This is a genomic window from Bradyrhizobium sp. BRP23 (genome assembly GCF_020194135.1).
In the GTDB taxonomy this organism is placed as follows: Bacteria; Pseudomonadota; Alphaproteobacteria; order Rhizobiales; family Xanthobacteraceae; genus Bradyrhizobium; species Bradyrhizobium yuanmingense.
In genome coordinates this window covers 53,165-161,341 of sequence record NZ_JADYVW010000003.1, presented here as the reverse complement: position 1 = coordinate 161,341, position 108,177 = coordinate 53,165, and the positions used below count along the sequence as shown (strand labels likewise).

At 64.2% G+C, this 108,177-nt stretch carries 119 protein-coding genes, 2 tRNA genes and 1 pseudogene (2 of these 122 only partly in view); 67 read left to right on the top strand and 55 right to left on the bottom strand.

Annotated features, from left to right (window positions below; genetic code table 11):
- Positions 1-934, top strand: partial view of a DMT family transporter gene (locus tag I6F24_RS08795; RefSeq protein WP_225149554.1) — the 3' portion only. It extends 50 nt beyond the left edge of the window; only the last 934 of its 984 coding nucleotides appear in the window; its start codon lies beyond the left edge, outside the window; its stop codon occupies positions 932-934.
- Here I6F24_RS08795 and I6F24_RS08790 read toward each other — a convergent pair.
- A complete protein-coding gene (locus I6F24_RS08790) occupies positions 921-2,276 on the bottom strand; it encodes a M23 family metallopeptidase (RefSeq protein ID WP_197424455.1) in 1,356 nt (451 codons plus the stop codon). The two genes, I6F24_RS08795 and I6F24_RS08790, sit on opposite strands and share 14 nt — an antisense overlap.
- Positions 2,277-2,356: 80 nt before the next feature.
- Positions 2,357-3,070 (bottom strand): peroxiredoxin, encoded by a 714-nt coding sequence (locus I6F24_RS08785; RefSeq protein ID WP_225149744.1) that lies wholly within the window; start codon positions 3,068-3,070, stop codon positions 2,357-2,359.
- A gap of 195 nt (positions 3,071-3,265) precedes the next feature.
- Here I6F24_RS08785 and I6F24_RS08780 point away from each other — a divergent pair, with 195 nt between their 5' ends.
- Positions 3,266-7,072 (top strand): DUF3971 domain-containing protein, encoded by a 3,807-nt coding sequence (locus I6F24_RS08780; RefSeq protein ID WP_225149555.1) that lies wholly within the window; start codon positions 3,266-3,268, stop codon positions 7,070-7,072.
- 156 nt (positions 7,073-7,228) lie between these two features.
- On the opposite strand, the gene I6F24_RS08775 is transcribed toward I6F24_RS08780, so the two are convergent.
- The 4 genes from I6F24_RS08775 to tyrS form a co-directional block, all read right to left on the bottom strand.
- The gene (locus I6F24_RS08775) at positions 7,229-8,923 is read right to left on the bottom strand and encodes a methyl-accepting chemotaxis protein (protein WP_036000014.1); all 1,695 of its coding nucleotides are present in this window, start codon (positions 8,921-8,923) and stop codon (positions 7,229-7,231) included.
- A 392-nt stretch (positions 8,924-9,315) separates the two neighbouring features.
- Positions 9,316-9,726, bottom strand: a complete 411-nt coding sequence (locus I6F24_RS08770; RefSeq protein WP_036000011.1) for a DoxX family protein — start codon at positions 9,724-9,726, stop codon at positions 9,316-9,318.
- A 228-nt stretch (positions 9,727-9,954) separates the two neighbouring features.
- Positions 9,955-11,238, bottom strand: coding sequence for an MFS transporter (locus tag I6F24_RS08765; RefSeq protein ID WP_225125553.1), 1,284 nt, complete (start codon positions 11,236-11,238; stop codon positions 9,955-9,957).
- A gap of 56 nt (positions 11,239-11,294) precedes the next feature.
- Positions 11,295-12,548, bottom strand: coding sequence for a tyrosine--tRNA ligase (gene tyrS / locus I6F24_RS08760; RefSeq protein ID WP_225125552.1), 1,254 nt, complete (start codon positions 12,546-12,548; stop codon positions 11,295-11,297).
- Between the two features lie 166 nt (positions 12,549-12,714).
- On the opposite strand from tyrS, the gene I6F24_RS08755 reads away from it, so the two are divergent.
- The 3 genes from I6F24_RS08755 to I6F24_RS08745 all read left to right on the top strand — a co-directional run bounded on the left by I6F24_RS08755 (position 12,715) and on the right by I6F24_RS08745 (position 15,154).
- Complete coding sequence (locus I6F24_RS08755) at positions 12,715-13,818, top strand: anhydro-N-acetylmuramic acid kinase (protein ID WP_225125551.1); 1,104 nt, start codon at positions 12,715-12,717, stop codon at positions 13,816-13,818.
- A 324-nt stretch (positions 13,819-14,142) separates the two neighbouring features.
- A complete protein-coding gene (locus tag I6F24_RS08750; RefSeq protein ID WP_225125550.1) occupies positions 14,143-14,820 on the top strand; it encodes a glutathione S-transferase family protein in 678 nt (225 codons plus the stop codon).
- Between the two features lie 10 nt (positions 14,821-14,830).
- Positions 14,831-15,154, top strand: a complete 324-nt coding sequence (locus I6F24_RS08745; protein ID WP_225125549.1) for a multidrug efflux SMR transporter — start codon at positions 14,831-14,833, stop codon at positions 15,152-15,154.
- Between the two features lie 13 nt (positions 15,155-15,167).
- Here the strand turns inward: I6F24_RS08745 and I6F24_RS08740 are convergent, their stop codons facing one another.
- From I6F24_RS08740 to I6F24_RS08730, 3 genes are all read right to left on the bottom strand, one after another.
- Positions 15,168-15,458, bottom strand: a complete 291-nt coding sequence (locus I6F24_RS08740) for a DUF1330 domain-containing protein (protein WP_225125548.1) — start codon at positions 15,456-15,458, stop codon at positions 15,168-15,170.
- A gap of 64 nt (positions 15,459-15,522) precedes the next feature.
- The gene (locus I6F24_RS08735) at positions 15,523-16,170 is read right to left on the bottom strand and encodes an alpha/beta hydrolase (protein ID WP_035999994.1); all 648 of its coding nucleotides are present in this window, start codon (positions 16,168-16,170) and stop codon (positions 15,523-15,525) included.
- A 348-nt stretch (positions 16,171-16,518) separates the two neighbouring features.
- On the bottom strand, positions 16,519-17,490 hold the full coding sequence (locus tag I6F24_RS08730) for a LytTR family DNA-binding domain-containing protein (protein ID WP_225125547.1): 972 nt from the start codon (positions 17,488-17,490) through the stop codon (positions 16,519-16,521).
- 57 nt (positions 17,491-17,547) lie between these two features.
- Here I6F24_RS08730 and I6F24_RS08725 point away from each other — a divergent pair, with 57 nt between their 5' ends.
- The 9 genes from I6F24_RS08725 to I6F24_RS08685 all read left to right on the top strand — a co-directional run bounded on the left by I6F24_RS08725 (position 17,548) and on the right by I6F24_RS08685 (position 26,401).
- Complete coding sequence (locus I6F24_RS08725; RefSeq protein ID WP_109143899.1) at positions 17,548-18,738, top strand: acyltransferase family protein; 1,191 nt, start codon at positions 17,548-17,550, stop codon at positions 18,736-18,738.
- A 52-nt stretch (positions 18,739-18,790) separates the two neighbouring features.
- Positions 18,791-19,930 (top strand): cysteine desulfurase family protein, encoded by a 1,140-nt coding sequence (locus I6F24_RS08720; RefSeq protein ID WP_225125545.1) that lies wholly within the window; start codon positions 18,791-18,793, stop codon positions 19,928-19,930.
- 113 nt (positions 19,931-20,043) lie between these two features.
- Positions 20,044-21,540: a Fe-S cluster assembly protein SufB gene (gene sufB, locus I6F24_RS08715; protein WP_036022921.1), complete on the top strand. Its 1,497-nt coding sequence runs from the start codon at positions 20,044-20,046 to the stop codon at positions 21,538-21,540.
- 132 nt (positions 21,541-21,672) lie between these two features.
- Complete coding sequence (sufC, locus tag I6F24_RS08710; protein WP_035999976.1) at positions 21,673-22,425, top strand: Fe-S cluster assembly ATPase SufC; 753 nt, start codon at positions 21,673-21,675, stop codon at positions 22,423-22,425.
- 11 nt (positions 22,426-22,436) lie between these two features.
- Positions 22,437-23,741 (top strand): Fe-S cluster assembly protein SufD, encoded by a 1,305-nt coding sequence (sufD, locus tag I6F24_RS08705; RefSeq protein ID WP_036022922.1) that lies wholly within the window; start codon positions 22,437-22,439, stop codon positions 23,739-23,741.
- The gene (locus I6F24_RS08700; RefSeq protein WP_036022923.1) at positions 23,738-24,985 is read left to right on the top strand and encodes a cysteine desulfurase; all 1,248 of its coding nucleotides are present in this window, start codon (positions 23,738-23,740) and stop codon (positions 24,983-24,985) included. Before sufD ends, I6F24_RS08700 begins: the two co-directional genes overlap by 4 nt.
- Entirely contained in the window at positions 24,982-25,353 is a 372-nt protein-coding gene (locus tag I6F24_RS08695; protein WP_018641712.1) for an SUF system Fe-S cluster assembly protein, read from the top strand. Before I6F24_RS08700 ends, I6F24_RS08695 begins: the two co-directional genes overlap by 4 nt.
- A gap of 49 nt (positions 25,354-25,402) precedes the next feature.
- Positions 25,403-25,813, top strand: a complete 411-nt coding sequence (locus I6F24_RS08690; RefSeq protein WP_074447904.1) for an iron-sulfur cluster assembly accessory protein — start codon at positions 25,403-25,405, stop codon at positions 25,811-25,813.
- Between the two features lie 165 nt (positions 25,814-25,978).
- The gene (locus I6F24_RS08685) at positions 25,979-26,401 is read left to right on the top strand and encodes a TfoX/Sxy family protein (RefSeq protein WP_057029081.1); all 423 of its coding nucleotides are present in this window, start codon (positions 25,979-25,981) and stop codon (positions 26,399-26,401) included.
- 88 nt (positions 26,402-26,489) lie between these two features.
- On the opposite strand, the gene I6F24_RS08680 is transcribed toward I6F24_RS08685, so the two are convergent.
- From I6F24_RS08680 to I6F24_RS08670, 3 genes are all read right to left on the bottom strand, one after another.
- Entirely contained in the window at positions 26,490-27,557 is a 1,068-nt protein-coding gene (locus tag I6F24_RS08680) for a GGDEF domain-containing protein (RefSeq protein ID WP_036033560.1), read from the bottom strand.
- Between the two features lie 164 nt (positions 27,558-27,721).
- The gene (locus tag I6F24_RS08675) at positions 27,722-29,230 is read right to left on the bottom strand and encodes a DEAD/DEAH box helicase (protein ID WP_225149556.1); all 1,509 of its coding nucleotides are present in this window, start codon (positions 29,228-29,230) and stop codon (positions 27,722-27,724) included.
- A gap of 300 nt (positions 29,231-29,530) precedes the next feature.
- The gene (locus I6F24_RS08670) at positions 29,531-30,496 is read right to left on the bottom strand and encodes a helix-turn-helix domain-containing protein (RefSeq protein ID WP_225140355.1); all 966 of its coding nucleotides are present in this window, start codon (positions 30,494-30,496) and stop codon (positions 29,531-29,533) included.
- Positions 30,497-30,701: 205 nt separating this feature from the next.
- Here I6F24_RS08670 and I6F24_RS08665 point away from each other — a divergent pair, with 205 nt between their 5' ends.
- The 4 genes from I6F24_RS08665 to I6F24_RS08650 all read left to right on the top strand — a co-directional run bounded on the left by I6F24_RS08665 (position 30,702) and on the right by I6F24_RS08650 (position 35,401).
- Entirely contained in the window at positions 30,702-32,216 is a 1,515-nt protein-coding gene (locus tag I6F24_RS08665; RefSeq protein WP_225149557.1) for a caspase family protein, read from the top strand.
- A 378-nt stretch (positions 32,217-32,594) separates the two neighbouring features.
- Complete coding sequence (locus I6F24_RS08660; RefSeq protein WP_225149558.1) at positions 32,595-33,026, top strand: hypothetical protein; 432 nt, start codon at positions 32,595-32,597, stop codon at positions 33,024-33,026.
- Positions 33,027-33,237: 211 nt separating this feature from the next.
- Positions 33,238-34,455, top strand: coding sequence for an FAD-dependent oxidoreductase (locus I6F24_RS08655; RefSeq protein WP_225149559.1), 1,218 nt, complete (start codon positions 33,238-33,240; stop codon positions 34,453-34,455).
- A 178-nt stretch (positions 34,456-34,633) separates the two neighbouring features.
- Positions 34,634-35,401, top strand: a complete 768-nt coding sequence (locus tag I6F24_RS08650) for an outer membrane beta-barrel protein (RefSeq protein ID WP_225149560.1) — start codon at positions 34,634-34,636, stop codon at positions 35,399-35,401.
- Positions 35,402-35,512: 111 nt separating this feature from the next.
- Here the strand turns inward: I6F24_RS08650 and I6F24_RS08645 are convergent, their stop codons facing one another.
- The 4 genes from I6F24_RS08645 to parE all read right to left on the bottom strand — a co-directional run bounded on the left by I6F24_RS08645 (position 35,513) and on the right by parE (position 39,946).
- Complete coding sequence (locus I6F24_RS08645; RefSeq protein ID WP_035999947.1) at positions 35,513-36,283, bottom strand: glucose 1-dehydrogenase; 771 nt, start codon at positions 36,281-36,283, stop codon at positions 35,513-35,515.
- A gap of 21 nt (positions 36,284-36,304) precedes the next feature.
- Complete coding sequence (locus tag I6F24_RS08640) at positions 36,305-36,490, bottom strand: hypothetical protein (protein ID WP_036000069.1); 186 nt, start codon at positions 36,488-36,490, stop codon at positions 36,305-36,307.
- A 189-nt stretch (positions 36,491-36,679) separates the two neighbouring features.
- Complete coding sequence (locus I6F24_RS08635; RefSeq protein WP_225149561.1) at positions 36,680-37,462, bottom strand: porin family protein; 783 nt, start codon at positions 37,460-37,462, stop codon at positions 36,680-36,682.
- A gap of 441 nt (positions 37,463-37,903) precedes the next feature.
- Positions 37,904-39,946, bottom strand: coding sequence for a DNA topoisomerase IV subunit B (gene parE, locus I6F24_RS08630; protein WP_035999934.1), 2,043 nt, complete (start codon positions 39,944-39,946; stop codon positions 37,904-37,906).
- A 274-nt stretch (positions 39,947-40,220) separates the two neighbouring features.
- On the opposite strand from parE, the gene I6F24_RS08625 reads away from it, so the two are divergent.
- Positions 40,221-40,751: a DedA family protein gene (locus tag I6F24_RS08625; protein ID WP_035999932.1), complete on the top strand. Its 531-nt coding sequence runs from the start codon at positions 40,221-40,223 to the stop codon at positions 40,749-40,751.
- Between the two features lie 53 nt (positions 40,752-40,804).
- Here I6F24_RS08625 and I6F24_RS08620 read toward each other — a convergent pair whose 3' ends face one another.
- Positions 40,805-41,800 carry an MBL fold metallo-hydrolase gene (locus I6F24_RS08620; RefSeq protein ID WP_035999929.1) on the bottom strand — a complete coding sequence of 332 codons (996 nt, stop codon included), beginning with the start codon at positions 41,798-41,800 and terminating at the stop codon, positions 40,805-40,807.
- A 391-nt stretch (positions 41,801-42,191) separates the two neighbouring features.
- On the opposite strand from I6F24_RS08620, the gene I6F24_RS08615 reads away from it, so the two are divergent.
- Positions 42,192-42,857 (top strand): FMN-binding negative transcriptional regulator, encoded by a 666-nt coding sequence (locus tag I6F24_RS08615; protein WP_036022937.1) that lies wholly within the window; start codon positions 42,192-42,194, stop codon positions 42,855-42,857.
- Complete coding sequence (gene argC, locus I6F24_RS08610; protein ID WP_036022938.1) at positions 42,854-43,837, top strand: N-acetyl-gamma-glutamyl-phosphate reductase; 984 nt, start codon at positions 42,854-42,856, stop codon at positions 43,835-43,837. Before I6F24_RS08615 ends, argC begins: the two co-directional genes overlap by 4 nt.
- Before the next feature lie 116 nt (positions 43,838-43,953).
- Here the strand turns inward: argC and I6F24_RS08605 are convergent, their stop codons facing one another.
- A complete protein-coding gene (locus tag I6F24_RS08605) occupies positions 43,954-44,352 on the bottom strand; it encodes an MAPEG family protein (RefSeq protein ID WP_035999918.1) in 399 nt (132 codons plus the stop codon).
- A gap of 121 nt (positions 44,353-44,473) precedes the next feature.
- The gene (phaC, locus tag I6F24_RS08600; protein ID WP_036022939.1) at positions 44,474-46,282 is read right to left on the bottom strand and encodes a class I poly(R)-hydroxyalkanoic acid synthase; all 1,809 of its coding nucleotides are present in this window, start codon (positions 46,280-46,282) and stop codon (positions 44,474-44,476) included.
- Here phaC and I6F24_RS08595 point away from each other — a divergent pair.
- The 5 genes from I6F24_RS08595 to glpX all read left to right on the top strand — a co-directional run bounded on the left by I6F24_RS08595 (position 46,269) and on the right by glpX (position 50,751).
- Positions 46,269-46,523 (top strand): hypothetical protein, encoded by a 255-nt coding sequence (locus I6F24_RS08595; protein ID WP_085972048.1) that lies wholly within the window; start codon positions 46,269-46,271, stop codon positions 46,521-46,523. The genes phaC and I6F24_RS08595 overlap by 14 nt on opposite strands.
- Before the next feature lie 12 nt (positions 46,524-46,535).
- The gene (locus tag I6F24_RS08590) at positions 46,536-46,811 is read left to right on the top strand and encodes a hypothetical protein (protein ID WP_036022940.1); all 276 of its coding nucleotides are present in this window, start codon (positions 46,536-46,538) and stop codon (positions 46,809-46,811) included.
- A 228-nt stretch (positions 46,812-47,039) separates the two neighbouring features.
- Complete coding sequence (locus I6F24_RS08585; protein ID WP_035999902.1) at positions 47,040-48,260, top strand: LL-diaminopimelate aminotransferase; 1,221 nt, start codon at positions 47,040-47,042, stop codon at positions 48,258-48,260.
- A 28-nt stretch (positions 48,261-48,288) separates the two neighbouring features.
- Complete coding sequence (locus tag I6F24_RS08580; RefSeq protein ID WP_036022941.1) at positions 48,289-49,605, top strand: homoserine dehydrogenase; 1,317 nt, start codon at positions 48,289-48,291, stop codon at positions 49,603-49,605.
- Positions 49,606-49,749: 144 nt separating this feature from the next.
- Positions 49,750-50,751 carry a class II fructose-bisphosphatase gene (glpX, locus tag I6F24_RS08575; protein ID WP_036022942.1) on the top strand — a complete coding sequence of 334 codons (1,002 nt, stop codon included), beginning with the start codon at positions 49,750-49,752 and terminating at the stop codon, positions 50,749-50,751.
- Between the two features lie 64 nt (positions 50,752-50,815).
- On the opposite strand, the gene I6F24_RS08570 is transcribed toward glpX, so the two are convergent.
- Positions 50,816-51,838, bottom strand: a complete 1,023-nt coding sequence (locus I6F24_RS08570) for a hypothetical protein (protein WP_225149562.1) — start codon at positions 51,836-51,838, stop codon at positions 50,816-50,818.
- A gap of 337 nt (positions 51,839-52,175) precedes the next feature.
- Here I6F24_RS08570 and I6F24_RS08565 point away from each other — a divergent pair, with 337 nt between their 5' ends.
- Positions 52,176-52,904: a haloacid dehalogenase type II gene (locus I6F24_RS08565; RefSeq protein ID WP_036022944.1), complete on the top strand. Its 729-nt coding sequence runs from the start codon at positions 52,176-52,178 to the stop codon at positions 52,902-52,904.
- Between the two features lie 23 nt (positions 52,905-52,927).
- Complete coding sequence (locus I6F24_RS08560) at positions 52,928-53,437, top strand: DUF4269 domain-containing protein (protein ID WP_036022945.1); 510 nt, start codon at positions 52,928-52,930, stop codon at positions 53,435-53,437.
- A gap of 62 nt (positions 53,438-53,499) precedes the next feature.
- Here the strand turns inward: I6F24_RS08560 and I6F24_RS08555 are convergent, their stop codons facing one another.
- Together I6F24_RS08555 and I6F24_RS08550 are read right to left on the bottom strand one after the other, a co-directional pair.
- Entirely contained in the window at positions 53,500-54,483 is a 984-nt protein-coding gene (locus I6F24_RS08555; RefSeq protein ID WP_225149563.1) for an MBL fold metallo-hydrolase, read from the bottom strand.
- A 217-nt stretch (positions 54,484-54,700) separates the two neighbouring features.
- Complete coding sequence (locus I6F24_RS08550; RefSeq protein ID WP_225149564.1) at positions 54,701-55,366, bottom strand: GntR family transcriptional regulator; 666 nt, start codon at positions 55,364-55,366, stop codon at positions 54,701-54,703.
- A 115-nt stretch (positions 55,367-55,481) separates the two neighbouring features.
- Between I6F24_RS08550 and I6F24_RS08545 the strand changes: the two genes are divergently transcribed.
- Genes I6F24_RS08545 through I6F24_RS08520 form a run of 6 tightly spaced genes read left to right on the top strand, consistent with a single transcriptional unit; the run spans position 55,482 to position 61,630 of the window.
- The gene (locus tag I6F24_RS08545) at positions 55,482-56,276 is read left to right on the top strand and encodes an enoyl-CoA hydratase/isomerase family protein (protein ID WP_225149565.1); all 795 of its coding nucleotides are present in this window, start codon (positions 55,482-55,484) and stop codon (positions 56,274-56,276) included.
- Positions 56,277-56,285: 9 nt separating this feature from the next.
- The gene (locus tag I6F24_RS08540) at positions 56,286-57,539 is read left to right on the top strand and encodes a CoA transferase (protein ID WP_225149566.1); all 1,254 of its coding nucleotides are present in this window, start codon (positions 56,286-56,288) and stop codon (positions 57,537-57,539) included.
- Positions 57,540-57,591: 52 nt separating this feature from the next.
- Positions 57,592-58,584, top strand: coding sequence for a tripartite tricarboxylate transporter substrate-binding protein (locus I6F24_RS08535; RefSeq protein ID WP_225149567.1), 993 nt, complete (start codon positions 57,592-57,594; stop codon positions 58,582-58,584).
- A gap of 11 nt (positions 58,585-58,595) precedes the next feature.
- Positions 58,596-59,078 (top strand): tripartite tricarboxylate transporter TctB family protein, encoded by a 483-nt coding sequence (locus tag I6F24_RS08530; RefSeq protein WP_225149568.1) that lies wholly within the window; start codon positions 58,596-58,598, stop codon positions 59,076-59,078.
- Between the two features lie 12 nt (positions 59,079-59,090).
- Positions 59,091-60,629: a tripartite tricarboxylate transporter permease gene (locus I6F24_RS08525; RefSeq protein ID WP_225149569.1), complete on the top strand. Its 1,539-nt coding sequence runs from the start codon at positions 59,091-59,093 to the stop codon at positions 60,627-60,629.
- The gene (locus I6F24_RS08520; RefSeq protein WP_225149570.1) at positions 60,626-61,630 is read left to right on the top strand and encodes a 4-hydroxythreonine-4-phosphate dehydrogenase PdxA; all 1,005 of its coding nucleotides are present in this window, start codon (positions 60,626-60,628) and stop codon (positions 61,628-61,630) included. Before I6F24_RS08525 ends, I6F24_RS08520 begins: the two co-directional genes overlap by 4 nt.
- A 117-nt stretch (positions 61,631-61,747) precedes the next feature.
- Here the strand turns inward: I6F24_RS08520 and I6F24_RS08515 are convergent, their stop codons facing one another.
- Entirely contained in the window at positions 61,748-62,491 is a 744-nt protein-coding gene (locus I6F24_RS08515) for an SDR family oxidoreductase (protein ID WP_225149571.1), read from the bottom strand.
- Between the two features lie 314 nt (positions 62,492-62,805).
- Entirely contained in the window at positions 62,806-63,882 is a 1,077-nt protein-coding gene (locus I6F24_RS08510; RefSeq protein ID WP_225149572.1) for a methyl-accepting chemotaxis protein, read from the bottom strand.
- A 283-nt stretch (positions 63,883-64,165) separates the two neighbouring features.
- Here I6F24_RS08510 and recJ point away from each other — a divergent pair, with 283 nt between their 5' ends.
- From recJ to I6F24_RS08495, 3 genes are all read left to right on the top strand, one after another.
- The gene (recJ, locus tag I6F24_RS08505; protein ID WP_225149573.1) at positions 64,166-66,007 is read left to right on the top strand and encodes a single-stranded-DNA-specific exonuclease RecJ; all 1,842 of its coding nucleotides are present in this window, start codon (positions 64,166-64,168) and stop codon (positions 66,005-66,007) included.
- 63 nt (positions 66,008-66,070) lie between these two features.
- Complete coding sequence (locus I6F24_RS08500) at positions 66,071-66,880, top strand: glucose 1-dehydrogenase (protein WP_225149574.1); 810 nt, start codon at positions 66,071-66,073, stop codon at positions 66,878-66,880.
- 96 nt (positions 66,881-66,976) lie between these two features.
- Positions 66,977-67,774, top strand: a complete 798-nt coding sequence (locus tag I6F24_RS08495; protein WP_225149575.1) for an aldolase — start codon at positions 66,977-66,979, stop codon at positions 67,772-67,774.
- Positions 67,775-67,818: 44 nt separating this feature from the next.
- On the opposite strand, the gene I6F24_RS08490 is transcribed toward I6F24_RS08495, so the two are convergent.
- Positions 67,819-68,703: a LysR substrate-binding domain-containing protein gene (locus I6F24_RS08490; RefSeq protein WP_276573661.1), complete on the bottom strand. Its 885-nt coding sequence runs from the start codon at positions 68,701-68,703 to the stop codon at positions 67,819-67,821.
- Positions 68,704-68,811: 108 nt separating this feature from the next.
- On the opposite strand from I6F24_RS08490, the gene I6F24_RS08480 reads away from it, so the two are divergent.
- Positions 68,812-69,501 carry an NAD(P)H-dependent oxidoreductase gene (locus tag I6F24_RS08480; protein ID WP_225149576.1) on the top strand — a complete coding sequence of 230 codons (690 nt, stop codon included), beginning with the start codon at positions 68,812-68,814 and terminating at the stop codon, positions 69,499-69,501.
- Between the two features lie 50 nt (positions 69,502-69,551).
- On the opposite strand, the gene I6F24_RS08475 is transcribed toward I6F24_RS08480, so the two are convergent.
- Complete coding sequence (locus I6F24_RS08475) at positions 69,552-70,781, bottom strand: lytic murein transglycosylase (RefSeq protein ID WP_035999838.1); 1,230 nt, start codon at positions 70,779-70,781, stop codon at positions 69,552-69,554.
- 192 nt (positions 70,782-70,973) lie between these two features.
- Here I6F24_RS08475 and I6F24_RS08470 point away from each other — a divergent pair, with 192 nt between their 5' ends.
- Positions 70,974-71,225, top strand: coding sequence for a hypothetical protein (locus I6F24_RS08470; protein ID WP_035999836.1), 252 nt, complete (start codon positions 70,974-70,976; stop codon positions 71,223-71,225).
- 35 nt (positions 71,226-71,260) lie between these two features.
- On the opposite strand, the gene I6F24_RS08465 is transcribed toward I6F24_RS08470, so the two are convergent.
- On the bottom strand, positions 71,261-71,779 hold the full coding sequence (locus I6F24_RS08465; protein ID WP_036022956.1) for a MarR family transcriptional regulator: 519 nt from the start codon (positions 71,777-71,779) through the stop codon (positions 71,261-71,263).
- 54 nt (positions 71,780-71,833) lie between these two features.
- Here I6F24_RS08465 and I6F24_RS08460 point away from each other — a divergent pair, with 54 nt between their 5' ends.
- Both I6F24_RS08460 and I6F24_RS08455 read left to right on the top strand, forming a co-directional pair.
- Positions 71,834-72,319 carry a carboxymuconolactone decarboxylase family protein gene (locus I6F24_RS08460; protein ID WP_036022957.1) on the top strand — a complete coding sequence of 162 codons (486 nt, stop codon included), beginning with the start codon at positions 71,834-71,836 and terminating at the stop codon, positions 72,317-72,319.
- 21 nt (positions 72,320-72,340) lie between these two features.
- Positions 72,341-72,844: a cupin domain-containing protein gene (locus I6F24_RS08455; protein ID WP_036022958.1), complete on the top strand. Its 504-nt coding sequence runs from the start codon at positions 72,341-72,343 to the stop codon at positions 72,842-72,844.
- Between the two features lie 29 nt (positions 72,845-72,873).
- Here the strand turns inward: I6F24_RS08455 and I6F24_RS08450 are convergent, their stop codons facing one another.
- From I6F24_RS08450 to efp, 3 genes are all read right to left on the bottom strand, one after another.
- Complete coding sequence (locus I6F24_RS08450; RefSeq protein WP_035999800.1) at positions 72,874-73,860, bottom strand: DUF808 domain-containing protein; 987 nt, start codon at positions 73,858-73,860, stop codon at positions 72,874-72,876.
- An 80-nt stretch (positions 73,861-73,940) separates the two neighbouring features.
- Positions 73,941-75,542 (bottom strand): peptidase M23, encoded by a 1,602-nt coding sequence (locus I6F24_RS08445; protein ID WP_035999796.1) that lies wholly within the window; start codon positions 75,540-75,542, stop codon positions 73,941-73,943.
- A 45-nt stretch (positions 75,543-75,587) separates the two neighbouring features.
- Positions 75,588-76,154, bottom strand: coding sequence for an elongation factor P (gene efp, locus I6F24_RS08440; protein WP_028136595.1), 567 nt, complete (start codon positions 76,152-76,154; stop codon positions 75,588-75,590).
- Positions 76,155-76,316: 162 nt separating this feature from the next.
- On the opposite strand from efp, the gene epmA reads away from it, so the two are divergent.
- From epmA to I6F24_RS08425, 3 genes are all read left to right on the top strand, one after another.
- On the top strand, positions 76,317-77,369 hold the full coding sequence (gene epmA / locus I6F24_RS08435; protein WP_225149577.1) for an EF-P lysine aminoacylase EpmA: 1,053 nt from the start codon (positions 76,317-76,319) through the stop codon (positions 77,367-77,369).
- Entirely contained in the window at positions 77,366-78,460 is a 1,095-nt protein-coding gene (locus I6F24_RS08430) for a lysine-2,3-aminomutase-like protein (RefSeq protein WP_036022960.1), read from the top strand. Before epmA ends, I6F24_RS08430 begins: the two co-directional genes overlap by 4 nt.
- 68 nt (positions 78,461-78,528) lie before the next feature.
- Positions 78,529-78,783 carry a hypothetical protein gene (locus tag I6F24_RS08425; RefSeq protein WP_035999808.1) on the top strand — a complete coding sequence of 85 codons (255 nt, stop codon included), beginning with the start codon at positions 78,529-78,531 and terminating at the stop codon, positions 78,781-78,783.
- Between the two features lie 62 nt (positions 78,784-78,845).
- On the opposite strand, the gene I6F24_RS08420 is transcribed toward I6F24_RS08425, so the two are convergent.
- The 6 genes from I6F24_RS08420 to I6F24_RS08395 all read right to left on the bottom strand — a co-directional run bounded on the left by I6F24_RS08420 (position 78,846) and on the right by I6F24_RS08395 (position 83,885).
- Positions 78,846-79,931: a 3-deoxy-7-phosphoheptulonate synthase gene (locus I6F24_RS08420; RefSeq protein WP_036022961.1), complete on the bottom strand. Its 1,086-nt coding sequence runs from the start codon at positions 79,929-79,931 to the stop codon at positions 78,846-78,848.
- Positions 79,932-80,166: 235 nt separating this feature from the next.
- A complete protein-coding gene (locus tag I6F24_RS08415) occupies positions 80,167-80,745 on the bottom strand; it encodes an HdeD family acid-resistance protein (RefSeq protein ID WP_109143872.1) in 579 nt (192 codons plus the stop codon).
- Between the two features lie 70 nt (positions 80,746-80,815).
- Positions 80,816-81,856 (bottom strand): PrsW family glutamic-type intramembrane protease, encoded by a 1,041-nt coding sequence (locus tag I6F24_RS08410; protein ID WP_035999770.1) that lies wholly within the window; start codon positions 81,854-81,856, stop codon positions 80,816-80,818.
- Positions 81,857-82,151: 295 nt separating this feature from the next.
- Positions 82,152-82,394 (bottom strand): hypothetical protein, encoded by a 243-nt coding sequence (locus tag I6F24_RS08405; RefSeq protein ID WP_036022964.1) that lies wholly within the window; start codon positions 82,392-82,394, stop codon positions 82,152-82,154.
- 97 nt (positions 82,395-82,491) lie between these two features.
- Positions 82,492-83,118 (bottom strand): pilus assembly protein PilZ, encoded by a 627-nt coding sequence (locus I6F24_RS08400; RefSeq protein ID WP_057029114.1) that lies wholly within the window; start codon positions 83,116-83,118, stop codon positions 82,492-82,494.
- A 149-nt stretch (positions 83,119-83,267) separates the two neighbouring features.
- The gene (locus tag I6F24_RS08395; protein WP_225156221.1) at positions 83,268-83,885 is read right to left on the bottom strand and encodes a hypothetical protein; all 618 of its coding nucleotides are present in this window, start codon (positions 83,883-83,885) and stop codon (positions 83,268-83,270) included.
- Positions 83,886-84,132: 247 nt separating this feature from the next.
- Between I6F24_RS08395 and I6F24_RS08390 the strand changes: the two genes are divergently transcribed.
- Positions 84,133-84,501 (top strand): hypothetical protein, encoded by a 369-nt coding sequence (locus tag I6F24_RS08390; protein ID WP_225149578.1) that lies wholly within the window; start codon positions 84,133-84,135, stop codon positions 84,499-84,501.
- 652 nt (positions 84,502-85,153) lie between these two features.
- Here the strand turns inward: I6F24_RS08390 and I6F24_RS08385 are convergent.
- Positions 85,154-85,228 (bottom strand) — tRNA-Glu (locus I6F24_RS08385).
- Positions 85,229-85,453: 225 nt separating this feature from the next.
- Between I6F24_RS08385 and I6F24_RS08380 the strand changes: the two genes are divergently transcribed.
- Genes I6F24_RS08380 through I6F24_RS08370 form a run of 3 tightly spaced genes read left to right on the top strand, consistent with a single transcriptional unit; the run spans position 85,454 to position 86,178 of the window.
- The gene (locus tag I6F24_RS08380) at positions 85,454-85,708 is read left to right on the top strand and encodes a PilZ domain-containing protein (protein WP_212473128.1); all 255 of its coding nucleotides are present in this window, start codon (positions 85,454-85,456) and stop codon (positions 85,706-85,708) included.
- A gap of 48 nt (positions 85,709-85,756) precedes the next feature.
- Positions 85,757-86,005 (top strand): hypothetical protein, encoded by a 249-nt coding sequence (locus I6F24_RS08375; protein WP_225149746.1) that lies wholly within the window; start codon positions 85,757-85,759, stop codon positions 86,003-86,005.
- 5 nt (positions 86,006-86,010) lie between these two features.
- A complete protein-coding gene (locus I6F24_RS08370) occupies positions 86,011-86,178 on the top strand; it encodes a hypothetical protein (protein ID WP_225149579.1) in 168 nt (55 codons plus the stop codon).
- Positions 86,179-86,305: 127 nt separating this feature from the next.
- On the opposite strand, the gene I6F24_RS08365 is transcribed toward I6F24_RS08370, so the two are convergent.
- Both I6F24_RS08365 and I6F24_RS08360 read right to left on the bottom strand, forming a co-directional pair.
- The gene (locus I6F24_RS08365) at positions 86,306-86,944 is read right to left on the bottom strand and encodes a glutathione S-transferase (RefSeq protein ID WP_225149580.1); all 639 of its coding nucleotides are present in this window, start codon (positions 86,942-86,944) and stop codon (positions 86,306-86,308) included.
- 376 nt (positions 86,945-87,320) lie between these two features.
- Positions 87,321-87,773, bottom strand: a complete 453-nt coding sequence (locus I6F24_RS08360) for a VOC family protein (protein WP_025036157.1) — start codon at positions 87,771-87,773, stop codon at positions 87,321-87,323.
- A 173-nt stretch (positions 87,774-87,946) separates the two neighbouring features.
- Here I6F24_RS08360 and I6F24_RS08355 point away from each other — a divergent pair, with 173 nt between their 5' ends.
- Positions 87,947-88,219 (top strand): hypothetical protein, encoded by a 273-nt coding sequence (locus I6F24_RS08355; RefSeq protein WP_225149581.1) that lies wholly within the window; start codon positions 87,947-87,949, stop codon positions 88,217-88,219.
- Between the two features lie 1,867 nt (positions 88,220-90,086).
- Here the strand turns inward: I6F24_RS08355 and I6F24_RS08350 are convergent.
- From I6F24_RS08350 to I6F24_RS08330, 6 genes and pseudogenes are all read right to left on the bottom strand, one after another.
- Positions 90,087-90,998 carry a DUF4238 domain-containing protein gene (locus I6F24_RS08350; protein ID WP_225149582.1) on the bottom strand — a complete coding sequence of 304 codons (912 nt, stop codon included), beginning with the start codon at positions 90,996-90,998 and terminating at the stop codon, positions 90,087-90,089.
- Positions 90,999-91,250: 252 nt separating this feature from the next.
- A complete protein-coding gene (locus tag I6F24_RS37580) occupies positions 91,251-92,018 on the bottom strand; it encodes a tannase/feruloyl esterase family alpha/beta hydrolase (protein ID WP_346656906.1) in 768 nt (255 codons plus the stop codon).
- The gene (locus I6F24_RS37750) at positions 91,906-92,847 is read right to left on the bottom strand and encodes a tannase/feruloyl esterase family alpha/beta hydrolase (protein ID WP_346656903.1); all 942 of its coding nucleotides are present in this window, start codon (positions 92,845-92,847) and stop codon (positions 91,906-91,908) included. The genes I6F24_RS37580 and I6F24_RS37750 overlap by 113 nt, the downstream gene beginning before the upstream one ends.
- 279 nt (positions 92,848-93,126) lie before the next feature.
- Positions 93,127-93,786 (bottom strand): oxidoreductase, encoded by a 660-nt coding sequence (locus I6F24_RS08340; RefSeq protein WP_225149583.1) that lies wholly within the window; start codon positions 93,784-93,786, stop codon positions 93,127-93,129.
- A 202-nt stretch (positions 93,787-93,988) separates the two neighbouring features.
- Positions 93,989-94,275: pseudogene (locus I6F24_RS08335) on the bottom strand (type II toxin-antitoxin system RelE/ParE family toxin).
- The gene (locus I6F24_RS08330) at positions 94,272-94,580 is read right to left on the bottom strand and encodes a type II toxin-antitoxin system RelB/DinJ family antitoxin (protein ID WP_225113584.1); all 309 of its coding nucleotides are present in this window, start codon (positions 94,578-94,580) and stop codon (positions 94,272-94,274) included. The pseudogene I6F24_RS08335 and the gene I6F24_RS08330 overlap by 4 nt, the downstream one beginning before the upstream one ends.
- A 187-nt stretch (positions 94,581-94,767) precedes the next feature.
- Between I6F24_RS08330 and I6F24_RS08325 the strand changes: the two genes are divergently transcribed.
- Both I6F24_RS08325 and I6F24_RS08320 read left to right on the top strand, forming a co-directional pair.
- Complete coding sequence (locus tag I6F24_RS08325; RefSeq protein WP_036033381.1) at positions 94,768-94,968, top strand: hypothetical protein; 201 nt, start codon at positions 94,768-94,770, stop codon at positions 94,966-94,968.
- Positions 94,968-95,231 carry a hypothetical protein gene (locus I6F24_RS08320; RefSeq protein WP_225125492.1) on the top strand — a complete coding sequence of 88 codons (264 nt, stop codon included), beginning with the start codon at positions 94,968-94,970 and terminating at the stop codon, positions 95,229-95,231. The genes I6F24_RS08325 and I6F24_RS08320 overlap by 1 nt, the downstream gene beginning before the upstream one ends.
- A 4-nt stretch (positions 95,232-95,235) precedes the next feature.
- Here the strand turns inward: I6F24_RS08320 and I6F24_RS08315 are convergent, their stop codons facing one another.
- A complete protein-coding gene (locus tag I6F24_RS08315) occupies positions 95,236-95,388 on the bottom strand; it encodes a hypothetical protein (RefSeq protein ID WP_225125491.1) in 153 nt (50 codons plus the stop codon).
- 58 nt (positions 95,389-95,446) lie between these two features.
- Positions 95,447-95,638 (bottom strand): DUF3072 domain-containing protein, encoded by a 192-nt coding sequence (locus I6F24_RS08310; protein WP_225125490.1) that lies wholly within the window; start codon positions 95,636-95,638, stop codon positions 95,447-95,449.
- A gap of 98 nt (positions 95,639-95,736) precedes the next feature.
- Here I6F24_RS08310 and I6F24_RS08305 point away from each other — a divergent pair, with 98 nt between their 5' ends.
- Positions 95,737-95,970 (top strand): hypothetical protein, encoded by a 234-nt coding sequence (locus I6F24_RS08305; protein WP_225125489.1) that lies wholly within the window; start codon positions 95,737-95,739, stop codon positions 95,968-95,970.
- Complete coding sequence (locus tag I6F24_RS08300) at positions 95,967-96,191, top strand: hypothetical protein (protein WP_085974320.1); 225 nt, start codon at positions 95,967-95,969, stop codon at positions 96,189-96,191. The genes I6F24_RS08305 and I6F24_RS08300 overlap by 4 nt, the downstream gene beginning before the upstream one ends.
- Positions 96,192-96,302: 111 nt before the next feature.
- Here the strand turns inward: I6F24_RS08300 and I6F24_RS08295 are convergent, their stop codons facing one another.
- Positions 96,303-96,563 (bottom strand): hypothetical protein, encoded by a 261-nt coding sequence (locus tag I6F24_RS08295; RefSeq protein WP_036022977.1) that lies wholly within the window; start codon positions 96,561-96,563, stop codon positions 96,303-96,305.
- Between the two features lie 138 nt (positions 96,564-96,701).
- Between I6F24_RS08295 and I6F24_RS08290 the strand changes: the two genes are divergently transcribed.
- From I6F24_RS08290 to I6F24_RS08280, 3 genes are all read left to right on the top strand, one after another.
- Entirely contained in the window at positions 96,702-97,271 is a 570-nt protein-coding gene (locus I6F24_RS08290) for a DUF1236 domain-containing protein (RefSeq protein WP_225149584.1), read from the top strand.
- A gap of 129 nt (positions 97,272-97,400) precedes the next feature.
- The gene (locus tag I6F24_RS08285) at positions 97,401-97,613 is read left to right on the top strand and encodes a DUF2934 domain-containing protein (protein ID WP_225125486.1); all 213 of its coding nucleotides are present in this window, start codon (positions 97,401-97,403) and stop codon (positions 97,611-97,613) included.
- Between the two features lie 737 nt (positions 97,614-98,350).
- Positions 98,351-98,578, top strand: a complete 228-nt coding sequence (locus I6F24_RS08280) for a hypothetical protein (protein ID WP_035999684.1) — start codon at positions 98,351-98,353, stop codon at positions 98,576-98,578.
- Between the two features lie 57 nt (positions 98,579-98,635).
- Here I6F24_RS08280 and I6F24_RS08275 read toward each other — a convergent pair whose 3' ends face one another.
- Both I6F24_RS08275 and I6F24_RS08270 read right to left on the bottom strand, forming a co-directional pair.
- Positions 98,636-98,938 carry a hypothetical protein gene (locus I6F24_RS08275; RefSeq protein WP_225125485.1) on the bottom strand — a complete coding sequence of 101 codons (303 nt, stop codon included), beginning with the start codon at positions 98,936-98,938 and terminating at the stop codon, positions 98,636-98,638.
- Positions 98,939-99,053: 115 nt separating this feature from the next.
- The gene (locus I6F24_RS08270; RefSeq protein ID WP_225125483.1) at positions 99,054-99,545 is read right to left on the bottom strand and encodes a hypothetical protein; all 492 of its coding nucleotides are present in this window, start codon (positions 99,543-99,545) and stop codon (positions 99,054-99,056) included.
- A 272-nt stretch (positions 99,546-99,817) separates the two neighbouring features.
- Here I6F24_RS08270 and I6F24_RS08265 point away from each other — a divergent pair, with 272 nt between their 5' ends.
- From I6F24_RS08265 to I6F24_RS08260, 3 genes are all read left to right on the top strand, one after another.
- Complete coding sequence (locus tag I6F24_RS08265; RefSeq protein WP_008558895.1) at positions 99,818-100,114, top strand: HU family DNA-binding protein; 297 nt, start codon at positions 99,818-99,820, stop codon at positions 100,112-100,114.
- Between the two features lie 400 nt (positions 100,115-100,514).
- Complete coding sequence (locus tag I6F24_RS37570) at positions 100,515-100,649, top strand: hypothetical protein (protein WP_260347228.1); 135 nt, start codon at positions 100,515-100,517, stop codon at positions 100,647-100,649.
- Between the two features lie 486 nt (positions 100,650-101,135).
- Positions 101,136-101,333 (top strand): hypothetical protein, encoded by a 198-nt coding sequence (locus tag I6F24_RS08260; RefSeq protein WP_036045621.1) that lies wholly within the window; start codon positions 101,136-101,138, stop codon positions 101,331-101,333.
- Positions 101,334-101,346: 13 nt separating this feature from the next.
- Here I6F24_RS08260 and I6F24_RS37565 read toward each other — a convergent pair whose 3' ends face one another.
- Together I6F24_RS37565 and I6F24_RS08255 are read right to left on the bottom strand one after the other, a co-directional pair.
- The gene (locus I6F24_RS37565; RefSeq protein ID WP_276573660.1) at positions 101,347-101,472 is read right to left on the bottom strand and encodes a hypothetical protein; all 126 of its coding nucleotides are present in this window, start codon (positions 101,470-101,472) and stop codon (positions 101,347-101,349) included.
- A 77-nt stretch (positions 101,473-101,549) separates the two neighbouring features.
- Positions 101,550-101,792 carry a hypothetical protein gene (locus I6F24_RS08255; RefSeq protein ID WP_225149585.1) on the bottom strand — a complete coding sequence of 81 codons (243 nt, stop codon included), beginning with the start codon at positions 101,790-101,792 and terminating at the stop codon, positions 101,550-101,552.
- Between the two features lie 270 nt (positions 101,793-102,062).
- Between I6F24_RS08255 and I6F24_RS08250 the strand changes: the two genes are divergently transcribed.
- Positions 102,063-102,347 carry a hypothetical protein gene (locus I6F24_RS08250; protein ID WP_036045604.1) on the top strand — a complete coding sequence of 95 codons (285 nt, stop codon included), beginning with the start codon at positions 102,063-102,065 and terminating at the stop codon, positions 102,345-102,347.
- 98 nt (positions 102,348-102,445) lie between these two features.
- Here the strand turns inward: I6F24_RS08250 and I6F24_RS08245 are convergent, their stop codons facing one another.
- Positions 102,446-102,610, bottom strand: coding sequence for a hypothetical protein (locus tag I6F24_RS08245; protein WP_225140731.1), 165 nt, complete (start codon positions 102,608-102,610; stop codon positions 102,446-102,448).
- Between the two features lie 253 nt (positions 102,611-102,863).
- On the opposite strand from I6F24_RS08245, the gene I6F24_RS08240 reads away from it, so the two are divergent.
- The 6 genes from I6F24_RS08240 to I6F24_RS08220 all read left to right on the top strand — a co-directional run bounded on the left by I6F24_RS08240 (position 102,864) and on the right by I6F24_RS08220 (position 106,163).
- Positions 102,864-103,625: an NAD-dependent protein deacetylase gene (locus I6F24_RS08240; protein ID WP_225125481.1), complete on the top strand. Its 762-nt coding sequence runs from the start codon at positions 102,864-102,866 to the stop codon at positions 103,623-103,625.
- A 198-nt stretch (positions 103,626-103,823) separates the two neighbouring features.
- Positions 103,824-104,486 carry a cold-shock protein gene (locus I6F24_RS08235; protein WP_057029133.1) on the top strand — a complete coding sequence of 221 codons (663 nt, stop codon included), beginning with the start codon at positions 103,824-103,826 and terminating at the stop codon, positions 104,484-104,486.
- 115 nt (positions 104,487-104,601) lie between these two features.
- A complete protein-coding gene (locus I6F24_RS08230; protein WP_035999663.1) occupies positions 104,602-105,087 on the top strand; it encodes a DUF192 domain-containing protein in 486 nt (161 codons plus the stop codon).
- Positions 105,088-105,179: 92 nt separating this feature from the next.
- Positions 105,180-105,256, top strand: a tRNA-Pro gene (locus tag I6F24_RS08225).
- Between the two features lie 153 nt (positions 105,257-105,409).
- On the top strand, positions 105,410-105,532 hold the full coding sequence (locus I6F24_RS37560) for a hypothetical protein (protein WP_276573659.1): 123 nt from the start codon (positions 105,410-105,412) through the stop codon (positions 105,530-105,532).
- Between the two features lie 436 nt (positions 105,533-105,968).
- Positions 105,969-106,163 carry a hypothetical protein gene (locus tag I6F24_RS08220; RefSeq protein ID WP_036027955.1) on the top strand — a complete coding sequence of 65 codons (195 nt, stop codon included), beginning with the start codon at positions 105,969-105,971 and terminating at the stop codon, positions 106,161-106,163.
- A gap of 12 nt (positions 106,164-106,175) precedes the next feature.
- Here I6F24_RS08220 and I6F24_RS08215 read toward each other — a convergent pair whose 3' ends face one another.
- On the bottom strand, positions 106,176-107,348 hold the full coding sequence (locus I6F24_RS08215) for an OpgC domain-containing protein (RefSeq protein WP_036027956.1): 1,173 nt from the start codon (positions 107,346-107,348) through the stop codon (positions 106,176-106,178).
- Between the two features lie 253 nt (positions 107,349-107,601).
- On the opposite strand from I6F24_RS08215, the gene I6F24_RS08210 reads away from it, so the two are divergent.
- Positions 107,602-107,907 carry an ETC complex I subunit gene (locus I6F24_RS08210; RefSeq protein ID WP_024337795.1) on the top strand — a complete coding sequence of 102 codons (306 nt, stop codon included), beginning with the start codon at positions 107,602-107,604 and terminating at the stop codon, positions 107,905-107,907.
- A 37-nt stretch (positions 107,908-107,944) separates the two neighbouring features.
- Here the strand turns inward: I6F24_RS08210 and I6F24_RS08205 are convergent, their stop codons facing one another.
- Positions 107,945-108,177 carry the 3' portion of a hypothetical protein gene (locus I6F24_RS08205; RefSeq protein ID WP_035999655.1) on the bottom strand. It continues 166 nt past the right edge of the window, so only the last 233 of its 399 coding nucleotides appear in the window; the start codon falls outside the window, past its right edge — the gene reads right to left on this strand; the stop codon is at positions 107,945-107,947.

Below are 108,177 nucleotides of genomic sequence, written 5' to 3'. Positions count from 1 at the left end.
TCTGCTCTCGATCCTCTGGGGCGGTTCGTTCTTCTTCAACGGCGCGGCCTTGCGGGAATTGCCGCCGCTGACACTGGTGTTTTTGCGCGTGGCGCTCGGCGCTGCGATGCTGCTGCCGCTGCTGCGCGCACATGGCATCGGCTTTCCCAAAAGCTGGGCGGGCTGGGCGCCGTTCATCGCGATCGGGCTGCTCAACAACGTCGTCCCGTTTTCGCTGATCGCGATCGGCCAAACTTTCATTCCGAGTGGGCTGGCCTCGATCCTGAACGCGACCACGCCGATGTTCACGGTGGCCGTGATGATTGCAGCGGGCCAGGAGGCCTTGCAGATGCGCCGCCTGGCCGGGGTGGCGTTGGGCTTTGCCGGCGTGATCCTGCTGCGCGGATGGGGCTTCGAGACCAGGCCGGGACAGGGGCTCGGCATTCTGCTCTGCCTCGGCGGCGCACTGAGCTACGGCTTTGCGGCGCTGGCGGCGCGGCGATTGCTGAAGGACGCAGCGCCGCTGGGGACGGCGACGTTTCAATTGATGTCATCCACGGTGATGATAGCGGTTGTCGCCGGCGTCGTGGAGCAGCCTTGGCAGTTACCGATGCCGAGCCTCACGACCTGGCTCGCCGTGCTCGGCCTCGCCGGGCTTTCGACGGCGCTCGCCTACATCGTCTTCTTTCAGATCGTGCGGCGCTCGGGTGCGAGCAACGTCATGCTGGTGACGCTGCTCATTCCGGTCACCGCCATCCTGCTGGGCTGGCTGGTGCTGGGTGAGCCGATCTCCGGCCGCGAGATCGCGGGAGCAATCGTCATCGGCAGCGCGCTGCTGGTGATCGACGGGCGTGCATTCAGCTTGCTGCGCAAGCTCTCGGCCGCCAGTCGTTGCTCTGGCTCTCGGGAAGTTCTGCGCGGCAAAACTGAAAAGCGCGGGCCTAACCCGCGCTGAGCCGCACGCCGGCGCGCAGGAATTTCTGTGGATCGACCGCTTCACCTTCGATGCGGGTCTCATAGTGCAAATGCGGGCCGGTGGAGCGGCCGGTCGAGCCGACGAGGCCGATGACCTGGCCGATCTTCACGATCTCGCCGACCCTGACGTTGATCTCGGAGAGATGGCCGTAGCGGGTCGAAAGCCCGTTGCCGTGATCCACCTCGACCATGCGGCCATAGCCGCCGGACCAGCCGGCGGAAACCACCTTGCCGTAGGCGGTGACGCGGACGGGATCACCGCTGGCGGCGCGGAAATCAAGGCCGGTGTGCATCGCGGGCCGACCCAGGAAAGGATCGCTGCGTACACCGAAGCCGGACGTGAACTCGACCTCGCCGATGACGGGCTTGCGATACGGCACCAACGCCAGCGTGCGGTTGAGACGGTCCATCTCGGCGCGCGTGGTGTGGATGCGGTGGAGCTGCTTCTCGAACGGTCCGGCATTCGCCGTCAACTTGACGGGGACGAACGGTCCGCCCATCGCACTGCGCGGCACGGCGGCTTCGAGATGGGCAAGGTTCAGGCCGAGGTCGCTGACCACGCTGCGCATCCGGCGCATGCGCGAATCCATGCTTTCCTCGACCGCGTTGAGCGTCGCCATCTGGCGCCGCTCGACCTGATCAAGCGAGGTCGTGAGCCGGACCAGCACGTTGTCGAAACCGCGGTTCTTGGCGAACTGGCTGGTCGGCGTTGCCGCAACGCTCGGCGCGCGCGATTCGAGGCGCGCTTCGCGATCCGGTGGCGCCACGAAGATCACGGTGTCGCTGATGGGCGACGGTTTTGGCGTGGTCGGGCTTGCATCGCTGCGCTGCGGAGCGGCGCGGGGAATCGAGCCGGTCACGTCGGGCATGGCGCCGAGCGCCGTGGCCCGGGACTCGAGCGCCGTCTGGCGCTTCATGATCTGGTCGAGCTTTTGGTCGAACTGCTCCTGGTCGAGCAATTGACGGCTGGTGGTGCGATCGATCTTGGCGCGCAGCTCGGCGATGCGGTCCTCATAGGCGTATTGCATCTCGGCCTGGCGGGCGATCAGCCGGGTCAGGACGTCGTCACGGAACGCGAAATAGGTGGCGGTGGCGGCCGACCACAGCCCGAGCAGCACCACGGTGCCGACCACGATCCAGAACACCACGGGTCCGAAGCGGACCTGCTTGCCGGCATGCACGATGGTGTAGGCATCGTCGGTGGCGGGCAGGGGAATCGCGGTCACCGCCGCCGGGGCACCCAGAGGGCGCCGGAAGGCGCGTCCGTGATCGTGAGGATGATGTTGGGGGTACTGCGAGTATTGGGCAGAACTTTTCGACATCGGCACTCCCGCGCCGGTCGGATGGGTTCCTTGCGGCTCAATTGCCGCCGCAATCTGGGCCGCTCATGGTAAAGGATTGGTTAAAGGCTCCTTGCCGCCTCCAGCACTTCGTCGGCATGGCCATGGACCCGGACATTGCGCCAGATCCGCGCGACTTTACCGTCAGTCCCGACCAGCACCGTGGTGCGAAGGATCCCAAGGAAGCTCTTGCCATACATGGACTTTTCGCCCCAGGCCCCATAAGCCTCCAGCATCTCATGCGTCTCGTCCGAGATGAGGGGGACGCCGAGCTTGTGCTTGTCGCGAAACTTCTCCTGGGCCCTTAACGGATCGGCGGAGATGCCGAGCACCGCGGTGCCGGCGGCCGCGAAGGCGCCCGCCAGGCGCGTGAAGTCGATCGCCTCCCGCGTGCAGCCGGGGGTGTCGGCGCGGGGGTAGAAGAACAGGACGAGCTTTCGGCCGGCATAGTCGGCCAGCGTGACCACGTCGCCGCCATCGCGCGGCAGGCGGAAGGCCGGGGCCTTTTGGCCCTCGGCCAAGCCGGACTTCAAGCCCGACTTCAAGCCCGACTTGGCCGCAGCCGGAGAGGAGGCGGATTTGGAGGATTTTAACTGTTTCGATGCGGCCTTATGCGATCCTGCTTTTGCTATGGTCGCAGCTGATTTGCGTGCCGGTGTCCGCTGCGTTTTCGCGGATCTTGTTTGAGTCGATGCCCGCGTTTTTGCGGACTTCTTTGCAGCGGTCGGACTGCCGGAGGGCGTTTTGGACGATTTCTTTCGGGATTTCTTGGACATACGCCTTCCTTTCGACGCTTTCGGCAGGTCAACCGAAGCGGTATTGCAGCTCTTGTCCGGCGAGCCGGAATCGTGCCCTCGGCTGGGCAAGTCTGGCGACGCCGGAGTATGGTTACAAGGAATTCCACGCACCACCCCACTGCTCGTTGAACGCGCTCCCGGGGCGAAATGACGAACAGCAGGAATATTCGAGGTATGGCGGCAGTGCCGGCGCAGGGAGCATCACTTCCCGCGAACGGCTGCGGTCCCGGCGGCGCTCAGTCCTATGACGGGCGCCTGTATCGAGAGACAATGGCAAGGAATACGTCGCCCCAGGACTACAACCGGGATTTTGATCGGCGCGGCGGCCAACTCGAGCCGCAGGAATGGGACGACGCCGACTGGGATCCGGATCAGGAAGCGGCTGCGCGCAATCGCGCACGCCGGTTGCTGGCGCGTTCCGGTTCGGGCTTTCTTCGCTTCGGTGGTGGATTTAGCGCGCTGCGCCGCTGGACGGGTGGGGGACGCTGGCTGAAGCGCCTGGCGGTGGCCGTCGCCACCGTTATCGTCATTTTCATCGGCTGTTTCGGTGCGCTGTGGTGGCGGCTCGGTGCCGGTCCCATCAGTCTGGACATCGCAACGCCGTGGCTCGCAGCCGCGATCGAGGACAATATCGGCCACGGCAACACCGTTGAGGTCGGCGGCACCCAGATCGAGCGGGCCGGCCGGGTCCGCGTCGCCGTCCGCATCCGAGACATCATCGTTCGCGACCGCGATCACGCCGTCGTCGCCAGCGCGCCGAAGGCCGAGGTGAGGCTGTCGGGTGCGGCCCTCCTGATGGGGCACCTGCGAGCCGAGAGTCTCAACCTGGTCGATGCCGAGCTCGCCATCCGCATTGCGCCCGACGGCACCGTCACCGTGTCCGCCGGCGACACCGCAAAGCCGCTGGCGACCGGTGTCGCGTCCAAGAAGGACGCGGGCCTGCCGCCGACATTCCCGCGCAGCGGTGTCCCCCCGCCGCCATTCGCGACCGCGCCTGCGAGCCCGGACGCATCGCAGGCCGCACCGCAGGCGACCGCGCAGAGCGGCATCCTTCAGGGCCTCGACTGGCTCGACAGCCTGAGCATGACGGGCCTCGACGGTCAGAACCTCAACGAGATCGGTCTGAAAAACGGCGTCCTGATCGTCGACGATCAGCAGCGCGGCAGCAAATGGTCGTTCGAGAACATCACGCTCAGCCTGAGGCGGCCGAGCCGCGGCGGCGTCGCGCTCAGCCTCGGCGAGCAGGGCGCGCGTCCGTGGCTGCTGCGCGCCACGATCGGACCGGCCGAGAACGGCGTGCGCTCGGTCGACATCAAGGCCGACAAGGTCTCGACCTCCAACATCCTGCTGGCGCTGCGGGTGAAGGACCTCACCTACACCGCCGACCTGCCGCTGACGGGCGAGCTCAAGGGCGAGCTCGGCCGCGACGGCGTGCCGACCTTCTTCCGCGGCAAGATCGCGGCCGGCGCCGGCAATATCATCGATACCGACACGCCCGACTACCCGATGGCAATCGACTCGGCCGAGATCAACGTCGAGTGGGATGCGAACCGGCGGGTGCTGGTCGCGCCGTTCAAGGTTCTCTCCGGCGCGAACCGCCTGACGCTGCTGGCCCATCTCGAGCCACCCAACGGCAACATCAACGACTGGCAGCTCGGCTTCAGCGGCGGGTCGATCCTGCTCGGCGGCATCGACAACGAGCCGCCGCTCGTCTTCAACCGCATTGCGATCGGCTTCCGCTTCGACGCCGACCACAAGCGCATCCTGCTGACACAGGCCGACGTCTCCAACGGCGAGATCGGCGTCGCCGGCACCGGCGCCCTCGACTATTCGGGCGAGCCGCGGCTCACCCTCGGTTTTGCGGGCACGCCGATGTCGGCCTCCGCCTTGAAGCGGATGTGGCCGACGCTGATCGTCCCCGAATTGCGTGAATGGGTGATCGAACGGATCGAGCGCGGCACGCTCCAGCGCATCGAGATCGGCGTCAACTCGCCGACCAGGAACCTGCCGCGCAAGGGTCCGCCCATTCCGGACGACGGCCTGTCGGTCAACATCGTGGCGAGCGGCGTTGCGGTCCGGCCCGTGGACGGCATGCCGGTGGTGCGCGATGCCGATCTGAAGGCGCGCGTGACCGGACGCACCGCGACCGTCAACATCGGGCAGGGCATTGCCGATACCCCCGCGGGCCGCAAGGTCACGATCTCCGATTTCGTGTTCGAGGTGCCCGACATGGCGCCGAAGCCGTCGCCGTCGCGGAGCAGATTCCGTGTGGAAGGGCCGGTGCCCGCGGCCGCTGAAATGCTCGCCAATGATCGGCTGAGCGACCTGTCGGCGACCGTCGTCGATCCCAACACCAGCAAGGGAACGTTCTCGGCGAACATCCAGCTCGGCATGCCGGTCAAGGGCGAGCTGACCAAGGCCGACACCACCTACGCCGTCACCGCCGATCTCAACGGTTTTGCCGCCGACAAGCTGGTGATGAACCAGAAGCTGGAAGCCAACAACCTCAAGATATCAGCCAACAACCAGGGCTATCAGGTCAGGGGCGACGTCAAGATCAACGGCCAGGCGGCCTCGCTCGATTATCGCAAGCCGGCCGAGGGCGACGCGGATGTCAGGCTGCAGGCGACGCTGGACGATGCCAGCCGCGCGCGGCTCGGCTTCGATCTCAGCCCCGCAGTCATCGGATCGTTGCCGATCAAGCTGTCGGGCAAGATCGCGAGCGGCGCGGATCAGACGACGAAGCTCGGCGTCGAGGCCGATCTGACCTCGGTCAGGCTCGACAACATCCTGCCCGGCTGGGTCAAGCTGCCGGGCAAGTCCGGCAAGGCCAGCTTCAAGGTGGTGCCGACGGCGCAATCGACGCGTTTCGAGGACATCGTCATCGAAGGCGGCGGCGCCTCGATCAAGGGCTCGCTCGAGCTCGACGCGAACAGCGATCTCGTGAACGCGAACTTCCCGACCTACGCGCCGTCCGACGGCGACAAGGCCTCGCTCAGGGTGGAGCGCAGCCAGGACGGTGTGCTGCGCGGCACCATGCGTGGCGACGTGTTCGACGGCCGCGGCTTCCTGAAGTCGGCGATCTCAGGCAATTCCAAGGACGACAAGAACAAGCTGAAGAACGTCGATTTCGACATCGACGTGAAGCTCGGTGCCGTCGCCGGCTTCAACGGCGAGGCCATGCGCAGCCTCGATGCCAAGATGTCGAAGCGCAATGGGGCTATCAAGGCGTTCACGCTGAGCGGCAAGATCGGCCGCGACACGCCTGTCGCTGCCGACCTGCGCGGCGGCCGTGCCCAGGGCAACCGCGAGGTGATCTACCTGCAGACCAACGACGCCGGCGCGCTGCTGCGTTTCACCGACACCTACACCAAGGCGGTCGGCGGCCAGATGGTGGTCGCGATGGAGCCGCCGTCTTCCGAGCCGAACGCCGCGCGCGAGGGCCTGATCAATGTCCGCGACTTCACCGTGAAGGGCGAGGCGCAGCTCGAACGCGTTGCCGCCGGCGCGCCGAATGGGACCGGGAATGGCGTCTCCTTCAGCGCACTTCGCGCCGAGTTCACGCGGCAGAACGGTGCGCTCACGGTCCGTGACGGCGTGGTCAAGGGGCCGATGATCGGTGCCACCATCGAGGGCTCGATCGACTATCCCGGCAACCAGGTCTGCATGAGCGGCACCTTCGTGCCGATGTACGGCGTCAACAACATCTTCGGCCAGATCCCGCTGTTCGGCATCTTCCTCGGTGGCGGCAACAATGAGGGGCTGATCGGCGTGACCTACGAGGTCGTCGGCACGCCAGCCGCGCCCGTGATGCGCGTCAATCCGATCTCGGCGATGGCGCCGGGCCTGTTCCGCAAGATCTTCGAGTTCAACACCGGCAAGCAGAACTCGCCATTCGAGGAATTCCCATCGCATTCGAACGACGGCTCGACCGGATCGACGCGCCAGCTGTCGAGCGGTTGCACCCTCGCGCGGCGGTAATCCCCACATTCCCAGGTGCTCGTCATGCCCGGGCTTGTCCCGAGCATCCACGTTCTTCGTGCGGCGCGGCCAAAAACGTGGATGGCCGGGACAAGCCCGGCCATGACGAATGTGGCGATGCTTTCGCGCCAAACGTTTTGCGGCTGGAGCGGGGCGTCAGGCCGCGCGCACGCCCTTCAGGAACGTTCCGACTTCGCCGGAGAGCTGCTCGGCCTGCTTGGAGAGGTTGCTGGCTGCTGCGAGCACCATGCCGGCAGCGTTGCCGGTCTCGTTGGCTGCGGTGGAGACGCCGCCGATATTGGTGGTGACCTCTTTGGTCGCCTCCGCGGTCTGCGAGACGCTGCGGGCGATCTCGGCGGTGGCGGCGCCTTGCTCCTCGATGGCCGCGCCGATCGAGGTGGCGATGCGGCTGACCTCCTCGATGGTGGCGGTGATGCCGCCGATCGCATCGACAGCTTCCTTGGTGGCGCCCTGGATCTGGGCGATCTTGTCGCCGATCTCGCGGGTGGCTTCCGCGGTCTGGCTCGCCAGCGACTTCACCTCGGAAGCGACCACGGCAAAGCCGCGGCCGGCTTCGCCGGCGCGGGCGGCCTCGATGGTGGCGTTGAGCGCGAGCAGGTTGGTCTGCGCCGCGATGTTGGAGATCAGCTCGGCGACATGCTCGATCTGCTGGGCGCCGTCCGAGAGTGCGCGCACGATGGTGTCGGTGCGGCGGGCGCTGTCCACCGCACGTCCCGTGACCTCGGCCGATTGCGCGACCTGGCGGCTGATCTCGGTGATGGAGGAGGAGAGCTCCTCGGCGGCGGAGGCGACGGTCTGGACGCGCTGGCTGGCCTCATTGGCGGCCGAGCCGACCACGGCGGCGCGGCGATTGGTGCCTTCGGCGGTCGACGACATCGACTTGGCCGTGGTCTCCAATTCACCGGAGCCGGAGGCCATCAGGCCGACGAGCTGGCCGACGGAGGCATCGAAGCGGTCGGCAAGGGCGATCAGGGCCTCGCGCTTCTCCTGCTCGCTGCGGGCCTTGGCCGCGACCTGCTCGGCCTCCAGCGTGCGGGCCGTGAGCGCGGTCTGCCTGAGGATTTCGAGCGTCTCGGCCATGCGGCCGATCTCGTCGCCGCGGTCGGTCTCCTCGACCGGCTTGTCGATGGCGCCTTCGGAAATCGCCTGCATGCGGTTCTTCTGACGGTCGAGCGCGCCGAGCACGTCGCGGGCGATCAGCCAGGACAGCGCCGCCATCAGCAGCATCAGGCCGATGCCGATGGCGCCAAGCTCCAGCGTCAAGGCGCGCACATCGGCGTCGATGTCGTCGACATAGAGGCCGTAGCTGATGATGACGTTCCAGGGCGCGAATTTGCGCGCGAACACGGTCTTGCGGACCGGCTCGGTCTGGCCGGGACGGGGGTAGAGATAGGAGGTGACGCCGCCCTGCGCAGTCTCGCTGCCGGCCTTGATGATGGCGTCGGCAATCAGCACGCCGTTTGAATCCTTGGCGCCGGTGATCTTGCCTTCGAGCTGCTGGTTGGCGCCGTTCACGACCAGGGAGCCGTCCGGATTGTAAACCACCGGATAGCCCTGGTTGCCGTTGAAGTTCATGCGGCGGCCGCGCTGGTGGAACAGGCTCTTGGCCTCGGCCGGCGTCAGCTTGCCGGCGGTCACTTCGTCCTGGAGCGCTTGGGCATAGTTGTAGAGGAGCTCGACGGCGGTCCGCATCTGCTGGACGCGGTCCTCCATCATCCGGCTCTTGCTGAGCACGGCCGATACGCCGATGATGGCTGTGACCGTGAGAGCCGCGAGGCAGACCATGCTGGCAAGCTTGGTACGGATCTTCAGATGACTCAGCAGTTTCATCACAGCCCCTACGGAATGGTTGTTATTGCTCGCACCGGTAGCATGAAGTTCTTACCAATCATGAATGGAGGCATGCGGCGGCCTGCCGCGCGGACAACGTGCGCAGGCGCGTGCGCAATGGTGCAGGCAAATCGCCGTGCAGACGGACTCCAGGCCGTCTGGGGAAGGGAATCGATCTTGGGTTTTGGCAGCTAGACCGTCTGGACGGACCTGCAATGAATCGATTCGTTCATCGCATCATCATGTCTCTGCTGCTCGTCGCCGCCCTCGTTCTGATCTGGAACGTGCTGGGCGCGCGCTGAGACGGCACCGGAGATCTGCCGGCGCCATCCTCGTGCTTAGCGGATGAGATGTGCTTCAGCGGGGCGCGGATGCGCCCGCCGGTCCGGCGGCTATTTCTTGCCCATCGCTGCGTCGACGCTGACCGGGCCTCCGCCCGCCGCCGAGAGATACAGGCAGGCGAAGCAGAACAGGATCGCCAGGGTGCCGTTGTTCAGCAGCGGCAGGAAGATCGGCGTCTCGCCCCTGAACATGTGGCCCATGAAGTAGGCGAAAGCCATTTCACCGGACAAGATGAAGGCTGCGAGGCGCGAGAACAGGCCGATCATGAGCAGCCCGCCAAGCACCAGTTCGAGCGCACCGGCGGCGCCGTAAAGCGACATCAGCTCGACCTTGGCGAACATTGGGACAGCCGGAAACTTGAACAGCTTGGCGACGCCGTACTGGAACAGCAGCAGGCCGGTGATGAAGCGAAACAGGCTCAGGAGAACCGGTTGAAAGCGAGTGAGATAAGGAAAGTCCATTGGTTTGCCCTCCATCCAATGCTGGACCCAATGCTGCGACTTGGACCGTATTCGCTTCCGCCTCGCAAGCCACCAGGATCAATTCAGCGCTGACATTTTCGTCATGTCGGACAAAACACCGCAAGGCGCCGCCAAGAGCTGCACGCGACCCTCTTTTTTGCACGTTCGCCTCGCGCTCGTCCGTAGGATTCCGGTGAAACCAGGGTGTGCAGGTTACGTCGGGGAGACCTACTCCCGCAAAGCAGGGACGACCAGGAACGGAATCATTCCGAGGATCACGCTCGCAAGTGCGAAGACGAGCAGGAGATCGTAGCCGTGCGTGGCATCGTGGATCAGGCCGCCGCTCCATGAACCGAAGGCCGAGCCGAGGCCGCTGCCGATCGAGATCGTGCCGAAGATGGTGCCGACGCGTTTGCCGCGAAAGATCTTCATGGCGGTGGCGCTGATCAGCGGCCCGCGGGAGCCCATCATGCTGCCGAAGCAGACGACGAAACCGGTGAGCAGAATGACGTTCGGATAGTACTGCAGCAGCCAGAGCAGAACGATGCCGAGAATCGAGATCGCGTAGCTGAGCAGCACCGACGGCCGCCGTCCGATCAGGCCGTCGAGCGCGGAGACGCCGAGCATGCCGAACACCAGCACGATTCCGGAGAAGCCCCAGGCGGTCGCAGCCTGGAGCGGCGGAAAGCCGGCGTCGATCAGATAGGCCACGATCTGCGCCGCGATCGCATACATGCCGACCGCGGTGAAGAAGAAGGTCGAGAACAGCGCCCAGAATGCGTGGTGGCGCATCGCGCTCGCAAGCGTCCAGCCGCTGTCGACGAAGTCAGGATCGCTCTTCTTGGCGACGTGCGGCGAGCCGGCCGCGAACATGCGCCAGGGAAGCAGCAGCAGCGGCGCCAGCAGCCCGAGCGCTGCAAAGCCGAACAGCTGGTAGGTCTCGCGCCAGCCGAGATGATCGATCAGAAGCTGCGAGGCCGGCAGCAAGGCCAGCACGCCGCCGCCCATTGCCGAATAGACCACCGCCATGGCGGTCGGCAGCTTTGGTCCGAACCAGCGGCCGAGCAGGATGGAGTTCGGCACATTGCCGATGAAGGCAACGCCGATGCCGACGCAGATTCCGATCGAGAGCTGGAATTGCCAGAGCGCGTGCGCATGGCTCGCGATCAGAAAGGCCGAACCGAGCAGGAGTAAGCCGAGCGCATAGACGAGGCGTGGTCCGGAATGATCGAACAGGCGCCCGACCAGGGGTGCAGTCATGCCGCTGACGAGCCAGGTGAGGGAGTAGATCGAGACGGCCTGGGCGCGATCCCAGCCGAGGCTTTCGGAGATCGGCTTGAGGAAGACCGTGAAGCTCTCGCTCAAGCCCCGGCCAAGAACAGCCAGCGTGAAGCAGAGGCCGAGCACGACGAGTGCGGTGCGCACCCCGTCCCGCCGGGCGCCTCCGACCCTTTCCTTGCCCGTTTCCGCTGTCGTTTCCGCTTTCGTTTCCTTGGGCCTGTCCTGTTTCATTGCCGTCAGGGAGCGCGCATCCGTGCGCCCTGACAAGCAGTGAAAAGCTCATACGCCTATGCAGGCCTGATGAGCACGTGCTTCTTCTTGCCAAAGGACAGCTTGATCACGCCTTCCGGCGTCAGGTGGCCTGCCGACAGCGCCATCTTGTCGTCGGTGACGGGCGCGTCGTTGACGCGCAGGCCGCCGCCTTTGATCTGGCGCCTCGCTTCGCCGTTGGAGCCGACGAGGCCAGCCTTGACGAAGGCGTTGAGCACGCCGAGGCCGGCGTCGAGTTCGCCGCGCGGAATTTCCACGGTCGGCAGGCTCTCGGCAAGCGCGCCTTCCTCGAAGGTGCGGCGCGCGGTCTCGGCGGCTTCGTTCGCGGCGTCGCGGCCGTGCAGCAGCGCGGTCGCTTCGGTTGCGAGCACCTTCTTGGCCTCGTTGATCTCCGAGCCGCCGAGCGCCTCGAGCTTCCTGATCTCGGCCATCGGCAGTGTCGTGAACAGTTTCAGGAACTTGCCGACGTCGGCGTCCTCGGTGTTGCGCCAGTATTGCCAGAAGTCGTAAGGGCTGAACTGGTCGGCGTTGAGCCACACCGCGCCTTGCGCGGTCTTGCCCATCTTGGCGCCCGAGGCGGTCGTCAGCAGCGGCGTCGTCAGCGCGAACAGCTGGTGGGTGCCCATGCGGCGGCCGAGATCGACGCCCATAATGATGTTGCCCCATTGGTCCGAGCCGCCCATCTGGAGGCGGCAGCCGGTGCGCTTGGCCAGCTCGACGAAGTCGTAGGCCTGGCAGACCATGTAATTGAACTCGATGAAGCTCATCTCCTGCTCGCGCTCGAGGCGCAGCCGCACGGAATCCATGGTCAGCATGCGGTTGACCGAGAAGTGCCGGCCGACGTCGCGCAGCATCTCGATCCAGTTCAGCTTGGTCAGCCATTCCGCATTGTCGAGCATGACCGCGTCGCTCTTGCCCTCGCCGTAGCGCAGCACCTTGGCGAACACGCCGCGGATCGATTCCTTGTTGGCCTCGATCTCGGCGATGGTGCGCATCGCGCGCGTCTCGTCTTTGCCGGAGGGATCGCCCACCATGGTGGTGCCGCCGCCCATCAGCGTAATCGGCTTGTTGCCGGACTGCTGCAGCCAGTGCAGCATCATCATGGTCAGGTAATTGCCGATGTGCAGCGAGCGGGCGGTGCAATCGTAGCCGACATAGGTGGTGGCCTCGCCCTTGGCGGCGAGCGCGTCCAGCCCCTCGAAATCGGAGCATTGGTGGATGAATCCACGTTCCTGCAGGGTGTTGAGGAAATCCGATTTAAATGCAGTCATCTGTCGGCGTGCCTGACAATTCTTGGTTTACCGTTTTGGGGGCAATTTAAGGGTCTTCCGCGGGAACCCGGTTGGCCGCCCGCCACTTGGCGCGTTGGCATTATAAGATGTGCCCCTCTGGCACAAGATCGGCATGCCAGCGCGGGTCTCTTGAGGATGCTGGTCCATGATGTTGACGGCACTCGGTTTGATGAGCGGCACCTCGCTGGACGGGGTTGATGTCGCGCTGATCGAAACCGACGGAAAGCAGGTGAAGGCGTTCGGGCCGTCCGGTTACCGGCCCTATGGCCCGGCCGAGCGCAACCTGCTGCGCCAGGCCTTGAGCGAGGCCGTGCAGCTGCAGCAACGCGACGCCCGCCCGGGCATTCTGGGTGATGCCGAGCGGGCGGTGACGCAGGCCCATGCCGAGGCGGTTGCAGCCTTCCTCGCCCAGAATCGGATGAGGCCGGAGGACATCGACATTGTCGGCTTCCACGGCCAGACCGCGCTGCACCGGCCCGAAAGACGGCTGACGGTGCAGATTGGCGACGCGCCGGCGCTGGCAAGGGCCCTCCATATTCCTGTCATGCACGACTTCCGCGCCGCCGACGTCGAGGCGGGCGGGCAGGGCGCGCCGCTCGTGCCGGTCTACCACCGCGCGCTCGCCCATTCGCTGGAGCGCGAAGGGCCGATCGTCGTGGTCAATATCGGCGGCGTCTCCAACATCACCTATATCGACGGCAACGAAACGCTGATCGCCTGTGACACCGGCCCCGGCAACGCGCTGCTGGACGATTTCATGTACCGCAGCATGAACCAGGCGTTCGATGCCGAAGGCAAATTCGCCGCTCTCGGCAAGGTGGACGAAGCCTGGATCGCGCAGGCGCTGGAGGTGCCGTTCTTCGCAAGCCCGCCGCCGAAATCGCTCGACCGCAACGATTTTGCGGCCCTGCGGCTCGGCGACGTCGCGCCTGCCGACGGCGCAGCGACGCTGACCGCCTTCACCGCGGCCGCGATCGCCCGCGTCATTCCTCTTCTGCCGCGACGGCCGCGCAGCTGGATTGTCTGCGGCGGCGGCGCGCGCAATCTCACCATGCTGCGGATGCTGCGGGAGCGGGTGGGCTCGGCCACGGTCGAGGCGGCCGAAACGCTCGGCTGGGCCTCGGACGCCATCGAGGCGCAGGCCTTCGGCTTTCTCGCCGTCCGCGGCATGAAGGGCCTGCCACTGTCCTATCCGGCGACCACGGGCGTGCCGATGCCGATGACCGGCGGGGTGATCGCCAGGCCGTAAAGCGGGGTGCCCGCCGGCCAGCTTTGCGAGGAGACCGAACTTGAACGATTCTACGAATGGTTTTCCTCCGGGTCCCTCTGATGGTTTGCGGGGCACCTGTCTCCATTGTCAGCATCCCATCGGCTATCATCATCTGGAGGGCGATAGGTGCAGCTGCAAAGATTGCCACTGCCCGGGATTTGAAGACTATCCCCGTCCGGCAAACTCAAACTCGAAGCTCCCGGGCTAATATTTGGTGGTTAATGCAGGTGCATGGATCTTGACGATTGGATGCAGTTGCATCTATATTGGATGCAGTCGCATCTAACTGCCGGGATCCTTGCCATGACCTCTTCCCTGAAACTGATCAGCCACAAGCTTTGTCCCTATGTGCAGCGCGCGGTGATCGCGCTGAAGGAGAAGGGCGTGCCGGTTGAGCGGATCGACATCGATCTCGCCAACAAGCCCGACTGGTTTCTCAAACTCTCGCCGCTCGGCAAGGTGCCGGTGCTGGTGGTGACGACGGAGAAGGGCGAGGTCGCGCTGTTCGAGAGCAACGTGATCTGCGAGTACATCGAGGAGACGCAGGCAGGCAGCAGGCTGCATCCGGCGGATCCGTTGCAGCGGGCCGAGCACCGTGCCTGGATGGAGTTCGGCTCGGCGATCCTCGGCGACCTCTGGGGCTTGGAGACCACAACCGATCCGGCGACGTTCGAAAGCAAGCGCCAGGCGCTGGTCGCAAAGTTCGCGCGTGTCGAGGCCGCGCTCGGCGCAGGTCCGTTCTTCGCCGGCAATGCGTTCAGTCTGGTCGATGCCGTGTTCGCGCCGATCTTCCGCTACTTCGATCTGTTCGACGAGCTGACAGAGCACGGCATTTTCAACGACGTGCCGAAGGTTCGTGCCTGGCGTGCCGAGCTCGCAAAGCGCCCGAGCGTGCGCAGCGCGGTCGGGGCGGACTATCCGCAATTGTTGCGCGCCTTCCTCATTCGCCACGACGCGCATCTGCTCAAGCTCGCGGCGTGAGCCCCGTCCGATGTCACAATCCCTTGCTTGGCTCATGCTGGTGATCGCGGGCCTGCTCGACGTCGGCTGGGCGATCACCATGAAATATGCCGAAGGCTACACGCGCGCCGGCTGGAGCATCGCCTCGCTCGTGCTGCTCGCCGCCTTCGTATTCCTGCTCGGGCGCGCCTTGAAGGTGCTCGAGGTCGGCGTCGCCTATTCGGTGTGGACCGGCATTGGCGCGGCCGGCACGTTCCTGATGGGCGTGGTGCTGTTCGGCGAGACCTTGAGCGCGATGAAGCTTGCCGGCATCGCGCTCGTCTTGATGGGGATCGTCGCGCTCAAGCTGGCGTAGTCAGTTGCTGCGATCAGATGCACCCATCCGCGAGCAGCAGCCTGCTGGTCGTCGTCGCCTGACGCAGTTTGAACAGGGGTTGAATCTCAGGATCATCCAAGAAGGCCTGAGCCTTCTCGCGGTCCGCAAATTCGATGATGACGAGACGCTCGGGCGCCCAGTCGCCCTCAATCGTTGTCGGCTCGACGCCGCGGACGATGTATCGCCCTGCGTGCTTGGCGATGAACGCCGGAACTTCAGCGATGTAAGTCTTGAATCCGGCGTAGTCGTTCACCGAGAGATCAAGAACCAGATACGCCTTCATCGCTCGCAATCTCCAGGGTGATGGGTTCGCAGCCATGCCGCGAACCCATCCACGTCGGAAGATATTACCGCACGTTGGCGAGGCGCATGTCGAGATAGGCCGTGATGGTTTCCATCAGCGGCTCGAGCTTGGAGTCGAAGAAGTGGTTGGCGCCGGGGATGATCTGCTGATCGATTACGATGCCTTTCTGGGTCTTCAGCTTCTCGACCAGCGTGTTGACGTCCTTGGGCGGCACCACCGCATCCTTCTCGCCATGCACGATCAGACCTGAGGACGGGCAGGGCGCGAGGAACGAGAAGTCGTAGAGGTTGGCCGGTGGCGCGATCGAGATGAAGCCCTCGACCTCGGGGCGGCGCATCAAGAGCTGCATGCCGATCCAGGCGCCGAAGGAGAAGCCGGCAACCCAGCAGGCGCGCGCCTCGGGATTGATGGTCTGCGCCCAATCGAGCGCGGCGGCCGCGTCGGACAATTCGCCGGTGCCGTGGTCGAACGCGCCCTGGCTGCGGCCGACGCCGCGGAAATTGAAGCGCAGCACCGAGAAGCCGCGATGGGCGAAGGCGTAGTAGCACTGGTACACGATCTGATGGTTCATCGTGCCGTGGAACTGCGGATGCGGATGCAGGATCATCGCGATCGGCGCATTCTTCTGCTTGGCCGGGTGATAGCGGCCCTCGAGGCGGCCGGCGGGGCCGGTGAAAATGACTTCAGGCATCGATGATCTCTGATCTAAGTCCCTTGGAGGTGATCCCTGCGCAATCGTCCGATTGTGGCTCTCGCAGCGTTGCCGCCGACGAGAGCACGGATGAAGGGTGGAGAGGCGCGCCCTCGGATGATGCGCGAGTGGCGCGCAGGTGAACTGACGCGCGCTTCTAACACAAGGCCAGGGTCAAAAAGCAAGCTTCTTCGACATCTCTCAATCAGCTCAAGAGCTTAGCCAGTCATTGCATTGTCATCTCTGGCTTGCCTGCCGCGACCTGGACCTGCCTGAATCAACCGAAGCACGGCAAGAGCCGGCCGTCCTGCCGAAGGGTGCTATCCAACTTATTGAAATCACGATTGTTTAGGGGGCGCCTGGGGCGATTCCCGCTGGCGCGGTTCGGCTTCCCAGCGATGCGACCGCCGGCCGGTAGCGCCGGCTGCCGCCGAGCGTCTGGCCGTTGTCGAAGGCGAGCTCGAAATCCCCTGATGGCTTGAGGTCCACGCCGCGCACCCGGTCGAGATTGGCGAGCTTGGTCCGGTGGACGCGAACGATGGAAAAGCGCGCCAGCTCGCTTTCCGCCGCTGCCAGCGTGCCCCGTATGAGGTGCTGGGTGCCGTCGGCGAGGCTATATTCGATGTAATTGCCGGCTGACGCGACCCAGAGGATATCGCGCGGCACCACGCGAATGCGGCTGGTGCCGTCGCGCAGCCAGATCAGATCGGCGGACGATGGCTGCTTCGGGGTGGGCGGCGCCGACGATGCGACTGCCGCGCTCTTCAGCTCACGCCGGCTTTCGAGCAGCCAGATCGTGGCGGCGATCAGAACAAAGGCCACGGCGTCTTTGCGGAATTCATACAGGACCGTCGCGAGCGAGAAACGGAAATCGTAGGCGCCGCCGGCGAGCCAGAGCGCGAGCTTCCGCACCCAGACCATGCCGGTGATGTGGAGGGTGGAGAAGCCGAGCAGGGCGATCGCCCCGATGGCCGCCTGGGCGGCGAGGCCGGCTGTCCGGCGCATGCGGCGGACCGCCAAAACCAGGATCGGCAGCAACAGCAGGATGACGGCGATGCTCGACATCTCCCAGAACAACCGCCGGCCGATGTCGTAGCTGTCGCCGCGCCAGGCCGCGTCCTGAGCGAACGAAAACGCATTGACGATTCCGATCACGAGCGCGACGGCCGCGATCGCTGCGAACATCATCCGGTCGCCGCCGCCGATCCCGAAAGTCCCGCGACTCGTCCCAGCCGCCGGCAGCTCATCCCCTCGTGTCCGATTCTGATCCCAAACCGGCTCGACGCGCGCCGCAGGCGGAGCATTTTCGGTGTCAGCCATTTTCGTCAGTCCTGGCCCCAAAACCGCGTTTGTCGTCCCGTCAAGGAGCAGAAAACCATGACAACACCACAGCAATCCCAAAGCTCTGAAAGGCGTATCGACCTGGACTGGGTGCGGATTTTAGCCTTCGCGCTGCTCATCTTCTACCACGTCGGCATGCTCTACGTGTCCTGGGGATTTCACATCAAGAGCACGCACCGGCTGACGTGGCTGGAACCGGTGATGCTCTTCCTCAACCCATGGCGGCTGTCGCTTCTGTTCCTGGTGTCTGGGGTTGCCACCCGCTTCATGCTCGGCAAGTCCAGCCTCGCCTCGCTTGCCGGTGCGCGATCGGCGCGGCTCCTGATCCCGCTGATCTTCGGCATGCTCGTGATCGTGCCGCCGCAGGCCTATCTCCAGATCGTCGAAAGCCTCGGCTATCCCGCCGGCTTCTTCGATTTCTACGCCAGGCACTACTTCGCCTTCGGCGCGCAATTCTGTCCGAAGCCGTGCATCGTGTTGCCGACCTGGAACCACCTCTGGTTCGTGGTCTATCTGTGGGTCTACACCATGGCGTTGATCGGCGTGCTCGCGTTATGGCCGGCCGGCGCTGACTGGCTTGGCCGAAAGCTGGCTCGTGCGCTTACCGGCCCATGGCTCCTGATCGCGCCCTGCCTGCTGTATGCGGCCTGGCGCCTGGTGCTGTTCCCGGCTTTCCCGTCGACACACGCGCTGTTTGGCGACTGGTACAACCACGCGGACCACGCCACGGCCTTCCTGATCGGTTTCCTGCTGGCCAAGCAGGAGGGGATCTGGCGCGAACTCGAACGCCTGCGCTGGGCGGCCCTGCTGGCCGCCGCCGCGTGCTTCGCTGGCTTCATCCTGGTACGCGCCGGCCTGTTTGCGCCGTCGCCCATGCTGAAGTGGTTCGCCGCCTCGGCCTATGGCTGTTATCAATGGCTCGCGATCGCCGTCGTGCTGGGCTTTGCCCGGCGCTATCTTACAGCCGACAGCCCGGCGCGGCGCTATCTGACCGACGCGATCTTCCCGTACTACATAGTGCATCAGACCGCGATCATCGTGATCGCGCATCAATTGCATGGCAGCGGTCTGTCGGCTGGGATCGAAGCGTCCATTGTCATCGCCGGGACCGCGCTCACATGTGTGGCGAGCTATGAGATCGTCCGGCGCGTTGCCTGGCTTCGGCCGCTGTTCGGGTTGCGGGCGGTGCCCCGAAGTGTTGCGAGGACGGAGCAACAGCTGGCCTGACGAGCGCACGCCCTCCGATTGGCCGAACGACAAAAGGTGCTAAGAGGGCCAGATGCCGAACCGTGTCTATCTCGACTGGAATGCGACCACGCCGCTGCGCCCCGAGGCGCGAGCGGCGATGGTCGCAGCCTTCGACCTGGTCGGCAATCCATCCTCGGTCCATGCCGAGGGGCGGGAGTCGCGGCGGCTGGTCGAAGAAGCCCGCGCGACACTCGCCGCCGCGGTGGGGGCGCAGCCGCGCAACGTCGTCTTCACCTCCGCTGGAACCGAGGCCAATGCGCTGGCGCTCTCGCCGGGTTTGCGGGGCCCCTCCGGCGCACCCGTCGAGCGGCTGCTGGTCTCGGCGGTTGAGCACGCCTCGGTGCTGGCCGGCGGCCGGTTCCCGGCGGACAAGATCGGGCTGATCCAGGTCACGCGCTCCGGCGTGGTCGACCTCGGTCATTTGAAGGCGCTGCTGAAGGGCGGCCCGCCAGCCCTGGTCTCGATCATGGCCGCCAACAACGAGACCGGCGCCCTTCAGCCCGTCACGGAGGCTGCAACCATCGTCCACGAGGCCGGCGGCCTGCTGCATGTCGACGCGATCCAGGCGCTTGGCAAAATACCGTTCGATATCAATTCAGTAGGCGCCGACCTTGCGACCTTTTCTGCGCACAAGATCGGCGGCCCCAAGGGGGTCGGCGCCCTGGCGATGGCGAATGGGATAAGCGGCCTTGAGCCGGTGCTGCGGGGCGGCGGACAGGAGTTCAGCCGCCGGGCCGGAACCGAGAACACTGCCGGGATCGCCGCCTTTGGCGCGGCGGTGAAGGCTGCGCTTCAGGCTCTGCCGGAAGATGTGAAGCGTATGGCAAGTCTCAGAGATCGCTTGGAAAATGGCGTCCGCGACGTTCCCGGCACGACAGTCTTTGCGAAAGACGTGGCACGGTTGCCAAATACCGTCCTTTTCACCGCACCAGGCCTCAAGGCCGAAACCGCCGTGATCGGCTTCGATCTGGAGGGCGTCGCGGTGTCTTCCGGCTCCGCCTGTTCCTCCGGTAAGGTCCAGCCGTCTCACGTCCTGTCGGCGATGGGCTATGATCCCGTGGTGGCCCAGGGAGCGGTGCGTCTCAGTCTGGGCTGGTCCACGGAACCGGCGGACATCAATAGGGCGTTAGAGGCTTGGCGAAAGCTTGGTAATACCCTACTTAAGGGTTGAGCGATGAAACACGGCTTGAACGGTTCTAAGCCCGTGCTTTCCGCAGAGAAATATCGTAATACTCGTCCGAGTTTGATCCACCGCGGTCCTTGAAACCGCGAGCGGAGGATGGAATGCCAGCCGTACAAGAGACGGTCGAGCGCGTGAAGCGCATCGACGTCGACCAGTATCGTTATGGGTTTGAGACCCTGATCGAATCCGAGAAGGCCCCCAAGGGGCTGTCGGAAGAGATCGTCAAATACATCTCGCAGAAGAAGAACGAACCCGACTGGATGCTCCAGTGGCGGCTCGAAGCCTATCGGCGCTGGCTGACCATGCAGGAGCCGACCTGGGCCCGCGTCGACTATCCCAAGATCGACTTCCAGGACCTCTATTACTACGCGGCGCCGAAGCCGAAGAAGACGGTCTCCTCGCTGGATGAGATCGATCCCGAGATCCTGAAGACCTACGAGAAGCTCGGCATCCCCTTGCGGGAAGTCGCCATGCTCGAAGGCGTCGAGCCCAAGCCCGGCGAGGAAGATCCGGCCCGCCGCAAGATCGCGGTCGATGCTGTCTTCGATTCGGTCTCGGTTGCGACCACGTTCAAGGCTGAGCTGAAGAAGGCCGGCGTGATCTTCATGCCGATCTCGGAAGCCATCCGCGAGCACCCCGAGCTGGTGCAGAAATATCTGGGCTCGGTGGTTCCGACCTCGGACAATTTCTATGCGACGCTGAACTCGGCGGTGTTCTCCGACGGCTCGTTTGTCTACGTGCCGCCGGGCGTGCGCTGCCCGATGGAGCTGTCGACCTATTTCCGCATCAATGAGCGCAACACCGGCCAGTTCGAGCGTACGCTGATCATCGCCGACAAGGGCTCCTACGTTTCCTATCTCGAAGGCTGCACCGCGCCGCAGCGCGACGAGAACCAGCTGCATGCCGCCGTGGTCGAGCTCGTCGCCCTCGACGACGCCGAGATCAAATATTCGACGGTGCAGAACTGGTATCCCGGCAATTCGGAAGGCAAGGGCGGCATCTACAATTTCGTCACCAAGCGTGGCGACTGCCGTGGCGCCAACTCGAAGATCTCCTGGACCCAGGTCGAGACCGGCTCCGCCATCACCTGGAAATACCCGAGCTGCATTCTGCGCGGCGACAATTCCCGTGGTGAATTCTACTCGATCGCGATCTCGAACGGCTATCAGCAGGTCGATAGCGGCACCAAGATGATCCATCTCGGCAAGAACACGTCGAGCCGGATCATCTCCAAGGGCATCGCCGCCGGCAAGTCGCAGAACACCTATCGCGGTCTCGTCACCGCGCATCGCAAGGCGACTGGCGCGCGCAACTTCACCGCCTGCGACTCGCTGCTGATCGGCGACAAATGCGGTGCGCACACCGTGCCGTACATCGAGGCGAAGAACTCGTCCGCGACGTTCGAGCACGAGGCGACCACCTCGAAGATCTCCGAGGACGTGCTGTTCTACTGCATCCAGCGCGGGCTCAGCCAGGAAGAAGCGGTCGGCCTCGTCGTCAACGGCTTCGTCAAGGACGTGCTGCAGCAGCTTCCGATGGAATTCGCGGTGGAAGCGCAGAAGCTGATCTCGATCTCGCTCGAAGGGTCGGTCGGCTAGCTCGGACCTCGTCCTGAAGAGGCCGCGCAAGCGGCCGCCTTGAAGGATGGATACCGGAAAGATTGGTGGCCTCAATCCTTCGAGACGCGCCTGCGGCGCTCCCTGGGATGAGGGGATAGATGGAAAAACATTATGGCTTTGCTTGAAGTGAAAGACCTCAAGGTTCGTGTCGAGGAGCGTGAGATCCTCCACGGGCTGACGCTGACCGTGAACGAGGGCGAGGTGCACGCGATCATGGGGCCGAACGGCTCCGGCAAGTCGACACTCTCCCATGTCATCGCCGGCAAGCCCGGCTACGAGGTCACCGACGGCCAGATCCTGTTCAGGGGCGAGGACCTGCTGGAGATGGATCCCGACGAGCGTGCCGCCAAGGGCGTGTTCCTGGCGTTCCAATATCCGGTCGAGATCCCCGGCGTCACCACCATGAATTTCCTGCGCACGGCGCTGAACGCGCAGCGCAAGGCGCGCGGCGAGAGCGAGCTGATGGTGCCGGACTTCCTCAAGAAGGTCCGCGAAGTCTCGAAGTCGCTGAACATCCCGCAGGACATGCTCAAGCGCGGTGTCAATGTCGGCTTCTCCGGCGGCGAGAAGAAGCGCAACGAGGTGCTGCAGATGGCGCTGTTCGAGCCCAGCCTGTGCATCCTCGACGAGATGGATTCGGGCCTCGACATCGACGCGCTGCGCATCGCGGCCGACGGCGTCAACGCACTGCGCTCGCCGGGGCGCGCGATGGTCGTCATCACCCATTATCAGCGGCTGCTGAACTACATCGTGCCCGACGTCGTGCACGTGATGTCCAGGGGCCGCGTCGTGAAGAGCGGCGGCAAGGAATTGGCGCTGGAGCTGGAAGCCTCCGGCTACGCCCAGTTCGAGGATGCCGCGTAAGGAATTTTAAGATGAACGTTGCTGTGGCAAAGACCGGGAGCGGCCGCGCGGTGAGCGATCTCTTCGCCAGCGCCGAAGGCCGCCTGCCGGGTTCGCCTGACGTGATGGCGGCGCGCTGCGAGGCGTTCGAGACCTATGAGCGTCTCGGTCTGCCGCACCGCCGGATCGAGGAATGGAAATACACCGACCTGCGCGCGCTGGTCGGCGAGGTGCTGCCGCTGGCCGCCGTGCCCGATGCGACCGCGCTGAAGCGCGCTGCGGACGCGGTCAAGGCGCATGCCATCGCGGGCGCCCGCAAGTTGGTGCTGGTCGACGGCGTGTTCGCGGCTGAGCTTTCAGACGTGAAGGCGCTTGCGTCCGAGGTCGGCTTCAAGACTCTGCGCGAGACGCTGGATAAGGATGCCGGTCTCCTCAAGACCGCGTCCACCGATGCCGTGATCGCGGTCAACGCGGCGCTGGCGACCGACGGCGTGGTGCTGTCGATCGCGGATGGAACGCAGCTCTCTGCGCCGGTCCAGATCATCCATGTTGCGATCGCCGCATCGGCCTCGGCTTTCACCCGCTCGCAGGTGGCGATCGGGAAGGGCGCCCGCGCCACCATCATCGAGAGCTTCGCCGCCGCCGGCGCTGCGGCCTACCAGGTCAACGACGCCGTCATCGTCTCGATCGGTGACGACGCCGACGTCGCGCATATCCGCCTGATGGACGATGCGGCCGATGCGGTGAACATCACCTCGCAGTTCGTCACCGTCGGCGCCAACACCAAGCTGAACGTCTTCAACATGACCAGCGGCGCTGCGGTCAGCCGCTTGCAGGGCTTCATTACGCTGGCGGGCGAGGGCAGCCAGCTCTCGGTCAACGGCGTCAACCTGTTGAAGAAGACCGAGCACGGCGACACCACACTGGTGGTCGACCATGCCGTGCCGAACTGCGTCAGCCGCGAGATCTTCCGTGCGGTGATCGACGACCGCGCCCATTCGGTGTTCCAGGGCCGCATCATCGTCCGTCCCGACGCGCAGAAGACCGACGGCAAGATGATGACGCGCGCGCTGCTGCTCTCGGACGAGGCCGAGGCCGACAACAAGCCCGAACTCGAGATTTTTGCCGACGACGTCTCCTGCGGCCACGGCGCCACCGCCGGCGCGCTCGACGACAGTCTGCTGTTCTACCTGAAGGCCCGTGGCCTGCCGGAGAAGCAGGCCCAGGCGCTGCTGATCCAGGCCTTTGTCGGCGAGGCGATCGAGCAGATCGCCGATGATACTTTGCGCGAGCACGTGATCGGCATCGCCGAGCGCTGGCTGGAGCGGCGGTCATGAGCACGCATCCGGCGGTCAAGAACGGCGCCTATGACGTTACGCGCGTGCGCCAGGATTTTCCGGCGCTCGCCATGCAGGTCTACGGCAAGCCGCTCGTCTATCTCGACAACGCCGCCTCGGCGCAGAAGCCGAGTGCTGTGCTCGACCGCATGACGCAGGCCTATACATCCGAATACGCCAACGTGCATCGCGGCCTGCACTACCTCGCCAATGCCGCGACCGAAGCCTATGAGGGCGGCCGCACCAAGGTGGCGCAGTTCATCAACGCTGCGCGCACCGAGGAAGTCATCTTCACCCGCAACGCGACCGAGGCGATCAACCTGGTCGCGTCTTCGTGGGGCGCCCCGAATATCGGGGAAGGCGACGAGATCGTCATCTCCATCATGGAGCACCATTCCAACATCGTGCCCTGGCATTTCCTGAGGGAACGCCAGGGTGCCGTGATCAAATGGGCACCGGTCGACGATGAGGGTAATTTCCTCATCGACGAATTCGAGAAGCTGCTGACGTCGAAGACCAAGCTGGTCGCGATCACGCAGATGTCGAACGCGCTCGGCACCATCGTGCCGGTCAAGGACGTCGTCAGGATCGCCCATGCCCGCGGCATTCCGGTGCTGGTCGACGGCAGCCAGGGCGCGGTGCATCTGCCGGTCGACGTCCAGGATATCGGCTGCGACTTCTACGTCTTCACCGGTCACAAGGTCTATGGTCCGACCGGCATCGGCGTGCTCTGGGCCAAGTACGACCACCTCGTCGCGATGCGCCCCTTCAACGGCGGCGGCGAGATGATCCGCGAGGTCTCGCGCGACGTCGTCACCTACGGCGATCCCCCGCACAAGTTCGAGGCGGGCACGCCGGCGATCGTCGAGGCCGTCGGCCTTGGCGCCGCCATCGACTACGTCAACTCGATCGGCAAGGAACGCATCGCCGCCTACGAGGCGGACCTCACCGCCTACGCCCAGGAGCGCCTGCGCGAGATCAACTCGCTGCGGCTGATCGGCACGGCGCGGGGCAAGGGCCCCGTGATCTCCTTCGAGCTCAAGGGCGCGCACGCCCACGATGTCGCCACCGTGATCGACCGCCAGGGCATCGCGGTGCGCGCCGGCACCCATTGCGTCATGCCGCTTTTAGAGCGGTTCAACGTGACGGCGACATGCCGGGCCTCGTTCGGCATGTATAATACGCGGGAAGAAGTCGATCATCTGGCACAGGCGCTGCTGAAGGCGCGGGATTTGTTTGCATGAGTGACACGGCCGAAATCAAAGCCAATCCGATGGAGACCCATTCGGCATTGCCGCCGGAGGAGACCGAGCGGCTGACCCGCGAGATCATCGCCGGGCTCAAGACCGTGTTCGACCCGGAAATCCCCGCCGACATCTACGAGCTCGGCCTGATCTACAAGGTCGAGATCAAGGACGACCGTTCCGTGGACGTGCAGATGACGCTGACGACGCCGAACTGTCCGGCCGCCGGCGAGCTGCCGACCATGGTCGAGAACGCGGTGGCGAGCGTGCCCGGCGTCGGCGTGGTCGACGTCAAGGTCGTCTGGGAGCCGCCGTGGTCGCCGGAACGCATGAGCGACGAGGCCCGCCTCGTGCTGAACATGTGGTGACGCCCTCGGGCCGCATTGAATTCGCTCCGCAACGGACCACATAGACAACATGACCCAGATTTCGTCAGGCTCGACACCAGCATCCACTCCGAAGCCGCGGCGGCCGCGCCCGCAGGTGATGCGGCTGACGGATGCCGCCGCCCAGCGCATCACCGAGCTGACCCAGCGTGCCGACTCGGAGATCGTGGGCTTGCGCGTCGGCGTGAAGAACGGCGGCTGCGCCGGCCAGTCCTACACGGTCGAATACGCCCACGACATCCGCCCGACCGACGAGGTCGTCGAGGACAAGGGCGTCAAGATCCTGGTCGATCCCAAGGCCGTGCTGTTCCTGCTCGGCACCGAGATGGACTACAAGGCGGATAAGATGCAGGCCCAGTTCGTCTTCAACAATCCCAACCAGGTCTCCGCCTGCGGTTGCGGCGAGTCGGTCGAGTTGCGGCCGGCAAAGATCGACGGGTAGACCCTCCAGCGTCACTGCGAGGAGCCCGCGACAAAATTGCGAGCAATTTTGCGCTGGCGACAACACAATCCAACCTGCCTCCGCGGCGGAAGTCTGGATTGCTTCGGTTCGCTCGCAATGACGGAAATGCTATGAAGGCCCACTTGCTTGCGCAGGGAAGCCTCCATGGACCGCGAATTCCTGATCGACCTGTTCGCCGATTTCGGCCCGGTCACTATCCGGAAAATGTTCTCCGGCTACGGCATCTCGGCCGACGGCGTCAATTTCGCGCTGTCACTGCGCGCCGGCCTGTTCTTTCGCGCCGACGAGACGACCATTCCCGACTTCGAGGCCGAAGGCTCGAAGCCGTTCCAGTATTCGACCCGCGCCAAGACCGTGGTTGTGAATTCCTACTGGGAGCTGCCGGCGCGCCTGTTCGACGATTCCCAGGAGCTTGCGCAATGGGCGAGGGCGGCGCTCACTGCCGCCCAGCGCGCCAAGGTGAAGAAGCGACCGAAGGCGAAGAAGGCGGCGGCGAAGAAGAAGGTTGCGCCGAAGAAGGGTGTGGCGAAGAAGGTTGCCGGGAAGGCGATGCGTAGGGTGGGTTAGCGCAGCGTAGCCCACCACTTCATACACCTTGATAGACAAGAGGTGGGTTACGCTGCGCTAACCCACCCTGCAGAGGCGAGGATGAACGTCACGCCACCCGGCTGTGGCTCTCGATCGCGAATTCCGGATCGGCTTCGCAGATCACGCGGTTGCGGCCGTTGCGCTTGGCGGCGTAGAGGCAGGCGTCGGCACGCTCGATCAGCGCGTCGGTGTCGTCGCCCTCCCTGAGCATGGAAACGCCGACGGAGATGGTGACGCGGCCGAGGATCTCGCCGGTCGATTTCTTCTTCAATTCCTTCGCCATCACGGCGCGGCGAATGTGGTCGGCCACCGTCAGTGCCTGGCGCATCGCGGTGTTGGGGAGAACGACCGCGAATTCCTCGCCGCCGTAGCGCGCCGTGATGTCCTGGCCCTTGATGGTCTGCTTCAGCGAAAGGCCGACGAGCCGCAGCACCTGGTCGCCGGTGAGATGGCCGTAGGAATCGTTGAACGACTTGAAGTGATCGATGTCGAACAGCAGCAGCGACAGCGGCTCGCCCGAGACGAGCGCGCTCTGCACTGCCATGCCGATCATGCGGTCGAAATATTTGCGATTTCCCAGGCCCGTGAGCGGATCGGTCAGGCTTTCGGCGCGGATCGCCTCCAGGCTCTGCTGGAGATTGCTGATCTCGTTCTTCGACAGCGTCAGCCGGTCTTCGAGCGCCTTGTTGGTCTCGCGCATCTCGCTGGTGGAGCGCAGCAGCGCCTCGACGATCGCCTTGACCTGGTCGCGGTTCTCGGCCGACGACAGTTTCTCGGTCGCATCCGACAGACTGGTATCGTAGGCCCCGGTCATGCCGAGCGCCTCGCCCAACACCTTCACGACGTCGTCGATCTCGCCGACGACGCGCGCGCCGACCTTGTCGATGCGGTCGGTGGTCTTGATGTGGGAGAGATAGGTCTCGTAGATCTGCTCGAGATCGGCCTCGGTCAGCTTGCCGCTGCGCGCCAGCGTCTCATTGATGATCTTGTTGAGCGGTGCGTTGTAGCCGGTGGCGTAGACGTACCAGATCTCGTAATTGCGGGGAATGGCCGTCTGTCGAAGCGATCGGATCTGACCGAGCGCCACCTCGGCGAACGCCAGGGTGCGTTCGTGTTCGTCGAGTACCTTGATCACTGAACATCCCCACAGCGGCCGACGCGCCATCGACCGCAGCAATCCTTAAATTATGTTCGTAGGCTAACGGACGATCGTGAACGCCCCGTAAATATACGTTCACGGGGCATCCAAAAAATTGTAGATCGAGGATCTTCAACCGAAATCTGGCGCGCCAGCGCGCTTCAGGCGCCGGCGGGGGAGCGCACCGGCCGCAGAAGAAACGCCGGCAGATGCGAGTGATCGCCCGGCTCGCTGTCGATCTCGCGCTGGCGGCGCGGCTCGGGACGGCCGATCGAGGGCACATGCGACGAATTCGCTTGCGGGCGCACACCATTGCGCGGCTCGGATGATTGCCTGGCTTCGCGCGGAGGCCGTGCCTCGCGTGCCGGCCTCGCCTCGGGAGCCGCCCGTGCCTCGCCACGCGCCTCGCGCGGCTCGTGGCTGCGCTCGCGGTCATGACCGCGCCGCTCGCCGCGCTGCGGCTTGCCGCGTCCGCCGCGTGAACGCTCGCGGCCGCGCTGCTCGCGCGGACGCTCGCCTTGTTCGCCCGCTTCGGCTTGGACGTCATAGTCGCCTTCGGCGCGCGGAATGCTCTGGCCGATCAGCTTCTCGATCGCCGCCATCGACTTCTGGTCGAGCGGTGTCACGATCGAGATCGCGGTGCCGGTTCGGCCGGCGCGGCCGGTGCGGCCGATGCGGTGGACGTAATCGTCGGCGTGGTGGGGAACGTCGAAATTGAAGACGTGGCTGACCTCGGGAATGTCGAGGCCGCGGGCGGCGACGTCGGAGGCGACGAGGAGGGGCAGCTCACCCTTGCGGAACTGGTCGAGCGCGGCCATGCGGGCCGGCTGGTCCATGTCGCCGTGCAGGGCACCGACGCTGAAGCCGTGCTTCTGCAGCGATTTGTGAACGATCGCGACCTCGCGCTTGCGATTGCAGAAGATGATCGCGTTCTTGAGGTCCTTGGCCTCGCGTAGCAAACGGCGGAGCAATTCGCGCTTCTCGTGCGCCTCGCGGCCGGCGGGCACCTGGGCTTGCGTAACGGTGACGGCGGTCGTGGCGGGCTTGGAGACCTCGACCTTCTGCGGATTGTGCAGGAAGGCTTCGGTGATGCGCCGGATTTCCGGCGGCATGGTCGCGGTGAAGAACAGGGTCTGCCGCGTGAAGGGAACGAGCTTGCAGATGCGCTCGATGTCGGGGATGAAGCCCATGTCCAGCATGCGGTCGGCTTCGTCGATGACGAGCAGTTCGACGCCGGTGAGCAACAGGCCGCCGCGCTCGGTATGGTCGAGCAGCCGGCCGGGGGTGGCGATCAGCACGTCGACGCCGCGCATCAGCTTGGCATCCTGGTCGCCGAAGGAGACGCCGCCGATCAGGAGGGCGACGTTGAGCTTCTGGCCGGCGCCGTAGCGATCGAAGTTTTCCTTCACCTGGGCCGCGAGCTCGCGGGTTGGCTCGAGGATCAGCGTGCGCGGCATGCGCGCCCGGGCGCGGCCCTTTTCGAGGATGGTGAGCATCGGCAGCACGAAGGCCGCGGTCTTGCCGGTGCCGGTCTGGGCGATGCCGAGCACGTCCTTGCGTGCGAGGACGTGGGGGATCGCCTGTTCCTGAATCGGGGTGGGGGTGGTGTAACCGGTGGCCGCCACTGCGGCGAGGACTTTTTCGGACAGTCCGAGATCTGAAAAGGACATTGAGCCTCTGGTCGAAACCGCCGTTCGGAATCGAGGGTAATAAGGCTGTCGCGTTCCACCCCGAAACGGCGCGCTCTCGAAGAAGCTGGGGGTGCTGACTCACGCGGACAAAGCGCAAGGCTCAGGAATCGCTCTTCGATCTGAGCCGCGTCGACCCGGAACATAGGCGGGAATTGGCCAAAGTCAATGGAGCGGGCGCGGGAAGAGCCTAAAAAGCCTGAGGTTTTTGCCCAAATCACGGGCGCGGCTGGGGTTTTCCCCCGAGCCCCCTCCGCCTGGCCGCAACCGCCTAGACAGCAGCTAAGGCCCGTCCGTGCCTTTGGCCCGGAAATCACCTGGGGCCATGCCGTAGGCGGCGTTGAACACCCGGTAATAGGTCGCCAGGCTCTCGAAGCCGCACGAGGCGGCGATGTCGGCGATCAGCCGTTCCGGCGCCTCGCGCAGCAGGCGGCGGCTCTGTTTCAGGCGCTCGTCGGTCACCGTCTGGGAAAAGCTCTTCTCTGCCATCTCGAACAGCATGTGCAGGTGACGAACGGAGACGCCGAGCAGGTCGGCCACCATGGCTGGCGCAAGATTGGGGTCCTGAAGGTGGCGCGCGATCAGCCGTCGGGCTTGCGAGAGGCGGGCGGTCCGCAGTGCCTCCTGTCCCCGCCGGCTTCCGGGCCGCACGATGCCGCGCTCGATCAGCGCCAGGTGGGCCAACGCCTGGACTAACGAGGTCTGGACGGCAGAGGCCGTATCGTCCGCGGCGATTTCGCCGAGATCGGCGAAGCAGGCCGCGAGCAGGGGCGCCAGGGCCAGATCGTTGAAGGTCCGGGGCGCCAGCTCGCGCATGCGCTTGTCCTGCACCGGGATGTGGCTCACGGGGATCTTGAGGATCCGCAGGTGGAAGCCCCCGGTGCCCAGCGGGGCGGTGCGGTACGGCAGGTCGGTATGGCTGGTGGCGAAGCTGCCATTGGCAATGGCAAAGTCGCTTGCGCGCATGCCGCCGAACCAGCCGCCGCTGCCGAGCTGTTGGTAGACGCAGATCGCCTCACCCGGGGCATAGGCGATGTCCGACGCGCTGCGCTCGACCGCGTAGGGCGAGGCCTTCAGCTCGACGAGGCCGGCGCCGCCCAGCTTACGCAGCGAGAATTCGCCGAAGAAGTCCGCGCGCCGCTCGCGCGCGAGCTCGGCGGTGACACCGAACAACCCCTTGGCGCGCACCTCGCGCCAATAGTCGAAGCGATCCTTCGGGTCGACCTCGTCCGTACACCAGTGCAACACGGCAGCCCCTCGCTTCCGGCGAAATTGTCCAAAAGGAAACAGATTCTAGCGGAATCGGCCATAGTCGGATCGTACAATCGGAGCCCCCCGGGGTTCTTGAACCGTCGTAAGGTCTGGGCCGACTATCACACAGCGGCAGGGGGGTCCCATGAACTGCCGTTCGAAGATCGGTGGCAGGGCCGGTTCTGCAACGGGAAATTTTGCGATGACGCGTCGGCTTTTCAGAATTCTGGCGGCCCTTGGCCTCGCGGTGGGCCTGAGCGGTTTCGCGGGGCCCGCCTGGGCCGCTAAGCGCGTCGCGCTCGTCGTCGGCAACAACGACTACAAGAACGTGCCGAAGCTGCTCAAGGCGGTCAACGACGCTCGCACCATGGGCGACACCTTGAGGCAGCTCGGCTTCTCGGTGATGGTCGCCGAAAACCAGAGCCGGCAGCAATTCTCCGAGACGCTGCTCGCCTTCGACAAGGCCATCGAGCCCGGCGACACCGCCTTCTTCTTCTATGCCGGCCACGGCTTCGAGATCGCGGGCCAGAACTATCTGCTGCCGACCGACGTGCCGGCTGCGACGGAAGGGCAGGAGGAGCTGGTGCGCGACGCCTCGATCCTGGCCGACCGCATCGTCGAGCGGCTGCAGAACAAGAAGGCGCGGACCTCGATCCTGGTGTTCGACGCCTGCCGCAACAATCCGTTCGAGCGCAAGGGCACCCGCGCGGTTGCCGGCGCCGGCGGGCTCGCGCCGATGACCCAGTTGCCGGAGGGCGTGTTCTCGGTGTTCTCCGCGGGTCCCCGCCAGACCGCGCTCGATCGGCTCTCCAATGACGACGCCAATCCAAACTCAGTGTTTACGCGCACCTTCGCCAAGGAGCTGCTCAAGCCCGGCGAGAATCTGGTGCAGGTGGCGCAGCGTACCCGCCGAGCCGTCAGCGAGCTCGCCGACACCGTGAAGCACAGGCAGGTGCCCGTCTATTTCGACCAGATGGTCGACGATGTCTTCCTCAGCGGCCTCGCCAAGGACACCGCCGCGCGTTCGGACGATCCGCCGCCCACGAAGCTTGCGGCGCTACCGCCGGTGTCGGTGCCGCAGATGCCCAAGGAGGAGACCCTCAACGCGCCGATCGCGAGCTTCTCGCGTCACAATGGCGGCTGGAGCGTGACCTTCTCTTTCGCTGATCCGACGCTCGGCATTTCCTGGCGCATTGCCGGCACGGGCGATTTCCGCGAGACCGGGTTCATCGACACGCTCGATCCGCGCACCCGCAAGCGGATGCCGAACCCGTCGATCGAGCTGCCGCCGGATGCGCAGGCTGGCACGATCGAGGTCCGTTATGTCGATCAGTCCGGCGACATGCAGGGCCCGTTCCCGATCAGGTTCGATCCCGAGGCCGCGCTGATCCGCGACCAGCGCAAGATCCTCGACATGACCTCGACGAGCTGGCTGTCGTTCCGCGAGTTCAACGGGCTGCTCGTCTACTACACCCATCTCGTCTCCTACCGCTGCGCCATCCGCGAGGTGCGCATCGGCGTCGACAGCGCCGTGCCCAACCAGGTGCTGAAGATGCCGCCCTGCGACATGCGCGACCCCAGCGCGGTCAGCGCCGGCATGCCGCTCTACATGAAGCTCGCGCCAAGCACGAAATCCGTCTCGGTGGAGCTGACCTATCGCGACGGCAGCGTGTCGGAGATCAAGAGCTTCAGGAGCGCGAACCGGAGTAATAATTGACGTCCTGTTCGATTGTGACGGGATGATCTTGCGCAGCGGCCGAACTTAAATCGGACAAGCCAAGGTGAAAGTGCTAGAGCCGGGAATGACAAAATTCCTTATTGTCGCGCTCCTGACGACGCTTCCGGTTCTGGCTCAAACGAATCCAGTTCCCACAGCCCCACCTCTCACCGATCGCGAACGCGTCCAGGCGGACCGCGCGAAGGCTGCCGAGGATGAGAAGGGGGCTCCGGCCACGCGACCATGGGATCGCGACGCCGATGGCAAACGGCCGTGGGACCGCAAGTCGCCAAAGTCCTGAGACGCGAAGCTCGCTTCCCCCGCGGAAGGAACAACTCCTGCCGGGCTGGATTGTCTGCCAAACCAGGGAGACGATCCATGATCCGTAAATCCATCCTCGTCACGATCGCTTGTGCTGCGCTTTCGACGGCCGCCCTTGCTCAAGGAGGCGGTGGTGGCGGAGGCGGTGGTGGTGGCGCAGGTGCGGGTGCCGGTGCCGCGGCAGGCACGGGGGCCGGCGGAGCCAGCGGCGGATCTGCGGCCTCATCGGGTGCCGGAATGGGGACGTCACCTAGCAGTGCCAATTCCGGGCCGTCGGCTCCCTCCGGCATGGGAACGCAGGGCACCACCACAGGCGCCAACATCAACACCAATAACAGCCCGACCAATCCCAACGTTCAAGCGCCGACTGCCGCCGGCAAGTCGCCCACGGCAGCTCAGGCCGAGCGAAACATGGGTGCGGGGCGTGCTCCGAATGGGGTGCCGATCGGCAGTCCGGGGTCCGGGACCAGCAACGAGGATCAGAAATAAACGAACGCGATTGTCACGGAAGGCCCGCACGAAGCGGGCCTTCCATTTGGCGCCGGTCTGCTGCTCCCAACCGGCATTGATCCACCTGCGCGCTGCATGATTAGGACTGTCTTTGACCTGAATCGCGCTAGTATCGGCGGACATCGCTTCATCGATACTCACCTCGCGGTTCGCGTCTGCAGTGACACCCAACCCACAATCTGACAGGACCATGAAAGTCCGCTGCTGCATCGTCGGCGGGGGACCTGCCGGCATGATGCTCGGTTACCTTCTGGGACGCGCCGGCATCGACGTCGTGGTGCTGGAGAAGCATGCGGATTTCTTCCGCGACTTCCGCGGCGATACCGTGCATCCGTCGACGCTTGAAGTGATGGATGAGCTCGGCCTGATCGACGGCTTCCTGAAGCTGCCGCACCAGCGCCTGCAAAAGATGGACGGCCTGTTCGGCGGCACGCCTGTGCGCATTGCCGATCTCAGCCGGCTCCATACCAAATACCCCTTCATCGCCTTCATGCCGCAATGGGACTTCTTGAATTTTCTGCGCGAGGCGGGCAGGCGCTTTGCCTCGCTCGAGGTGATGATGAGCACGGAGGCGATCGATCTGATCCGCCGCGGCGAGACGATCGCCGGCGTGCGGGCGAAGACGCCTGAGGGCATCATCGACATCGAGGCCGATCTCACCATCGCCTGCGACGGCCGGCATTCGACGGTGCGCGAGCGCGCCGGCCTTAGCGTCGAGGAGATCGGCGCGCCGATGGACGTGCTGTGGTTTCGCGCCGGCCGCACACCCGAAGAGACCGAGAACGTGTTCGCGCGGGTCGAGCCCGGCAAGATGATGATCACCTTCGACCGCGGCGATTATTGGCAGTGCGCTTATGTCATCGCCAAGGGACAGTACGATGCGGTGAAGGCGAGGGGACTTTCGGCGCTGCTCGACGACGTCGTGCGCATGGCGCCGATCCTCCGCTCCGGCACCGCCGAGGTGAAGAGCTTCGACGACGTCAAGCTGCTCACCGTCGCGATCAACCGTCTGACGCGCTGGACGCAGCCAGGCCTGTTGTGCATCGGCGACGCCGCGCATGCGATGTCGCCAATCGGCGGCGTCGGCGTCAATCTCGCCGTCCAGGATGCGGTTGCGACCGCGAACCTCCTGGCGGACAAGCTGCAGCATGGCTGCCCGTCCGAGCACGAGCTCGATGCCATCAGGCGCCGTCGCGCGTTCCCGGTGAAGATGACGCAAGCTATGCAGGTGGCCGTGCAGAACAACATTATCAGCGGCGCCCTGCAGGGCGGCGATCGGCCGCTGAAGGTGCCGCTGGTCGTGCGCCTCATCACCGCGCTGCCATGGCTGCAGGGCATTCCGGCACGCCTGCTTGCGCTCGGTGTGCGGCCCGAGCACGTGCATTTGCGCGCCGCGCCGCAATCCTAGCGGAGGACTTCGGTAGGGATAACGCGGCGTGAATTCGCGCGCGATGCGTTGCACGCTTGCAACATCGCCATCGGATTCACGGCGCGATGCGGGCCCAACCGCCACGTTAACCGTGTTGATTTCAATTTTAGTAAGAGCCGTCTGTGACCGTGCGTCCATCAAGGACACGGGGTGTACCATGCGTAATAAGTTGATTGCCGCCTTTGCCTGCACGACGGCTCTGGTTTCGACCGGTGCGGCCTCCGCCGCCGATCTCGGTGCGCGTTACACGAAGGCGCCCGCCTATGTCGAGCCGCTTTTCAACTGGACCGGCTTCTATGTCGGCGGCCACATCGGTGGCGCATGGACCAACCAGCACTTCATCAACAACGGCACCGGCGCGGCGTTCGGCGATCTGCTGCCGGGAGAGGGCTATCGCCAGCGCAACGCGGGCGTCATGGGCGGCGCGCAGATCGGCTACAATTGGCAGGCCAACAATTACGTGTTCGGCGTGGAAGGCACGATTTCGGGTCTCGACAACAAGGGCTCGTTCACGAACACCGTGTTTGGCGCCGCGGATGACGTGTTCTCCTGGCGTACCAACGTGCTCGCGACCGTGGTCGGGCGCGCCGGCTTCGCCGTGCAGAACAACCTCTTCTACATCAAGGGCGGCTATGCCGGCGCGAACAACCGCCTCTCGGTCACCGACACCGTCGGTGTGGCGACGGGCTCGGGCGGACAAACCCATTGGGCCAACGGCTGGACCGTCGGCGCCGGCTGGGAATACGGCGTCACCCGCAACTGGATCGTCGGCCTCGAATACAATTACGCGGCCTTCACCAGCCAGACCTATCAGCTCGGCGGCACCTCCGGAAACTACACCTTCGATGCCAAGCCGCGCGACATCCAATGGGCCGTGGTGCGCGCGAGCTACAAGTTCGACGCACCCACCATCGCCCGCTACTGAGCACGTCGACGCAACGCGACCAACGATCAAGAAAAGCACTGTCTCAATTCAAAAGCCCCGGCGTCGTCCGGGGCTTCTTTTTTGCGTTGTTGGATGGCGGGCAGGCCGGCTTCAGGCCATCACCGAGAATCCGCCGTCGACCGGGATCGCCGTACCCGTGACGAAATTCGACGCGGGCGATGCCAGGAACACGGCGATGCCGGCGAAGTCGTCGATGTCGCCCCAGCGCCCCGCAGGCGTGCGCGCCAGCACGCGCTCGTGCAGCCCCGAGACCTGCTGTCGCGCGCCGCGGGTGAGATCGGTGTCGATCCAGCCCGGCAGGATGGCGTTGACCTGGATGTTGTCGGGCGCCCAGGCATTGGCGCAGGCGCGGGTGTACTGCACGATGCCGCCCTTGCTGGCCGCATAGGCGGTCGCGAAGCTTGCGCCGAAGATCGACATCATCGAGCCGATGTTGATCACCTTGCCGTTGCCGGATGCCTTCAGCGCCGGATAGGCCAGCTTCGAGCACACGAAGGCGCTGGTGAGGTTGGTGTCGATCACCTTGTTCCACTCGTCGAGCTCGAGCTCGTGCGGCGGCTTGCGGATGCTCATGCCGGCATTGTTGACGAGGATGTCGATGCGGCCGAGCTCCTTGACGACACGGTCGATCATGGCTGCGACCGCCGCCTTGTCGGTCACGTCGGTGGCGACGGCGATCGCCTTCACGCCGCGCTGTCTGAGATCGGCCACGGCGGCGGCGGACTTGCTCTCGTTGCGTCCGACCACGGCGATGTCGGCGCCGGCATCGGCGAGGCCGCGCGCCATGCCGAGCCCGATGCCGCCATTGCCTCCCGTGACGATCGCGACCTTGCCGCGGAGATCGAACCGGCTGGATGTCATGCTTGGATTCCCTGGTTTCTTCTATTGGTTGCTCTGCCAGATCAGCACCAGCCCGAACCCGGCCATGGCTGCGCCATAGCCGGCCCAGTGCAGCTGGTTGACCATGAAGCTCGATCGCGGCCACGGAACCGTGCCCGTGCCCTGTCCGATCCAGAGCAGCCCGAGAGCGGTTGCAAACAGGCCTGCCACCAGCAGAAATCTGCGCATGCCTTCCTCCCATCGGTCCGCTTCTGTCGCGCTCCACGGCATCAACGACTGCCGCAGCCACGAAAACTTGCCGACAGACTAGCCGTAGCTCTGGTACGGATACAATGGGCCGTGGCCGCAAGGACGCTAGGCCCAAAACGAAAAAGCCCCGGCGATGCCGGGGCTTTGACGCTTGATCGTGCGATCAGATCAGTACTTCGCGACGACCGGACCGGTCCAGTTGAAGCGGTAGACCAGCGAGGTCGAGATCGTCTGGTTCCAGCTGTTGGCGCGCACGCTGTTGATGGTCGGGAGGTCGCCGATATCGGTGCGGATAGCCTCAGTCTTGGCATTGTAGAAGGCCGAACGGTACTCGGTCTTCATGAACCAGCCGGGCGAAGTGATGCCGAAGATGTTCAGGCTGTTCTCGACGCCGCCGCCGATGAACCAGCCGTGACGATCGTAGCCATTGAGGTGAACACCGGCCGGGGTACCGCCGAGCGTCGTGAAGTTGGTGCGGCCGAAGTGAGCGCCGGAGTAACCGCCGTTGACGTAGGAGAGAACGTTCGGAGCGACCAGCCAGCCGAGGCGCACGCCCGCCGCCCAAGAGGTTTCCAGCTTCTGGTTACCAGTGATGTCGAAGGTCGGATCCTGGATGGTGGAGCGGATGCTGCCGAACTGAGCGTCGCCAAACACACCGGCGACCCAGGTGCCGCTGAACTGCCAGTCGTAACCAGCGCCGACCGTACCAAACCAACCGGAACCGCCCTGACGCTGGGTGATGGTCAGCGGGGTACCCGTGGCGGTGTCGACAATCTGCTGGTCAGCATTGGAGAGGCCGCCGCCGCCGCCGCCGAAGACGTAGAAGCCGGTCCAGTTGGCGACGGGCGCCGGCATCGGGGCCTTCGCGTAGGGACGGGCGCCCAAGTCGGCAGCCGAGGCCGTGCCGGTCATCGCCGCAACCGCGGTCAGAGCGAGCAATGTCTTCTTCATTTTAAATCCCCAAACCTTGTCGGCGCGAGCGCACTGAAGTCCGTGTCATCTGATGACCGGACTATAGACGGTTCTTGCCGAAATGCTGTTGCCGGACAGGCACAGTCGCCGGAAAACGCCGGTGTGGGGGTATTTTGCGGCGGCCTCGCCCAGATCTAGAAAAATTGTTATGTTTCAAGGCCTTGACCGAATTCTGGCGACTCGATTTTGAGTAAGGTTTCGTTAGCAAATTCGGTTTTGTCCGAGACGGAGGCAATCCTGCTCCCGGCCGCAGCATCCGCTGAGGCGCTCGCCGAGTCGCCGCGAGACGAATCCGGAAAGCAACGAAGATCCCGGCAGCACACAAGGCAAACTGGTCCGAAACGGCGGCCGCTGCCCCAAAGACACAGCCCCGGCTTTGGGCCGGGGCTGTGTTGGCGTGCAGCCGGTCTGGTTGCCGCCTCAAACGTCCAGCAGCTCGTCGCTGGCAAACTCGGCCTTGTCCGAGATGAAGGCAAAGCGCGCCTCGGCCTTGGTGCCCATCAGCCGCTCGACCGAGTCCGCCGTGGTGTCGCGGTCGTCGGCCAGCAGCACCACCTTGAGCAGCGTCCGCCTGGCCGGGTCCATGGTGGTCTCCTTGAGCTGCGCCGGCATCATCTCGCCGAGCCCTTTGAAGCGGTTCACCTCGACCTTGGCGTTGGCGTTGAACGCGCTCTTGAGCAGCGCCTCCTTGTGCGCGTCGTCGCGGGCGTAGACCGACTTGGAGCCGTGGGTCAGCTTGTAGAGCGGCGGCACCGCGAGGAAGAGATGGCCTTCGTCGATCAGCCGCGGCATCTGGCGATAGAAGAAGGTGATCAGGAGCGAGGCGATGTGGGCGCCGTCGACGTCGGCGTCGGTCATGATGATGATGCGCTGATAGCGCAGATCCTCCTCGCGATATTGCGCGAGCGTGCCGCAGCCGATCGCCTGCACGAGGTCGGAGAGCTGCGCGTTCGCCGTCAGCTTGTCCTTGCCGGCGGAGGCGACGTTGAGGATCTTGCCGCGCAGCGGCAGCACGGCCTGGGTCTTGCGGTCGCGCGCCTGCTTGGCGCTGCCGCCGGCCGAGTCGCCCTCGACGATGAACAGCTCCGAGCCCTCGGTGCCGGCATCGGTGCAGTCGGCGAGCTTGCCGGGCAGGCGCAGCTTCTTGCCGGCCGTCTTGCGTGCGGTCTCCTTCTCCTGCCGCCGCCGCAGCCGCTCCTCGGCGCGGTCGATGACGAAGTCGAGCAGCCGGTTGGCCATGTTCGGATTGCCCGACAGCCAATGGTCGAACGGGTCCTTCATCGCCTGCTCGACGATGCGCTGCGCTTCGGCGGTGGCGAGGCGATCCTTGGTCTGGCCCTGGAATTCGGGCTCGCGCACGAACACCGAAAGCATCACGGCGGCGCCCACCATCACGTCTTCCGAGGTGACGGAGGCGGCGCGCTTGCCCTGGCCGACGCGCTCGGCGTGATCCTTCAAGCCGCGCAGCAGCGCGCTGCGCAGGCCGGATTCGTGGGTGCCGCCGTCGGGCGTCGGCACGGTGTTGGTATAGGAGGAAAGGAAGCCGTCGGCATCCGCGGTCCAGGCCACCGCCCATTCGCAGGCGCCGTGCGCGCCGTTGCGTCCCGACTTGCCGGAGAAGATGTCCGGATGCACCAGCGTGTCGGCGTGGATCGCGGCAGCGAGATAGTCCTTGAGGCCGCCCGGGAAGTGGAACGTCGCTTCCGCCGGCACGTCCTCTACGCCCTTGAGCAGCTCGGGCGCGCAGTTCCAGCGGATTTCGACGCCGCCGAACAGGTAGGCCTTCGAGCGCGTCATCTTGAACAGGCGCTGCGGCTTGAACGCGGCCTTCTGCCCGAAGATGTCGGTGTCGGGCTTGAAGCGCACGCGCGTGCCGCGGCGGTTGTTGACCTTGCCGAGGTCCTCGAGCTTGCCCTTGGGATGGCCGCGCTCGAAGGTCATGCGGTAGAGCTTCTGGCTGCGCGCGACCTCGACCTCGAGACGCGAGGAGAGGGCGTTCACCACGGAGATGCCGACGCCGTGCAGACCGCCCGAGGTCTCGTAGACCTTGCTGTCGAACTTGCCGCCCGAATGCAGCGTGCACATGATGACTTCGAGCGCCGACTTCTTCGGGAATTTCGGATGCGGATCGATGGGGATGCCGCGGCCGTTGTCGGTGACGGTCAGGAAACCGTCCGCACTCAGCTCGACTCCGATGAAGGTCGCATGCCCGGCCAACGCCTCGTCCATCGAGTTGTCGATGACTTCGGCGAACAGATGATGCAGCGCCTTCTCGTCGGTGCCGCCGATATACATGCCGGGCCGGCGCCGCACCGGTTCCAGCCCCTCGAGCACCTCGATGTCGGCTGCCGTGTAATCGGCTTCCCCCCCACTGCGCGGCGCCGCCTTGACGGCTGTGCGGGGCTTCGGCTCGTCACCGCCGAAGAAATCGTCTTTTGCTTTTGGCTTCAACTGCTTGGACATATATCTTGATGGGTTTTGAGGGCCGCAGAAGCGGCGAATCGGTTAAGCCGACTATGCCACTTCTGACTTGGAAAGGTTACCGTAGGGCGGACTGGGCGCTGTGGGTTGGGAGCGAATCCGGGCGATTTTACGCCGCAGCCTCGCCATTTCCCGGCAATTTGACGTGCCGGCTTGGTGATGTCTGGGTTTTGTGACTTGATGTCACACAAGTCCTTGGCTTACCAGTCCTTTTCATCGAGCAGCACCTTGAGACGGGGCGGGAAGGCTATTTTGGATGGAGCAGTTTGCGCACGCCCTCACTGACTTCGTGCGCGTTCACCAGGCTTGGGCAGCGCCAATCGTGTTCGTGCTGGCCTTCGGAGAGTCGCTCGCCTTCATCTCGCTGCTGGTCCCGGCCTGGGGCGCGCTGGTGGCAATCGGTGCGCTGATCGGGGTCAGCGGCATCAACTTTTTTCCGGTCTGGATTGCCGGCGCCCTCGGCGCGGCGCTGGGTGACTGGGTCTCCTACTGGTTCGGCTACCGCTACAAGGAGAAGGTCGCCGAGATGTGGCCGCTCTCGCGCTATCCGGGACTGCTCCCCAGAGGCGAGGCTTTCGTGCGCAGCTGGGGCGTCCCCAGCATTTTCATCGGGCGCTTCTTCGGACCCCTGCGCGCCTCGGTGCCGCTCGCGGCCGGCATCTTCGAGATGCCCTATTGGACCTTCCAGGCGGCCAATTTCGTCTCGGCCCTGATCTGGTCGGCCGTGCTCCTGCTGTTCGGCGACGTGCTCGCCAAGATCATGGAATGGATCTGGCGGGTGATCTGACCGGGCAACGGGGCCGCCCGGTCAGGGCGTCAGGCCAAGCCTTCTAAGCAAGCCTACAGCGATGCGTTCCAGATCGCGGGGATCCAGCGATATCCGGAGCCGTCCTTCTCGACCCGGACGAGACCGGGGAAGGCGGCGTGGAAGGCCTGGATCGGCATCTTCTCGGCAATCGCCATGTCGTAGAGCTTGCGGCGCGTCTGCTGGGCCAGCGGTTTGTCGACGTCGGATGCGATGTTCCATTCGGGATGCTTCACGAACAGGAACGCTGCGCCCGCGGTGATATCCACCTGCACCAGCACCTTCTCGGCGCCGGAGGCGACGATGAAGGAATTGTGGCCCGGCGTGTGGCCGGGGCTCGCCACCGAGGTGATCCCGGGCGCGACTTCCTTGCCGGCCTCATATTGCGTGACCTTGCGGCCCAGGGCATCGAACACGCGGCGGATGTTCTTGAAATTGTTCTCGAGGATCGGATTGCCCATCCCCTTGCTCATCTCGCCGTCATCCATCCAAAACTTCCATTCCACCGCCGGAACCATGATCTCGGCATTGGGGAAGGCGGGCTTGTTCTCGGCCGCCAGCAGGCCGTTGATGTGGTCGCCATGGAAATGGGAGATGATGACAGTATCGACCGCCGCGCGATCGATACCGGCGGCGGCGAGATTGTTCTGGAATTGGCCGACCTTGCCCTTCGACTGCGTGAACTGGTCGGGACCGAGCCCGGTATCGATGACGACGAGCTTCGGTCCGGTGTTGACCACGACCGGGTTGAAGGTGTGGGTGACCTTGTCGGCTGGCAGGTGGTGCTCGGCGAACACTTTGTTGATGTCATCCTTGCTGGCGCCGGCGGCGTAATTGTCGGTCAGATTGACGGTCGCAACGCCATCGCAGACCACCGTGACCTGGTGGGTGCCGACATTGTAGCGATAGAAGCTCGCATTCTGCTTCTCGGCCAGCGGCGCGGCGGCGCCCGCGGGCGAAATCTTCACGAAAGGCAGGAGCGCCGATGCGGCGGCGCCGGCTAGCGTTGCGCGACGAGTAATCTCGGTCATGGTGATGTCCTGAGGCTGGGTGCGAACGGCTCGGGGCCGGCGAAGAGGTTGTGTCCCGCCGGTCGTTCTCGAAAACCCCTACTTCTAGTGGAAATTCCACGGCGGGCCGATGACATCTGTGCGCGTCCTGCCGTCGCGCGTGCGGCATCCTGCCGTCCCACTGAACCGATTTGCTCTTGACCATGGAACCAGCGGGCATTATAGCCGCGCGCCATGATCAACGCCGCGACCATTCTGTTCGCCCGTCGCCGCCGCCGCAGCTTAGCGGTTTGGGCGGTCGATCGCGTTTGAGATCATCGTCTTTGCCGCTGGACCCGATCCGCGGCATCCTCTCTCCTGTCAGCGCGATCTGATCCGGCGGTCCCCCGAGGAGGCCCAGCAGGAGACCACGATGTACACGCCACCCTTTTTCAAGCAGGACCGCGCCGCGAGCCTGAAATTCGCCGAGGAGCGCGGCTTCGGCACGATGTGCGCCTTCGATGGCAAGCGGCCGATCGCCTCGCCGTTGCCGTTCTATTTGACCTATGCCGCAGATGGCACGCCGCAGGCTGCCTTTCATCTCGCCCGTCACAATCCGCTGCTAAAGCTGGCGGGCGGCGAGGCGTCGTGGCTGCTCGCGGTCAACGGCCCGGATGCCTATGTATCGCCGGACTGGTACGTCTCGCCGGATCAGGTTCCGACCTGGCTCTACCAGTCGGTGCATCTGAGCGGGCCGGTTCGGCTGTTGTCGGATGACGAGCTGGCGCTGCAGCTCGAGGTGCTCAGCGCCAAGTTCGAGAGCTGGCTGCTGCCGAAAAAGCCGTGGACGTCGGCCAAGATGACGGCGGGTCGGCTGGAGACGATGAAAAAAGGGATCGTTGGGCTGGTCATGACCGTTGAGGAGGTCGAAGGCAGCTTCAAGCTGAACCAGCACAAGTCGGAGGCCGATTATGCAGCGATCGCGAATGCGCTTGACGGCGGCGATGCCGATGCCAAGCGGATCTCACAATTGATGCGGCAGGCAAGGCCGCAGGTTTTCGCAGACGACACGAACATGCTCGAAGGGAGCGCATCATGAGCCTCGCTGACACCACCAAAGCTCCGGCCACCAGCGCGGCAAAGAAGCCGGCCACCGTCTTCGTCGATGGCGGTTCCGGTACCACCGGCCTCGGCATCAATGAGCGGCTGAAGCTCCAAAGCGACGTCGCGGTGAAGACCATTGCCGACGACAAGCGCAAGGATCCCGCGGCCAAGAAGGCGCTGATGGAGGAGGTGGATCTCGTCATCCTCTGCCTTCCCGACGATGCCGCCAAGGAAACCGTTGCCCTGGTCGACGGCATGGGGGCTCACGCGCCGAAGGTGCTGGATGCCTCGACCGCCTACCGGGTCGCGCCGGACTGGGCTTACGGCTTTGCGGAGCTGACGCCGGACCAGGCCGGCAAGATCAAGGCCGCGAAGAAGGTCTCCAATCCCGGCTGCTATCCGACCGGCGCGATCGCGCTGCTGCGGCCGATCGTCGATGCCGGCCTGCTGCCGCCTGATTATCCCGTCACCGTCAACGCGGTGAGCGGCTATTCCGGCGGTGGCAAGTCGATGATCGCAAGCTTCGAGGATGGCAGCGCCCCGTCCTTCGAGCTCTACGGCCTCGGCTTCGAGCACAAGCATCTGCCGGAGATGCAGCTCTATTCGAACCTGACGCGGCGGCCGATCTTCATTCCCTCGGTCGGCAACTACCGGCAGGGCATGCTGGTCTCGGTGCCGCTCCAGCTCGACACGCTGCCGGGCAAGCCCGGCGGCGCCGACCTGCAGGCGGCGATGGCAAAACGTTACGCCGGCTCGAAATACGTGAAGGTGATGCCGCTGCAAAACGAGGCGAGCAAGGGCGGCCGGCTCGAGCCGGAGGCGCTCAACGAGACCAACATGCTCGAGCTCTACGTCTTCGCCAGCGACAAATATCACCAGGCGCTATTGGTCGCCCGGCTCGACAATCTCGGCAAGGGGGCATCCGGCGCAGCCGTGCAGAACATGCGGCTGATGCTCGGCCTGCCGGAGGAGTGAGGCAGGCCTCTATCCTCCGTCATTGCGAGCGAAGCGAAGCAATCCAGAGCTTCCACCGCGGAAATAGTCTGGATTGCTTCGTCGCAAGGGCTCCTCGCAATGACGTGGAAAGTGCTTCAAACCACCCTGAAGATCGCCAGCACCAGCACGGCCTGGGCGAAGAAGCCGACGGTGAAGGCGAGGGTGCGGAACACCGGAATTCCGAGCGCATAGACGATGATGTGCGCGATGCGCGACCAGAAATAGACGGCGCAGGCGAGCACCGTCCATTTCGTGGAATAGTCGATCGCGTTCAGGATCAGCACCAGCGGGGCGAAGATGACGAGGTTCTCGACCGCGTTGTCATGGGCGAACATCAGCCGGTTGGCCCACTCCGCCTGGGGCTTGTCGCCGCGCGAGGGGTTGGCCATGGCGCCGCTCAGCCCGCGAACCTGGCAGCGGTTGATGATGTAGGGAACCCACAGAACTCCCGTCAGGATCACCGTCAGTGTCAGCCAGAACAATTCGCGTGTCATAGTGCCGGTCCCTGTGTCGTCGCTGGATTGAGGATAGAGCATGATCCGGAAAAGTGAGTAGCGGTTTTCCGAAAAGATCATGCTCAAACAATTAGTCTATACGAAAGCGCGCCGCATTCCGCTACGCGCGAACTCTGACATAGCTGCCGGGCGCGTCCTCGATCGGCGGGAATGCGTCGCTGCCGACCGCGCGCGCCGGGACTTCCTCGGGGTCGAGCTCGCCCAGCCACTCCCGCCAGTCCGGCCACCACGAGCCCTTGTGCTCGGTGGCGCCCTTCATCCACTGCGCGACGCTGACGTTCTTGATGTTGTCGTTGGTCCAATACTGGTACTTGTTCGCGGCAGGCGGATTGACCACGCCCGCGATGTGGCCCGAGCCGGACAGCACGTATTTCACGGGGCCGCCGAAGAACTGCGAGCCGTAGAGCACCGATTCTGCGGGCGCGATGTGGTCCTCGCGGGTGGCGAGATTGTAGACCGGCACCTTCACCTTGGAGAGATCGAGCAGGGTGTTGTCGAGCGCCATCGTGCCGGTGGAGAGCCGGTTCTCCAGGTAGCAATTGCGCAGGTAATAGGAATGGTTGGCCTGGGTCATCCGTGTCGCATCGGAGTTCCAATGCAACAGGTCGAACGCGCTCGGCTGCTGGCCTTTCAGATAGTTGCTGACCACGTAGGACCAGATCAGGTCGTTGGAGCGCAGCATGTTGAAGGCCATGGCCATCTTCGAGCCTTCGAGCACGCCGGCAGTCTTCATGTCCTGCTCGATCGCGGCGATCTGCTCCTCGTCGACGAACACGAGCAGATCGCCGGCATGAGTGAAGTCGACCTGGGCCGCGAAGAACGTCGCGGACGACACGCGCTGGCGGCGCTTCTCGGCGAGCCAGGCCAGCGTGGTCGCGAGCATCGTGCCGCCGACGCAATAGCCGGCGGTGTGCACCTTCATCTCGCCGGTGATCTTCTCGATCACGTCCATCGCCGTGAGCGGGCCTTCCTTCATGTAGTCTTCCCAGCCCTTGTTGCCGAGCCGCTTGTCGGGATTGACCCATGAGATCACGAAGACGGTGATGCCCTGGTCGACGCACCACTTGATGTAGGATTTCTCCGGCTTCAGATCGAGGATGTAGAACTTGTTGATCCAGGGCGGCACGATCAGGAGCGGGGTGCGCAGCACCTTCTCCGTCGTCGGCGAATACTGGATCAGCTGCATCATCTCGTTCTGGTAGATCACCTTGCCCGGCGTCGTCGCCATGTTGACGCCGACGACGAGATTGTCCGGATTGGACTGGCGGATCTTCAGCATGCCCTTGCCGGCGGCGATGTCCTCGGCCAGCATCTTCAGGCCGCGCGCGAGGTTCTCGCCGCTGGACGCCACCGTCTCGCGCAGCACTTCGGGGTTGGTCAGCACGAAGTTCGACGGCGAGAGCGCGTTGGTGACCTGCTGGACGTAGAACTCGGCCTTGCGGCGCGTGTGCGGATCGAGCCCTTCGGCGTCGCGCACCAGCTCCTGCGCCCATTTGGTCGTGAGCAGATAGAGCTGCATGACGAAGTCGAAGAACTGGTTCGACTTCCATTCCGGATCGGCAAAGCGCTTGTCGCGGGGCGAGGGGGCGATCGCGGGCTCGGCGTCCTGACCGGCCATGCGACGCACCGCCGAGCCCCACAGGTCGAGATAGTCCTTGGCAAGCTTGGTCTGGAGATCGGACGAGCGGGACGTGTCCGACAGCCAATATTCGGCGACCGACGTGAACGTCTTGACGACCTCGGCAAGCTCGGCCGGCGGGCGGTCCTGCACCTCGCCGCTCTCGCGCGGCTTGAGATAGGCGGCGAGCGCCTTGCCGCCGCTCTCCATCGCCCGCGCGACGTTCATCGCAAAGGCTTCGGCGTCGAACTTCGTCTCGGGTTTCGGCGTATCGGTCGTGGCCATACTCATGGGCAGAACAGTAACGATTCATTCCGTATTCGTCACCGCGAAGCTCGCAGGTTTGACGTTAAACGCTCTCGAAGATGTGTTGCACTGCGACAAATCTTCTTGGTTCCGTCACAATCGGGCCGCACGGCTCGGTTTGTTGGGCATCGGCTGTTTTCTTGCTCTAACCATTTTGGGCAGCAATGGTTTGAGCTTGGGCACGGTCTTGGGTAAGCTTGCCCGGGCCGTGCTTTGGGACGAGTAGGGGATTTCCCAAGTGTTGGCGTTATGGGACCTGCAAAAGACGCTGCCGATCTGCGGCGCGGTGCTGATGGCGGCGCTCGCCCTGGGCGGGTGTTCGAGTCAACTCGCGGATCTGGCGCCCGCGGATGCGCCGCCGCGTACCAGGGAGCCCGGGAGCTATCTGCCCGTGCACGATCTGCCCCCGGATCGCGATCAGGCGATCATCCCGCTGGAGCAGCGCGCCAAGATCGAGGCCGAGCTCGCCGCCGCGCGCGATCGCCAGGCCGCTGCCGCCAAGGACGCCAAATAGGCCCGTGGCCGCGAGACCGGCAAGGTAATCGCTGGCGCCTCCGCTTTGCCGTGCTAAAAGACCTCGGTTCAGCCTGGAGTCAGGGCGAACGACTTCAATCTTCGTTGCCGACGATTGCTCTAAGTATTTGATTTTGAGTAATTTTCGCGATGGAGCCTGAGTGCTTTCGTGCCGGCCCTCGCGGCCTGTCGATTCTGTCCTGACCGGTTGCCCGGAGCCCAGAGAGCCATGGAAGAATTTTACCGCATTCGCCGCCTTCCGCCTTACGTGTTCGAGCAGGTCAACCGGGCCAAGGCGGCTGCGCGCAATGCCGGCGCCGACATCATCGACCTCGGCATGGGCAATCCGGACCTGCCGGCGCCGGCGCATGTGCTGGACAAGCTGAAGGAGACGCTCGGCAAGCCGCGCACCGACCGCTACTCGGCCTCGCGCGGCATCCCCGGGCTGCGCCGGGCCCAGGCGGCCTATTACGCCCGCCGCTTCGGCGTGAAGCTGAACCCCGACACCCAGGTCGTGGCGACGCTGGGTTCGAAGGAAGGTTTCGCCAATGTGGCGCAGGCGATCACCGCGCCGGGCGACGTCATCCTCTGTCCGAACCCGAGCTACCCGATTCACGCCTTCGGTTTCTTGATGGCGGGCGGCGTCATCCGCTCGGTGCCTTCGGAGCCGACGCCGCAATTCTTCGAGGCGGCGGAGCGGGCGATCGTGCATTCGATCCCCAAGCCGCTCGCGCTCGTCGTCTGCTATCCCTCGAACCCGACCGCCTATGTCGCGAGCCTCGACTTCTACAAGGACCTCGTCGCCTTCGCGAAGAAGCACGAGATCCTGATCCTGTCCGATCTCGCTTATGCCGAGGTCTATTTCGACGAGAGCAACCCGCCGCCCTCGGTGCTGGAGGTGCCGGGCGCGATGGACTGCACCGTCGAGTTCACCTCGATGTCGAAGACCTATTCGATGGCCGGCTGGCGCATGGGCTTTGCAGTCGGCAATGAGCGCGTGATCGCCGCGCTCGCCCGCGTCAAATCCTATCTCGATTACGGCGCGTTCACGCCGGTGCAGGTCGCGGCGACCGCCGCGCTGAACGGCCCCGACGATTGCATCAAGGAGATGCGCGACACCTACCGCAAGCGCCGCGACGCGCTGGTGGAATCGTTCGGCCGGGCGGGGTGGGAAATCCCGGCGCCGGAGGCCTCGATGTTCGCCTGGGTGCCGCTGCCGGAAGCCTTCCGCAGCGTCGGCAGCATGCAGTTCGCGACCCTGTTGGTGGAGAAATCCGGCGTCGCGGTCTCGCCCGGCGTCGGCTTCGGCGAGCATGGTGAAGGATATGTCCGCATCGCCATGGTGGAAAACGAGCAACGGATCAGGCAGGCCGCGCGCGGCGTCCGCCGCTTCCTTGAAAGCGGCATCGAAACGTTGCACAACGTGGTTCCTCTCGCCAATCGGCGGTAATTCTCTTCTGCAGGTTTTCTGAAGTATCATGGTCGCACCGCTGAAAGTGGGCATAGCGGGGCTCGGCACCGTGGGTGCCGAGGTTATCCGCTTGATCGAAACACAGGCGCGCGTGCTCGCAGGGCGCAGCGGCCGGGGCATCCGCGTGGTTGCGGTCACAGCGCGTTCGAAGGCGAAGAAACGCGGCATCGACCTGCGCGGCTTCGATTGGGCGAAGGACCCGATCGCGCTCGCCACGCATCCGGAGGTCGATTGCTTCGTCGAGCTGATGGGCGGCGCCGGCGATCCCGCGCTGTCGGCGGTGGACGCTGCGCTCGGTGCCGGCAAGTCGGTCGTCACAGCCAACAAAGCGCTGCTCGCCAAGCACGGCCTCAAGCTGGCCAAGGCGGCTGAAAAGCACGGCGGTGCGCTGAATTTCGAGGCAGCGGTCGGCGCCGCGATCCCCGTCATCAAGACGTTGCGCGAAGGGCTTGCCGGAACCGGCGTCAACCGCGTCTACGGCATCCTCAACGGCACCTGCAATTACATCCTGACCCGGATGGAGCAGGAGGGCCTGTCCTTCGCCGAATGCCTCAAGGATGCCCAGCGGCTCGGCTATGCCGAGGCCAATCCGTCCTTCGACGTCGACGGCCACGACACCGCGCAGAAGCTCGCCATTCTCGCCAGCCTCGCTTTCGGCACGAAAGTTGCTCAAAGTGCGGTGTATGTCGAAGGCATCTCATCCATCGCGCCGGAAGATCTTCGCGCCGCCGACGATCTCGGTTATCGGCTCAAACTGCTCGGTGTTGCCGTTCGCACCGCCAAGGGCATCGAGCAGCGCGTGCACCCGACCATGGTGCCGAAATCCTCCTCGATCGCGCAGGTGATGGGCGTCACCAATGCGGTCACGATCGATGGCGAAGGCATTCCGCCGATCACGCTGGTCGGCCCCGGCGCGGGCGGTGCCGCGACCGCATCCGCCGTCGTCGCCGACATCGCCGACGTCGCGCGCGGCATCCGCGCCAATCCGTTCGGCCGGCCCATCGGGCAGCTGCGCGACACCAAGAAGGCGCCGATGGAGCGTCACGAGGGCGGCTATTACATCCGCCTGCTCGCACGCGATTTCCCCGGCACTGCGGCCGCGATCGCGACGCGGCTTGCCGAGCAGAAGATCTCGATCGAGTCGATCGTGCAGCGTCATCCCAATGGCGGCGCTGCGCCCACTGACGGCAAGGCTGTTCCGGTGCCCGTCATCCTGATCACCTATGCCACGCACGAGGATGCCGTGCGCCGTGCGCTCGCCGCCGTGCAGAAGGACAAGGTGATCAGCGGACGGCCGCAGGTGATCCGGATCGAGAAGAACTAGAGCATGACCTCGGAAAAGTCTGAGCGGTTTTCCGGAAAGGTCATGCTCAAGCCATAAGGCGGTCGTTCGTTCGAACGAACACCGGGCGTTGTGAGTTGATGTGGACGGAGATTTCCGTCCCAAACGTTTCGAAGGAGTAAGCCGATGTCGACCCATATTGAAGTCCCCCCGCACGCCTTGCTCGAGCGCATTCTCACGCTGGAGATCGTGCGGGTGACGGAGCGGGCGGCGGTGTCGTCGGCGCGGTTGCGCGGCCACGGCAACGAGAAGGCGGCCGACCAGGCCGCCGTCGACGCCATGAGGCGCGAGCTCAACAAGCTGCCGATCCAGGGCACCATCGTGATCGGCGAGGGCGAACGCGACGAGGCGCCGATGCTTTATATCGGCGAGCAGGTCGGCCTCAAGGCAGGTCCCGAGGTCGATATCGCGGTCGACCCGCTCGAAGGCACCACGCTGTGCGCCAAGAACATGCCGGGCTCGATCGCCACCATGGCGATGGCTGACGGCGGCACGCTGCTGCACGCCCCCGACGTCTACATGCAGAAGCTCGCGATCGGCCCCGGCTACGACAAGGGCGTCGTCGATCTCGATGCCTCGCCGGCCGACAATGTCCGCCGCCTCGCCAAGGCCAAGGGCGTGAAGCCCGAGGGCATCACCGTTCTCGTGCTCGACCGTCCGCGCCATGCCGACATCATTTCGAGCGTGCGCTCGACCGGTGCGGCCGTACGCCTGATCACCGACGGCGACGTTGCCGGCGTCATCCATTGCGCCGACCCCGACAACACCGGCGTCGACATGTATCTCGGCACCGGCGGTGCACCGGAAGGCGTGCTCGCCGCCGTGGCGCTGCGCTGCATCGGCGGCCAGATGCAGTGCCGCCTCATCCTCGATTCCGAGGAGAAGCGCGAGCGCGCCGCCAAGATGGGCGTCAACGATCCCAAGATGATCTACGGCATCGAGGACATGGCACGCGGCGACTGCCTGTTCGCCGCCACCGGCGTCACCACGGGCTCGCTGCTCTCAGGCGTCAAGTTCCGCAAGGACGGTGTGATCGAGACCGAGACGGTGGTGATGCGCTCCGTCACCGGCACCGTGCGCTACATCAAGGCCGAGCATCGCGAGCTGGCAAAGTTCCATCTGGATTGAGGCCGCGGTCATCCGCGCGCGATTGCTCGGCGCTTTGGTCGCAGACGGATCCGTCGTCTGTCTGCTATGGGCTGCGATGCGGTGCCGGGGCGAACATGTGCAGGTCGCGCAACATCAGAGCCAGCATGACGGCCCCCTGGAGCTGCCCAACCTCATCGGCCCAGGGCTGAAGAATGGACTTCGCGGTCGCCATGTCTCCGCGCGCGAGCGCGCTGCGCGCGTTTATGTCGGCCTCGGCATAGGTGTCAGTTGCAATCATACGGGACAGCGCCTGCGCGAGGCCTTCATCGAAGCTCTCCAGGCGTACTTCGGAGACGTAGTGATCAGGCTTGAGACCGATTTTGTTTCTTGGATGCGCCGGATCGAAATGCCCAACCTTTGCCAGCATGATCAGCAGAGGATGATTTCCGGCGATGGAAGGAGGAATGATCGGATAGGTCCTGATTCTCCCCGATCGATCATCAAGAGATGAGAAGGAGATGACCGGCCCAAGGTTGAAGCGCGACTTGCGATGGAGCACAGCAACGCGATGGTCGATCTCGGAGTCCGGTTTGAACACCTCACCGTTCTTGAAGCTCGCGTCGGGGTCGGCATCGATGAGAAATGCCGAGAGCTGGGCAACCCGGCCGGTGACGGTGCGTTCGTCAAGCCCGTCCACCTCAAACTCGATCTCTCGTCCAGCGAACGCGGACAATCCGAGCGTATAAGCTCCCAGGGTCTTGCCGGAACGGAAGGGGACGATGTCCATCCACAATCCGAACGGCTGATCTGGATACGCCTCGAACGCGCGGCTTGACTGCTCCAGCCACATCTCGGGGGAACGGCCGATTTTTCCGTCCCAGATGACGGCGACAACATTAGGCAGTGCCGCAACCACGGCACCCACAAAGGCGGTCGTGAGGTACGTATTCTCGGCAAAATCCAGCGCTTTCGTTTCCGTATTGCCTTCGGCAGAGCCCATCGGCGCGACCACGAGGTGCGCACGATGGCGTCGAGCGGCGTGGAAAGCTTCCGGCCACAGCCAGGAAGCCCGCTCCCACAATTGCTGATCGAAAGGTATCGGCGCAGGCATCAGGAGGATCGTCATGAGATGATCTCCTGCGCGGATGAACAGGGGACCGTCAGCACCGTCGCTCGGTGCGAAGGTGCTACGGTTCCAGCGTATGTCGGCATGACGAACGCGTAAGAACTGGATCAAAGCCTCCTCGTCCGGGAGGCGGGCATCCTCGAGCAATATGTATGCGACAGAGACGGTTGTCATGGCCGGTGCGTTTCACCCCGACGAGTTGAGGTAGGCGACCAAACTCGTCCCTCACGTGCTTGATGCGCCGAACTAGCGCTATTGTTGCATGGAACGGATCATGCTTTAAAGCCCTCGATCTCGGCCGGCTAGCCGGGCCAAAACAAAATCAGCGGAGCGAAGCATGACCACACCATCCAATCTCTCCGCCGTCAAAGCCCTCGTCTTCGACGTGTTCGGCACAGTCGTGGACTGGCGCACCAGCCTGATTACCGACTTCATGTGGTGGAGCAAGCAGCGCGGCATCACCGCCGATTGGACCGCGCTGGTCGACGGCTGGCGCGGCATGTACATGGCCTCGATGGACGACGTGCGCCAACATCCCGAGCGCGGCTACGTCATGCTCGACGATCTGCATCGCCGCTCGCTGGAGCAGCTGGTCGATCAATTCGCGATCAGGGGCCTCACCGAGGCCGATCTCGACTACCTCACCAAAGGCTGGCACCGCCTGCATCCCTGGCCCGACAGCGTCGCCGGCTTGATGCGGCTGAAATCAAAGTTCGTGATCTCGCCGCTCTCGAACGGCAACGTCGCGCTGCTCACCAACATGGCGAAGTTCGCCGGCCTGCCGTGGGACCTCATCATGTCGGCCGAGCTGTTCGAGCACTACAAGCCCGATCCGGAAACCTATCTCGGCGCAGCAAAGCTGCTCTGCCTCAAGCCGGAAGAGGTGATGATGGTCGCGGCCCACAATGGCGATCTCGCTGCCGCCCAGAAGAACGGATTGAAGACCGCCTTCGTGGCGCGACCGACCGAATACGGCCCGCTTCAGAAGGTCGATTTCGAAGCAACCGGCAAGTGGGACATCGTCGCGAAGGATTTTGGCGGCATCGCCGATCAGCTCGGCTGCTGACATTCGCGGCGCAGCGGCGATCAATGGACTACGAAAGTGCGATCGGCAGTTCGGGATTGCTCGACGAGCTGCGGGAGTTCGATCCACGCGTGGTCGGGACGCTGCCTTTGGGGCTTGCGACGCCATTGAGCGACATCGATGTCGTCTGCCATGTTCTGGACGCGGTGGCTTTCGCCGAAGTGATCTGGCGCCGGTACCGCGCCTGTGGCGGGTTTGCGCTCTACCAATGGTGCTCCAGCCGGCGGCCGGTGGTCGCCCGCTTCGAGTGGGACGGCTGGCCGTTCGAGCTGTTCGGCGATCCCAAGCCGGTCGATCAGCAGGAAGGCTGGCTGCACTTCGAAATCGAGCGGAGATTGCTCGCGCTCGACGACGGGCGTCTGCGCAAAGCCGTGGCCGACCATAGGGCGCGCGGGATGAAGACCGAGCCCGCGTTTGCCGCCGCGCTCGGCATTGCCGGGGACCCGTATTCCGCATTGCTTGCATTGGGCCGTGAGAGCGACGCCCAGCTGCGGGCCCGCCTGGAGTGCCTGTAAGGTTCGCCGCGTGGGACCGCACAGATCCGGGCGGCTCGCGCCGCCCGGATCTGAACTGACGGCTACAACGTCATCTTCATCGGCTCCGGATAGTAGCGGAAACCATCTCCGGCTTTGGCGACATGGCCATAGCCTGGCCAGGCGAAGTGATAGGACATCACCGGGATCTTGTTCGCCGCCAGCATCGTCAGCAGCTTGACGCGCGACTCGGCCGCCTGCTTCGGGTCGGAATCGTAGGAGAACTCCATCCGTGGCTTCTCCAGCAGCAGCACCGAATGATGCGAGAGATCGCCGAGGAAGGCGAACGATTTGCCGGCCGAGGAGACCATGAAAATGGTGTGGCCAACGGTGTGCCCGGGCGCCGCGATCGCCTGCACGCCGGGCAGGAATTCCTCGCCGTCCTTGAAGAACTTGATCCGATCCCGGACCGGCAGCAGGTTCTTGCGGGCGTGGACCACGAAATCCTTGGCCGCGCCGCCGAGCTTGCCTTCGTCGGTCCAGAAATCGAAATCGCTCTGGGCAATGTAGACTTGCGCGTTGGGGAACAGCGGCTTGCCGCCCTCGTCGACGATGCCGCCGATGTGATCGATATGGGCATGCGAGCACACCACGGCATCGATGTCCCCCGGCTTGATGCCGGCCTCCGTCATGCTTTTCTGCTGCCGTCCGGTGCTGGTGCCGAACATCTTCGATGAGCCCATCCCGGTGTCGAACAGGATGAGCTTGTCGCCGGTGTTGACGATCGGGGAATTCTGTTCGAGCACGACATTGTCCGGCGACAGGAAATTGTCGGCCAGCATCTTCTTGACCTCTTCCTTGGGAACGCCGGTGAAGGTCCCGGAGGGATCGCCGAGGGGAAGCGGTCCATCGGATACGACGGTCACCTCGGCATCGCCGAGAATGAAGCGGTGCCAGTAGGGCGTCTGGGTGCCGAGCTTGGGCGCCCGTGCCATCGCGCTGCTGCCGAGCATGGCGCTGGCGCCAAGGCTAGCACCAAGACCGGCGCCGAGTGCGAGTAGGGACCGACGCGAGACATCGAATGTCATTCTTTCTCTCCGCTTTCGTTTTTTGTTTTGCGCAATCGTTCGCGCGGTAGGCGGCCGCCCGATCGGCCACGCGGCCGGGGACGGCGCAAAGCATGCTGCGCCGGCTACGACAAGCTAGCAAGTGGAATTGCCCGTTGCTGCACGCGGAGCGAGAACCGTGGTCGGATCGCGAAAACGACGCGCAAAGGCACGGTGCGACAAGGCGCGGAATTGCGCGTTACGCAATTCTCAATGTGGGCTCACTTCCTTCCGTCTCGGCAAAACCGGCCTGCAAGACCTCTTCGCGCTTATGACGCAGATGCGCCCGCAGGATGTGGGAGAGGCCGACGCCGTCACGGCGCTGAAGCGCGTTGAGGATTGCCTCGTGCTCCTTCACGGCGAGGGCCCAGCGCTGCGGCGTCATCGGCGTGACATAGCGCGCGCGCCGGATGCGGGCGGTCACCGAGGCGTAAAGCCCGGCGAGCACGGGATTTCCTGCTGCGGTCACGATAGCTTCGTGAATGGCGCGGTTGCCACGGTAGTACTGGATCAGGTCGCGCTCGCGATAATGCTGCACCATGTCCGCATGCGCGGCGGCGATTGCGTCGATTTCGGCGTCGCTGATGCGCTCGCAGGCGAGCTCGCCGGCGAGGGCCTCCAATCCCTGGCAGACCTCGAACAGGTCGCGCATGTCCTTGTCGGTCAGCTTTGCCGCGCGCGAGCCGCGATGCGGCAGTAGCTGCACGAGCCCTTCCGCGGCCAGCACCTTCAGCGCCTCGCGCAGCGGCGTGCGCGAGATTTCGAGCCGCTCGCACAGCTCGCGCTCGGGAATCCGCGCGCCCGGCGGGATTTCGCCGTCGAGCAGGATGGCGCGGATGCGGTTGACGACCTCGTCGTGAAGCATGGTCCTGGGCTCAATTTGAATGCAAAATCGAACTTATACGCACGAATAGTCAAGTTCCAGCTTGAAAAACCCAAGTTTTGCATTCAAAAATGTAAAAAACAGAAGGTATGAGGAAATGGACCTGCAAGTGGAGGCAGAAGACCTCGTGTTCGAGCGCGACGGCGGCATCGGGCGGATCACCTTCAACCGCCCGCAGGCCCGTAACGCCTTCACCTTCGCCATGTACGAGCGGCTCGCCGCGATCTGCGAGGAGGCCAACCGCGACCATGCGATCAAGGTGCTGGTGCTGCGCGGGGCCGGCGACAAGGCGTTCGCGTCAGGCACCGACATCAATCAGTTCCGCGAATTCAAGTCGCCGCAGGACGCCATCGACTACGAGAACCGCATCGATCGCGTGCTCACCACGCTCGAGCAGTGCCGCGTGCCGACGATCGCGGCGATCAACGGGTTCTGTACCGGCGGCGGGGCGGGCGTTGCTGCGGCCTGCGACCTCCGCATCGGCACGACAAGCGCAAAAATCGGATTTCCCATCGCCAGGACGCTCGGCAATTGCCTGTCGATGTCCAATGTCAGCCGTCTCACCGCACTGATCGGCGCCGCGCGCGTCAAGGATCTCATCTTCACCGCGCGCCTTGTCGACGCGACGGAGGCTGCAAGCGTCGGACTGCTCGGCGAGGTCGTCGACGATCTTGCCGCCCTTGAACGACGCGCAGACGAGGTAGCCCGGCTCGTCGCGAGCCATGCGCCGCTGACGCTGAACGCGACCAAGCAGGCTGTGGCGCGTCTGCAGCGCCGGCTGACGCAGGACGAGGGCGAAGACCTCATCCTGATGTGCTACACGAGCCAGGACTTTCGCGAAGGGCTCGATGCTTTCCTCAACAAGCGCGCGCCGCAATGGCGCGGCCAATAGGACGAGCCGATGCAAAGTTCGCAATCCACCTCCCGCCATTCGGGACCGCTGGCCGGCCTCAAGGTCATCGATCTCACTCACGTCATGGCGGGACCGACCTGCACCTTGATGCTCGCCGACATGGGCGCCGACGTCATCAAGATCGAGAAATGGCCGAACGGCGACGACACCCGCCATTCGGTGCCGCCGAAGATCGGCGATGAGGCGGCGTCCTTCCTGATGATGAACCGCAACAAGCGCGGCATCGTGCTGGATCTGAAGACCGACGGCGGCAAAGAGGTGCTGCGCCGGCTGATCGCCGATGCCGACGTGCTGGTCGAGAACTTTGCGCCGGGCGCGATGGAGCGCCTCGGCTTCGGCTATGAGGCGCTGCACGCGGAATTCCCGGCGCTGATCTATTGCTCGCTGTCGGGTTTCGGCCGCACCGGCCCCTACAAGCACCGCAGGGGTTTCGACCTCGTCGCCCAAGCCATGAGCGGCATCATGAGCTTTACCGGCGAGCGGCCCGACGGCCCGCCCGTCAAGTGCGGGCCGCCGCTGTCCGACATCACCGCCGGCCTGCTCGCGAGCATGGGTATCCTGGCGGCCTACACGCATCGCCTCAAGACCGGTGAAGGGCAGTGGGTCGAGACCTCGCTGTATGAAGCCGCCCTGGTGCAGACCTATTGGCAGTCGACCATCGCGCTCGCCTCGGGCACTGCGCCGCGCGCGATGGGCTCGGCGCATCCGCTCAACGCGCCGTATCAGGCGTTCGAAGCTTCGGACGGCTGGCTCGTGGTCGGCGGCGCCAACAAGAAGCATTGGCTGTTGATGCTGGAAGCGCTCGGCGCGAGCGAGCTTGCCGACGATCCGCGCTTCCTCACCGGCGCCGACCGCATGGCCAACCTGAAAGAGCTCGAAGCCGTCCTCAGCGAACGCTTCCGTACCCAATCGCGGGCGCATTGGCTGGCGGCGCTGGACGAGAAGGGCGTGCCGTGCGGTCCCGTGCACGACATGCTGGAGGCGCTCAGTGATCCGCAGACGCTGGCGCGCGAGATGGTCGTCGAGGTCGAGCACTCCACGCTCGGGCCCGTCAAGACGATCGGACTTCCGATCAAGTTTTCGGAGACCCCAGGCAAAGTGCGATCAGGCGCACCGGTCTATGGTGAACATACGCGAGAGGTTCTGGCCGAGCACGGGTTCGATCAGTCACGAATCGAAGCGCTCGAAAAAGAAGGCGCAATCGTCTCGGCCCTGGAACGACGCGAGGAACACGTCGCCTGACCGGACGTCGATACGACAACAACAAAAGACAAAAAATCAGCTGGAGGAAATCATGGGTCGGACGTCAACATTTCTGCTCTCCGCAGGCGCAGCCGTGCTCGCTGGCACCATGCCGGCGCTCAGCGCCTGGCAGCCGCAAAAGCCGATCGAGTTCGTGGCCACCGCCGGCCCCGGCGGCGGCACCGACAACCTCGCGCGCGCGGTGCAGAACATCATCACCAAGCACAAGCTGACCGAGCAGCCGATCGTCGTCGTCAACAAGGGCGGCGGCAGCGGCGCCGAAGGCTACGTCTACGGCAAGGCTTCCGCGGGCGATCCCTACAAGGTGATCTTCGGCACGTCGAACGCGTGGCAGCAGCCGCTCGTCTCCAAGGTTGCCTTCAACTACACCGATCTCACGCCGATCGCGGCGATGGCGCAGGACGAGTTCCTGCTCTGGGTCAAGCAGGACGCGCCGTACAAGACCGCAGGCGATTATCTGAAGGCGGCCGCAGCGGGCGAATTCAAGATGGGCGGCGCGCAGTCGAAGGATACCGACGAGGTGCTGACGCGCATGATCGAGAAAACCGGCAAGGTCAAGCTGACCTACATCCCCTTCAAGAGCGGCGCCGAGACCGCCGTGCAGCTCGCCGGCGGACATCTCGACTCCCACGTCAACAACCCCAGCGAAAGCCTTGGGCAATGGCGCGGGGGCACGCAGCGACCGCTCTGCGTGTTCAGCCCGAAGCGGCTGCCGCAGGGGCCGAAGGTGACCGCGACGGAAGGCTGGGGCGACGTTCCGACCTGCGTCGAGCAGGGCCTCGACATCAAGCAATACGAGCAGCCGCGCACGGTGTGGCTGCCCGGCAAGGTCGCGCCGGAGCAGGCCGCGTTCTATGTCGACCTCATGAAGAAGGTGCAGGCGACGCCGGAGTGGAAGGACTACATCGAGAAGACTTCCCAGGTCGACACGTTCCTCACCGGTGCCGAGTTCGAAAAATTCATCAAGGAGGACCTCGAGCGCATCAAGCAGGTCGCGGGCGAGCAGGGCTGGCTGGTGAAGTAAGGCATTGCGCCATGATCTCCCGCCGCGCGCTTGAACTTGCGACCGCCGTGCTCACCGGCAGCTTCGGCGTGGCCGTCGTCGTCTCCAGCCTCGACAACGGCATTGGCTGGTCGAGCGCAGGCGTGGACGCCGGCACCTTCCCGTTCCTGACCGGGACCATCGTCGTGCTCGGCAGTCTCTACAATCTGGTGCGCGGCGTGGTGCCGGCCGCGACGCTCGCAAACGTTCCCATCGCGATCACGTCGATCGAGCTGCGCCGGCTCGCCGGCCTGTTCGTGCCGGCTGCGATCTTCGTCGCCGCGATCCCACTCGCCGGGATGTATGTCGCCTCGGCTCTCTACGTCTTCACCGTGCTGGCAATCCCCCGGCACCAATCGGTGCCGCGTGCGCTCGCCATGGCAGGAGCCACGGCGCTGGCGCTCTACCTCGTGTTCGAGCGCATGTTCCAGGTCAGCTTGCCGCACGGCGCGCTCGCTTCCGCGCTCGGGTTCTGAGGGAGCGGCGGGATGGACAATCTCCAGGAGCTCCTGCACGGCTTCACCATCGCGGTCACGGTGCCGCATCTGGTCCTGATGGTGGTCGGCGTCCTGCTCGGCATTCTCGTCGGCGTATTGCCGGGGCTGGGCGCGCCGAACGGCGTGTCGCTGCTCCTGCCGCTCACCTTCGGCATGCAGCCGGTCTCGGCCATCATCCTGCTCTCCAGCATGTATTGGGGCGCGCTGTTCGGGGGATCGGTGACCTCCATCCTGTTCAACATTCCGGGCGAGCCGTCATCGGTGGCGACCACCTTCGACGGCTATCCGATGGCGCGCGACGGCCGGCCGACCACGGCGCTCGCGACCGCCTTCGGTTCGGCGGCGTTCGGCGCGCTGGTCGGCGTCATCCTGATCACCTTCCTCGCCTCCTGGGTGGCGCAGGCTGCGCTCGCGTTCGGGCCGGCCGAGTATTTTGCGGTCTATTTTCTCGCCTTTGCCAGCTTCGTCGGGATGGGCGGTGCGGCGCCGATCAAGACCGTCGTGGCGCTGGCGCTCGGCTTTGCCATCGCCGCCATCGGCATCGACACGGTCTCCGGCAGCGTGCGCCTCACCATGGGCGTGGATGAGCTGGTCAAGGGCGTCAGCTTCGTAGTCGCGGTGATGGGCCTGTTCGGCATCGGCGAGCTGCTGGTGGCCGTCGAGGAGGAATTTCACGCCCGCGCCGTCTCATCCAAGATCGATTGGCGCGAGGTCTTTCGCGCCGTCGGCCGCCTGCCGCGCTACGGCATCGCCCTGTTGCGCAGTGCCGCGATCGGCTGCTGGATGGGCATCACGCCGGGCGGCCCGACCGCGGCCTCCTTCATGAGCTACGGCATCGCCCGCCGCTTTTCACGCCGCGGCCGGCATTTCGGCACCGGCGAGGTCGAAGGCATCGTCTCGCCGGAGACGGCCGATCATGCCGCCGGGACCAGTGCGCTGCTGCCGATGCTCTCGCTGGGCATTCCCGGCTCGGCGACCGCGGCCGTGATGATGGGCGGGCTGATGATCTGGGGCCTCAATCCCGGGCCCATGCTGTTCGTGGACCAAAAGGATTTCGTCTGGGGCCTGATCGCCTCGATGTATGTCGGCAACATCGTCGCCGTGGTGCTGGTGCTGCTGACGGTCCCGGTGTTCGCCGCCCTGATGCGGATTCCCTTCGTGGTGATCGCGCCGCTGATCGTGATCATTTGCGTCGTCGGCGCCTATTCGGTGTCGAACTCCTATCTCGACGTCCTCATGATGCTCGGCTTCGGGGTCGTCGGCTATCTCTTCAAGAAGCTGTTCTATCCCTTAGCGCCGCTCGTGCTCGCGATCGTCATTGGCGACAAGGCCGAGGACGCGTTCCGGCAGTCGATGCTGATCTCAAAGGGGTCCTTGGGCATCTTCTTTGCGAACAAGCTGGTGACGTGCCTGATCGTGGGCGGCATCGCGCTGCTGCTGCTTCCGCTTCTGTTGCAGCTGCCGCGGCTCTGGCGCAAACCCGCATCCCCTGCAACCGATGCGCCAGTCCAGGAAAGGGCGATCATATGACCGCAAAGCCGCTGATTGCGCTGGCCATGGGAGATCCCGCCGGCATCAGCCCGGAGCTGACGGCGAAGCTCGTGGCGCAGGACGACATCCGCGCGCGCTGCCGGCTCGTCGTCATCGGCGACCGCCGCATTTTCGACGAGGGCGCGCGCATTGCGGGCGTCAAGCCGGAGCTGAAGGTGATAGAGCAGGGCGCCGACCTTCGCGCAGCGCAGGAAGATGCGCTGTTCGTCGATCTCCGCCACCTTGCTCCCAGAGAGGTCGAGCCGAAGGCCGCGACCCTTGCCGGCGGAAAATTCGCGCTGGCCAATTACAGGCACGCGCTCGAGCTCGGCCGCGACGGCCATGTCGATGCGGTCTGCTTCACGCCCTTCAACAAGCAGGCGATGCGCCTTGCCCGTGCCGAGTACGACGACGAGATCGCGTTCTCAGCCGAGGTCGTCGGTCTCAAGACGCCGGCAAGCGAATTTAACGTGCTGGACCGGCTCTGGAATGCGCGGGTCACCTCGCACATCCCGCTTAGGGACGTCGCTGCGAAGCTATCCGGCGAACGCATCCATCGCGCGCTCGAGCTGACCAATTCCTGCATGCGCAACGCCGGCTTTGCGCGGCCGCGCATCGCGGTGGCAGGCCTCAACCCCCATGCCGGCGACGGCGGCAATTTCGGCCGCGAGGAGATCGACGTGATCGCGCCGGTGGTCGCAGCAAGCCAGCGCGAGGGCATTGCCGCGGAGGGACCGTTTCCCGCCGACACCGTGTTCTTGCGCGCCAAGGCCGGCGCCTTCGATGCCGTGCTGACGATGTATCACGACCAGGGCCAGATCGCGATGAAGCTGATGGGTTTCGATCGCGGCGTGACCTTGCTCGGCGGCTTCCCATTCCCGATCTGCACGCCCGCGCACGGCACCGCCTACGACATCGCGGGACAAGGCATCGCCTCGATCGGCGCCAGCCGCGCGGCGTTGCTGCTCGCAGCGGAGATGGCAGCGCGCCGTTGCCGGTAGGGCTGACGCGGCCCTACTCGTGCCGACCTCGCGCCCGTGACGCGGCCCAAGCCGGCCGCGTCCCCCGGCGGGGACCTTCATTGCCGCAGCTGGAGCGATGATCCGACCGCCGGCGTCTCAGAGGCTCGCGAGCCATTTTGCGAGCGGCGTCGGCCCGAGCCGTGCCTCGCCGAGCGGGTTCAGCGACGTGTCGTCGATGGGAGCGCCATAATAGAGCGCCTTCGGGTCTCCGATCACATGGCGGGGGTCGCCGGACGCCTTCAGGCGGCGTGCGATGAAGTCATTGAAGGGGCCCTTCTCAGGGCCAGCGATATCGATCGTGCCGTTGAGCGGCCGGCCGGTTGCGACCTCCGCGAGGCGATCGACGACATCGACGGCCGCGATCGGCTGAAACTGAGCCGTTGGAACGACGATCTTGCCGTCGATCGTGCTTGTGTCGGCAATGGCCGCGAGGAATTCGAAGAACTGGGTGGCGCGCACGATCGAGTAGGGCACAGAGGCGGACTTGATGACGGTTTCCTGCGCCAGCTTGGCACGGAAATAGGCGTTGTCGGGCGAACGGTCGGTGCCGACGATCGAGAGCGCCACGTGATGCTTCACGCCTGCTGCGGCCTCTGCCGCGACGAGATTCTCGCTCGATCGTTGGAAGAACGCGAGCACCGCTGCCGGCTCCCAGGACGGCGCGTTGGCGACGTCGACGACCACATCCGCGCCCGAAAGCGCTGCGGCAAGGCCTTCCCCGGTTACGGCGTTCACGCCGGATTTCGGCGAGGCCGCCACCGCTTCGTGGCCTTGCTGCTTGAGCTTCGCCACCAGTCTTGATCCGATCAATCCGGTTCCGCCGATCACGACGATCTTCATGGCTTGCCTCCTTACGATTGCGGAGCGCGAGATGATCGAAGCAGATCGAGACTCGCGCCTCTCGCATCGTTCAATGCGAAGTGACTCTAGCCGATCCGTGGCGCAGGCTCTTGCCTATAGCGGGCTTAGCTGGCGGGAAAATCCTGCCAGCGTTTTGCCCGACGTGTCAAAATGTTTGATCGCCGCAAGGCGGCGGGCAGGCCCTTGAAAACGCCAATGAAAACAATCCCCAAGCTACTGTGCATGGGGTTGTTTTCGCGAGTTTTGGATTGGACGGGTGGCCGCGTCCGATTTCGGGGGGCGGACCGCTCGCCTCAGGCCCCGCAGACGATCACGCCGTACCAGCCGAGCCCGCGATAGGTCTCGTAGCCCGGCGTGGCATGGAACGCGACCAGCGTGCCGGTGCGTTCCTGATAGAAGCCGGAGCGCTGGCCGTTCAGCGACAGCGAGATGCGCTCGCTGAGGATGCCCTGGCCGTCGGACGCCGCGATCACGCGGAAATTGGAATCGACCAGCAGCACGCGCGCCTTGTCGCTGTCGCCGACGCGCACGCCCTGCACGATGGCGCGGGCCTGCGGCTCCCAGTCGAAATGGATGGCGAGCACCCCGATCGGCGCGCCGTTGGCCTGGCCGCCGGCGCGGACGCTGGCGCAATAGGTCGCGACCTGCGCATTGCCGAGCAGCGGCTGGTTCTCGACGTCCCCGGCGACATAGTCGTCGCCGGAGCGAAGGGCTTTCGCGTCGCGAAACCATTTGGTGTGGGCGACGTTCTGGCCGACGACGCGGAAGCGGTCGGCGCGGCCATTGGCGATGACGTTGCCGTCGAGGTCGCAGAGCCAGAGATCGAGATAGACCGTGTAGGCCCCGAGGATCACGCCGAGGCGCTGCGAAGCATGGGAGACGGCCGCGGCGCTCGGCGAGGCCGCACAATCGACCACGGCGGAATCGGTCGCCCACCAGCGCACGTCGCAGGTGCGTTCGTAGAGATTGCGGTCGATCAGCTCGATCGCGTTGAGCGACAGGTCGACCATCCGCTCGCCGCGGGAGCGCTGGCTCATGCGGTCGATCGAGGCGACGAGGTCGCCGGTGCGTTTCGTCAATTGGGTCTCGAGCTCGCGGGCGATGGTCTCGACCTGCTGGCCGACGCCGCGCACCTCCTGTGCCACCACCGCAAAGCCCGCGCCCTGCGCGCCGGCGCGCGAGCTCTCGATCAGCGCGTTCAGCGCCAGCATCTTCATCTGGTTGGTGATCTGCTGGATCGACTTGGTCTTGTCGACCGCGATCTGGTTGACCTCCGCGGTGAGCCGGTTGATCAGCGCGGAGATGTCGGAATCATCGTCCGCGGGTTCGGTGGCGATCGGCTTGGCCTTCAGACCCAGCGCAGCAGACATCGGGACTTCCCTTGGCAATGAGGTCTGATCTGCAATGAACGGGGAACAACGACTTACAGATCGAATACGATTCTTTTTCGAGGATTCCGCCTAACGCCTGCTTAATTTGCTGTTTGACGGAATGCCTAAATGATAGTCACTCCGGCCTGCCAGCCGGCCATCCACCGCTTTGTGCGTCCTGGCCGTTGCAAATCACCGGGGTTTCCCGGCCAATCCTTTCAAGCCAGTCCCGCCCGCGAGCGTGATCGCCCGGACCCGAGTTCCCAATCGATAGCCCCCGTTCATGACGCCTCCCGCATCCGCACTCCCCGTCGAAGCGCCCCAGGCCTTCCTGGGGGTGGCGCGCTCGCTCACCGACAAGCTGTGGCGCGACCGGCTCGATGCCCGCGGGGCGGCCCAGGCGCTCGCCATCGTGCAGCGGCACCAATTGCCGGAACTGCTGGCGCGGGTGCTGGCGGGCCGCGGTGTCGACATCGATGCCGTCGCCGACTTCCTCGATCCGACCATCCGAAAGCTGCTGCCCGACCCGTTCACGGTGACGGAGATGGAGGCCGCCGCCAAACGCATCGCCAATGCCGCGACCAGGGGCGAGAAGGTCGCGATCTTCGGGGACTACGATGTCGACGGCGCGACCTCGGCTGCCCTGCTGGCGTGGCATCTGCGGCATTGCGGGCTCGATCCGCTGATCCATATTCCCGACCGGATTTTCGAGGGCTATGGCCCCAACACGGAGGCGGTGCGCGCGCTGGCGGCGAAGGGCGCCACCCTGCTGATCACCGTCGATTGCGGCACCACCAGCATCGAGCCGCTCGCCGAGGCGAAGCGCCTCGGCATGTCCGTGGTCGTGATCGACCATCACCAGGCTGGCACGGAGCTACCGGTGGTGGATGCGCTGGTCAATCCGAACCGGCTCGACGATCTCTCCGGCCTCGGTCATCTCGCTGCGGTCGGCCTCGTGCTGGTGACGCTGGTCGCGGTCAATCGCGAGCTGCGCCAGCGCGGCTTCTGGACCAGCGAGATGCCCGAGCCCGATCTCCTGGGCATGCTGCACCACGTTGCGCTCGGCACCGTCGCCGACGTCGCGCCGCTGATCGGTCTCAACCGCGCCTTCGTCGCCAAGGGGCTGATCGCGATGCGGCGGCGCGACCATGTCGGCCACACCGCGCTGATGGACGTGGCGCGGCTCAACGGCCCGCCGGAGGCGTGGCATCTCGGCTTCATGCTGGGCCCGCGCGTCAATGCCGGCGGCCGTATCGGCCGCGCCGATCTCGGCGTGCGACTGCTGCTCGAAGGCGACAGCGTCGAGGCGGCGCGGATCGCGGCCGAGCTCGACCGTCTCAACAGCGAACGTCGCGTCATCGAGCAGGCGGCGGAAGCCCAGGCCGAAGCCGAGGCGCTGGCCTCGATCGGGCTGGAGGACAAGCTCGCGGTGATCGTCACGGCCTCGGAAGGCTGGCATCCCGGCGTGGTCGGCCTCGTCGCCTCCCGGCTGAAGGAGAAGTTCTCGCGGCCGGCCTTTGCCATTGCGCTGGAGCCCGGCGGCATCGGCACGGGCTCGGGCCGCTCGATCGCCGGCGTAGATCTCGGCAAGGCGGTGCGGCAGGCTGTCGCCGACGGCATTCTGCTCAAGGGGGGCGGCCACGCGATGGCCGCGGGCGTGACGCTGCGCAAGGAGAAGCTCGCCGAATTCCGCGCCTATATCGAGGCCGCGCTGGCGCGCGACGTCGCCGAGGCGCGCCACGTCAACGAGCTCTATATCGACGGCGCGGTCACCGCCCGTGCGGTGACGCCTGAGCTGGCCACGACGCTCAACCGCGCAGGTCCCTTCGGCAGCGGCAATCCGGAGCCGGTGCTGGCGCTGCCGGCGCATCAACTCGTGTTTGCCGACGAGGTCGGCCAGGCGCATCTGCGCCTGCGCTTCAAGGCGGGTGATGGTGCCATCGTCAACGGCATCGCGTTCCGTGCGATCGGCCAGAAGCTCGGCAATGCGCTGCTCGCCAATCGCGGCCAGCAGATACATGTCGCGGGCTCACTCTCGGTCGACCGCTACCAGGGCGCCGAGCGCGTGCAATTCCGCGTCGTCGACGTCGCGCTACCGGACCAGGGGCCATCCGTGATTAGATGACGCATGAACGACGAGATCATGCGCAAGAAGTAGGTTGCTCAAACAACAAAAAAGGGAGTGAACATGGCAGGGCAGGTTGAGGGCAAGGTCGCACTGGTGACGGGCGGCGCCTCCGGCATTGGCGAGGCTACCGTCGAGCTGTTCGCGCGCGAAGGCGCCACCGTTATCGCGACCGACATCGACGAGCTGAGGGGCTCCGAGCTCGTCAGGCGCATCACCAGGGACGGCGGCAAGACGGTGTTCCTGGAGCAGGACGTCACCAGCGAAGAACGCTGGATCGAGATCGTCGCCGAGATCGCAAGGCGCTACGGCCGGCTCGACGTGCTCGTCTCAAACGCCGGCATCGGCATTGCCGTGCCATCGATCGTCGACATGACGCTCGCCGACTGGCGCAGGCAGAATGCGATCAATCTCGATGGCGTGTTCCTCTCGGTCAAGCACTGCCTGCCCCTGATGCGCAAAACCGGCGGCGGCTCGATCATCATGATGTCCTCGCTGGCGGGACTGCGCGGCTCGCCCGGATTGTCGGCCTATTCGGCGACCAAGGGCGGCGTGCGGCTGTTCGCCAAGTCGATCGCGATGGAGTGTGCGGCGGCGGGCGATCGCATCCGGGTCAATTCGGTTCACCCTGGCATCATCGACACCCCGATCTGGGGCAAGATCCCAACGGGGGCGGCTGGCGCCGGCCAGAACGCCCCGATCGATCCGGAGGAGCGCGCCCGCGTCGTCACGCCGCTTGGCCGCGCCGGTCAGGCCGCGGAGATCGCCTCGGGCGTGCTGTATCTCGCCTCCGATGCCTCGCGCTACGTCACCGGCAGCGAGCTCGTCATCGACGGCGGCATGAACGCCGGCGGCGTGCCGCGGCGCGCTTGAGCTGCGCAGGGCAGGGTGGCGGCCGCAGGGGCTGACGCGCAGGCGCGGCCCCTGTACAAGAAGGGCAACCTGCAACCGACAGAGGTGTCCTTAGCCATGGCGCACAGCCTTCACGCGTCCTCACCCGCGCCAGCGCCGTTTCGCTCCAACCGGCCGGATCTTGCAACCGACGCGATCCGCACCGCACGGGAGGATCTCGCCGCCTGCTTCCGCATGGCCGCGCGCAACGGCTTTGAGGAGGGCATCTGCAACCACTTCTCGGCGGTCGTGCCGGGCCATGACGACCTGTTCCTCGTCAACCCCTACGGCTACGCCTTTCGCGAGTTGACCGCGTCAAAGCTCCTGATCTGCGACTTCCACGGCAACGTGCTCGACGGCGAGGGGGTACCCGAAGCGACCGCCTTCTACATCCATGCTGAGATGCACCGGCTGCTGCCGCGCGCCAAGGTCGCCTTCCACACCCACATGCCGTACGCGACGGCGCTGTCGATGACCGAGGGTGATCCGCTGATCTGGGCGGGCCAGACCGCGCTGAAATTCTACGGCCGCACCGCGGTCGACCGCGACTACAATGGCCTCGCGCTCGACAACCGCGAAGGCGCGCGTATCGCCTCCGCCGTTGGCGATGCCGACATCGTCTTCATGAAGCATCACGGCGTGATGGTGCTGGCGCCGACCATCGCGGAAGCCTGGGACGATCTCTATTATCTCGAGCGCGCCGCCGAGGTGCAGGTGCTGGCGATGTCGACGGGACGGAAGGTGCTGCCGGTCGATCCCGCCGTTGCGGCGGAGACGTACAGGCAGATGCGCGAAGGCGATTCCGAATCCGCCCGGCTGCATCTCGCTGCGATCCGCCGCCAACTCGATGCGGAAGAGCCGCAATATCGGCACTGAAAGCAAGGATGTCATTCCGAGGCACGCTTGAGCTGCGCTGCGTATCAGCAGGCCGCGTCGAACTCTGACTTCAGCCAGTGTCGTACAGCCTCGACCGGCTCGGTGAGCGGCCGGTCGCGGCTGCGGACCAGGTGCAGCGAGAAGCCTTCCAGCTCCGGCCCGAATGGTGCCACCAGCGTTCCCTGCGAAAGTTCGTCGGCGACGAGCACAAGACTGTGCAAAGCGACACCAGCGCCGGCGACGGTTGCCTGGATGGCATGGGTTTCATCGCTGAAACGCACGCCGGCGCGCGCATCAACGTCGTTGATGCCGGCCGTCTTGAGCCAGCGCCGCCAGGTCGGATTTCGGGCGTCACGACGGTGCCAGTCGAAATGTAGCAGTGTTGCTGAGCGTAGGTCGCTCGGTCTTCGGATGCCCAAGCGCGGACTAACCACCGGCGCGAAACGATCGACCGTGAGCGGCTCGGCAATCAGATCGGGATAAGGACCGGAGCCGTAGCGAAGTGCGAGGTCCGCGGTTGAATTGAGATCGACCACGTCCAGGCTCGCAAGCAATGTGAGATCAATGTCGGCTCTGCTCTTTCGGAGCCCAGGAAGACGCGGCACGAGCCATTTGGCTGTGAAAGCCGGCGTCGCCGAAAGTGTGACCACCGCCCGGCGCCGCTTCCGGCTCAATCCCTCCAGAACACGCGCAAACGCATCAAAGCCGTCGCGCAGGACCGGAAGCAGGACCTGACCTTCCGCGGTGAGCAGAACCTGCCGCGTTCGGCGCTCGAACAGCCTGACTCCGACCGTCTGCTCCAGCTGTCGCACCTGATGGCTGATCGCGGTCGGCGTGACGTGAAGCTCATCGGCGGCGCGCTTGAAGCTGAGGTGACGTGCCGCCGCTTCAAACGCACGCAATCCCGCCAGCGGAGGAAGCCTTCTCATCGCGAACTCGAGGATGAATGCAGTTCATCCATAAGCTGAGCAACTTTCGTTTGTCAACGACGGGGCCTGAACCGATCTATTGGGCAAACAGATGAGAGGAGTTCTGCAATGCAACTGCTACAAATCGATTCAAGCGCGCGGTTAGAGCCTTCAGATGCAAATCCGCGCGGTTCGCACACCAGGCGTCTGACTCAGCGTTTCGTCCAACGATGGCTACAGTCGCGGCCGGGGGATCGCGTCGTCTGCCGCGACCTCGGTCGCTTCGCACCGAGTCCGGTGACGGACGACTGGGTCAAGGCGGCCTTCGCGAAGCCCGATCGGCGCGAGCCATGGATGAGAGAGGCTTTGGCGGAAAGCGATGCGCTGGTCGACGAGTTGCTCACAGCTGATCTGATCGTCGCGGGCGTGCCAATGTACAACTTCGGTGTGCCAGCGCAGTTCAAGGCATACATAGACAACGTTGTTCGGGTCGGACGCACATTCGGCTTCGACCGATCATGTCCGGACAATCCATATTCGGCGCTGCTTGCGGGCATGGACAAGCGTCTTGTCCTGCTCGGCTCGCGCGGAGACTACGGGTACGATCCGGGCGGGCGCATGGCCGCCGTCAATCATGTCGAAGGAGCCGTCCGGGACGTGTTTGCCTTCATCGGGATCACGGCCTTCAACAGCATCGCAGTCGAGTACGACGAATTCGCCGACGAACGGTTGCAGGCGTCGATTGCCGCGGCCGAGCGTACCGTGGATGACCTCGTCGACGAGCTGCTGAAGCTGACAGAACAGCGAAACGCGGCTTAAGGGTCGGCTGCAGCTGCGGCGAGGCGCCAGCGCCGGCGCTTCCGGCCGTGCTAGTTGGTTTGCCGCAGCTTGGCCAGCACCTTCAGCCCGCCGTAGCCATCGGCTGGCGCGATCCCGACTTTCTGCTGAAACTCCTTGACTGCCTTCATGGTGTCGTTGCCGACCCGGCCGTCGGTGCCGCCCGTGTCGAAGCCGGCCTTGGTCAGGCGCGTCTGCATCTCCTGCACTTCGGCGAGCGTCAACGCACGCTCGGAGCCCGGGAAGGGCTGGATGAAGGGCGGAGCTCCCAGGCAGCGATCCCCGAGATGGCAGATCGCCAGCGCGTAGTTCATGGAAGGGTTGTAGCTCTTCACCGAGTAGAAATTCGGCCCGAGCAGGAAGGTCGGCCCGCCCGCAACCGGCGTCCACATCTGCGCGGATGCGTTGGGCTGCGGAAATGGTTGGCCGTCGGCACGCGTCACGCCGGCCGCCTGCCAGGCCGCATAGGTCCGGCTGCCGCTCATGTTGGCGGGCGCGCGCACCTCGTAGCCCCAGTGCTCGCCGCGGTGCCACTTGCCACGATTGACGAGATACTTTGCGGTCGAGCCCAGCGCATCGTCGGGCTTGCCGAATGGCGAGACCTTGCCGTTGCCGTCATAGTCGATGCCGACATTGAGCCAGACCTCCGGCATCCATTGCGAATGGCCCATCGCGCCGGCCCATGATCCCCGCATGTCCTCAGGCGTGGACCAGCCCTTGTCGACGATGCGCAGTGCATTGATCAGCTCGGTCTCCCAATAGGCCTTGCGGCGCGGCTCGTTCCAGGCGAGCGCGGCGAGCGAGGGAAACACCGGCCTCATGTGGTTCTGCTGCACCAGCGGATCGCCATAGGCGGACTCGACGCCCCAAAGCGCCAGCAGCGTGCCGCGCTCGACCCCGAAATCGCGCTCGATGCGGGCGAACAGCGCCTCGTTGTTCTTCAGCGCGATCTTGCCGTTAATGATGCGCCAGTCCGAGACGCGGCGGTTGATGTACTGCCAGACCTGCTCGCGGAATTCGGGCTGGTTGCGCATCTGCGCGAACACGCTCATGTCCGGTTCGACCCGTCCCATCGCGCGCTGCCATGTCGCGGCGGAAATACCTTTTGCCATCGCGCGCGCACGAAAGCTCTCGCGCCATTCGTCGAAGCCGGGAGGCGCGGCGAGAGCGCGGGTGGGAAGCGCGAGCAAAGCGGCTGCACCGAGCGTCGACTGGAGCAGGGCGCGGCGTGTGTGACGGGGCGAGGAATCAGTGTGCTTCATGGGCACATTCTAGCCGGAAACATGGCACGCGTGAGTCGGTTCCGAAACGGCCGCGTGCGGCAACTCGGCCCGACCCCGTCGGTCGTTCCCACCGGAACAAGTGCCGGACTCCCGCATTCCTCCCACGCCAGGAGGAGAAGAGTCGGTCCTGGTACGGCCGGCCTTCCTGGTTCATCGAATCGTCGGGGTGGAATGAAGATACGCACGCATGCCGAAAGCCATATCGTCGAACTCGACGACGGATCGCAATGGAAGATCTTTCCCGGCGACCTCGCGACGACGCTGAGCTGGAAGCCCGAAACCGATCTGCGTCTGGAGCCGAGCGGTGAGCGGGTGAATTCGCACGTGCTGGTCAATCCCGCCGACCAGACCCGCGTGCGGGTGATCGCGGCCGACGAGAGCTGGCCGGACGGCGCAGTCAAGAACGCCTTGAAAGGCGGGTAGCACCAGCGGCCACGACAGCCGCGAATGCCGGCCGCCTAGTCCTCCTTAAGCTCAGCCGCGATTCCGGAAAGCCAACGCCGGATCGTGGTTTCCGCCTTTGAATCCAAATTGCGAGCGAGCCGCTTCTCCAATTCGAGCACACGCTGCCGGCACGCCTTCAAAAGCGTCGCGCCTCGTGGCGTCAGCGTCCATTGCTGGATGCGGCCGTGAACGGGATGAGGCGTCATCGCAATCGCGCCGTCGCGTTCGAGATTGCGGATGATGACGCCGACGGTCTGGGGCGTCAGGAAGGTGAGGCGGGCGACATCGGCTCCCGACAGGCCCGGATAGGCGTTCAGCATCGTCAGCACCGCGAATTGCGGCGAGGTCACGCCGAGATCGGCGAGCGTGCGTTCCATCGTCAGCCGAACGGCGGCGTGGGCTTGGCGCAGCAGGTAACCGAGATAGCCTTGCTCGCCGCGCTTGCCTTCGCCCGGTGCTGGAACGTGCACCGCACCGGCTGCAACGGCCTTGGGTCCCGATTGCGATTTCGTGACATTCGTCTTGCGCGACATATAAGAGCTCTTATAAGATGTCCGTGCTCTTATAATATGCCGAGGTGAATGGCAATGTCACACGCCCGCAGCGAATATGAAGATTTCAAGCAGATCGCGCCCGATGCGTTTGATCTGGTGCTGGCGCTGGGCCAGCTTGCGGCCAAGGCCGGCCTCGACAAGCAGCTGCTCGAGCTGGTCAAGCTGCGCGCCTCGCAGATCAACGGCTGCGCGTTCTGCGTGCAACACCACGTCGTGCTGTCGGAACGGATCGGCGTTCCCCTCGACAAGCTTCATCTGCTCGCGGTCTGGCGCGAGGCGCCGATCTTTTCGCCGCGCGAGCGGGCCGCGCTCGCCTGGGCCGAGGCGCTGACCTGTCTGCCTGACGGGGTCAGCGAGGAGGTTTACGCCGAGGCGTCCCGCGAATTCTCCGAGACTGAACTGACGTATCTGACCTCGGCGGTCGCCTCGATCAACGTCTGGAACCGTTTTGGTGCGGCGTTTCGCTGGACGCCTGCAAAGCGGCCGGTCGCAGCGGCCGCCGCTGCAGCTTCGTCCTGACGGAGAGAGGGGAGGATCACGATGACAGTCATGAGCCTTTCGGCCCTGCAGTACCCGTTGCCGTCACGTTCGACAGCGTTCGCCGTCATCGCAGGATTAGTCTGCGCGCTGGCAATCGGCAAAGCTCTGCCGGTGACGATCGACAGCGTGTCCAGCGCCCTCGCGCCGCTCTGCGCGACGGCGGCGGAAGGCTCGCCGCTCGACAAGGTTGAGCCGATCGGCTCCTACGCGCTTCCGAACGTGCCCGGCAAACGCGTTACCATCGTGCGCGTGTCCTACGGTCCGGGCGGGTTTTCGCGGCCGCATCGTCACTCCGGCTCCGTCACCGCCTACATCACCAAGGGCGAGATCCGCTCGCAGCTCGGTGGCGGCCCGGTCGAGACGTTCGGTGTCGGCCAGTCCTTCTTCGAACCGCCGGGCTCGACGCATCTGGTCTCGGCCAATGCCAGCATGACCGAGCCGGCGGAACTGATCGCGGTGTTCGTGGCGGATGAGGGCGCGCAACTGACGACGTTCCTGGAATAGGCTGCGCGCGTCATCCGCAATGGCTGTGCTCAGGCCGATCGCGATCGCCTCAACCGCTTCCAAGCCGGCGCGAGTCCGTATTGGACGACCGGAATGGCGACTGCGCCGACGAGCAGTCCAAGCGCACCCGAGATGGCTGCTTCGACCGACCATTCGACGATGCCGGCAACGGATGGAAGGAGATGTGCGGCAGCCTCGGTTATGGCATGGACCGTGTGGCCGATCGCGGGTGGGCCGTACTTCTCGATGCCGTGCAGGATGATGCCACCGCCGACCCAGATCATGGCGGCGGTGCCGATCGTGCTCAGCACCGCCAGGAAAACGGGCATGCCGCGGACGAGCGCGCGCCCAAGCAATCGGATCGCGCCGCCGGCGAGCGAGGCGCCGTCGAACCGCGCGAGGGCGATGCCGGCATCGTCCGCTTTCACGATCAGGGCCACCACGCCATAGACACCAACGGTGATGAAGAGGCCGACCAGCGCCAGCACCAGCGCCTGCGTCCAGATGCTGCCCGCCGGGAGGGCCGCCAGCGTGATCGCCATGATCTCCGCCGACAGGATGAAATCCGTCTTGATGGCGCCAGCGACCTTCTCGTCCTCGACCGACTGGGCATTCAACGCAATCGGCTCGAGCTGAGCTTCGTGCTGGTGCGCATGATGCGGCATCACGGCTTCGAGCACCTTTTCGGCGCCTTCATAGCAGAGAAAGGCGCCGCCCAGCATCAGCAGCGGCGTGACCGCAGCGGGAAGGAAATAGCCGAGCAGCAGGGCAATCGGCAGCAAGATCAGCAGTTTGTTGCGTAGCGATCCGACCGCGATCTTGCCGACGATCGGCAGCTCGCGTTTCGAAGCGAAACCGATGACGTAGTTCGGCGTGACCGCCGCATCGTCGATGACCACGCCAGCGGCCTTTGTGCCTGCCTTGGCTGCCTGGCTAGCGACATCGTCGAGCGAGGCTGCAGCCACCTTTGCGATCCCCGCGATATCGTCGAGAAGACCGATCAGTCCGACACTCATCAACCCATCCTTCTTCGTTCGAGCGGGGGAGTGCGCGACCAGATGCGTCCTGCCCGCTCCAGCAACGAACCAGCACGCTGTCAGTTCTCCTCGCCGCCCGCTCCCTCGCGCAGGTCAGGCTTGAGCACGTCTTCCGGCAGCGCATGGGCCACCGGCTGCGCCGTGACCGCGATCTCCGGGCCGATCTCGCGGCCGCGCGCGCGGATCAGCCGTTCATAGGCCGAGACCAGCGTCGCGTAGGGGCTGACCCAGATCCAGCCATCGCGGGTGAACACCTGGACGTCGAAATGCAGGTGCATCGAGGTGCCGGCGGGACGGTCGAGGTAGTTCGAGATCACGCCGATCTTCTCGCCTTCGGTGACGATGCGGCCGTTGATGACGCCATCGGCGTTCATCGCATGCGGATTCATGTGCATGTAGCGGAAACGGATGTGCTCGGTGCGGCTATTGACCTGTAGCGTTGCGGCCTGGTCCTTGGCGCCACGGATAACGATCGCGTCACGCACGGCGACGACGCCGCGCCGCTTGGAATCGCAGGGCTCGCGGGCTTCGCCGGGTGGCGGGCAGTCGGCGGCGCGGATGTCCTCGCCCTGGTGGCCGTAACCTCCGCCGCATTGCCACACCTCGAAACTACGCGACTCGCAGAAATTGTCGCGCCAGGGATAAGCGGTCGGGCCTTCGCTCTTGTCGCGCTTGCCGAAGGATTGGGAGCGCACGAAGGCGGGCGCCTTCTCCAAGGGAAAGCGGATCTGGGCATAGGCCATGGCGTCGGGATGACCGCCCTGCTTGCGGTAGCCGGTGTTCGGAATGATGTCGCCGCTCGGCCGGTAGCTGAAATCCGGTGAACGCACCGCGGGGCGGTCGATAATGTTGGAGGCAACGTCCGCCAGGGGCCGCATGCGCTGGCCCCCTGCGACGCGCAGCGCCTTCAGGAAGCGCTCGGCGACCGGATAGGCCTCCTTGCAGGCGAGCCGCCGTGGCCTCGCGACACTGTCGAGGCACTGGATCGAGACCACATAGGTGGCGCCGAAGCGGGTGAAGGCGTAGCGCACATAGCCTTCCCGGATGAACCTACGCAGATCCGGGTAGGTTGCGGCGAGCGGCTTGACTGGCTCGCCCTTGCCCCCGGCCGGATCGGCGATGTCGTAGATCAGCGCCGAGCCCGTGATCTGCACCTCGACGGGCTTTGCGTACACCCGGCTTGGCATGCCGTCACCGGCGCCGGGCTCGAGCGAGAAGGTCGCGCTGTAGCCGGCAGGACCGGCATCGAACATGTCGACGGGATTGAAGTCGGCCTGGTAGCGCGACAGCGCGAGCGTCGCCGGCGCGCCGCTGCGCTGCGCGTCGAGATACGCGGCGGCGTCGAACGGCAGCAGCACGGGGACGGGACTTCGGGTAATGCCGGTGAAGAAGCGCGAGGAGACCGCGTTGAGCTGCACCAGTGCCGGCATCGCGCGCGGATCGTAGCGCGGTACCGAACGGCGCGGTGCGAAGATGAAGTCGCCCGCAATCTGGGGACGGCTGTTGATCTCGCTGCGAAGCTGGTCGAGCGCCGCGCGCCACTCGATGCGCAGGGCCGTCAGCGAGGGGCTGCGGAATTCATCCGCAGCGATCGGTGCAGCAACGAGGAGCGACGGCAACGCCAGGAGAAGCGAGACGAAGCGGAGACTGTTCCTGCCCACTGCTTCGCCCCCCGGCGGTACCTGTTCCGATCCTCGATGGCTCGTTTAGTCCTTAGCACGCTCGGAGTAGGAGCCGTCTTCGGTCATCACCACAATGCGCGTGCCGACCGAGATGTGCGGCGGCACGGTGGTGCGCACGCCGTTGGACAGCACCGCCGGCTTGTAGGAGGAGGAGGCGGTCTGGCCCTTGGTCACCGGCTCGGTCTCCACCACTTCCAGCGTCACGCGCTGCGGCAGTGCGATCGACACCGGATTGGTGTCATGCATCGACAGTTTGACGGTCATGTCCGGCTGAAGATACGCGGCCGCGTCGCCGACGACGTCCTTGGAAACCTGAACCTGGTCGTAGGTCTCGGGGTTCATGAAGTGGTAGCCATCGCCATCTTCGTAAAGGAAGGTGTAGTTGCGCTCTTCGATGGTGGCCTTTTCGACCTGGTCGGTGGTCTTGTAGCGTTCCGAGATCTTTACCCCGTCCGAGATTCGGCGCATTTCGATCTGGCTGACCGGGGTTCCCTTGCCGGGATGGATGTTCTCGGCGCTCACGACGACATAGAGCTTGCCGTCTTGCTCGATCACGTTGCCCTTGCGAATAGAACTGGCGATGACTCTCAAAGCTGTATTTCCTGCTTGCTTGGCCCGGCACCAGCCAGGACGTGGTCGAATTGCTGGGGGACTTGGGGCCTCAAACCGGACCTCGGCACCCGTTTTGGGCCGCAACATACTGATTTTGCCGTTGGATGCCAGCATTTTGCTGCCGGCCGGGGCGGTCGGTTGATGGCTGGGGACAAGCCGATGTCGCCGTCCTGGTCGCCCGCGCGCCACCTCGACCGACGGCCGTTCCTCCAGGCCAGGGCCGCCGTGACCGGAGCTTTGCGGGGTTTTTTCGCCGAACAGGGGTTTGTGGAGGTCGAAACCTCCGTTCTCCAGGTCTCTCCGGGCAACGAGACCCATCTGCACGCCCCCAGGACCGAGATCATGCGGCCCGACGGCAGCCGGGCCAGCCGATACCTGCGCACCTCGCCCGAGTTCGCCTGCAAGAAACTGCTGGCGGCGGGCGAGACGCGGATTTTCGAGTTCGCACGGGTGTTCCGGGACCGCGAGCGCGGCGACCTGCATCTGCCCGAGTTCACCATGCTGGAATGGTACCGGGCGGGAGCGCCCTATGATGCCATCATGGCCGATTGCGTCGTCGTGATCGCCCGGGCGGCGCAGGCGACCGGGATTGGGACCTTCTCCTTCCGCGGCCGAACCGCCGATCCCTTCGCCGAGCCGGAGCTCCTGACGGTCGAGGGCGCCTTCGCGCAGTTCGCCGGCGTCGACCTGTTGTCGACAATCTCGGGCGGCGAGGGTAACCGTGCGGCGCTCGCCGAGGCGGCAGCCGGGAAGGTCCGTGTCGCCGAGGATGACACCTGGTCCGACATCTTCAGCAAGGTGCTGGTCGAACACGTCGAGCCACATCTGGGGCAGGGGCGTTTGACCATCCTGTTCGAATACCCATCTCCAGAGGCGGCGCTGGCGCGGGTGAAGACGGACGATCCGAGGGTCGCCGAACGTTTCGAGGTCTATGCCTGCGGCGTCGAGCTCGCCAACGGCTTTGGAGAGCTGACCGATGCCGGGGAGCAGCGCAAACGCTTCACGGAATCCATGACGGAGAAGCAGCGCCGCTACGGCGAAGCCTATCCGCTCGACGAGGATTTTCTGGCGGCGGTCGCCGCAATGCCGGAGGCGAGCGGTGTCGCGCTCGGCTTCGACCGGCTGGTGATGCTGGCGAGCGGCGCCACACGAATTGATCAGGTGGTGTGGACACCGCCTGCGGATGAGAGATGACAAAGACGAACCTTGCACGCACTCTGCGCGACCCTGCCGAGCTGGTAGCCGAGGGCCTGGTCCCCGCATCGGCGCTGCCGGCGCTCGAACGCGTCGCCGCGCGCTATGCTGTGGCGATCACGCCGGATCTGGTCGGGCTGATCGACGCGACGGATCCCGACGATCCCATCGCGCGGCAGTTCGTTCCTGTTTCGGCCGAGCTCGAGGCGCAGCCGGGCGAGAATGCCGATCCGATCGGCGATCACCCGCATTCGCCGGTGGCGGGAATCGTGCACCGCTATCCCGACCGGGTGTTGTTCAAGCTCGTGCACGTCTGCGCGGTCTATTGCCGCTTCTGCTTCCGCCGCGAGATGGTCGGGCCCGGCAAGGAGAATGCGCTGTCGGAGAGCGCCTATCGCACCGCGATCGACTACATCCGGTCGCATGACGAGATCTGGGAAGTGATCCTGACCGGCGGCGATCCTCTGATGCTGTCGCCCCGGCGGATGAGCGAGATCATGGCCGATCTTGCGGCCATCGATCACGTCAAGATCATCCGTCTCCACACCCGTGTCCCGGCGGCCGAACCCGCGCGCGTCAGCGCGGAGATGGTTGCAGCCCTGAAGGTTGCGGGCGCGGCCACCTGGGTCGCGGTACACGCCAATCACGCGCGCGAACTGACGAGGGCCGCGCGCGATGCCTGCGCGCGGCTCGTCGATGCTGGAATTCCCCTGGTGAGCCAGTCCGTGCTTTTGCGCGGCGTCAATGACGACATCGCCGCTCTCTCGGATTTAATGCGAGCTTTCGTCGAATGCCGGATCAAGCCCTATTATCTGCACCACGGCGATCTCGCCCCGGGAACGGCGCATCTGCGCACGACGTTGGCAGAGGGGCAGGCCTTGATGCGGCAGTTGCGCGGGCGGGTGTCGGGCCTGTGTCAGCCGGACTATGTCATCGACATTCCCGGCGGTGCCGGCAAGTCGCCGGTGGGTCCGAATTACGTGTCGGCGGTGAAAAATACCGCAAACGAGACAAGTGAAGCGGAATCAGAAACGCGCTATCGTATCGTCGACTATTGCGGCGACGTTCATCTCTATCCGCCCGAGGCATGAGTGGCGATGGCATCGACGCTGACTTGAGTGCTGGGCTTGGACGCTGATTTGAGAATGGAGAAATGGACATGACGAAGATCATGCTGGCAGTATCGCTCGTGGTCTTGCTTGGCGGCGCGGCTGTTGCGCAGACCGGCGGCTCCAAGGGATCGACCTCAAGCGGCGCATCGTCCGGGTCGGTGTTGCCGGCGCCGGTCGGTCATCGCCAGCCGCGTGCCAGCGATGTGCCTAGCGAGAAGAATCTGAGCGATCCCAACGATCCGCTCAGCAAGGAAAACCAGGCGCTCGACAAGAAGATCAAGAGCATCTGCCGCGGCTGCTGAGGCTTTCACCTCTCCCCGTCGGGGAGAGGTGAGGAATGAGCCATCCCAAGCTCGGCCATCCGTCAGGCTGATCGCTCGTGCAGTCCGGCGCGCCGGATGTTGCGGCCGATTTCGACCGCGTCGGCGAGCTGCTCGAGCGTCTTCGACGTCGTTGCCCAGTCAATGCAACCGTCCGTGATGCTCTGCCCATAAGTGAGCGGCTTGCCCGGTACGACATCCTGCCGGCCGGCGACGAGGTTGCTCTCGATCATCACGCCCATGATGCGGCTCTCGCCGCCCGAGATCTGACGGGCGATATCGGCCATCACCAGCGGCTGGTTCTCCGGCTTCTTGCTCGAATTGGCATGGCTGGCATCGACCATCACCAGCGGGGCAACGCCGGATTTGGTCAATTCGTTGCAGGCCGACGCAACGCTTGCCGCGTCGTAGTTCGGTTCAGCTCCGCCGCGCAGGATGATGTGGCAGTCCTCGTTACCGGCGGTCGAGGCGATCGCCGAGCGGCCGAGCTTTGTGACGGCCATGAAATGATGGGGATGCGAGGCTGATTTCACCGCATCGGCCGCGATCCGCACATTGCCGTCGGTGCCGTTCTTGAAGCCGACCGGGCAGGACAGGCCCGAAGCCAGCTCGCGATGGATCTGGCTCTCGGTCGTGCGCGCGCCGATCGCGGCCCAGGAGACGAGGTCGGCGATGTATTGCGGCGTGGTCATGTCGAGGAACTCGGTGCCGGCGGGCAGGCCGAGATTGTTCACCGCCGCGAGCACGTTGCGCGCGAGCCGCAGCCCCTTGTTGATGTCGAAGCTGCCGTCGAGGTCGGGATCGTTGATGAGGCCCTTCCACCCGACCGTGGTGCGGGGCTTCTCAAAATAGACCCGCATCACGAGCTCGAGCTGATCGGCGAGATCCTCGCGAAGCTTTGCTAGCCGCTCGGCATAGTCGAGCGCCGCCTTGGGATCATGCACCGAGCAGGGGCCGACGACGACCAGAAGGCGGTCGTCCTGATTGCTCAGGATGGCATGGATGGCGTTGCGCGCGGCCATCACCACACGCGTCGCGGTGAGCGTGCGCGGGACTTCCCGCATCACCTCTTCCGGCGTGCTCAGCTCTTTCAGTTCGCGGATACGAAGATCGTCGGTCGTGCTCAGCACGGCGGGCTCCTGTCTGTTTTAGAACCTGCCGGCCAACAAAAAAGCCGCCAGGGTCTGGCGGCTGTTCGGACGTTTGCTGCAATGTTTCAGATTGAGCGCGATCCTCCCGCCGCCAGCGAGCTGTCGTAGCTAAAGTACCAAAAATAGCTGGTGGCGACGGTGATCATGGAAGGCCATATAGCGTGCCGCTGGCGCCTTGTCACCCCCCAATCAGAATGTGGAGCGACGAGGCGCCTCAGGTGTTGCCATTGCGTGCCGCCAGCGCCATGCCGATCAGGGTGGCGCCGCCGAACAGCAGGTTGATGCCGACGAGGACGCCAATGGCCCACTCCGCCGAGCTCGGCAGTCCCGTGATCACCATGAACGAGATCGCGATGTCGACGAGGCCCGAGATCAGCAGCCACGACCAGCGGCCGCTGAGCTCACGGCGGTGCTCTAGCGCGTACATGATGGTGGCGACGCCCTCGGCGAGGAAATAGGCGCCGAGCACGATGGTCAGCGTCAGCACGGCCTGCATCGGCCGGGCCAGCAGCAGCAGGCCGGTGAGCACAGCGAGCGCAGCCGAGATCAGCGACCACCAGAAGCCCGGCGTGCTGCGCGCCCAATAGGTCGCGATCAGTCCGCCGATGCCGCCGATCAGGAACATCCAGCCGAGGAAGATCGCAGTCGCAAGGCTGGCGAGCGGCGGCAGGACGAGCGCGGCAATGCCGAGGACGACAAGCAGGATCCCTTCGAACAGAAAAGCCTTCCAGTGCGCCTTGACCGTCTGGTTCATCTCGGATTGGAGGCGGGCAAATTCCTCGGGCGATGTCATCGTCTGGCTCCGGAACGAGAGGATTGCGTCCCAATTTAGTGGGCCTGTCGCGCGTTCGCCATGCGTTGGATCAAGTGCCGCCGGGCGCCGACGAAAAGCCTTCCGCGTTGGTGCGAATGCGGTTGCGGCCGAGAATGTAGATCGCCGATGTGACAATCAGAAGCGCAAGGCCGAGCAGGATCGAGACGAAACCGATCGGAATCAGCGCCAGCGTCAGGTTGCGCTCGGGGTTGATCAGCCAGTGATGGATCGAGGTCAGGACAAAGGCGAGCCCGACGAACCCGATGCCGCCGCCGGCGAGCAGCAGCGCCCACATCCGGCGCAACTGGCTGAGCCGCTCGCGCGCGACATCGGTTCGCGGCGCGTGGTGGCGCGCGACGCGCCGGACCAGGCGGATGGCGAAGGCGATCGAGCCGAAGCCGATCAACAGGCTCGCAGCGCCCAACCACATGCGGAGTGTCGGATCGAGATCGGGCATGCGCTGGAGCGTCAGCAGCGGGAAGTCGAAGGCCGTATGAAGCGCGAGCGGGCCACCGAAGATCAGCAGCCGGCTGGAGAGACGGGCCCAATCGCGATGGTGGCGGTTTGCGCCAAGCGCCGTGCCCGCGCGCGCGATGGTCAGGTAGGCGCCGGCGATGATGCCGAGCGCGCCGTGGAACGGCACGGTCAGGACGCTGCGCAGCGCGGCAAGCGAGCGCCACATGTCGGCGTGCTGGACCAGGTAGGCGAGATTCTCGTAGGCGGCGAAGCCGAGGCCGACCGCGGCGCCGTAGACCACGGTGTCCATCGGATTGGCAAAGGTGCGTCGCTTGGTCGAGGAGACCAGCACGATGGCGAGCACCTTGACGGCTTCCTCGGGCAGCGCGACGCCGAAGATCGAATGCATCGCCAGCGCCGCCCAGGGATCGTCGGGGGCGGCGATCATCTTGGCGAAGGGGGCGCGGGCGAGGCCCAGGAGCGAAATGCTCGCCGCCCCTAACAGGAATGCGGTCCAGACCTGGGCCGGCGGCCCCGGGCGTTCCTCGGCAGCGATGACGAGCCAGAGCAACAGCAGCGCCGGGGCGATAGCGGCAGTTCCAACGACGGTGGGGAGCGCTTCGATCAGGTACATTGGCGCCGAAAATAGGTTCCCTTGATCCGCTTATCTACGTTCTCCGATGCGACCATGTGTCATGCACCGGCTGTCGGCTCCCTGAACGCGCGCGACTGCTGCCGTTCATCCGGGCTCATTGTGGGGAGTAGAATACGAGCGCAATCAATCGCATGATGGCAGAAGCTCGCCAGTCACCGCAACGATTGCCCGGTGCGCTGCGGATCGAGATTTGCAAGCGAGCTCAAGGAAATGCGCGGGATTCCTCGATTCCTGGCGCATCTGCGCAGCGTGCCGGCTGCTGGCCTTAGTCTAGTCAGTGCGTCGTGATCGCGGGCGGCGCGTCGGGTGCGACGTCGAAGGCGCCGAGATGGAATTCCTCGCCGGCGGACTCATGTGACCCGGAACGCTGCGCCAGCAGCGTGAACGCGGCGCGCGGGTATCGTTTCCAGATTTCGAGATCGCCGGCGGTGATGGTGAGCCAACCGAACGTGTACATGTAGCGTCCGGGCTCGGTGACCCGGCCGACCCTGTCCCAGGTGATCTTGTCGACTGCCATTCGGTCCCCCGATCGCAAGTCTGCAAAATGACGTCCGGCCCGAGGCACAGACCTGCAAAAGCTGATCCGGCATTGGGGCCGCTATAGGGCGGCGAATTCAGGCCGACTTCAGCAAGGGCGCGCGGACGATCAGGCGGACGAGGTCGTCCCGGTCCAGCTTTTCGGCGAATTTGACCGCAAAGCCGTGCTCGAACTTGCGGATCACCCGCCCGACACAGGCGCCGACCGCAAGCGGGGTTCCGACCACCGGATCATACTCGGAGGACACCGCGACGCCGGCCGTCGAGACGTCGATGATGAAGCACGGATGGCAGCTGCCGTCCGCGAGGGTCAGCACGGTGTGCGAGACTTGCGGAACGAAACGCGCGTCACGCCGCAGCTCCCGAACGCTGGCATCCTTCTGCTTCTTCTCGAGCCATGTCAGCTTTTCCGACATCCAGGCGCGCCGCGCCCGCGTCATCTCGAGCTCCATCAGGAAGCCCGCCTTCAGCGTCGCGCTGATGGTGCCCTGGAATTCGCCGAAATCCTCGAAGTAGGAGGTCAAGCGCTCGCCGACCTTGCCGACCACGGGCACATCCACGATCATCCGGAACGGCGAGACGCGCTTGGTGCGGCAGGCGAAGCTGCGGAGCTTGCCCTCGCAATCGTACCAGCGGGGCAGCGAGTAGCTGCCGCTGACCGTAACATCCACTGCTCGCTGCCTCAGGAAGTCTGCGACGGACATGAGCGCTGACCGGGGGGTCGGGTGATTGCCGTAGTTCCACGGTAGCGAGCAAATTCTAAGCAAATGATACTGCTGCCTAATAGCTGGGGTGAATTTTCGGTAAATGGCGCGGGTCGGCAGAGCAGCGGGAAGCGCGGCATAAGCGACGGCTAGCGAGGTCCGAACAGCACCAGGATAGCCAATGCGGCAAAGGCGAACTGGATCATCGTCCATATCAGTCCGTTCGGACGGATCTCCCATCGCAGGCGCGGCAATGCGCGCCGCAGCGCGAGCCCGGTCAATGCTTCGACGAGGGCGAGCAGAATGGCAATGCCGGCCAGGGAAGACCATGATTGGGTCGGAGGCAGCCAAGACGCGAGCCAGGCGGGAACCGAGGCTTTCAGGGGGCCGAGCAACGCGAACCATCCGAACCAGAATACAAAGCGCTTGACGAGGTCTTGGCCGATCATTTCGGGCTCGAGGCGGATACCGATGCTTGCCAGCGCGCTTTCGATGCGCTCGCCATCGGTCAGGAAGAGAAAGGCACCGAGGTAGAGCGGAACGCGCGAATGGAAGAGCAGGGCGATGACACCGAACAGCACGATGTAGCCGAAGGCATCGCCGAGAATGTCAGCGACGGCCTGGCCTGACCGCTCCGGCGAGGGCGGCGTCAACGCCGCTTGGCGCTCCGGCAGTGATTGGAGGTGGGCCATGTGCGCCAGCATCTTGGCGCGCCGGTCCGGCGCATGCTGGCGCGGGTGGCGCAGCCATGTGGGAAGCGCCGGCATCTGCGATGCGTCTGCAATGTCGGCTTTGAGCTGCGGCATGGGCCTCGACCGGTTACGACCTGACATTGGTCGGAGACGGGGCGAGGAGGTTCACGCTGCCGCGGCGGCTTTGCGCCTATGGCGCTCCCTAGCGGAATCGAACCGCCCTCTCCACCGTGAAAGAGATGAGAATAGGTCCATGGCCGTCCACCTTCGTAAAAATAGACATCGACAAGGCACAAACGAAGCTCAGGAAGGTCCGCGGGCAGTGGCAAAGGAGAAGCCCATCACCCGCGCGGGCATCACGCGGCGCCGCAACGCCGCCAAGCGTCGGCGGCTACGCTTCCGGACACCGTTGGGGCGGCTCGACGCCGACGGCGCGTCGTCAGCGCAGAACAACAACCGGCGCCTGTTGTGGCTCGCGATCGAATGGGGATTGGAGCGAGCTCCGAAGGTCGGTCCCGCGCCCAGCGCCGAGCTGTGCGACTACTGCCGGAAGCACGGGATCAACGTCGACTGGATGCTCGACGGCGATCTAAAGGGCTTCAAGAGGACGATCGACGAACGCCGAGGGCACCAGAGGGATGAGCGAGCCCTTTGGCGAGGTATGCCCAGCTCACGCCTGAGCACCAGCTGATCGTGACGGCCGAGATCAACCGCATCCTGGCGGAGCGCACTAATGAAGCGCCATTGAGCAGGGCCCGCCGGTTCACGCTGGCGGGCCGTTCGTTTCGGGCATTTCCGCGTGGAACAACCGGCCATTTGCAATGGAACCGGAATTAACATATGATATTTTTATTACAGTTTAGATTATTACAGTTCAGAGTTGTGTTCGTTGAAGCAGATTGCACCCCAGGGGCTCTGTCGGCGCCCCGCTCTCGTCACGCCTGAAATGGTTGCGCTCGCGATCCTCGGGGGTCTGGCCCTGCTTGCTGTGCTTTGGGGGTGGTCGAGCCCACGAGTTGAAACGCCCCAGCACGTGGTCACAAAGCCCAATCCTCCTGATTGCTACTCAATCGGCAACAGGGTAGCCGCTGGCTGCTTCGAAAAAAAATAAATGAGCGATGCCGGCGGCTTGCCTCGCGGCGACCGCAGGTTGCACAGGAGGCGCGACCGGCCGCGGCTGATGACGCACCGCCCCGGGCTCAGGCGGTAAGCACGATGGCCCGCCGGTTCACGCTCGCGAAGCGGGGCGGCGATCGAGCCCCACGTCCATGGGTGTTCGCACGGGTTTATTGGCCACACGTTGGACACGGCGGCAGAGTGGATCTTTGAGTGATTGATTTTGCTGGCGCTCCCTAGCGGAATCGAACCGCTCTCTCCACCGTGAAAGGGTGGCGTCCTAACCGATAGACGAAGGGAGCAAACGCAGGGCCCTGCCGATTGTCCCGGCACGGCCGCTGGCCGGCCGAACAGGGCCCGGCGGCTTGCAGCGGGCGAACGTATAGTGGCCTTTGCGCTCCCGGGCAAGCCGTTCGGGAACGGTCTTTCGGGCCCGGTGGATAGCCCCGGGGTGCGGGATCATTCGGAGGCGATTTCAACGGTTTGTTAGCGTTCCCTGCGTAGCGCTGGACGGGGAGATTTTGCCGATGCCACCGCCGAAGAAGCGCGCAGCCCGCAAGCTGCTGTCGCAGCATGCCTGGATCACGCTGGACGGCGGCTTTGCCGCGCGGCACTGCCTGGTCCAGGACATCTCGGATTCGGGCGCCAAGATCACCCTCGACGAGGACGCGAGCCAGCTTCCCGGCGTGATCCGGATGGCCTTTGCACGCGATGCGCGCACCGGGCGGAGCTGCCAGGTGGTCTGGCGCCGCGGCAAGTCGGCCGGCGTCAAGTTCCTCTAGCCGCGGCCGCCGATGGCGCGCGGGTCCGGTCCGGGCTACAAGGCGGCGATGCGCACGCAGCTCCTCATCCTGCTCTCCTTGCTGGCCACGTCCGCGACCGCGGCCGAGAGCCTGCGCCTGCCGCCTGCCGAGCCGCCGCAGGCGGGCAAGGCGCTGCCGCTACACGGCAGCACGGCCGGCAAGGTGCGGGCAGGCGCCTGCGCCGCCTATGGCCCGGGCTTCGTGATGGCGGAGGGCACCGGGACTTGCGTCAAGCTCGGCGGCTCGACCAGCGTCGACGCCGGCATCCGGCGCTGAAGACCATGTCCGCGGATCTGGTGCGGCTCGACATCATCGTCCCCGTGCTGATGTATTGCGCGCTGCTGTGGTGGGTCGGCCGCGGCCTCAGCTGGACCGCGCGGCTCGCCACGGCTGCCGTGACTCTGGTGCTGATCGTCGTCGTGCTGCTGGTCGAGCGCGGCTGGCGCTAAAGCCTGAAACAAAACCGCGAAAACAACCCCATGCACAGTAGCCGTCAAGCGCGGCCGTGACGCCGCGCAAGCGCGCCGGAACGCCGATTCCCCGCGCGTTCGCCGCAGCTTGACCCGCGCGAGGTGCTCACGACATCGGCGGTGCGACGAATTGCGCAAATCCCGGCCGCTTGCCGAGCTCGGCGAGCCAGCGGGTGAGGTGCGGCTGCGCCGGCCGGCTGATGCCCTCGACCCCGAGCCAACGCCGCGCATAGGATCCGACCGCGATGTCGGCGAGCGTGAACGCGTCGCCCTCGATGAAGCGGCGCGTGGCGAGCAGGCGGTCGGCGATGGCCCAGACCTCGGCGGCGGCATCGGCATCGCGCTGCACCTGGATCATGTCGCGCTCGGCGGGCGCGGTGCGCACGATGCCCCAGAACACCGGGCGGTCGACCGGCTGCACCGTCGACAGCGTCCAGTCGAGCCAGCGGTCGACCGAGGCGCGCTGTCTCGGCGCCTCGGGATAGATCGGCGTGCCGCGGCCATGCGCGAGGCACAGATAGCGCATGATCGAGTTGGACTCCCACAGCACGAAGTCGCCCTCGACCAGCGTCGGGATCCGCGCGTTGGGATTCATCGCCAGATAATCGGTCTCGCGAGTCTTGCCGTATTGCATGCCGGCATCGATGCGCTCGTAAGCCAGGCCAAGCTCGGTGCAGCACCACAGCACCTTCTGCACGTTGACCGAATTGGCGCGGCCCCAGATCGTCAGCTTGGTATCGGCCATGAAGCGTCTCCCGCGGCATTGTTCGGTGTCGTAGCCTGGATGGAGCGAAGCGCAATCCAGGGCTGACAGTCCCGGATTACGCTTGCGCTCCATCCGGGCTACAGATCCACCTTGCTGCGGGTGATAGCGGAATTCGGCGCGCGGAGCGATGCGCGATTGCATCGCGTCCGTCATGCAAAAAGCTCCGCACGCGGCGGAGCTTTCCTTGCAAAGTTCAAACTGACGCTCAGCGGCCGAAGAACAGCCACAACAGAATGATCACCGGGATCGGCACGCCAAGCATCCAAAGCAACAGCCCTCTCGCCATCGCATCCTCCTCCAATCGGTTTCGTGAAAGGAGAACGCCGGGCGAGGGGCCTTGTTCCGGCCGGCGCCGTTACCAATGGCCGGTGTTGGGCATCGACGCCCACGGCTCCTGCGGCGGCTTCGGATCGCCCTTCTGCAGCAGCTCGATCGAGTGCAGGTCCGGCGAGCGGACGAAGGCCATGTTGCCGTCGCGCGGCGGACGGTTGATGGTGACGCCCGCCTTCATCAGCTTCTCGCAGGTGGCGTAGATGTCGTCGACCTCATAGGCGAGATGGCCGAAGAAGCGGTCCTCGCCATACTTCTCCTCGTCCCAATTCCAGGTGAGCTCGACCAGCGGCGCCCCGCGCGTCGGCGGCTGCTTCTTCAGGGCCTCGAGATCGTCCGCCGAGCACAGGAACACCAGCGTGAACCGCCCCTTGTCGTTCTCGATCCGCCGCACCTCCTTCAAGCCGAAAGCATCAACATAGAACTTCAGCGCGACATCGAGATTGCGCACGCGCAGCATGGTGTGGAGGTATCGCATGGGTTTTATCCTTCTTAGAACGTTGCAAGAATTTCCGCTCGTTTCGGCACGACGGGGCAACAAATAGCAGCAAATTCCAGCAGGGTGCAGGGGTTTGCGCGACAATTGCGCGCCACCCTGTGCCCCTTTGCGTTCTCGATTGCGTGAGTGCTTCCTCATCTTAGGAGGACGCTATGCAAATCGATTCCATGACCATCGAACTACTCGCCGAACTGCGCGACCAAGTGAATGCACGACTTTCCCAAAGGGGGGCAGACCGACAGCGCGGGCTTTCCAGCCAGGCAGAACGCCTCGGTGCTCTCATTGCAAGCCAATGCCTCTTAGATCGACTCCTGCGAAGCCGAAAAGGTGAGAACACAGGGTCAGGCAGGGGCAGCAAGCCTGCTTGGGTGAACCAGCATCTCGCGCTCGGCGGCACGCTCGCTGAATTAGAAGTTCGTCCGTAAAAATTCGGTGGCGCTTTCGTCTGGATCGAATGGACTTACGTTTTACTCACGAGTTTAGCCCAGCGATCGGCTTGAAGGACTCAGTGAGGCAGCGGGTGGGCCAGTAAGCCTGAGAATTCCCCCTTCGGGGGCAAAGCTTACATTCTCCCGCTGTCGTTGCGCCGTTAAGTTGTATACAGCAACATCAATCGCCCATCGGGGAGGCAGCAATGGAAAAGTCCAAGGTATCGCAAGCGAAGTGGTCTGATTGGATTACAAACGAAAAGAAGCGGGGCACTCTAAGCTTCCTGGGAGCTGGCATCGTTGCGATTATCGGAGGGCTTTGGGGGGCGTTTCAGTACTTTGACAAGCCAGACGTTAAGATCGAGGTCTCGTACAAACTTTGTGTCGCCGAATTTGCATCAAGGTGCCCGCAGGGAGCGGTGTTCGTTCAACACCGGCCGGGTGAAGCATACGCTGATCAGATTGCAGGTTGGGTGAGAAAGGAATGTTCCCGTTACTCACGGAAAAGCATTAATCAACATCCAGTCGTCCCTTTTTGTGGTTGCGCTGTTGCAGACGTAAAGTGCAGTTCTCTGTAGCATTTGGCTCGCTGCATAAAATTGATCCCCTTGCTTGAGGTTTACATTTTTATGGCTCATGCTGTGTTCAAGGGCATGGCGCCGCGGCGGCCGGACTGGCTCGAGCGAGTGTTAGAGCGGCTCAAAGGCTGTGGATAAGTTCCCGCACCACCCCCGATAAGTCCTTGATTCCGCTCACTGTAAACGAGACGTTTAATCGGTAAATCGTGGGGACTGCCTCTCGATCCCTTGAATCTCCCGGCAAATCAGCGGACAAACCTAAATCCCCCAGCGGCTCTCAAGAATCATCAATGGAGAGCCATGCCATGTCCGACCATAAATTCGAGATCAGCTTCTGGGGTATCAAGATCAGCGCGCAAGGTCTGGCCGGCATCGGTGCCGCCGTCTTCGTTGTGTGCCTTCTGCTGTATCGGTACTGAAAAAAATCTTGGCCAGCGGCCTTCCGGAGCATCTCGTGCACCGAATAGATGACTGACGGCGGTAAAGATTCCTGCAAATGACACTGGAATTCGCCTGCCAGATCAAACACTAATCCACATAGCGAGCGACGGCGCATAAAACGCATGTGCGGTGTTGCAGTCTAACTATTTGAAATCGCTACATCACCACTTTAACTGTGCCAGCCTTTTTGCGCGGATTTGGCGGGATGTGCCTAAGTAGAAAAGTCCCCCTGAACGATTCGCTCTTCAATTTTTCAAATGGAGAGCTGCGTAATGTCGGACAAACTTCTGGTCAATCTTTGGGGGGCGAGCATCAGCGCTGACGGTGTCTGGGCGATCGGGGCTGCTGTTCTGATCGTTGTGGTCATCGCCATGGCGAGGCGAGTTTGATTAGGAGATGAGCCACGGCGCCCCCATGAAAGCAGACGGGGCTTTTGCACGCGCCATCCACCGTTTCGTGTTTTGGGTGGAGGGCTAAGCGGCGATTTGCAGAAGACTCTTGCCAACGCTGCAAATCAGAGCGCAATAGATTATCTCCTCAGAAAGAAAATGATTCGGGTCTCACGATCTCAATGGAGACCTGCGTCATGTCCGATCATCAGCTACGCTTCAAAGGCCCTTTCTTCGAATTCGATGCGAAGGGCTGGATGGCGCTCCTCGCTGCCATCGTCATTGTATGCGTTGTTCTATGGCTGGCACGATAGCTCCACGCGGCCTGGCTTACGGTGACAGCGCACTAAAGTCCTACAGTGCGCGGCGGCCAACACTGTCGATTTAGTGCACTGTCACCGAAAGATATGTCGGCCGGAAGATGTAGGCGCCGTTTCCAAAGACGACGACTGACCATCATGCCTCGCCGCGGGCCTGCTGGAGTGCTAGCTGTCGCGCGCGGTCGGAAATAACTTGTCTGTCGGGCAAAGTACTGATGTGCTTTCGGACAAAGCGGACGGCGCTGTCGTCGAGAGCCCATACGTATTGGCGGGCCTGAGACACAACCTGCTTGTTAATCTGCAAGACGATCTGTGTGTGATCTCCTCGGGCCAGTGCCTGCAAAGCGGAGGGGTTCTCAGCGGCCGTAAAGGCGATATGGGGTGAGATGGGCAGAACAACCGCAACAGAAGTGTTCTGGAAATGCATGGGAAGGCACTGCGGCCGGTCGGAGGTTAGCAGGGCATGACGCGATCTCGATAGGTGCAGGCGCCCCCATGACATCCGTGCTAGCCGGTTCGCGATGCCTTCAAGGTTCATCAATTGTTGGAGAAAGTTCGAAGCGGCAATAGCGCCAGCATTTGGGTCAGTCTGCGCATCGAATTCCTCAAGGGTGGGCGGGAAGTCGGGCGGCCTAAGTTCGTCATGGTTTTCACGAAGCCTTTGAACGCTCTCCCTATAAAGCGAGAGTACCTGGCCTGTGATCTCTGCGACCGCTTCAGGATTTCGGAAAAGCAACGAGAGCAAGAACCTGATCCAGGCATCCCGATCCGTTACTGGGACGTCCATATTCCCGCCAATGAAGCTTCGCATGGCCTTCGCGGCACCAGAGTCTACCATGTGCATGAACACGCGTTCGAAGTGCTGGGTAAATTCCGGCGCGACACCCTCGACCTTATACAAGTCCTTCTTCCAGCCGGTGCCGTCGGGAGATTTCGAGTGCAAGACGATCTTCCCCCGGATATTCCGCATCTCGCACAGAAAGCCGTTCGTCGCCCATTGCCGTAGATAAAACGCCGGGATGTAGTGATGTCTGCTCGGATCACTCATGTCCAACAGAAAGCCCTTGAGGGGCCTTGTTGGGCGCCGAGGGGTTGGGGGAGGAGGCGCCGAACCTAGGTATAATCACAAACCTTCGCCTTCCAAGCAATCTACCTCGACGCAGGCAACGCGGCCCGAGGAGGCTGCGCGCCTGGCAGCGTCAGCCGAAGGGTGGATGATGTTGTTGATGATAGCGAAGTGCGCCGGAAGCTGGAAATCCAGCGGTGTGCCAGTGCACTCAATTCGCGCTGTCGATCTTCCCTACTTGCACTCAAAACTCGCCGCGCTCTCGGGATCGCCTTGGCCCTTGTACCGCGCATGTTGCGGATAGGCGCAAAGCGGCCGACTGCGGCTGGGAAAGGCTGGTCCCGTCGCGACCACCGCATCGGGCGCCTTGCCGTCTTCCACCCAGTCCACGACGGCGCTGAGGAGATCGAAACGATCGAGCGCTGCGCCGCTCGAGCAGTGACCCATGCCGGGCACCAGGAAGGCCCGGCTCGATTTCTCCCGCACCAATTCCATGCCGCCGGAATCCGCCGCCATGCGCTCGTAGTAATTCACGGTGTCGAACGCCGAGAACCAGGGATCGCTCACACCGTGGTAAAACAGAATCTTGCCGCCACGGCCGAAGTAGCTCGAAAGGTTGGTCCAGTAGGCGGTGTTGGTGAGGCGATCCATCCCGCTCGCGTTGACCCGGTCTTCGAGTTGATCGACGTTGATGCTTTCCCAGACAGGCGGTCCGACCGGACTGCGCGCGCCGGTGGACAGGATGCCGGGAATGGAAACGCCTTCGGCTGCCACGCCGCTGTCCCACGGGAACGGCGGGTAGACCTGCGTGCCGCGTGAATTCTTCGGTCCGGCAAAAGCTTTCTTCAAGGCATCGACCTGCGGCGGCGCCAGGCAAGAATCCGTCTTGTCATCCGTCTTGTCGCCCTTGCAGCTGAGGACCGCGGGATCGAATTGACAGGCCTTGCCGTCGAAGATCAGGCCATCCTTGGCGCCGTCCTTGGCGTCGCAGGCATCGAGGATCGCGTTCGTGATCAGCTTTCGCTCGCCTGCGGAAAACGTCTTGGCGGGCTCCGGCTTGGCCGGACGGATCTTTCGGCGCGATCTGGCTGAAGGCAGCGTTGGCCCAGGCGAGACCGATATTGGAATTGCCGGTGCGCATCGCAGGCGCGCCGGCGACGATGCCGTCGAATTGTTCGGGATAGCGCGCCGACGCCAGCATGCCTTCGCGGCCTCCGGTCGAGCACCCCGTGAAATAGGAACGCTTTGCGGGCTGGCCATAGTAATGCGCGACGATCGCCTTGGCGGCGATCGTCACCTTGCCGACGGATGCATGGGCGAAGTTGAGTGCGGCTTCCTGGTCCTTCAGGAACGAGGCATCGAACACCGCGCCCTGATGACCGCTATCGGTCGAGACCACGGCAAAGCCGCGCGCCAACGCCGGCACCTCGCCGGCCGCGTGGTAACCCAGCGGCGGCCGGATCGAGCCGTTCAAACCGCCGCCGCCCTGAAACAAGAACCGGCCGTTCCAGCGATCGGGCAGGGCAACGGCAAAGCCGATCGCGAACGACTTGCCCTCGACGCCGACGCGCTGATCGATCACGCCATCCGCGCGGCAGTTCGGCGGCAGCGCCACCGATATTGTGGCCGGCGCCGGCGGCGACGGCTGCACGGTCCCCGGCGGCGCCTCCGGCACTACTTCGGCCTTGGTGATTGTTGCCGTCGAACTCGGCATCTTCCAGCCGGTCAGGTCAGCGCATTTGAGCGCGGGCGGTATGTTGGCCGAATTGTCGGCGCTTGCCGGCGAGATCGCAACGACCATGATGGCCGCGACTAGACCTAGGCCAGCCATCGCATCATCAAGCGCCACATTTCTTTTTCGCCGCATCGTTCCTCCCTGCCGTTTTTTAGATTTTACTGCGGTGCACGCAGCTCACCCTGGCCCCGGACGATCTGGTGCACCGATACTGCAACTATCTTGTGTTATTCGGGAGGTGCAGTCCAGCGGCGCAAGCTTTCAACCGCTCTCGCCCTTCGCCCTTTCCGATGAAGTCGAACGAATAGGACGGCGGATGTTACGCCGCCTGCAGACATCGGTGCAGCAAGGGCTCAACCCATCTTACGCACTGCATCACGTTCGAAGCAGTGCCGCCATCTCCTTCCAATGATAGATACGCACCTTCTCGGTTTGATGCCGCGCGGCTTTGGCGATGACGTGCGCGATGTTGTTGCCGGCGAGCCCGCGATAGCGGTCGGCCGGGCCAACGAGCAGCGGATTGAGCACGCCCCATATCGCGGCGATGAGGCGTTCACGCGGGCGATCCTCGTCGCGCGCGCCGAGGATCATTGAGGGGCGGAAAATATGCGTGTGCTCGAAATCGAGCGAGAGAATGTCCCGTTCAACTTCGCCCTTGGTCCTGAGATAGAACACGCTGGAAGCGGCGTTGGCGCCAACGGCTGTGACCAGAAACACCGACCGCGCGCCATTCGCCCTGGCAATCTCGGCTGCCAACACCGGATAATCATGATCGATCTTGTAGTACTCGGCCTCGTCAGGCGTGTGCTTGCGCGTCGTCCCCAGCGCGATGAAGATCTCGTCCGCAACCAATTGGGATTTAAGTGCGGGCAGGGAAGCGAGATCGCCGATCAGCACCGTGAGCTTCGCATCGCTCACCGCCAGCGGCTTGCGGGCCACCGCCACAACCCGCGAATAGTCCGGACTGTCCAAGAGATCGCGCAGCAAATGCGAGCCGATGAAGCCGGATGCGCCGAAGACAAGTGCGGTTTTCATTCAAGCCACCGGTTTGCGTTGAGAGACCAATGCAAGTTGATGAATGCAGATCAGGAGGCCCAAGGCAACTTGGATTAGCTCGTGGGATGGGTAGAGCACTTGCGAAACCCATCATGTTTCGTAACGAGGCGCTCGATGGGTTTCGCTCCATCCTACGCGCTGTCAGTTCATGGAGCCCTGACAGCTTTCCGCAGCCTCAATCTTAGGGAAGCTCATCGGGCCACTTCTGGGCGCCGTGCAGGACGCGCAATATCCGGATCGAGCTTTCCGTTACGGTATAGGCCGCGACGTAGGGAGTGCCGACAATGACGAGCTCGCGTGTGCCGGCGACACGGCCAGGCGCCCACTTTCGGGAAACTCGACAAGTCGATGCGCAGCGGCAGCGATCCTCTCGTCGAGCGCTATGGCTGCCCGAGGATTTTCAGCGACGATGTGGGTGAAGATGCCGTCGCGGTCCGACAGCGCGAACGCGGACCAGACGAGCTTCACGACTTTGGTTCATCCGCCCTGCGCCGAGCCGCCGCCCGCCGCTTTGCGAAATGCGCTTCAGCCTGTTCGTCGGAGGTATCGGGCCGGGTATCGTTCAGCGCCTCCAGAACCTTCGCGCGAAACCAGGCGTCATGAGCCTTGCCGTTCGTGAGGAGCTCGAGCGGTAGCGCGCCCTCATTGGCAGTCCGGGTGAGCAGGATGCGGACCGCGTCCGACACCGTTAGCCCCATCTCCTCAAGGACGGCCGAGGCGCGATCACGGACTTCGGCGTCGATGCGGGTCTGAACAAGGGCATTTGCGGCCATGTTACTTTCTTTACTTTCTCCGAAGCGATACGTCCAAGGTAATTCAATTGAATGACGAGTGCAAGGCGCCCGCGGGAGCGCGGCGCGGTAAGCGTGCTGTGTCATCGCCTATCGGCTCGCGTTCGGCCGATCAGCCACCGCGATGACTGCTCGTGAACCCCGCCAGAGCTGGCGCCGACCAAACGCCATGGCCGCACTCGTTGCAGAACTCCTGTTCGATCTCGTCAGAACCCTGGTGGGTAGCTGGCTGAGACAGGCTGCGGTGGCCATCTGTGCGTGGCTCGATACGAAGATTCACGGCCGCGCGGCACGCTTTGTCGTGGGCGGGCTACTCGGGATCGCCGCCTTTTTCCTCATTCCTGTTATCGCTGGCCTGCTGGGTCTTTGATGCCCTGGCTGAGGACATATCTCGTCATCGCATTGGCCGTGGGGGCGCTCGTCTCGACGGTGCTCCTCGTCCTAGAGCCGCTGACCGACTTCGCGTTGCTTTGGCTGGAGTGGCCGGGCATCAGCGCAGCGTATTTTTTCCGGGGAGCGGTCGGAGGATCGAACCTGCTCGGCATCGGCATTGCCTGGGTCGTGAATGCGCTGACCTATGGTTTCGGTGCTTTCGTCATTCTCAGCGCCTTTAGGGTGTTGAGGGACGCATGATCCCTCACGCCGTCTCCTGGTCATCCTTCGCGACGATCTCGACTTCGAAATAGCCCATGTCGCGGAGCTCGGCGGCTTTCTTCTCGGCCGCTTCCTTTGTGTCTCGCTTCAGGATGATCTGGCCCGCTCCATCGCGGGCACAAACGAAATAAGGCATTCTCGATTCCCAATTTCGTTTGCATACGCATCGAGCCGGGTTCCCGCAACCGGACGGCTCACTCGTCCAGCCCAGCCTTTTGCCGCATCTTGTCGATCAGCTCGGAGGCCTCGGCCTTGGTCAGCTCGTCCGCGGGCGGGCTCTCGTGCGCCTGCTCGGCGAGGGTCTTGAGATAGGATTCCTGGGCTCCGGTCATCGGATCGTCGCCGGAAACCCAGTCCTTCGGGTCCTTTTGAGTGTTATCAGCCATCGCACATCTCCTATTCCGCTTTCCGTAGAACGTCGGACTCGACTCTTCGTTCCGTTTTTGTTCTCATGGGCCCTCTCTAGAATTCGCGAGGCGGAACAATGCCGGACCTGGACTATCTCAGGCGGGAGATCGAACGGATGCGCATCCAGATGGGCAGGCAGCGGAAGGAGATCCTCCAGCTGCAACGGGCGGGGATCGGCACGGCTTCGGCGCAAGCGCTGCTGTCGCGGATGGAGGCGAAGGTCGAGAGCCTGTGCACCGAACGCGACGCGCTGAAGGCGGCAGAGCCGCGCCAGACCAAGGGCAGGGTGCTCGGCGGGAGGACGTGGTGAGCAGGCGGTGGTTCGATGACGAGCGAGACCTGTCGCCCTTCCTGACCGCGCTCGAGGACGTTCGCCGCAGAGCGACGCGGGAAGGGTGGTGCTATGCCCACGTCCAGGCCATCATCGTCGCCATCGACCAATACGCGGAAGCGGCGACGGGCAACCGCGAGTATTTCCTGAACAAGCCGGTTTCGATCGGGGACAACCGCAAGGCCGCGGACATTCCGTGACTGGCGCTGCGGTCTCTGCTGCTGACGTCGGGCGGAGCCGTCGATGCAAGTTGGGCTGCAGCCATGCGCACTCCGTCGCCGGATCGACGTGGCCGCAGAGCGTCGTGCCGACTAGCCCGTGGGACTGATGTTCGGATCATCCGGTTCAGGCAACACGCCGCAACCGGGTGTCTTCTCCGTGTCGGTCAGCTCCGGCGTGGCGTGCGGACCGGCAGGGTGTGGCCTGCGTTCGGCCGAGGCATCCGCCGGGATCGACTGCAGCCTGGTTTCCGAGTTGCTCTGCATTGCTTCTGCCTGACTTGGTTCGAGCGCGAGCGTTCGCGGCGCGAGGCGGGCGATTGACTCACCGCCCTTCAGCCGGCCGTTGCGCAATTGCGGTTGCTGTCGGTACGCCGGTGCGGACGCAACGTTCCAATTTCAAGGACGTGCTCCATTCAGAGCCGTCGCTGAAGCTGTAGGAACGGAGAAGCAAGGCCCGGGTTGGCCCGAAGCAACTGGAGGCATCTCACGATGGTCAAGGATCTTCCTCGGGACGAAGAGCGAGAAGGCACACGCAAGCTGATGATGTGGGGATCGGCGGCCGCTGCAATCCTCTTTGTGGGCTTCGGGCTGTGGTTTGCGGCTCCCCAAATGTTCGGCGTGACCGACTACGTTGGACGCCCCTCGACCGGCGCGGACAACAGCGCGCCTGCGACCACGGTCGGCACGGGAGTTCCAACACAACGCGACGCAGTCAGCACCGCTGCCAAACAAGATCCCGCTGCAAATGAGGATTCGAGCGGCGCTCGCGCTCGCCAGATCAAGGAGAGTAGCCAGCCGGCAAACCTCACCGCGCAACAACGCGAGCAGCTGCGCTCAGTCCTTTCGACATCGCAAGGCCCCGCAATGGATCGGCCGAATTTCGAGATGATGATCGGCACCTCGGTCCCGCGGCAGACCGAGACGGCGGACCTGCCGCCGGAGGTGACGCAGATCCTCAACGGGTTCTGGGGAGATCAGTACCTGATCGCGGGGAAGTCCCTCGTGATCGTCGATCATCATTCCCGCCGCGTCGCTGCGATCATTGCCGACGTGCGATGACGTCCGCGTTTCGCGAAGACGTCAGGGCCCGCAGGCTCGTTGCGATGTTCCGGCTCGGGGAACGTTGGTCGCTTGAGAGCTTGTTAACCGACCGCGCCCAGGATGCCGCTCCGAATTGGAGGGACATCGATGTCAGACCTGGAACAAGCGATCCGCGAGCGCGCATACCAGATTTGGATGGAGAGCGGTGGGGCGGACGGCCACGCCGAGAGGCATTGGCTCGAAGCCCAGCGCGAGGTTCTTTCCGCCTCGCTTGCCGCAGTCGCGCGCGTCTCGAAAGTCGGCGCCGAAAAGCCGAAGGCGAAGCCGGCAGGTGCGCGAAAGAAGCGCCGCGCCGCCTGACGCGTGCAGTCGCTCGGTCGTGACACGCGCGCGCATGCAAGCCATAAGCACGCGCGTTGTCGTCGCCCCGGACTAGCGGGGTGAGACGGAGGAGGGCGCTGACCTCGCACGCCCGGGCGAAGCGGTCCTGCTTCGCGGCGAGGCAGCCGCACGGCTCTTGCCGGACTTCGGACCAGTTCTTGGTGTGATCCCGTTCTGCTCGTCGAACTGCTTCAGCCAGGCCGCGATGTATCGCGGGTCGTCGGGACAAAGCCGCTCGAGCAAACGAAGGTTCTGCGCTCTGAATTCCACAAGGGTTTTCGGCATCACGGCTCCTCAAAACCCTGCCCGTCGCAAAAAGTGCGGCCGGACGGCCGCCGGGTCAACGGCAAAGAGCGCTTGAAATCCCGGGCAAGCTGATGCAGCGCCAAAAGCGAAAACCCCGCCCTTTCAGGAGCGGGGTTCTCTGTCGAGGTGAAGCTTAGGGACGCTTCAACTGTAAGACGCGCGAGCGGCAAGAAAGTTCAAAAGAACATGCGCCAGCTTCGCTGGAGTGGGGAGGCGCTCGCGCCGGGCCATTACAAATCCGTAAGTCGGTTGAAAATCGACGCCGAAAAACTATCTCTGCGTCAGGCGGCAGCGTAACAAGCCGCCCCTCAACTGACACCCAGCCGCCGCGCTCAGAAAAAGGCGAAGCTGGGTCCTTTGACATTCTCCCGCTTAAGGTCCCGCCTCATTGGCCTCAGAGGCAAACGTCGATGGCTGCCCGCACCTATAACCACGAACGCTGGTCGGAAGACGACGACCGGCTGCTTCGATCCATGTGCGAAACGGGAAAGAGCCTCACGCTGATGATCGTGAAGCTCAAGCGTCCCATTGCATCGATCAGGTCGCGTGCGATCGAGCTTGGCATCAATCTTCCGGGCACGCGCATCGGTCTGCGACGGAAGCGGCGAACAGCCCGCACGCCCAGACAAAGCCGCTGAAGCGACCACGACAATTCCGCCGCGCCGCTCTACGCGAGCGGAGCGGCTGAACGATGCTCAGGCCGCAATCCGCTGTTCGACCGGCGCCGTCAGGAACTTGAGCGCTTCGGCGTGGGCGAGATCCGGAACCGCGATCGCCGTGTGGCTGTACATCGCGTGTGTGCGCGACGTCGCGATCTGGTCCAGGATCCCCTTGCCCTTGATGACGTGGAGGCCCATGCCGTCATTGACGGGGAAGATCGCCAGCACCACATCGTAGGCCGCGATCACGGCTCTGAGCGCCTCGGCCTTGTCTTCGGCGACATCTACAAAAACACGAACATCTGCCGCGAGTTCACGCAGCTCGTTAAAATCCAGCACTTTGAGGATACTCCAACGCAACCAACCTGACAGAAGCTTGGTCGCGTTAGGTTACTGAAGCGTCAACAACGGATCGCCGGCCACAAGTTTCACGAACGAGGAAGCGCGATGCGATCTAGCGCTTGGCGTCCTCCTTGCGCAGCCTGGCTTCGGCGGCCTCGTCGACGAGAGTCAAGTTGGCGCCGTCATAGCTCAGCTTGAAACCGCGGCCGACGATCCAGATCCAGCCTTCCCGGTCCTTGATGGCCGAGGCGTTGAACTGCTCGGAAATCGATTTGACGGCGGTTTCCTGCGATCCCGGATTGTTCAGCGTCGCATTGACGCGCCAGATCGGATGCCTGGGATCGGTCTCGTCGCCGTCGACGGCGACCTTGGCGCCGTTGATGTCGCATGTGAGCGTGTACGGACCTCGGCTCGGCCGGCAGAGATAGTGGCGTCGCGCGACGAGCTTGTTGGCCTCGTCGAATGTCATCCCGGGCGAGAAGCCGAACATGTCGGACTTTTTCACGAGGGCGAAGGACGCAGGCTTCAAGAAGCTAGGCTGGATCGCGACGAGGGCTGCGACGGCGACCACGATCAAACCTGCGATGACGATAGCGACCTTCATCAGAACCCCATCAGATACCTTTCCTGGCTTATAGCAGCCGCGGCGCTGTGCCAGGTTCGAGAAATTGCGGGTCCTAAAATTGCAGGTCCTCCAACGTCTTGCACGGGAAGTCGGGAACCTCGCGGAGCCCGTGCTTGCGTTTTTGGCCTCGATAGGGTCTAAGCCCGATCGCTTCATGACTTCTGGCATGAATCAGCAGCGCGCACTCGCGGGTCCGGCCGCGTCCCCAGCAGCAGAATTGCTCCGCGCACCCATTCAAAGGAATTCAGACCATGGCGAAGATGACGAAGACCCAATTGATCGATGCAATTGCCGAGGGCACGCAGCTTTCGAAGAACGACGTGAAGTCGGTGATCGAGTACATGGCGACGGTCGGCTACAAGGAGCTCAACGAGTCCGGCGAGTTCGTCATTCCCGGCTTCGTGAAGATGTCGGTCGTGAACAAGCCGGCGACCGAAGCCCGCATGGGCATCAATCCCTTCACCAAGGAGCCGATGCAGTTTGCGGCGAAGCCCGCCAGCAAATCGGTCAAGGCCTCGCCGCTGAAGGTGGCCAAGGACGCCGTCTGACGTGCCGGCGATGTCGGTGCGGTGGGCTCATTGACGCGCCGGCGCAGCAATCGGGGGGCGAGGCTTCGTTCCCTCACCATCCTCATCCGCTTCACAAGAAAAAGCCCCGCGCTTTCGCGCGAGGCTTTTCTGGCTGACGGCGTTGGGATTTCAGCGCCTGGCCGACAGCCATGGCTTTAACCTAAAGTTGAAATCGCAAAAAGCAACAGCGCCGCCACGACGGAGTATGTTCGTCAGGCGGCGCTGCCGTGTAACTGGGCGCTGAAATCCCCAGCTTCCATAGGTGCTTGCCGCGCCGAAAAGGTTCAACGCCGCCCACCAAAATTTTACGTCCGGGGCTGGACTTTTTGTTCTCATTTTGTTCTAGTGAGGCGCCTTGATGGACCGTTGGAGGTTGCTCATGACCGTCGAAAAACAGCGCGAAGTGATCAGGCTCTGGAACGAGCTCAGAAAGGTCGAGGGCCCTGCGGCGGAGGAGCTGCGCATCCAGATCCTCGAATGCTTCTCGAAGGAGAAGCCGAAGCGGGCGGCCTGACCTTTGTCGACGCCACGCGGCAACGCGCAAGCGCGATCCGCTCCGAGGGGGCGCGCTTGATCTCTCGCCGCGCTGCTTGCCGGCGAAGAGTCTTCTCGAAGTTTTGTCGATGAAGAGTCTTGTTGCAGAAGAGACTTGTTGCAGAAGACACTCATCGAAGAAGGGTCCTGCCGCGTCGACGATGTGAGCGTGCGCGCTTCATCGATCGTTAGGATTTGCTCTCCGCGCATTCTTGCGACTCCGATTCGTTCTTCGCGAACGAAACGGAGTCGAAGCTGGAACAAAGCCGGGCGTTCTTGCGCCGCTCTCGCCGCGAAGGTGCCGGATGCGTCTGGCTAACGATAGCTTATACGGATGCCGATAACCCTATTCGGTTAGGTTAAAAGCCCAATCGCGTTGCGCTTGCTGCGCCTTGGGGTAGGTGTTCGGCAAAGACAAGCAAGAAACGCCTTTGCCGAAAACGATTTGCCCAAGCAGCAATTTGCCATGATGCCTTTTTCAGCTCCGTCCTTTTTCCAAGGCGACCGGCACACCTACCGGCGCGTCGCCGTCGTCGGCACGCTGTTCTGCCTTGCTTTCGTTGTGATCAGCTTCTCGCTGCGGCCGCAGGCCGAGGACACGCGCGTTGCGGTGAAGGCCGACCGTTTGGTGCGTACGGCAGGCCAAGCCGCGCGCGCCAACTAACGATGCGCGCCAATTAACGCTCGTCGCCGCAACGGCGGTCATCGGCCCGCACCTGCGGGGATCCGGCGCCGCGCGAGGCGAGCGCCACGAAGCCGGCATAGCCGGACAGGTTGAGCAAGACTTCGAGCCAGGCGGGCATATCTCTTTCTCTCCGCTCAGCAGGGAACGGGCTCAACGTCCGCGCGCATTCCTGGTTCCATACTCCCGCGAAGAAACTCAGAGCCGGGTGGACGGGTCGAGCCGGCGGCCGAGGGTCGCGACGGATTCGCTCGACGGCTGCTCCTTGAGGAACTCGGCGATGGCCTGCGCCAGCTCGCGGTCGCTCATCGGCGTCGTCGGCGGGCGCAGCGTGCCGACACCGAAGTTGCGGACGATCTCGTCGTAATGCTCATCCTCGGATTTGGGAACCAATTTGCGGATACGGGCCAGCAAAGCGGATAAGGGCAAACTCTCCTCCATGATTGTCGTCCCCGCTGGCAACCGTCATGGTCTGCTGCCATCTGCTCCCATGAAACTGAAAACCCCGCCAGCACCGCGGAGATGCTGACGGGGTCTTCGTGCTGTCGCCTCGACCCGGATGGCGGAGGCTCCCGCACTTGAGAGGCTAACCCCCGTCTCGCCGTTTCGTTCCCGCTTCATCGACATTTCTCGCCTGCGGGCCGGTTCCATCCATGCGCAACCATCACAGGCGCTCGCCGTTGTCTCCGCGACACGCGAAGGAGGACTAGCATGAAGAAGACACTGGCAGTTCTGGCCACCATCGCGGCGGTCGGTGTAACCGCGGTCGCGGCGCCCGCGCCGGCTGAGGCGCGTGGCCGCGGCGGTATCGGCCCGGGCCTCGCGTTCGGCCTCGCCGCCGGCGCGATTACCGCGGGCGCAGTCGCGGCTTCCCAGCCTTATGGCTATTACGGTCCCCGCTACCGCTACTACGACGGTCCCGCCTATTACGGACCGGGTCCGTACGCCTATTACGGCGGGCCGTACTACCGTCACCACCACTACCGTCATTGGTAGTCGGCGAATAGCGAAAAGCCCGGAGCGGTGCTCCGGGCTTTTTTCATTCGCAGGTCTTGTTTACTCGCCCATTTTCGCGCTTGCCGGCGCGATGATGCCTACGGCCAGAGCGAGGGCCGCTCGGCCTTGCGGGCATTCTCCAGCGTCGCCACGAAATATTCCTCGCGCTCGCGCTTGAACTTTTCCTGCGTGGCACGGAAGGCGGCGACACGGGCGGCGATTTCTTCGCGTTCGCGCTCTTTGCGTTGTTCGTCTTCGGTCATGTCAAATCCCCCTCTACACCTGAGTATGTGCACATCCGAACTCAAGCACTGCCGCCGCAATCACGTTGAGTCGCGTCAACACATCCATTGGCACTTCCGAATGGGGCGTCAATGGGGAGGAGGCATTGCAGGATTGTGATATGCGAAGGTCGGAAGAAATTGCCGAGCGCATTGCGTTAGCGCTTGATAAGAGCGTCAACGATCTTGCCGCTTGCGCATGTTGCTGTCAGGCCAAACTATTCGGGAGGCGCGGTTGATCGCATCGGATCTTCAGAGCGGTATCGAACGGCTCGGCGACATGATCGCCGAGGCCAGGACCATCGTGCCGTTCACCGGTGCCGGCATCTCGACCGAATGCGGCATTCCCGACTTCCGCTCGCCGGGCGGAATTTGGACGCGTAACCGTCCGATCCCGTTCGACGAGTTCGTCGCGAGCCAGTCAGCGCGGGACGAATCCTGGCGCCGCCGCTTTGCGATGGAGGAGGTCTTCGCCGCAGCGAAGCCCGGCCGCGGCCATCGGGCGCTGGCATCGCTCTACCGTGCCGGCAAGGTTCCCGCCGTCATCACCCAGAACATCGACAATCTGCACCAGGCCTCCGGCTTCGCGCCGGAGCACGTGGTTGAGCTTCACGGAAATACCACCTATGCGCGCTGCATCGGATGTGGGCAGGTTTACCCGCTCGACTGGGTGAAGCGCCGTTTCGATGACGATGGCATCGCGCCCGACTGCACCGCCTGCGACGCACCGGTGAAGACCGCCACGATTTCCTTCGGGCAGATGATGCCGGACGAGGAGATGCAGCGCGCGACAGCGCTGTCGCAGGCCTGCGATCTCTTCATCGCGATCGGTTCCTCGCTGGTGGTCTGGCCGGCGGCCGGCTTTCCGATCATGGCCAAGCGCGCCGGTGCACGTCTCGTGATCATCAATCGCGAGCCGACCGAGCAGGACGACATCGCCGACCTCGTCATCCACCACGACATCGGCGAGACGCTCGGGCCCTTTGTCGGCAATTGAGGCATCAATTTGATTCGCGGCTGTGCAAGCTGTTCATAGGTTCCGGCGAATCTCTTTTTTGTCTATGCGTCTCAACCGGGAGTGTTATCTTTTGAGTCGAAAGATTCGCGTCGCGTCGAATTGAGAACATTCTCTTAAGGCGCGTGATTCGGGCGCCGCCAATGTGGCGGGTTGCATGGCAGTGTGGGGTCCGGGGTTATGGGGTCGTCGGACGGATTTGAGTCCAAGAAGCTTGGAGTTCCCGGACAGGGCACCTCGCAGGGGCGATTGACGCCGGGCGAGCATGGCGGAGCCGGCCGCGACAATGCGCTCAATCCCTTCACCGGATTGGGCGAAGCCAGCGGCAACCTCGTCGAGGTCACCGGCGTCATCAAATGGTTCGACGCCTCCAAAGGTTACGGCTTCATCGTTCCCGACAACGGCTGGCCGGACGTGCTCCTGCACGTTACCGTGCTTAGGCGCGACGGCTTCCAGACTGCTTATGAGGGCGCCCGCATCGTCGTCGAGTGCATCCAGCGCGCCAAGGGCTACCAGGCCTTCCGCGTCGTTTCGATGGACGAGTCGACCGCGATCCACCCGGCGCAGATGCTGCCGCCGCGCACCCATGTCACGGTCACCCCGACCAGCGGGCTGGAACGGGCCCAGGTCAAATGGTTCAACCGGCTGCGCGGATTCGGCTTCCTGACCTGCGGCGAGGGCACGCCCGACATCTTCGTGCACATGGAGACGCTACGCCGCTTCGGCATGACTGAGCTGAGACCGGGCCAGTATGTGCTGGTCCGCTTCGGGCCCGGCTCCAAGGGCATGATGGCGGCCGAGATCCATCCCGAGACCGGATCGCCGGGATTGCAGTCGCACTAAGGCTATGACTTCCAGCAATTGTGAGCAGAGGCGCGCTGCAAGTCCGGCGCGCCTCTTCCTTTTCCGGCGGTCGCCGCGTAAGGACTGATTGAAGTCCCACGCCGCGAGAGCCCCGATGAATTCTGATCGAAAGGCCGCCTGGTCCGCTCTGAAGGGCTGGCTGGCCGCCATCCTCGTCATCGCCGGCTGGGCCGTCGCCGGCGCGCCGGCCGGCGCCGCGAGCTTCCAGCCGCTCGAGATTGTCACCAAGAACGGCGTGCAGGTGTTCTCGGTCGAGATGGCAACGACCCCGGAGGAGAAGGAGACCGGCCTGATGTACCGCAAGGAATTGGCCGACGGCAAAGGCATGCTGTTCGACTTCAATCCCGAGCAGGAAATCTCGATGTGGATGAAGAACACTTATGTGTCGCTCGACATGATCTTCATCCGCGCCGATGGCCGCATCCTGCGCATTGCGGAGAATACCGAGCCGTTGTCGACGAAGATCATCTCCTCCCGGGGACCCGCCCGGGCCGTGCTGGAGGTGGTGGCGGGGACGGCGCAGAAGTACGGCATCCGCCCCGGTGATCGCGTCGGCCACCCCCTGTTCGGCGGCAAATAGGACGGGCAGGGGCGATTGCGGCCCAGGCCGGCGGCTTTGGAAAGCTTGCTGGCGCTCCGGGAAGCGTGTATCGACGGGGCTCGCCGGACATTCGGGGTATAGCGCAGCCTGGTAGCGCGGCAGTTTTGGGTACTGCAGGTCGTTGGTTCGAATCCAGCTGCCCCGACCAGTCCCGGGCGGCGCTGGCCTAGAGGTCAGCATCCAACCGGCAATGGCCAGGCATCTACGCGTCCGGCCTCCGCTTCGCGCGGAAATCAGCAAAGCCTCATCGAACCTTCGCCCGTCGCGATAGACAAATCCGTGTTGGGGATTTCAGCGCCCAATGTCTAAACGGACGCCGCAAGCGATGAATATTCCGCTTGCGGCGTTGCGTTTTGTCCGCCGCGCTCGTCAGTTCGAGGCGTACCAGCCGGGCGGAAATGGCACGTACGGCCAGGCCATCTGATTGTCGTTGGCGGCTTGCGGCGGCCGTTGCGACGCCATGCTCACGATTGGCGCGGGCGGGATCACGCGCAACGCGAGGCGCAGACGCGCACATTGCAATTTCATCATTGTCGTCCCCCCAGCAATCTACTTGCTTCCAAACGTCCGATCGTCTGCAAAGTTCAGTCTTAAAATCGCCCTGCGCCGAAACGGCGCGCCCGTCCTCAAATCACGGGCATTCTAGAAAAACCGGCGCGGGCTTTCAACCAAACGCGCCGCTCCATCCCAAGAAGTAAGGTTGATCGGCAAGGTTAAAGGCGAGCGGCTGTTGCGGCCGTTTGGCTGGCTGCTATCAGGTCGGTCCCGGCTCGCGATGGGCTGTCCATTCTGTGCCACCACAGATGATTGTTCGTCGCGGCGCGCGGATCAGCCTAAGTTCTGCGCCAGCGAGTTCTGCCATGTCTATTGACCGCAACATCGGGACCATCGGTCCGCAGTCAAACTGGACCGAGATCTGGCACCTCTGGACGGTGATCGTGCCGCGCCGCTCCATCAACGGGCAGTTCGTGCTCGGCAAGGTCTGGCGCCGCCATGACGGCCGCGACTGGATCTACAAGAAGTTCACCGAGTTCGACGGCGAAGAGGCGGCCTAACTGCCGCCTCTCTCAGGCCGCCTTCGCCTCCGCAGCCGGCTTGGCCGGCGGCGGCTTCAGCGGCTTGTCCTGCTTCTTCGACCACGAGATGTAATAAGCCACCGTCGTCATGATCGCGATGCCGGCGACGCTGACGAAGATCTGCGCGAGCAGCGACCCTGAGCTCATCGACAGCTCGAAATGACCGACGAAGGACAGGAACACGCCGACGCAGAACACGGCGAGCGACTGCTGGCCACAGACGATCAAGGGGTCGAACACCTTCCACTCCAGCCCCGGCCATTCCTTCGGCACGAAGCGGATCACCAGGATCACGATCACCACGAAGTGGAGGAAGCGATACGGTGCGAGGTTGGTCTTGTCATTGGGGTTGAAGGCCGAGAACAGCCATTCCGGGAACATGCCGCCGAAGGTGGGGAAACGGCCGGCCATGGTCATGACCAGCGCGAACAGGAGATAACCGAGGCAGACCCACAGCGTAACAGGCGAATTGATCAGCGTTGCCGAGCGCCGCGCGCCGCCCATCGAGCACCAGGCGCCGAACACGAACAGCACCTGCCAGCAATAGGGGTTGAAGTACCACTGGCCGGCCGGATAGGCGTTCAGGTTCCAGCCGTAATGGCGCGCGGCGAGCCACAGCACGATCGACAGGATCATCGTCAAATCGGGCTTGCGCAGCATAAACCACAGCACCGGCGGAAACAGGCCCATCAGCACGATGTAAAGCGGCAGCACGTCAAGGTTGAGAGGCTTGAAGCGCAGGAACAGGCCCTGGCGCAGCGTCTCGGTGGCGTTGTCGACGAGGCCGGCGACGTTGAACTCGTTGATCATCTCGGAATCGCCGAAGCGCAGCGCGAGATAGCTGATTGATGCGATGTAGATCACGAACAGGATGATGTGGGCGACATAGAGCTGCCAGACCCGCTTGGTCAGCCGCGTGGCACCGACGATGAAGCCGCGGTCCAGCATCATCCGTGCATAGACGAAGGAGGCGGTGTAGCCGGAGATGAAGACGAACAGGTCGGCCGCGTCGGAAAAGCCGTAGTTGCGGGTCGTGATCCAGTTCACGACGTTGTCGGGGATATGGTCGAGAAAGATCGCCCAGTTTGCGACACCGCGAAACAGGTCGAGCCGGAGGTCGCGACCCTTGTCGGGAAGTGTGGCGCTGACGTTCAGGAAGGCCATGCGTCGGGAGCTTTCAGAGAGGACAGAAGCACGGAGATCGATGAAACCGGGCCGCCAAACGGGGTCCCAGGATGAAACGCGGGTACGCAATTGTCACGGTGCAGCATAATGACTATACCGTTGGCGAGGGTTGCCGGGCCCGGAATCAGGATCAGTTCCCAACCGGCTTCTCTATACTATCCCCGAGATTTCCACCAACTGCCACCGTGACGCATCGAAATCGAACGGAAAGACCAAGAGGCCCGGACCAGTCATGACCGCACGCATTTTCAAGCCCGCCAAAAACGCGATGCAATCCGGCCGGTCCAAGACCAGGGAATGGCAGCTCGATTACGAGCCGGAGCAGCCGCGCTCGGTCGAGCCGCTGATGGGCTGGACCTCGTCGGCCGACATGAAGCAGCAAATAACGCTGCGCTTCCACAGCAAGGAAGAGGCGATCGCCTATTGCGAGCGCAAGGGCATCGCCTACCAGGTGATCGAGCCCAAGGAGTCGATCCGCCGGCCGGTTGCCTATGCCGACAATTTCTCGTTCCGCCGCGGCGAACCCTGGACGCATTGAGGGGTGGGCGGCCGCTCTGGAAACCCTGGCATCGGTGTCAGACCAGCTCCTTCCAGATCACCGTCGTGGAACGGAATGCGTACCGTCGATCGGCGAGCAAGAGGGGAAGATGCCAAGGAAGTCCAACTAAGATTACGGCGAAGGCGGCGACTGGCGCTCCGTATTCGGGGCGAGCTGCTGCGAACCGTATGCTGGCAATCACCAGCGTTGCGATCAGGTTGAGCGTGAACAAGGGAAAGGCCGACTGCCAAAGTCGCTCGGATAGTATCG

Bases quoted from the DNA above. Each gene is read 5' to 3' on its own strand.
- I6F24_RS08790 (WP_197424455.1), bottom strand. From the start codon at position 2,276: ATGTCGAAAAGTTCTGCCCAATACTCGCAGTACCCCCAACATCATCCT.
- I6F24_RS08785 (WP_225149744.1), bottom strand. From the start codon at position 3,070: ATGTCCAAGAAATCCCGAAAGAAATCGTCCAAAACGCCCTCCGGCAGT.
- I6F24_RS08780 (WP_225149555.1), top strand. From the start codon at position 3,266: ATGGCGGCAGTGCCGGCGCAGGGAGCATCACTTCCCGCGAACGGCTGC.
- I6F24_RS08775 (WP_036000014.1), bottom strand. From the start codon at position 8,923: ATGAAACTGCTGAGTCATCTGAAGATCCGTACCAAGCTTGCCAGCATG.
- I6F24_RS08770 (WP_036000011.1), bottom strand. From the start codon at position 9,726: ATGGACTTTCCTTATCTCACTCGCTTTCAACCGGTTCTCCTGAGCCTG.
- I6F24_RS08765 (WP_225125553.1), bottom strand. From the start codon at position 11,238: ATGAAACAGGACAGGCCCAAGGAAACGAAAGCGGAAACGACAGCGGAA.
- tyrS (WP_225125552.1), bottom strand. From the start codon at position 12,548: ATGACTGCATTTAAATCGGATTTCCTCAACACCCTGCAGGAACGTGGA.
- I6F24_RS08755 (WP_225125551.1), top strand. From the start codon at position 12,715: ATGATGTTGACGGCACTCGGTTTGATGAGCGGCACCTCGCTGGACGGG.
- I6F24_RS08750 (WP_225125550.1), top strand. From the start codon at position 14,143: ATGACCTCTTCCCTGAAACTGATCAGCCACAAGCTTTGTCCCTATGTG.
- I6F24_RS08745 (WP_225125549.1), top strand. From the start codon at position 14,831: ATGTCACAATCCCTTGCTTGGCTCATGCTGGTGATCGCGGGCCTGCTC.
- I6F24_RS08740 (WP_225125548.1), bottom strand. From the start codon at position 15,458: ATGAAGGCGTATCTGGTTCTTGATCTCTCGGTGAACGACTACGCCGGA.
- I6F24_RS08735 (WP_035999994.1), bottom strand. From the start codon at position 16,170: ATGCCTGAAGTCATTTTCACCGGCCCCGCCGGCCGCCTCGAGGGCCGC.
- I6F24_RS08730 (WP_225125547.1), bottom strand. From the start codon at position 17,490: ATGGCTGACACCGAAAATGCTCCGCCTGCGGCGCGCGTCGAGCCGGTT.
- I6F24_RS08725 (WP_109143899.1), top strand. From the start codon at position 17,548: ATGACAACACCACAGCAATCCCAAAGCTCTGAAAGGCGTATCGACCTG.
- I6F24_RS08720 (WP_225125545.1), top strand. From the start codon at position 18,791: ATGCCGAACCGTGTCTATCTCGACTGGAATGCGACCACGCCGCTGCGC.
- sufB (WP_036022921.1), top strand. From the start codon at position 20,044: ATGCCAGCCGTACAAGAGACGGTCGAGCGCGTGAAGCGCATCGACGTC.
- sufC (WP_035999976.1), top strand. From the start codon at position 21,673: ATGGCTTTGCTTGAAGTGAAAGACCTCAAGGTTCGTGTCGAGGAGCGT.
- sufD (WP_036022922.1), top strand. From the start codon at position 22,437: ATGAACGTTGCTGTGGCAAAGACCGGGAGCGGCCGCGCGGTGAGCGAT.
- I6F24_RS08700 (WP_036022923.1), top strand. From the start codon at position 23,738: ATGAGCACGCATCCGGCGGTCAAGAACGGCGCCTATGACGTTACGCGC.
- I6F24_RS08695 (WP_018641712.1), top strand. From the start codon at position 24,982: ATGAGTGACACGGCCGAAATCAAAGCCAATCCGATGGAGACCCATTCG.
- I6F24_RS08690 (WP_074447904.1), top strand. From the start codon at position 25,403: ATGACCCAGATTTCGTCAGGCTCGACACCAGCATCCACTCCGAAGCCG.
- I6F24_RS08685 (WP_057029081.1), top strand. From the start codon at position 25,979: ATGGACCGCGAATTCCTGATCGACCTGTTCGCCGATTTCGGCCCGGTC.
- I6F24_RS08675 (WP_225149556.1), bottom strand. From the start codon at position 29,230: ATGTCCTTTTCAGATCTCGGACTGTCCGAAAAAGTCCTCGCCGCAGTG.
- I6F24_RS08665 (WP_225149557.1), top strand. From the start codon at position 30,702: ATGACGCGTCGGCTTTTCAGAATTCTGGCGGCCCTTGGCCTCGCGGTG.
- I6F24_RS08660 (WP_225149558.1), top strand. From the start codon at position 32,595: ATGATCCGTAAATCCATCCTCGTCACGATCGCTTGTGCTGCGCTTTCG.
- I6F24_RS08655 (WP_225149559.1), top strand. From the start codon at position 33,238: ATGAAAGTCCGCTGCTGCATCGTCGGCGGGGGACCTGCCGGCATGATG.
- I6F24_RS08650 (WP_225149560.1), top strand. From the start codon at position 34,634: ATGCGTAATAAGTTGATTGCCGCCTTTGCCTGCACGACGGCTCTGGTT.
- I6F24_RS08645 (WP_035999947.1), bottom strand. From the start codon at position 36,283: ATGACATCCAGCCGGTTCGATCTCCGCGGCAAGGTCGCGATCGTCACG.
- I6F24_RS08640 (WP_036000069.1), bottom strand. From the start codon at position 36,490: ATGCGCAGATTTCTGCTGGTGGCAGGCCTGTTTGCAACCGCTCTCGGG.
- I6F24_RS08635 (WP_225149561.1), bottom strand. From the start codon at position 37,462: ATGAAGAAGACATTGCTCGCTCTGACCGCGGTTGCGGCGATGACCGGC.
- parE (WP_035999934.1), bottom strand. From the start codon at position 39,946: ATGTCCAAGCAGTTGAAGCCAAAAGCAAAAGACGATTTCTTCGGCGGT.
- I6F24_RS08625 (WP_035999932.1), top strand. From the start codon at position 40,221: ATGGAGCAGTTTGCGCACGCCCTCACTGACTTCGTGCGCGTTCACCAG.
- I6F24_RS08620 (WP_035999929.1), bottom strand. From the start codon at position 41,800: ATGACCGAGATTACTCGTCGCGCAACGCTAGCCGGCGCCGCCGCATCG.
- I6F24_RS08615 (WP_036022937.1), top strand. From the start codon at position 42,192: ATGTACACGCCACCCTTTTTCAAGCAGGACCGCGCCGCGAGCCTGAAA.
- argC (WP_036022938.1), top strand. From the start codon at position 42,854: ATGAGCCTCGCTGACACCACCAAAGCTCCGGCCACCAGCGCGGCAAAG.
- I6F24_RS08605 (WP_035999918.1), bottom strand. From the start codon at position 44,352: ATGACACGCGAATTGTTCTGGCTGACACTGACGGTGATCCTGACGGGA.
- phaC (WP_036022939.1), bottom strand. From the start codon at position 46,282: ATGAGTATGGCCACGACCGATACGCCGAAACCCGAGACGAAGTTCGAC.
- I6F24_RS08585 (WP_035999902.1), top strand. From the start codon at position 47,040: ATGGAAGAATTTTACCGCATTCGCCGCCTTCCGCCTTACGTGTTCGAG.
- I6F24_RS08580 (WP_036022941.1), top strand. From the start codon at position 48,289: ATGGTCGCACCGCTGAAAGTGGGCATAGCGGGGCTCGGCACCGTGGGT.
- glpX (WP_036022942.1), top strand. From the start codon at position 49,750: ATGTCGACCCATATTGAAGTCCCCCCGCACGCCTTGCTCGAGCGCATT.
- I6F24_RS08570 (WP_225149562.1), bottom strand. From the start codon at position 51,838: ATGACGATCCTCCTGATGCCTGCGCCGATACCTTTCGATCAGCAATTG.
- I6F24_RS08565 (WP_036022944.1), top strand. From the start codon at position 52,176: ATGACCACACCATCCAATCTCTCCGCCGTCAAAGCCCTCGTCTTCGAC.
- I6F24_RS08560 (WP_036022945.1), top strand. From the start codon at position 52,928: ATGGACTACGAAAGTGCGATCGGCAGTTCGGGATTGCTCGACGAGCTG.
- I6F24_RS08555 (WP_225149563.1), bottom strand. From the start codon at position 54,483: ATGACATTCGATGTCTCGCGTCGGTCCCTACTCGCACTCGGCGCCGGT.
- I6F24_RS08550 (WP_225149564.1), bottom strand. From the start codon at position 55,366: ATGCTTCACGACGAGGTCGTCAACCGCATCCGCGCCATCCTGCTCGAC.
- I6F24_RS08545 (WP_225149565.1), top strand. From the start codon at position 55,482: ATGGACCTGCAAGTGGAGGCAGAAGACCTCGTGTTCGAGCGCGACGGC.
- I6F24_RS08540 (WP_225149566.1), top strand. From the start codon at position 56,286: ATGCAAAGTTCGCAATCCACCTCCCGCCATTCGGGACCGCTGGCCGGC.
- I6F24_RS08535 (WP_225149567.1), top strand. From the start codon at position 57,592: ATGGGTCGGACGTCAACATTTCTGCTCTCCGCAGGCGCAGCCGTGCTC.
- I6F24_RS08530 (WP_225149568.1), top strand. From the start codon at position 58,596: ATGATCTCCCGCCGCGCGCTTGAACTTGCGACCGCCGTGCTCACCGGC.
- I6F24_RS08525 (WP_225149569.1), top strand. From the start codon at position 59,091: ATGGACAATCTCCAGGAGCTCCTGCACGGCTTCACCATCGCGGTCACG.
- I6F24_RS08520 (WP_225149570.1), top strand. From the start codon at position 60,626: ATGACCGCAAAGCCGCTGATTGCGCTGGCCATGGGAGATCCCGCCGGC.
- I6F24_RS08515 (WP_225149571.1), bottom strand. From the start codon at position 62,491: ATGAAGATCGTCGTGATCGGCGGAACCGGATTGATCGGATCAAGACTG.
- I6F24_RS08510 (WP_225149572.1), bottom strand. From the start codon at position 63,882: ATGTCTGCTGCGCTGGGTCTGAAGGCCAAGCCGATCGCCACCGAACCC.
- recJ (WP_225149573.1), top strand. From the start codon at position 64,166: ATGACGCCTCCCGCATCCGCACTCCCCGTCGAAGCGCCCCAGGCCTTC.
- I6F24_RS08500 (WP_225149574.1), top strand. From the start codon at position 66,071: ATGGCAGGGCAGGTTGAGGGCAAGGTCGCACTGGTGACGGGCGGCGCC.
- I6F24_RS08495 (WP_225149575.1), top strand. From the start codon at position 66,977: ATGGCGCACAGCCTTCACGCGTCCTCACCCGCGCCAGCGCCGTTTCGC.
- I6F24_RS08490 (WP_276573661.1), bottom strand. From the start codon at position 68,703: ATGAGAAGGCTTCCTCCGCTGGCGGGATTGCGTGCGTTTGAAGCGGCG.
- I6F24_RS08480 (WP_225149576.1), top strand. From the start codon at position 68,812: ATGCAACTGCTACAAATCGATTCAAGCGCGCGGTTAGAGCCTTCAGAT.
- I6F24_RS08475 (WP_035999838.1), bottom strand. From the start codon at position 70,781: ATGAAGCACACTGATTCCTCGCCCCGTCACACACGCCGCGCCCTGCTC.
- I6F24_RS08470 (WP_035999836.1), top strand. From the start codon at position 70,974: ATGAAGATACGCACGCATGCCGAAAGCCATATCGTCGAACTCGACGAC.
- I6F24_RS08465 (WP_036022956.1), bottom strand. From the start codon at position 71,779: ATGTCGCGCAAGACGAATGTCACGAAATCGCAATCGGGACCCAAGGCC.
- I6F24_RS08460 (WP_036022957.1), top strand. From the start codon at position 71,834: ATGTCACACGCCCGCAGCGAATATGAAGATTTCAAGCAGATCGCGCCC.
- I6F24_RS08455 (WP_036022958.1), top strand. From the start codon at position 72,341: ATGACAGTCATGAGCCTTTCGGCCCTGCAGTACCCGTTGCCGTCACGT.
- I6F24_RS08450 (WP_035999800.1), bottom strand. From the start codon at position 73,860: ATGAGTGTCGGACTGATCGGTCTTCTCGACGATATCGCGGGGATCGCA.
- epmA (WP_225149577.1), top strand. From the start codon at position 76,317: ATGGCTGGGGACAAGCCGATGTCGCCGTCCTGGTCGCCCGCGCGCCAC.
- I6F24_RS08430 (WP_036022960.1), top strand. From the start codon at position 77,366: ATGACAAAGACGAACCTTGCACGCACTCTGCGCGACCCTGCCGAGCTG.
- I6F24_RS08425 (WP_035999808.1), top strand. From the start codon at position 78,529: ATGACGAAGATCATGCTGGCAGTATCGCTCGTGGTCTTGCTTGGCGGC.
- I6F24_RS08415 (WP_109143872.1), bottom strand. From the start codon at position 80,745: ATGACATCGCCCGAGGAATTTGCCCGCCTCCAATCCGAGATGAACCAG.
- I6F24_RS08410 (WP_035999770.1), bottom strand. From the start codon at position 81,856: ATGTACCTGATCGAAGCGCTCCCCACCGTCGTTGGAACTGCCGCTATC.
- I6F24_RS08405 (WP_036022964.1), bottom strand. From the start codon at position 82,394: ATGGCAGTCGACAAGATCACCTGGGACAGGGTCGGCCGGGTCACCGAG.
- I6F24_RS08400 (WP_057029114.1), bottom strand. From the start codon at position 83,118: ATGTCCGTCGCAGACTTCCTGAGGCAGCGAGCAGTGGATGTTACGGTC.
- I6F24_RS08395 (WP_225156221.1), bottom strand. From the start codon at position 83,885: ATGCCGGCGCTTCCCACATGGCTGCGCCACCCGCGCCAGCATGCGCCG.
- I6F24_RS08380 (WP_212473128.1), top strand. From the start codon at position 85,454: ATGCCACCGCCGAAGAAGCGCGCAGCCCGCAAGCTGCTGTCGCAGCAT.
- I6F24_RS08375 (WP_225149746.1), top strand. From the start codon at position 85,757: ATGCGCACGCAGCTCCTCATCCTGCTCTCCTTGCTGGCCACGTCCGCG.
- I6F24_RS08370 (WP_225149579.1), top strand. From the start codon at position 86,011: ATGTCCGCGGATCTGGTGCGGCTCGACATCATCGTCCCCGTGCTGATG.
- I6F24_RS08365 (WP_225149580.1), bottom strand. From the start codon at position 86,944: ATGGCCGATACCAAGCTGACGATCTGGGGCCGCGCCAATTCGGTCAAC.
- I6F24_RS08360 (WP_025036157.1), bottom strand. From the start codon at position 87,773: ATGCGATACCTCCACACCATGCTGCGCGTGCGCAATCTCGATGTCGCG.
- I6F24_RS08355 (WP_225149581.1), top strand. From the start codon at position 87,947: ATGCAAATCGATTCCATGACCATCGAACTACTCGCCGAACTGCGCGAC.
- I6F24_RS08350 (WP_225149582.1), bottom strand. From the start codon at position 90,998: ATGAGTGATCCGAGCAGACATCACTACATCCCGGCGTTTTATCTACGG.
- I6F24_RS37750 (WP_346656903.1), bottom strand. From the start codon at position 92,847: ATGGCTGGCCTAGGTCTAGTCGCGGCCATCATGGTCGTTGCGATCTCG.
- I6F24_RS08340 (WP_225149583.1), bottom strand. From the start codon at position 93,786: ATGAAAACCGCACTTGTCTTCGGCGCATCCGGCTTCATCGGCTCGCAT.
- I6F24_RS08330 (WP_225113584.1), bottom strand. From the start codon at position 94,580: ATGGCCGCAAATGCCCTTGTTCAGACCCGCATCGACGCCGAAGTCCGT.
- I6F24_RS08325 (WP_036033381.1), top strand. From the start codon at position 94,768: ATGGCCGCACTCGTTGCAGAACTCCTGTTCGATCTCGTCAGAACCCTG.
- I6F24_RS08320 (WP_225125492.1), top strand. From the start codon at position 94,968: ATGCCCTGGCTGAGGACATATCTCGTCATCGCATTGGCCGTGGGGGCG.
- I6F24_RS08315 (WP_225125491.1), bottom strand. From the start codon at position 95,388: ATGCCTTATTTCGTTTGTGCCCGCGATGGAGCGGGCCAGATCATCCTG.
- I6F24_RS08310 (WP_225125490.1), bottom strand. From the start codon at position 95,638: ATGGCTGATAACACTCAAAAGGACCCGAAGGACTGGGTTTCCGGCGAC.
- I6F24_RS08305 (WP_225125489.1), top strand. From the start codon at position 95,737: ATGCCGGACCTGGACTATCTCAGGCGGGAGATCGAACGGATGCGCATC.
- I6F24_RS08290 (WP_225149584.1), top strand. From the start codon at position 96,702: ATGGTCAAGGATCTTCCTCGGGACGAAGAGCGAGAAGGCACACGCAAG.
- I6F24_RS08285 (WP_225125486.1), top strand. From the start codon at position 97,401: ATGTCAGACCTGGAACAAGCGATCCGCGAGCGCGCATACCAGATTTGG.
- I6F24_RS08280 (WP_035999684.1), top strand. From the start codon at position 98,351: ATGGCTGCCCGCACCTATAACCACGAACGCTGGTCGGAAGACGACGAC.
- I6F24_RS08270 (WP_225125483.1), bottom strand. From the start codon at position 99,545: ATGAAGGTCGCTATCGTCATCGCAGGTTTGATCGTGGTCGCCGTCGCA.
- I6F24_RS08265 (WP_008558895.1), top strand. From the start codon at position 99,818: ATGGCGAAGATGACGAAGACCCAATTGATCGATGCAATTGCCGAGGGC.
- I6F24_RS37570 (WP_260347228.1), top strand. From the start codon at position 100,515: ATGACCGTCGAAAAACAGCGCGAAGTGATCAGGCTCTGGAACGAGCTC.
- I6F24_RS08260 (WP_036045621.1), top strand. From the start codon at position 101,136: ATGATGCCTTTTTCAGCTCCGTCCTTTTTCCAAGGCGACCGGCACACC.
- I6F24_RS37565 (WP_276573660.1), bottom strand. From the start codon at position 101,472: ATGCCCGCCTGGCTCGAAGTCTTGCTCAACCTGTCCGGCTATGCCGGC.
- I6F24_RS08255 (WP_225149585.1), bottom strand. From the start codon at position 101,792: ATGGAGGAGAGTTTGCCCTTATCCGCTTTGCTGGCCCGTATCCGCAAA.
- I6F24_RS08250 (WP_036045604.1), top strand. From the start codon at position 102,063: ATGAAGAAGACACTGGCAGTTCTGGCCACCATCGCGGCGGTCGGTGTA.
- I6F24_RS08245 (WP_225140731.1), bottom strand. From the start codon at position 102,610: ATGACCGAAGACGAACAACGCAAAGAGCGCGAACGCGAAGAAATCGCC.
- I6F24_RS08235 (WP_057029133.1), top strand. From the start codon at position 103,824: ATGGGGTCGTCGGACGGATTTGAGTCCAAGAAGCTTGGAGTTCCCGGA.
- I6F24_RS08230 (WP_035999663.1), top strand. From the start codon at position 104,602: ATGAATTCTGATCGAAAGGCCGCCTGGTCCGCTCTGAAGGGCTGGCTG.
- I6F24_RS37560 (WP_276573659.1), top strand. From the start codon at position 105,410: ATGTCTAAACGGACGCCGCAAGCGATGAATATTCCGCTTGCGGCGTTG.
- I6F24_RS08220 (WP_036027955.1), top strand. From the start codon at position 105,969: ATGTCTATTGACCGCAACATCGGGACCATCGGTCCGCAGTCAAACTGG.
- I6F24_RS08215 (WP_036027956.1), bottom strand. From the start codon at position 107,348: ATGGCCTTCCTGAACGTCAGCGCCACACTTCCCGACAAGGGTCGCGAC.
- I6F24_RS08210 (WP_024337795.1), top strand. From the start codon at position 107,602: ATGACCGCACGCATTTTCAAGCCCGCCAAAAACGCGATGCAATCCGGC.